Origin of the sequence: Pararhodobacter marinus, from assembly GCF_003122215.1 — a bacterium.
GTDB classification, from domain to species: Bacteria; Pseudomonadota; Alphaproteobacteria; order Rhodobacterales; family Rhodobacteraceae; genus Pararhodobacter; species Pararhodobacter marinus.
Window position 1 is genome coordinate 1 of the sequence record NZ_QEYD01000014.1, and the last position, 111,054, is coordinate 111,054.

The following is a 111,054-nucleotide window of genomic DNA, read 5'->3' on the forward strand; positions in this document are numbered from 1 at the left end:
CGCAGGTGTCGCGTAGCCCTTAATTCTGAGATGACGAATTCAACAAAATCAAAGGTACACCGCTGCCCTTGAATGTGAGATGTTGCCTTTAAATCTGAGATTCTTGCCGTTAAAGGTGAGACAGGGTTCACAGGGCAGGTCTGGCAGTGACGATGCAAGCCGATGGCGAAGAAGTCGGAGTTGTTGGCGCGGAGGACCAGCGCCGGGCAGCAGTATTGCGGCCCTTGGTTCAGGCCTATCTGTCCGGGTCCGGTAGCTTGGAGAGCGGCATCCGTGACGCGGTCTGGGAGCTAGGTGTCAGCCGTGCGACGGTTTGGCGGTGGATTCAGAGGCTTGCCGAAGGAGGCGGCCGAACCAGTGCGATTGTTCCTCGAAAGCGTGGTCGTCCAGCGGGAACCGTCATGGTGCCCGACGAGGTTGAAGCCATGATCGAAGGTCACCTCAGGCGATACTACTTGCGGCGAGAACGCCCCAGCTTGGCGCGCGTGGTTAGAGAAATCCGGAGTGCTTGCGCTGAGCAAGGGCTTCAGCAGCCGACGCGCCGGACAGTTCAGCGCCGTCTCGATGCGATGGATGAGCGTGAAGTCATGAAAGCGCGCGAGGGGGCGAAGGCGGCACGGCAGCGTTTCGCGCCGGTGACAGGGCAAAACGCAGCGGAACGGCCGCTGGACGTTGTGCAGATTGATCACACTTCGGCGGACATCATCCTTGTCGACAATTTCGAGCGTAAACCCATCGGCCGGCCTTGGGTTACCCTCGCGATCGACATCACCTCACGCATGGTGACGGGTTGCCATGTGAGCTTCGAGGCGCCATCTCGCCTTTCGGTGGCCCTTTGTCTTACGCATGCCGTAGCCCCCAAAGCAGAACTGCTGGCTGACCTTGAATGCGCTGTCCCTTGGCCTGCCCAAGGTAAACCGCGGAGCATCCATGTCGACAATGGACGCGATTTCCGGTCCCAAGCCTTTCAATCAGCTTGTGCCGAGTGGGGGATAAACTTGGTCTATCGACCGCCAGGAAGCCCTCATTTTGGGGGGCATATCGAACGGCTGATCGGCACGATGATGGGCGCAGTGCATCTCCTGCCGGGAACCACCCAGTCGTCCGTTGCGGCCAAGGGGGGCTACGATGCAGAAGCCAATGCGGCGATGACCCTGCGAGAGTTCGATCGATGGTTTGCCCTCGAGATCTGCCGTTACAACAACAGCATTCACTCAAGCCTCACCTGCACGCCCGTTGCCAAGTGGGACGCGCTCGCAGGGGAAATGTCCGGCGACATCCCCTTCGACATGGAGGCGTTTCGGGTGAGTTTCCTGCCAAGTGAGCAGCGACAGGTTCGGCGCGACGGCATCCATCTGTTCGACTTGCGCTACTGGTCCGACGCCCTCGCAGGTTATGTCGGTCGTCGGGACGGAAAGGTGGTGGTCCGCTACGATCCCCGCGACCTCTCGGCCGTCTGGGTCGAACTGGATGGCGGCAGATGCGTCGAGGCCCGATACCGAAATCTTGAGATCCCGCCGGTGTCGCTCTGGGAGTATCGCGAGGCCATGCAAAAGGCACGCGCCATGGGAAAGGTGGGCACGAATGAATTGGTCCTCGCCGAATTGATCCGGCAGCAACGCCAGATCGAGGGTGAAAGCCGCGCTTTGACCAAGTCAGAGCGCCGATCACGTGAAAGGAATTCTTCGATGAAGGGTTTGGCCGTCGATGATCGGGCGTCGGAGGGGCTGCGACCGGTCGACACCAGTGATACATCGCGCCCCATGTTCAAGGTGGAGCGCTGGTGAATTGAGGGCAGAAACTGAAGACGACGGCCGCATCGCCCTCATTCAATCGGACATCTGGATCGGCTTTCCCCGAGCGGAGCAAGTGCTGGACCGGCTGCATGGTCTGATTGAGATGTCGCGGCAGACCCGCATGCCTGGCCTTCTGGTGCATGGGGCGTCCGGCATCGGCAAAACAATGATCGCCCGCAACCTGTCGCGACGCTATGCGCCGGAGTATGATCCGGAGTCGGGCGTCACCCACACCCCGTTACTTCTGTTGCAGGCGCCACCCGCTCCTGATGAGCGGCGGTTCTATATGCACATCCTCGCAGCCGTCGGAGCCCCGTCGTCGACGCTGAGCCTGAAGGCGCAGAGTGTTGCCTCGCTGGAAGTTCGGGTCGTGGGCCTTTTGCGCGACCTCGGGCTGCGGATGATCATGATCGACGAAGTCCACAACCTTCTTGCGGGCACGCATAGGGAACAGCGCCGGTTCCTCAATGTCTTGAGGTATCTCAGCAACGAGCTGGAGGCATCTTTGGTCTGCTACGGTGTCAGCGAAGCCGTCGATGCCATTCGCGGCGATGTCCAACTGGCCCGTCGGCTTGATGAACACCACCTGCCGAATTGGCGCGATGATGCCGAGTTTTCGGATATGATCCAGACATTGATCGCGGCCATGCCGCTGGAGAAGAAATCCAATCTGCAAGTGCGGTCGCTCAAGCAGATCCTCGCATTAACTGGCGGGGTGACGTCCCGCATCTTTGCCTTGGTCAAGGATCTGTCCATCGACGCGATCATCAGCGGTGACGAGTGCGTCACTGATGATGCCATCGCAAAATGGACACCGGTCTGGTCGCGCCATGCAAACGCTCAGCGACGGCTCGAGAAATCTGGGGCGTGACGTGTATCCCGCTGCCGATATCGGTGACGCCAGTGCCGGACGAGTTGCTTTCTGGTTGGTTATCGCGACTGGCCGCTTCCAATCATTGCGAGGTAGCAGACCTGCTCGCCCATATCGGGATCGACGCAAAATATGCTGCAGCCCTTGATTTTGATCTCGACATGCTGGCCGCGGATAGGATTTCCGTTGCGGCGCGCTTCGATCCAGCGTTCGTGTCGTCGATGACTTTCGCGGCGATGCCGGAAGCAGAGATGCGGTTGACCGCACAGGTGCCGTTCCAGGCTTGCACAAGCTGCGCTGATGGCGGCCTTGAGCTCAGGCACTGGCGTAGGGCCTGGGCGTTCGACTGCCAGATTTGTGGTGCCCGGCTTCTTCCAAAGGCCGACAGGCAAAATGGCGCAGCGGTCTCCGAAAAGCTGGTTGATCATGCCCGCCGGGGGGCACGGATGCTGGAGCGTGTCGCGGTGTCGGGCAGCGCGCGTCAACTACGCCGAGCCATGCGGGCGGTCACCTTCGCGATGGGACTCAAAGCTTTATGTGGAGACCCTTTCTTCGCGCTTCAAAGCCCCCGCCCGAACATAAGGCTCTTCTGCCTTGCCGCCATTGCCTCCGCCCAATCACGTCCACTGGTAAAGGCTGCGTTGTGCAGCATGGACATCGACGTCTACGCACGAGTTGCCCTGCTTCGCGCCTACGATAAGGAGCCCCGACTGCTTGCAACCGTCGACCAGATTGCTCAGCGGATGCGACTACGCGTCGGCGGTTCAGCCACCTCATCTCAAATTTAAGGGCAAGAAAGGCCGGAAAACGCGCCGTGTCTCGGATTTAAGGGCAAGGCGACAGGGCCGCACGCCTCCGGCCTTGTGTGCTGTGCTGACCGAATGGCCCCTTGTCTCTGCTCCGATGGCCGAGGCCCTGACTGGCGCCAGCCGAGCGGCCGTCCAGCGCAACCTTGCTTGGATGGAAGCGCGGGGCTGGATTCATTAACCCCGAGGCGTCACCAAGCACGTGTGCTCGCGCCGCCCGGGGCTACCGGCGGTTCAGTAGAATCCCTGCTGCGCGCAGGAACCTCATATGGAAGCTGAACATCGTCATGGGGCTCATATGGCCGCTGCGCTCCAGGATTTCAATCTCGCCACAGCCGGTCCGGTGGCCTGACCGGCGCAAACGCGCCGATCAGGCGGATTTCCTGAAACAATGCCTTATGGGGAACAACGCATGGCCGCCGCATCGGTTGACTTGTCCGGGACGGCTACATACCGTTGATGGATGGTGTCGCAAGCAAACCACTATCGGTTTCCTCTGCTGAACCGCCCTTGTCCCCGGGCGGTCTAGGCGTTTGCGCGCCTGCTGAACCTCCCGGGGCCTCCTCGCATTCCGAGAAATCTTGCGGCCACGCGTCGCCCGAGGAGAAATCATGGCCAGAAGCAGCACCCTCCAACCCGAAGTCCATCCGTTTGCCACCACCGCCCGGGTACGGCCGCGGAGCAGGGCGGTCCTGCCAATGGCGGACTATGATCTTCTTCTTGAATATCTCGAAATCTGTGAACGCGACAGGGGACCGAACTGGGCCTTGCTTGCCTATGTCCTGCAGAACCGGATCGTGAACACCGAACCATCCCACCGGCCAGTGGACCGAGACATAGTGGTCAGCCGGAACGAGGTCATATACTCGGTGAATGGGGCATCGGTTGAAGTTGGCCTGCTCGTGCACCAGCCGAACGTTGGACCCCGGCAACGGGGAACCATTCCGGTCTCGTCACTTTTGGGTGCGACGCTTATCGGCATGCGTATTGGGCAGCGCGCGCCGCTTCTGTGCGAAGACGGTTCTGTAAAGTCGCTTGTGGTCGTTGACACGGTCACGCCCAATCCGACGTCGGGACCAAACCTTTGCCCGGAGTTGCAGGAAAGAAGATCGTGATGGAATTTCTGGTGCTGATTTCTGCCGCCTTTGGTGCGGGGGTGCTGAACACGATTGCGGGTGGGGGCACCTTTCTCACCTTCCCGGCGCTGGTCTTCACTGGCATGCCGCCGGTCATGGCAAATGCCACGAGCACAGTGGCCGTCTTTCCGGGGTATTTGGGGGGCGCGCTGGGTTTTCGGCAAGAGCTGGGCGGTTTTGATCGCCGCCGGCTGCTGCGGCTTGCCGGTATCACCCTTGCGGGAGGGCTGGTCGGCTCGGGGTTACTGCTGGTTTCGTCAAACGAGGCCTTTGCCGTTGTGGTCCCCTTCCTGCTGCTGGGCGCGACCATGGCATTTCTGTTTGGGGACCTTGTTCGATCATGGGCCGCAGCAAGAGCACGGGATGTTACGGCAGACGGCGCATTGGGTTTGTTTGCGGTGGCGCTTTACGGCGGCTATTTCAACGGTGGTCTTGGCATCATTCTGCTGGCGCTGTTCTCGCTTTGGGGGATGGCGGACCTTGACCGCATGAACGCCCTGAAATCGGGGTTGAGCTTTCTGTTGTCGGCCATCTCGGTGGCGGTGTTCGCCGTGGCGGGTCTGGTAGCCTGGCCGCAGGCTGCTATCATGATGCTGGCTGCGACTGCTGGCGGCTATGCTGGGGCCCCCCTGGCGCGCGCCCTGCCAAAACCGGTCGTCCGTGGGGTCATCGCCACGGTGGGCTTTGGGATGAGCGCGATCTTCTTCTGGCGCCTGATAGCTGCGGGTTGACGGCGTGCGTCGCGCTTCGATCGCCCCTTGGCACCATGCCGGAATGGCGGCGCTCTCCGTGAGGGCGCCTTTCAGACAGTTTGGGCGAATGAATTCCCTGTTCAACATTTCGGCTGTCTTCCCCCTCCTGTGCGGGTTCAGTTCAAACAATGTCTGAGGGTTGCCCGATCGCCTGAGGCCTAGGGCAGCCCCGGAAAGTGATGAACCCCTGATCGCCCCGCCGCAGCGCGCGGGGTCCCTTTCTGTACAGGACCTGACATGACTTCGTGGACCATACTTGCCCGCGCCGGGACGGCGTCGGGAGACGACATTATTTTGCGCCAGTGCGGCGACGTCTTCGAAATTTGCTATAACGGCATCCAGCTGATGTCGAACCTGAACCATCAGTCCGAGGACCAGCTTGCGCTGAGGTCCATGCGCCGGATGAACTTTGAGGCGCGTCGCGTTCTGATTGGAGGCCTGGGTCTGGGCTTTACATTGCGCGCGGTGCTTGACCTTGCCCCACCCGATGCCGAAGTGACTGTCTGCGAACTGATCCCTGAGATCGTCGAATGGAACCGGGGTCCACTAGCCCATTTGGCTGACCATGTGCTGGACGATCCTCGGACAAGGGTTCTGATCGGCGATGTGCAGGCGCATCTGGCAGCGATCGACACGGCCTATGACCTGATCCTGATGGATACTGACAATGGGCCCGAGTCCCCTGTCCGGGAGGCGAACACGGGGCTCTATGAGGATTGCGGTCTCGGCGCGGTGGCAAGGTCCCTCGGTCCGAAGGGCCTGGTTGCGTTCTGGTCGGCCACCACGTCTCTACGGTTTGAGCACAGGTTGTCGGCCCAGCCGTGGTTCTGGCTGCGCGACGACATTCCGCTGATTCCGGGCCGCGTCGATGCCATGCACCACATCTACAGCTGCAGCTTCAGTGCCGCGGCGCTCGGGCAGCGCGAGGCTGCCTGAGCATCGCGACACCAGCCCGCTTATGCGGACGCTCTGTCGAACAGTCGCGGAAACCAGTCCTCGCGCAGGCGCTGGCCCGCAACCATGTCGTGGCCGGGAAACGGCGGCGACGTACGGCCGGGCCGTTCGACATAGCGGGCGTCGTCGCCCACCAGTCGCAGCGAGAACGCCCGCCGGCGCGTCGTGCTGGTGTTCCCGCGCGCGCCGTGCAGCGTCATGTAGTTGAAGGCGACGGCATCGCCGGGTTCCATCGCGAACTCGCGAATGTCCATGCCCTCGGCATCCGGGTCGGGCACGGGCATGTAGTTGTCCTCATCCGGGTAGAAGTTGGTTTCAGAGAGCCAGCGCGTGGGAAGGACGGCCTTGGGCCAAAGGTGCGACCCGGCGACACAGCGCAGCGTCGCTTCGCGGACCGGGTCAAGCGGGGACCAGAAGCTAACTGTCTGTCGACCCTCCACGAAGTAGTAGGGTCCGTCCTGGTGCCAGGGCGTTGGTTTGGAGGTCCCAGGCTCCTTGACCAGCACATGGTCATGGAAGAGCTGCACGGTGTTAGAGCCCATGAGATCAGCGGCAACTTCGGCGGCGGGCGAGGTGCGGATCACGTCCTCGAACTCTGCAATGCGGTTCCAGTTGCAATAGTCGTCGAAGAAGCGACCGCCCTCGCCGGGCTTCAGGTTCTCGGCCGCGTATTCGCCAGGCTCTGCCATGTTGCGATCGACGCCTTTTCGCAAGGTGTCGACATGGTCCTTGAACAGGCCTTTCACAAGAATCACACCGTCGCGCTGGAAGGCGTCGATGTCTGCTTGACTGATGAGTGGGTGCGGCATTGGAAGACCTTTCGAGTTGATCTCACAGAACTTCCGGGACTGCAAAGATAGTTTCAAATAATAACTTTCTAATGTAGCCTTAGTTTTATGCTACATCTTACCCTACGCCAGCTTGAATACGTCGTGACCGTCGCCCGCGCAGGAAGCCTCTCTGGGGCCGCGACGACGCTGAATGTGTCGCAGCCCTCCCTGTCCGTGGCCCTCGGACAGGTCGAGGACACGCTGGGCGAAAAGCTCTTCATCCGGTCGAAGGGTGCACCGCTTCGCATGACGATGTTCGCCAACCTCTTCGTTGCCGAGGCCGAAACGCTTCTGGCGATGGCGCGACGTCTGGAGGACCCCGCGACAATACAGCGTGCGGTGAACGGCACGGTCGTCCTGGGATGTTTCGAGGACTTGGCTGCGTATCACCTTGCGCCGATCCTACGTCTTCTGCGGAAGACTCTTCCGGGCGTAGAGATCATCTGGAAGATCGCGGATTTCGAGACACTTGCCCGCGAGATGCGTGAGGGTCGCATCAGTCTTTCGCTGACCTACGACCTGGGCCTGGATTCGGGTTTCAACCGCATTGCCCTGTCGGCAGTTGCACCCCATGCCTTCGTCGCAGCTGACCACCCGCTTGCCGATCGTCCAACACTCGCCCTGAAGGAGATCGCCACAGAACCGCTTATCCTGTTCGAGGAAATGCTGTCCAACCGCCACACGCTGCAGCTTTTTCGAAATCAGGGCCTGTCGCCCACGGTGGCGCATCGCGTCAGATCGCTGGAGATCATGCGAAGCTTGGCCGCCTACAGAGAAGGCGTCGGTATCAGCTATGGGTGTCCTCCCACCGACCGGTCCTATGATGGGGCGAAGGTACGCGCTATCCCGATCACCGACAGAAGCGCGCGCGAATCGATAATTCTTGCCCATGCGGTCGCCGCGCCCACATCATCTGTCGTAAAGGCAGCGACGGCAGCCATCGCCGCGATGTTCACGGACCGTCAAGCTTCCGGCGGCAGCGCCCTCTAGCCATCGCGCAGGATTGCGACGCTCGCGTCGTAGCCTCGCGCCCTGGGGTGTTGAAGCGGGGTAACCCCGTCACGGTCGGCGATGGTCCGGTCGGCACCGGCCTTGACCAGGGTGCGTACCCTCTTGACGTGGTCGGGCCCGCCGTCGCCCAGGACGACCGCTTCGATCAGGGCGGTCCAGCCGAGGTTGTTCACATGATCCAGCGGTGCACCGCCGGCAATGAGGCGGCGAACCACCTCATGATGGCCCAGATGCGCGCCGGCGATCAGCGCCGTGCCGTCATAGACGCTGGTGATCAGGTCGGGACCATTCCTAAGGAGCAGGGCCAGCGATACCAATTCTGGATCGTTGGCGACCGCGGCAATGGTCAGGACATCGTAGACCTCGTTGTCGAGTGTATTCATGTCGGCCCCGGCGGTGGCAAGCGCCTTCAACGCGGCATCGTTCGAGGCGAAGGCCGCCACATGTGCGGGCGCACGGCCATTTCCATCGGGTTCGTCCAGATCGGCCCCCGCTGAAAGGCGCCGTCAAGACTGCGCGATACACCTAGCGCGTTAACCGTACTGCAATCATATCGCGATCTCGCCTGCCATCACAGCACGCCCATGAACGGCGAGCATCGCTGTGAACCTCGGGCATCCGAACTGCCGGATGACCTCGAGAATGCGAGCCTCGTAAGCGGCTTGCCCGATAAGACGGCACAGGTCTGATGCGTGAAACTGCCGGTTGCCACTTGGTGCCGCCTTGATCTGATCGTGCAACTCCCGCTCACGCGGATCAGACGCTCGCTCCGGCGTAGGCGCTGCTTCCGGTCGGCTGAACGTACCGGGTGAGGTTCGCCATCGGCGCATGAACCCAAGGAGAAAACCGGCCGGAACCTTGTCGTTTCCTCGCGCCCGGTTGAAGGCTAGGAAGCGGTCCCAGATCACCTGCGTGTCGACGTTCCAGCAGGGCAGGGCCTTCTTCGCAGCTTTGATCAGCTCCGCCCAACAGGTTTGAAAGACGTTCGAGTCAGCGACAATAGTGATCTGCCCTGAGAATACAGTTTTGTTATCTTTCTCTCTAGATAGTGATGTGTCGCCTGTGCCTGACCCAACTTCCTGATCATCCCCCTCTGCGTCAAAGGCAGCGAAACGGAAAAGCCAGGGTGCGAACTTGCCGTTTGGCTTCTCTCGCCTCAGCTCCAGTTCGGACGCCTCGAGTTCCGCCAGCAGTTCGGTCAGGTACTGGCGCGAGATGTTCATCTTCGACGCGAGGCCCGCGAGCGTGAAAGCGGCCGTCCCACGCGATAGCCCGTTGAAGCCCTCCTTCCACGCGATGGCGTCGAGGATGACTGTTGCCAGCTTGTGGGCGGATACGGACAGTTCTGTCTGTGTGATCCGTCGAAGGATCAGGCCGGTTGTGGGTTCCATGGTCGGTGTCTCCTCGAGAGACGACCCCATGCCGAGAGCAAACAACATTCTTGCCAGCAAAACAACTTTGCCGGTTGCAGAGGTTTGGACAGTGCGCTAGAAGATCCTTGTTCACGGGTTCTTCTAGCACGGCGTCAGGCTTTTCGGTCTGGCGTCGTTTCCCTTTTCGGGTTCGGTGCACAGTCTCCGGTGCAAGGTGTGTCGGAGGCGGGCCTGCCCGATGGAGGCCCGGCCGGGTTCAGTAGCGGACCTCTTCGAAGTCGTAGTTGCCTTCATGATCGCGCCAATCGACGAAGACCGAGCGGTAACTCACCCAGTTGCAGTGTCCGGTGTTGGGCAGATCGGAGGCGGGCGGCACTTGGGCGACGCTGGACCGGGTCCAGTGATAGTCGCCTTGGACCCCGTAGGAGCCGAGGCGCGTAGAGTCAGAGGTGATGCAGTCGCCGTCTCGGTTCTGGCGCTGGCTGAACTGGATGTGAAACACGCGGATGCTGCGGACGAAGTCGAAGGCATCACCCGAGATGTCGATGTCAGCGCGCTCGTCTGACTGGACTCGGACAAGGGGCAGGGGATCTCTCGGGGTGCTGACCTGATGCGCCTCTTGGAAGGCGATGTCGTAAAGCCGCTCCATCGGCGACAGCGGGGCAGGGGCGTTGAACGACGCCCCCATCGGGCAACGCCAGATCTGCAAGGGAGGTTCGATCGGCCAAGGCGTGATCCGACGTATGAAGACCGCGCGTGCATGGGCACAGGGTGCGGAAGCCGGCCAGCCACCTGCCAAGCAAAGCAAGATGGCGCAGTCGACCTGATAGGCTTGCGCCGGCTCGACCGACCCGAAGAGGTTCGATACGGTGATTACCGCGGCTGCCGCCGCGGTCCGGACCCTGTGCTTCATGACGCCGACTCCCACTATAATGGTGCGGCGATACAAAACAACACGCACGATAGCAAGGAGATTTCATCGCGGGAGTTGCGGTGTGACCCCCTAAGGGCTGGTCGCAGATGTCGGTCTGACGCGTGACGTGGCTTCAGGGCACCGATTGGGCAATGGGATCCCTGAGCCAAGCATAAGTGGACATCGAACCGGCCAAATAACCGGACGTGATCTCCGTAGCCTGTAGCGCACTACTATGATAAATATTCATTTTATGGAGAATGCGTACGGTCAAGAAAGCGGCCAGCAGGAAGGTAATGTGATGGTCCGTGATGACGGCGAAACGGTAGGCTTGTTCGAGCCCCTCATGGTCTCGGAGGGCTCTCCTGTCCGCTCAGGCTTGAATGATCTTGTACTCGAGTTGGCGGAGAAATCCGCCGCATTCCGCAGCAGCTTGCCCGCTTCAATTGCAGAGCCGCTTGCTGATCTCGTGCGGGCGATGAACTGCTACTACAGCAACCTCATCGAGGGGCATGACACCCATCCCATCGACATCGAACGCGCCATGCGGAACGATTACAGCGCCGATCCAAAAAAGCGAAACCTTCAGCTTGAAGCCAAGGCGCATGTCGCCGTTCAGAAATGGATCGACGAAGATAGCATGGTGGAACCACCGACCGCGCCTGCGTCAATCATCGAACTGCATCGCCGGTTTTGTGAACTCTTGCCGCTCGAGCTTCTCTTCGTCGAGAACCCAAAGACAGGCGAGAAAATCCCGGTTGTGCCCGGAGAACTGCGCAAACGATACGTTGAAGTCGGACGGCATATCGCCGTCAGCCCTGGTGCCGTCCCCCGCTTCCTCGACCGAATGCACAAAGCCTATAGCCTTCCCGGCAGGATCGAACCGATCCTTGCCGCGGCTTGCGCCCATCACCGGCTTCTCTGGGTGCACCCCTTCCTTGATGGGAATGGGCGCGTTGCACGTCTCATGTCCTACGCCATGCTGCGCAAGACCCTGGACACGCGCGGCCTTTGGTCAGTGGCGCGCGGGCTGGCGCGGCAGGAGGCAGCCTACAAGGAACACCTCGCCGCCTGTGATGGGCCGCGCCGTGGCGACCGCGACGGCCGCGGCACGCTCAGCGAGGCTGCGCTTGCCTCCTTCGCGCAGTTCTTTCTGCGCATTTGCATCGACCAAGTGGAGTTCATGGCAGGGCTCATGCGGCCAGACCGGTTGCGGGACCGCATTTTGATCTGGGCGGAAGAGGAAATACGTGCCGGATCCCTGCCTGTGAAATCCGATATTGTTCTGAAAGCTGTTCTTTATCAGGGACAGATCGAGCGGGGCGAGGTCGAGTCCATCCTGGGTACGAGCGACCGTACGGCGCGACGTGTGACCTCAGCGCTTCTCGAGGCTGGCGCGCTATCCTCAGTATCGACACGTGCCCCCCTAAAGCTGGCGTTCCCCGCCAAATATGCAGGTCGATGGATGCCGGGGCTCTTTCCTGACCGGGAAGACTGAGGACTGAAAGCTCGCTTGAAACAGGCAGTGCATGAGCTGGTACTCCGTTCAGGGATTCAGGACCGGGCGGGGGCCACTACTCCACTGCGTCGAGAAACCGTCCGTACTCTTCGCTCACTTCCCTCGCTTCGATAGAGGCCCGCGCGCGTTCATTATCGAGGCAGCGGAAATAATCCTGCACGGCGGCGATGTAGGCCTCGAAATCTCCCCGGATCAGATCCGCGTAGGCGCGCATGTCTTCGCGTGACGCAGGCAGGAACGGCCGCTCCGGCGGGGTGCAGGCATGGACCGGGCATGCTGCCACGAGTACGGTGATCAGCAGCGCTAGAGTGATGTTGCGCGCACAGGTCATGTGCAGGGCAAAACTCCTTTGCCGCCTTTAAGGTCACTATTTTGTCAGCTATCACCGTTATCGGAGCAAGGCGAACTTCGTCAAGTCGTTTTAATTGTCTTGCTATCGTTCATGTTGTATTGTATCGCCCGCGGTGTTGCGACTCCGTGGGCCCGAGACTGCACCCAGGCAGAAGAAGGACCCAAGGGAAGGCCATGATAGAAGAAGCACCGAATGTGGTTACAGAAGACGGGCTGCGCGGCCTCCTTGCCGAAGGCTACCTCATCGAGGTGGTCTGCAAGGAAGGCGCCGAGAAGCGCCACAACAGTTGGTACGGCGCCTGGGTCATCCGGGCGGTTGCCCCGGATGGAGGGGACGACAAGATGCTCGTCACCAGCCGCAGCGTCCTCAAGCTGCGCGATTTCAAGACCATCGTCGGCCTTGTCAGCTTCCTTGCCGACATGGGCTGCACGACCGCCAGCATCCCGCTTGTTGAGGGTGCCCGCGAGCGCCACGCAGCCCCCGGGCGCTCGCCCGAGCCACGGACTGGTCCGGTTCTGGTCAAGGACAACTGACCGCGCGTTCGCGCTCGTCGTTGCATTGGGTACAGGTGTTTGTTCCGCACCCCCGGCCCTTGCCGACGGTGTCATCTTCCAGGTCAGCCCTGATGGCCGACTTATCGACACTGCCGAGAGCACGAGCAGCCTGCGCTCGTTCACCGGCGAAGACGATGCCCAGACTGGGCCCCTCCCAGATCGCCTCTTTCTTTTTGCAGCGCCGCAGTCTCGCGGAGATGATGCTCCCCTGAGCGATGTGACGGCTGCCGCAGCGGTCGCCCCGCGCGCCGTCCGCGCCACCCCCGAAATCCTCCACGCCATCGAGACCACAGCGCTGCGCCACAGTGGCCATGACGCTTTGCGTCAGGCGGGCCTGTCGGTCACTGATTGGGTGCTGTTCTACCGCGCTAACATCGAGGTCGAGAGCGCGTACAACCCACGCGCCTTAAGCCCGGTTGGAGCCATCGGTCTCGGCCAGCTCATGCCCGACACCGCGCGCGATCTCGGCGTCGATCCCCATGATATCGCCCAGAACCTCGACGGCTCTGCCCGTTACCTTCTGATGATGCTTGAGCAGTTCGGCGATCCCGCGCTGGCGCTCGCAGCCTACAATGCCGGTCCCCATGCGGTCACCCGCCATGGCGGCATTCCCACCTTTCGAGAAACCCAAGGCCATGTGGCCCGTGTGACAGCCGTGTTCCAACGGCTGAGAGGAGACCTTTCGTGACGTCCAAACCTTCTATTGTTGCACTCGGCGCGATGGCTCTGATCGTGCTGGCAGGACCGGCGCTTGCGCAAAGCATCGACCTCTCGCCCGTGCAGACGCTGCTACAAGGCATCGTCGATGCGATCACCGGCCCCTTGGGCATCGTGATCGGCACGCTCGCCCTGATCGGCGTGTTCCTCTCCTGGCTCTTTGGCATCCTCGATTTCCGTCAGGCGCTCTGGGTCGTGGTCGCGATCGCGGGCATCGCCGCGGCGCCCACCATCGTCGCCGCCATCTGGACGACCTGAGAAGCACCCATGTCCGACCAGTCCCGCGTGTTCATCGGCCTTCTCAGGCCACCCAAGCTGATGGGCCTGCCGATCATGTACGCCATGGTCTGGCTCTTCGGCTCGACGCTTCTGTTCCTGTGGGTGCAAAGCTGGGTGGTGGCCGTCTTCGCGGGGCTGGCCTGGCCGACGCTCTGGAAGGCCGCGGACTGGGATCCGAACTTTCTCGATGTCCTGGTGATCACCTTGCAGGAAACCCCGCCCACGACAAACCGCAGGATCCACGGGGGCGACAGCTATGCTCCATGATGGAGTTGCCCGTGACGTGGAAGGCGCCCTCGATCCGCTGACTACGCTGCCTGCATGGGTCAAGGGCGAGAAGCGGCTCTCGTCCATGCTGCCCTATGTCAGCCTCGTCACCGACCGGACGATCCGGACACGCGGTAACGAGTTGATGCAATGCATCCGACTCGAAGGGGTCAACAGCACCACGAGCGAGGACGCCCATCTCGACCGCATCGGCGGGCTCTTGGCGGGCATCGTCGCACAGGTCGGAACCGAGTTCTCCTTCTACCTGCACAAAGTCTCGAAAGCGGTCGATGTGACCCTGCCGCCCATCCCGGGCGATGGGTTCGCTGCCGCCGTGGACCAGCGCTGGCGCGCGCATCTGGGTCAATCTGGCCTGCGCGACAAGACGCTGACCCTGACCGTGCTGAAACGTCCCGAGACCGGCAGCCGTTTGCCCTTCGGCTTGGGCGCGTCTCGTGCCCGGCATGCGGCGGACACGACCCGACGCTTGCGCAAGCTCGACGAGGTCGTTGGGTTTCTCCTGTCGTCCTTCGATGAGCTGAAGCCCCGCCTGCTGGCCGCCAGTACTGGCGAGCTTCTGGGTTTCCTCGGCTCCCTCAACACGGGCGAGGAGCACCCGCTCTTCCCCCGGTCGCGCCTCGGTGTGATCGCCGAGGACGTGGCCAATACCCGCGTCACCTTCCGCGGCACGACCATCGCACTCTCGGACGGTGCCGTCGGCGACAAGCTCGGGGCGATCTTTGCGGTGAAGAACTACCCCGCCAAGACCGATAGCCTGATGCTCGACGAGTTGAATCTGCCCGTCGACATGGTCGTCACGCACTCTTTTGTGCCGATCAACGCCAACATCATGGCGGGCCGGATCAAGCGGCAGCTGCGGCTTATGCAGGCCGCCAATGACGGAGCCGTCAGCCTCGCGCAGGAACTGGAACTCGCCCAGGACGATCTGGAATCCAAGCGCCTGATCTTCGGTGAGCACCACATGACCGTGGCAGTCTATGCGCGCAGCCAGGCCGCCCTCGACGATATCGCAGCCGAAATCCGCAACATCTCTGCCACCTCCGGCATCAACCTGATCTCCGAAGCCTTCGGCGCACGGGCGCATTTCATGGCGCAGCATCCCGGCAACACCGGGGCGCGCAGCCGCAAGGCCGCAATCACGAACCATAACTTCGCCGATCTCGCCACCTTCCACCGCACACCGCTTGGCAAGACCGGCAAGGAAGTGCCCTGGGGCGTACCGATCACGCTTTTCCCGACGCCAGAGCGCAGCGGGTTCCGCTTCAACTTCCACGAACAGGGCGCACCGGACCACGAGCCCACAGGTGGCCACACGCTGATCCTCGGCCGCCCCGGCTCAGGCAAATCCGTGCTGGCGGCTTTCTTGATGACCATGGCTCGCCGGGCAGGCGCGCGGCTTTTCCTCTTCGACTATCGCGCCGGCATGGAAATGGCCGTCCGCGCGCTTGGTGGTAGCTATTCGACCGTGCGGGCCGGGCGGCCCACGGGCCTGAACCCGCTGCAGACGGAAATCGACGCCCGCGGTCAGGCATGGCTGGCCGACTGGCTCGCAAGTCTCCTCGAGCGCCGCGACCGACCCCTGAACCCGGTGCAGACCAACCGCCTGCAAGAGGTCGTGCGCCAGAACGCGAGTGCCGGGAATGCTGGGTTACGCAACTGGTCTGATTTCGCCTCTCTCCTCGTCTCGACCGATGACGAGGGCGATCTTTTCGAGCGGATGCAGGAATGGACCGCCGATGGCCGCTATGGCTGGATCTTCGGGGCGAATGCCGAGGATAGCTTCAGCATAGACGGCGATGTCGCAGGGTTCGACCTGACCGGCATCCTCGATTCTGAAAGCGAGCGGGAACGCATGGCGGTCCTCTCCTACCTCTTCCGCCGGGTCGAGCGCGTGATCGAAGACCGCAAGCCGACGATCATCGTCATCGACGAGGCCTGGAAGGCGCTCGACAACGCCTACTTCGCAGAGCGGCTCTCAAACTGGCTGGTGACCGCGCGCAAGCAAAACGCGGTCGTCGTGATGATGACCCAATATGCCAGCCAGCTTGAGCGCACTCGGACCGGCAAGACCATCGTCGAAGCCGTGCCGACGCAAGTTCTTCTGCCCAACATCCGCGCCTCGGCCGCCGATTACGCGATGCTCGGCCTCAGCGACAAAGAACTCGATGTGCTTCTGGGCGTCGGCTCCGCCTCGCGGCTGGCCCTCGTGCGCGACGACCGGGGAGCTGTGGTGATCGACGCCGATCTGAGCGCGCTCGGCCCCCTCGTGACCATCCTTGGCGGCATGGAGAAGGGCGAGGCTCTTGTCGGCCCCGACTACCGTGACCGCCCTGATTTCTGGAGAGTGACATGACCCGTACCATCATCCGCAGCGTCATGCTGCTTGGCCTCGGCCTGACCCTGACAGCCTGCGCGCAGCATAACCCTGCGCAGGCCAACTGCTTCAACTTCCGCGGTGCGCCCGCGCAGGCGGCAACCGCGACGACCACGATCTCGACCATGGGGGCGGAAGTCACGCGGCGCGACACGGCCTGCGATTTCGTCCTCTTGGGGGCGGGCGGCTAATCGCATGCGGAGCTGGCTCCCCCTCTCGATGGTCAGTCTTGCACTGGCAGGCCCCACCGTCGGGCCAGCGGTCGCTCAAGGCGTGCCGACCTTCGACCTGCGCCTCTTCGCAGAGCGGCAGGCGATCCTCGAGCAGACCGACCGGGATCTGGCGCTGCAGCAGGACCGGCTGACCCGTGAGGAAGAGCTGGCCGAGATAGAACGCCAGCAACTCGCCTCGCTAGAGGGGCTGATGGATGCCATGTCCCTCGGCTCCGGCGATGTCGCAGGCACCGTGGCTGGGCTCGAGGCGGGGCAGGGGGCGGTAGACGACGTCGAAAGCGCGGCCGCCAGTCTTTATGCACCCGAGGACACCAATCCAGCGGCAGCGCGGATGTTCGGCGATGCCAGGGAGGAGATCGAGGAGCTGATCATCCGCGCAGCACGCGACACCCATAGTCTGTCCGGGGTCGGCCGCGCAGGTCTTTCGCTCGTGCAATGGCGCTGTCTCTTGCAGGCGCTGATCTGGCAGGAAAGCCGTTTCCAGATCGGGGCACGCTCACCCGTGGGTGCCTTCGGACTTACCCAGATCATGCCCGATACCGCGGGCGATCTCGGGATCTACCCGGCCTATTACGACGATCCCTATCTGCAGGTCACCGGCGGTGCGCGATACCTCGCACAAATGCTGAACATGTTCGATGGCAACATTATCCATGCGCTCGCCGCCTATAACGCCGGGCCGGGCAATGTGCAGGATTATGGCGGTGTGCCACCCTTCGCGGAAACCCAGCATTATGTCGTGGTGATCCCGCAGCAGTACAACAGCTACCTCGCGGCCGTAGGCGGCATCGATGCGCTCGGCACCATCGACCCTGTGCTCCTCGCCAACGCGAGTTTCAGCCTCTCGGCCCATGGCGCCGGGGTCTATGGCGATTATTCGCTGGTTTCGGTCCGTGCCGCCGCCCTGCGGGTTCAGGACATCATCACCCGCATCGGTGAGACCGAGGATATCCACGAGGCCATCGCGCTCAACACCTATGCCCGGGCCGAACTGGCCCGGCTGGTCGCAATCCGGACCCGGATCAAGGCCGCCCGAACCGAACCACTCAGCGCCGCGCAGATCGCCTTGGCGGCAGCGCAAGCTGCCGAGCGGCAATACATGGATTTCAGTCAGGAGGATTTGCGTTGAACCTGCGCCTGCCCCGTTCCCTTTTCGCCGGTAGCATCGCTCTCGCGCTTGCCCTCAATGTCACCGGACCTGTCGCGGCACAGGGTGTGCCCACGGTGGACACTCAGAACATTGCCCAGGAAATCCGTCAGCTTCAGCAGATGCTGCAGGATTTCGGGATCCAGACCGATCTTCTGGACAATGCGTTGGCGCAGCTCGACCTCCTGCAGCAGCAGTTCGACCAGCTCGAGGAGATGTATGCCTCGCTGACCGGGCCGCGCAGCATCCTCGGTCTCGCCATGGGCGGTGACCTCGACAATCTCCTGCAGGCCAATTTCGAAGACATCCCCGGTTTGATCCGGGGCATCCAGGCGGGCGACTGGTCGAGCCTGATCGGCCCCAACGCGGGGCCCCTGCGCACGCAGATGGAACAGGCGCTTGCCAGTGCTGGCTTCAACGAGGACTCGCTGCGCGAAATCGCCACCAGCGGCAATCCCGGCGCGGAAGGTGTCGCTACGCGGGCCACGACCGGTGCCGTGATGTCGGCGGCGGCCCAGAACAGCCACGCCGAGGCAGCGCAATCCCTCGAACGTGTCGAACAGCTTGTCGCGATGATCCCCGACATGGAGGACCTGAAGGCATCGATGGACCACAACACCCGCGTCACGGCGGAACTGGCCATCGCCATGACGCGGATGTGGGAGCTTGAGGCGATCCAGACCCTCGGCGCTGGCAATGCGGGCGTGGTGGATGCTGCCACCGTCGCCGAAGAGCGCCGCTACATGGACTTCACCCTGCCGAGCCTCGCGCCATGACCAAGGCTCCAGACATGAAGGCAGGTATGAGCACGCGAGAACTCGTCGAGGAGGAACTGATCCATGGCGCTTTGCGCCGGGAACAGCTCTGGCGGATGATCGGCCTGAGTGGTGCAGGCTTTGGCGTCTTCGGCTGCCTTGCAGCCGCGGCCGTCGCCCTGATGGTCGAGACACCCCCGCCCGTCGTCGTGCCCTATGATCCCGCGACAGGTCTCGCTCTGCCGAACGCCACGGTGGAAACGGTCTCGCTTGCCGAGCGGCCCGCCATCATCGAGGCGCAGATCTACCGCTACATCCTCGACCGCGAGGCCTATAATCAGCTCGACAACGACCTGCGCGTGCGCCGCGTGCTGGCGCAATCCACCGGGGCGGCCGAAGCCAGCATGCGCGCCATGTGGACCTCCGGGCAGGAAAGCTATCCGCCGACCCGCTACGGCCCTGCGGCAGAGATGGCTGTCGAGATCGCCTCGATCACGCTCATCGGTGACAACCGCGCGCAGGTACGCCTCAGAAAGCGCCTGACAAGCCCGCAAGGGTCGCAGGACGGTTCCTTCACCGCCACACTGATGTTTGCCTTCCAACCCGAACGGACCCGCACGATCGACGACGTCTGGCAAAACCCTTTCGGCTTCACCGTCACCCAATATGCCATCCGATCGGACCGTTCCGAATGACCCCTGTTCCAGTTCTCACATCCGTTCACGCCCTGCTCGTCGTCGGTGCCCTGGCGCTCATGGCGCCCGCAGCCTTTGCCGAGACCACGCCGCGCCCCGGTCCCCATGACAACCGCGTCCGGATCGCGACTTGGACCGAGGGGCAGGTCTACCGGATCGTCACCACCCTGACCCGGGTCACCACCGTCGAATTCGGCGAGGGCGAGACGATCCGCTCGATCATCGCGGGTGACACGGTGGGTTTCCAGTTCGACGGCGTGCCGGGTGGGCGTGCCTTCGCCATCAAACCCGCCGCCTCGGGGGTGGCCACCAACATCACGGTCTACACGAACCGCCGCTCCTACTATTTCCACGTGGTCGAGGCGCGCGAGACCCCGCATTACGTCGTGCAATTCCGCTATCCCGAGAGCCGCGTACAGCCGACTCGGGCCGTCGCGGCTGATGCGCCGAATGCCAACTACGCCGTCAGCGCTAGCGAGGAGTTCACGCCGACGGCTATCTGGGATGACGGCACCTTCACGTATTTCCGCTTTGCGCGGAACGCGCCGGTCCCGGCGATCTTCCGCTATGCCAATGGCGGTGAGCGGGCGGTGAACAGCACGGCACTCGAGGACGGCGTCATCCGCGTCTCGGGCGTGAACCGGCAATGGGTGCTGCGCCTCGGCGAAGACGAGGTCTGTGTTCAGGATATGGGTGGGCCCACATCATGAGCCAGGACACCGAAGACCTCGCCGCGCGTCTCGCGGCGCTTGAATCGACGGGCGACAAGAAGCGGGCGGTCACACGTCCATCCCCGCTAACGGCGATTCTTGGCGTGGCCGGGATTGTGGCCGTGGGGGGGCTTGCCTGGGCGGCCTTGCAGCCATCGCCGGAAGCGCCCCTGCCGACCGCAGCCCCCGAAGAGTTCCAGACCACAGGATCGGGCTTCGGTGACCTCGCGCCCATGCCCGTGGTCGAGTCTGCACCGCCGCCGGTCGAGACCGGCCCCACCGAGTCGGAACTGGCGCTGATGGAAACTCTCGCCACGCTGCGCGCGGAACTCGAAGACCTGCGCGCGCGGCCTGTCGAGGCATCGAACAGTGGCGCGGAGCAGGCTATCGCCGATCTCACGGCGCAGATCGCGGCGCTGCAGGAGGCCTCGACCGAGGCGCAGCGCGCGCTCGAGCGGCAATTGACCGAACGCGACCGGGAACTCGACCAGCTGCGCATGGACCTTGAAGTTGCGCGGCTGACCCCACCCGCGCCCACTGACCTCGGCCCGAACGAGGAGGAGCTGCGGCTAGCCGAACTTGAGCGCCGCAGGATCGCTGAAGCGGAAGCTCGCGCCGAACGCATCGCCTCGCCCATGATCGCGTTTTCCGGGATGGGGGCAGGGACTGACCGAGAAAACAGCCTTGAGGCTGCGCGTCTGAATGAAGACGAAGCCTTTGTCCGCGCAGGCGCAAGGCCCGCCCCAGTGACGCGGGCCGAAGTAATAGTGAACCCGGGCAACACGGTCGTGCAAGGCACGATGATTCAGGCCGTGACCGAGACGGCCCTCGACAGCACGCTACCCGGCGCGATCCGCGCCATTGTCTCGGAAGATGTGCATTCCTTCGACGGCGCGCGGGTCCTGATCCCGCGCGGTGCACGTCTTGTGGGGCGCTATCGCTCCGATGTGGCGCTCGCGCAGTCGCGAGTCACGGTGGCCTGGGACCGCATCATCCTGCCCGACAACCAGACAGTCGAGATCAGCGCCTTTGGTGGCGACGAGCTTGGCCGCACCGGCACCACCGGCTTTGTCGACACCCGCTTTGCGCAGCGCTTCGGTTCGGCCGCGCTGATCTCGCTGATCGGGGCCTTGCCCGCAGCCGCCGCTGGACAGATCGATGATGAGGCCGCGGCCGACATCGCGAGCGACGTCGGCACGGACCTGCGCGACAGCACCCAAAGCGTCATGCAGGACTATCTGGCGATCCGCCCCGTGATCCATGTCGATCAGGGCACGCGGATCACGGTCATGGTCGACCGCGATCTGGAGATCTTCTGACATGGCCGCAAGCTATCTCGAAGCCTCGCTCGACCGGCTGGGCGCGCACGTGCAACGCGACGACACGATCGAGATCTGCATCAACCCCGACGGGAAGGTCTGGGGCGAATTCCAGGGCGATCATTTCATGCGAGGTCTCGGCAACCCGCTTACCCAGACCGAGATCAAGGACCTCGGCAACCAGATCGCCTCGGCCGCCTCGACCACGCTCAGCACCAAGAAACCCATCGTCTCGGTCTCGATCCTCTACCGGGACCGTCCGATCCGGGCACAGGTGATCCAGCCACCCGCCGTCGAGGGTGGGTTTTCGATCTCGCTGCGGTTCTTCTCCTCCCTGCCGCTGGAAGCCATCAAGCTTGGTTTCCTCTATGGCAAAGAACGCAGCCTTGAGGGCCTGCGCTTTGAGCGAAACGCTACGCTGCGCGATGTCGTGGCCTCCGGCGACATTGATGCCGCCCTGCGCTTCTGCGTCGAGAACAAGCTCAACATGATCGTCTCGGGCGGCACCTCAACCGGCAAGACGGTCGCGGCCCGCAAGATCCTCTCTCTGATCCCACCCGAGGAGCGGATCATCACCATCGAGGAGGCAGCCGAGCTGCGCCCCGAACAGCCGAATGCCGTAACGCTGATCGCCGACCGGGACACCGAGGCCCGCAGCGCGGATGTGCTTCTGGCCTCGACCCTGCGGATGAGGCCCGACCGGATCGTGCTGGGTGAGGTTAGGGGCCGCGAGGCGATGACCTTCCTCGAGGCGATCAACACCGGGCATGGCGGTTCGCTCACCACGCTCCATGCGGAGACTCCGCAACTGGCCGTCCGTCGTCTCGCCATTGCCGCGCTCAAGACCGATGTGCCGATGACCTATGCCGACATGGTCGACTACATCGAAGGCTCCATTGATGTGATCATCCAGGCCGGTCGCCATGACGGCGCCCGCGGCATTACCGAGTTCTTCCTGCCGGGGCAGGCAAGACATCCAGACCAGAACACTGCCGGAACCGAGGGCACTAAGCGCCCTTCGGTTGCCGCCGAATGACCCGAAAGAAATCCACCATGCGCAAGATCACCCTCGCCGCTGCTGTCACCCTGCTGGCCGCTCCCCTCGCGGCCCAGACCTCGCCTCAGGTCACGAACGATCTCACCGTGACCATGTCGCCCCAGCAATACCGGATCTGCAACGACCGGCCCGCTCGCCCGACCTGGATGAACGAGGTTCACCCGCGTGAGGCCTACAAGGCGCTGACGTTGATGCGGCTCTACGAGCTGCGGTCATGGGAGGCGATCCAGGAAACCGGCGATTGCGGCTGTGATGTGCGCTTCCCGTCATGGGATGCAGCCTCGGCCGAGTACGAGGAACGGTTCGCGACAAGCACCCAAGCGGAGCACACTCAGGCCCAATTGGCCCTTCGGAACGAGCAAAACCAGATTGCCCGCGACGTCCAGGATATCTGCGAAACCCAAGGCAACTGGTAATGAGCATCGTCAGCTGGATGGTTGGAACTGCTGACGGCTTCCTGGCCGATGCCGCCCAGTCCCAGTTTGGGGCGGTGGCAAGCAATACCGGCACAATCGTCCTACTGATGGTCACCATTTCGCTGATCGGCGTCTGCATCAACATGGCCTTCCAGTTCCGTAGCATGGATGGGGCCAGCTTCTTTTGGTACCTGATCAAGCTGATGCTGATAGGGCTCTTCGCCTTTAACTGGGCCAACTTCAACGCGGTCGCGACGGCGATAATCGGGGGGCTCGACTACGTCGCCGGAGCTTTGATATCCTCGGTTGGCGGCGGCGGGGCAGGGGCCACCTACTTCGCGGGCGAATTCGACCGGCTGATCACAGAGTTCAGCCAGTACCTGAATGCGATCGGCAATAACCTGAACTGGATGACCGGCGCGATCCTTGGCGGCATTGGCTTGATCCTCCTCAGCCTGCTTGGGTTCATGACGGGCATCGTCCTCATCTTCGCCAAGATGATGCTGACACTCATGCTCGGCCTCGCGCCGATCATGATCGCTCTGTCGCTCTTCGATGCGACGAAGGATTTCTTCCACAGGTGGGTCTCGACGACGATCAGCTACGCCTTCTACCCCATCGTCATCGCCGCCATGTTCTCGACCGTCGTCGGCATGGCGAATTCGCTGCTGGCGCAGCTTGGGGACCCGAACTCGGCCACCAATATCGGCTCACTGGTGCCGTTCTTCGTGATGGTGTTCCTGGCCAAGGGCTTCGTTGCGGCAACGCCCCTGATCGTGCGGGGGATCTCTGGAAACCTGATGGTAGCCGCAGCGCCCGCTGTGGTCTCTGGCTCGGCCGGGATCATGCGGGGAGTCTTCAATACTGACGGCGTCAAGGGCCGGGCGAGGATCGGAGCGCTCACGACAGGCGAAGCGATCGGCCGAGGAGCTGTCCAGGCTCCCGCCGCCGTGCGGAGCGCTGCTGTGACGGCCAGCGCGCAGGTGGTCAGGATGGCTGAGAGGGCAAAGCGGCTGGGGCGGTGATAAATGGTGGCGATTGATTTTGATAATCAACCGTTTGTTCGGAATCGTGTGCAGCACATGTTCATTCTACGGTCGCACAAAATCGTGTCGTTTCGAGCTCGGTGCCGGGCGCTTCGGCTGTGAGAAAACACAGCCTTCAGGCTCTTCGTGTCACCCCCGCAGCACGACAGCTTCGGGACCTCCATTTCGAAGGTCTGCGCGCGGCCCGGCAGGCCCCCGGGCCACCTCGTGCCGGGCGATGTTATCGCGGCCATAGACGGGCGGGCAGTCAGGACCTCGGAAGACATCAGCGATGCACTTTACGCCCACGCGCCCGGCGACAGGGTGGCCATTTCTCTGCTGCGAGATGGGTCCGAGCTCGGCACCTCTGTTGTCGTTGCGTCGCCGCAACCGGACTGACCTCGCCGCTCGCGCAATTATCAGCCTGCGCGCATTGGAATCCAGCTGAAAGTGCTTACTTCCTCTGAGGATAGAAGTCACACAGGAGTAGAACGCATGCAATGTCCCGTAGACGGTGAAACATTGGTAATTGCCGAGCGCAGCGGTGTCGAAATCGACTATTGCCCGAAGTGCCGGGGTGTCTGGCTCGATCGCGGTGAACTCGACAAGATCATCGAGAGAGCGGGGCCTCCTGCTTCTGAGCCCGCCCAGGAATATCGGCAGGACACGCGGGGGACTGACTCACATGGTGGACGCCCCTACAAGAAGAAGCGCGAATCCTTCCTTGGCGATCTGTTCGATTTCTAGGGCGTGAAGTCGTTCAATCACGAGGCTCGAGAATTGAAAAAGAACAAGAAGAACGTGGTGTTCAGCCCCGCGATTTCCGCACTCCTTGTGTTCCTTTCGGCATTTTCTGTCGCGGCTCAAGAGGCGAGCGACGCGTCGCAACTGAGAATGCTCGGACAATGCCAGGCATGCAGTTTCGAAGGGCTGGATCTCACCGAAAGCAAGTTGACAGGGGTCGATCTGAAAGAGTCGACCCTGCGGGCAATCGATTTCGCAGGCGCGAACCTCAGCATCGCGCTCTTTGATTTCGCCGTGATCGAGAACGTCTCGTTTAACGGTGCAAATCTGGGCGGCGCGAGCTTCAGAGGGGCGCGTCTGGTCAACGTGACTTTCGAAGGAGCGGATCTTAAGGCCGCTGTATTCGAAGACGCGATCCTCGAAGCCACCGATATAACGGCTGGACGTCTCTGTAACACACAGATGCCGAACGAGACCACCGACAATACCGAGTGCGATTGATCCAGCAGTGATGCTGCACGTTTGAAACTTTTAACGCACGCCCGAGAAAAGGCGCCGCGCGCTGCGAGCGTTGATCCACCAACTCATGACGCAAAGGTGATGCTGTTCAACTGGAACGCAGGGCCCCGTTTCTTTTGGACTTTGAGCGTGCACCAATCGCGGTCTGGTAAACCCGCGCAATATCAGTCGAGAACCGTTCGACGGAGTGTTGCCGGGCCTCTTCCAATGCAGCCCGCGCCATCGCATGGCGCTCGGAGCGGTTCACGAGAAGCGCATGAACGGCATCGGTCCAAACCTCGATATTCTCTTCGGTCAAAACCCCGGTCCTCCGATTCTGCACGAAGGCGTCCACGCCGCTGGCATTCACTGCAACAACGGGCAAACCCGCCGCCATGGCCTCCAAGATGACCATGCCCTGGGTCTCCGATGTGGACGCAAAGACGAAGAGATCGCTCAGACCGAGATAGTCCGGGATATGATGCTCCGAGACAGACCCGACCAGGCTCACCTCCGAGGTCAGATCCTTGTCCCGGATGGTCCGGGTCAGATGCGCCCGCTCCTCGCCATCCCCAATCACAAGAAGACGAAAGGGGGGCGCGTGGCGGTCCTTGAGTTCCCGCATCGCCGCGATTAGGAAGTCGAGATTCTTTTCCTTCGAAAGCCGCGACACGGTGACCAATATTTTCCGACCGTCCGGGTTGTGTCGGGACCGGAGCGCAGCAAGTTGGCAAGGTTCCTGTGGCAGGAATCGCTCGATCTCTACTCCTGTCGGGTGAACATGCACGGGCCGGTCCACCCCGATCAGCCGCACATAATCCCGCGTCACCGGCGTCGGAACGATGATCTCGTCACAGCTGTTCGCGAAGCGCCGCACGAGCCAGTGCGCGATCACGTTGCGAAAGAGGACACCAGGCAGGGGGATCGTATGCGCATACTGTTCCAGCCTCGTGTGGTAGGTGAAGATTGCCGGGACGTTCAGCCGACGCGCCATGCGATGCCCCAGAGACCCGAGCCAGAAGGGATGGTGAAGGTGGATCACGTCCGGCCCGAACTGTCGGACCGCCTGCCACGTCCTAGGATGCAGCGGATTGGCGACACGGATAAGGCCGCCCGCTTCAATCAGTGCCGGAACGCGCACGACGCCGGTCTCTTCGACGTGCTGGCCGTAGGCGGGTGCGACCACCAGCACCTCGTGTCCGAGCTTTTCCAACCCTTTTTTCAAGCGATCGACAGAGATCGCGACACCGCCGATGAACGGCAGATAGGTATTGGTGAACATCACCACCTTGAGCGGGCGGCCAAGGTCGACGGCGACACGGCTATCGTAATCGGGATAGTAGCGCCGTTCCCGGAACAGGCGGTTGTAGAGATACATGCCGGCGATGACGAAAGCCGAAAAGATGAGTAGGAAATTCAGCCAGCCGACATAGAAGAGCGAGTATACGAAGAACCAGAGTCCCTCGATCTGTCGCATGAGGGGGGTGGGCGCGGTATCGACCCGCATCATCTCGACACTGATGTCGCCCTCGCTGATCGACACTTCGAGGTAGTGGTAAAAGCTCGCATCGTCGTTGAGAACAAATCCGCCCGCTCCTCCGGTGACGATATGTCGGACCCCGCCAACGGTTTGATCGGAGAACGTCGCCGCCCCCGCCGAGACCACCATATCGACGCCGAGATCCGATAGCAGAGCAAGGAGTCGGTCGCGGTTCGTACTTTCCGACCAGGCACCAACATCCGGTTCGAAAAGCGTCTCCTGCTCAGGGGGGACGAGAGGATGACCCACGAAGACCAGCACCGGCTTAGGGCTATCCACCTGAAGGATGTCGCGCAGCCATCGCTCTTGCCAGTCTGTCGGCGTGCGCCCGGTGGCATCGAGAAACACGAGCCGTGCCTGCGGCAGGGCAAAGGAATAGAAGTGTGGCCCGAACCGCTGATAAAACCGAGCGCTTCCGAACTCCTCGTACTCGTTCTCCCCGAATGTCAGAAGATAAGGAATATCGAGATGCGACAAGGTCCCGAGGAGCGCCCGGTATTTGTCCTCGCCGCCCCCGCTCACGAGATTGCCGGCCGATACGACGAAATCCAAACCGGACGAGTTGACCCGAGGGATGATCTGCCGCTCAAGGACACCAATCGAATTGTTGCCTTCTCCCACCACCGCAAACCTGAGCGGACGATCCCCCGCGACCTCGGCCTCGATAGCTTCAATCTGCCCGACAAGAAGAGCGCTGGAATCCGGCGCCGATGCGTAGAGATAGACGCGGTATCCCGCGATTGTCAGTACGATTGCAAGGTTTGCATAGAAGAAGAGAGAGAGTAAGGCACGGTTCATCCTGGCTGCACTTTCCGCCGAAGGACGAGGATCGAGACGATCGTTCCGATCGCCATGCCGAGATAAATGGTCAGGAACCGCCACGCAAAGATGACAAGCAGAAGATCATCGGGGGCCATGCGGCCTGCCATGAACCCGGCGAAGGCCAGTTCTGCAAATCCAGCACCGCCCGGGGTCGGCGCGAAATACATCAGGAACGTGACCACTGACAACGTTCCGATGACCGTCAACCAATCCACGTCATAGTCGAGAAGTTCCAACAAGAGTGCCGGAAAAGCGAAAAGCGTCAGCAGAAACACGAGCGTGCAAGCTACCGCCGCAAGGGCATAAAGACGCGATCCCCGGACGAAGCGTGCAAAGCTTGCCGAGAATTCCGCCGTCTCGCGTTGCACCGCATTGGTCCAGCGGTCCCGTCTATCTGCGCCCAGGATACCAATGCGAGAAGCAAGCGCGAGAAGTCGGCCGAGTAGTATTGCGATCCAGTGGGGGCGGCACAGCACAATCAGGAAGCCAACGAGATAGAGCACGATGAATCCTGACAGCGACTGCAGGGTGATCCTTGCAAATCCGTTCGGCGAAGATCCCGGGTGCAAAAATTGAAAGAGCGGGGCGACAAGGAAGATCGCCAGCATGGCGAGAATGGTCCGGATCGTCGTCGCCGCGGCCGAACTACCAACGGCCACGCCATGCCGTTGCAGGTACCAGACCTGCGCAAAACCACCGCCAGTCGCAAGGGGCGTCACATTCGAGAAAAGGATGTTGATGAACACAAGGGGGAAAATCTCGCGAATTTTCACCCCGGCTCCGATCGTGCGCAGGACGAAGAAGAGCCTCAGCCCGTCAAACACAAAGTAGACCGCCAGAAAACCGAGGATCAGGGCCACAGCTTGCGGCTGGATCAGCCGTGCGTCAAAACGTGGAAGTTCACCTCCGAACATCGATGAGACCAAGACAAAGCCAGTCGCTGTCAGGCCGATGAACAAGGCGGCCGAAACAAGCCAGGCTGATGGCTTGCCCCAGAGGGTCGCCTGGCCATTCTGGCGCTGTTGTTTCTCTTCCTGCACTGGATGCCCCTCGTATCGTCTTTCGGCAGATATCCCCGCTGGAACCACAAAACAACAACAACCCCCTGTAATTCTCTGATCTAACGGCTTATTTGCCAACAGAAACGGGGTGCGCGCGGCACCTCGACACTCATCGGACCGAGGGGGACTTAGCCCGTGATCACAGCATATGTGCATGAGGACGGCAGGCTTGTCCGCCACGAGGGGCTGCCGAAACCCGACGCGACCGCTGTCTGGATAGATCTTCTCAGCCCAATAGGCGACGAGGAGGCTCAGATCGAAGGACTGCTCGGTATCGACGTGCCGACCAAGGAAGAAATGGAGGAGATCGAGATTTCCTCCCGTCTCTACACCGAAGATGGCGCGCTCTTCATGACGGCGATTCTGCCTTCACATGCCGATGGCGATGACCCAGAGATGTTGCCCGTCTCCTTCGTGCTTTCGAACAAGACGCTCGTCACGGTCAGGTATCACGACCCCCGCGCCTTCACGACTTTTCCGACGCGGGCGGCCAAGGTTTCCATGGGCTGCGAGACCGGCGAAGGCGTTCTCGTCGCGCTCCTCGAGGCCGTGGTCGACCGTCTCGCCGACATCCTTGAACGCGACGGCCGGGAAATCGATGCGATCTCCCGCCAGGTGTTCCGCCGCTCGAACGGCACGCCCACGAAAGCGCAGGATTTTCAGGCAACCCTCGAGTCCATCGGCCGCAAGGGCGACCTGACCTCCAATATCCGAGACAGTCTTGTCACCCTTGAACGCGTCGCAGGGTTCCTCGGTCAGCAATCCTTGCAGATGAAAAGCCCGCGGGAACTGCGCGAACGGATCAAGACGCTGTCACGCGACATCCGTTCGCTTGCGGATCATGCAAGCTACCTCAGCCAGAAAATCACTTTCCTGCTCGATGCGACTCTCGGCATGATCAACATTGAGCAGAACGCGATCATCAAGATCTTCTCGGTGGCCGCGGTCGTCTTCCTGCCGCCGACCCTGATCGCCTCGATCTACGGCATGAACTTCGAGCACATGCCCGAATTGGAATGGCTGCTCGGTTATCCTTTCGCCATCGGGCTGATGATCTTGTCGGCAATCCTGCCTTACGTCTATTTCAAGCGCCGCGGCTGGCTGTGATCTGCGCATCCCGCAAGGCCGTATGATGCCATGAACGAAGAAGGTATCCCGCTGCTGCAACTCGTGGTGCTCGCCATCGTGCAGGGCATCACCGAGTTCCTGCCAATCAGTTCCTCGGCCCATCTCATCCTCGTGCCGGTCTTCACCGGTTGGGTCGATCAGGGGTTCGCGCTGGACGTGGCCATGCACATCGGAACGCTTCTGGCGGTCGTGCTGTATTTCCGGCGCGACGTGGCCATGCTGTTATCGGGAGCCATCGACGTTGCCCGCCGCCGCACCACGCCCGCCGCCCGACTTGCGCTTCAGATCGCGGTGGCAACGCTGCCCGTGGTGATTGCCGGATTCCTGCTCAAGGACCGGATCGAAAACGACTGGCGCAGCCCCGTATTGATCATGGTCACGACCGCCTTGTTCGGCGTGCTGCTCTGGATTGCCGATCGTCGCGCTGACCGTTCGGAGGGCACCGTCGCCGGGCTGAGTTGGCGAGACGCTGCTCTGATCGGGGCCGCGCAGGCGTTGGCCCTAGTGCCAGGCGTCAGCCGATCAGGCATAACGATGACGACGGCACTGCTTCTGGGGCAGCGTCGGCCCGAGGCAGCGCGCTTCTCGCTGCTGCTGTCGATCCCGACCACGGCGGCGGCAGGGTTTCTTGGGGCGATGGACCTTATAGGCACGCAGGACGCTGCCTTGCGGACGGACGCGCTGATTGCCGGTGGGCTTGCCTTTGTGAGTGCGCTTGCGGCGATCGCAGGACTGATGGCATGGCTCCGCAGGGCAAGCTTCACGCCCTTTGTCATCTATCGGCTGTTGCTGGCGGGAATATTGGCAGCCATGCTGGCACTCGGCTGGCTGCCGCCTGCCTGAGCGCCCCTCTGCCTTGGTCTGAGATGTCTGGCGCAGCCGTTGTCGGAGTCAGTTGATCATCGCCTCGGCGCCGACGCCAAGCGATATGAGGATAGTCGCCGTCAGCAAGACCGACGCACCGCCGAAGACAAGGCCGAAGGTCGCGACCAACCCGTCGCGTTCGACGAGGCCGACACCGACGATGAAGAGCGAGATTGCCGGAAACCAGCCGCTGAGAGGCACCGGCAGGAAGAGCGCGAAGGCAATGACAAACAGCAGAAGCCCAAGTATCCGCTCGTGCCGGGGCGCGAAGATCGCGGTGTGGCGTGGTGTCAGAACGCGCTCGAGCCGTCGCGTCAACGGTCTAAGACGAAGAACCGTCCATCACAACTTGACCGGGTCAAGGCGCAGGCGCGAAAGGGGACCGGGAAGCCTGACATGCCGATAGCCCAACATCATCTGGCCCGCGGTCACCAGAAGCGGCAGGGCTGTGATCAGCGATGACCCGGGCGGCATCGGAAGCAGTGTCAAAAGCGAGAACACCACGATCGCCCAGCCAAAGGATGCCTCGCCAAGTGCGGACAGCAGGTTCCCGAGGGTCAGCGTGCCAGCCCGGTGTTGACTGCGAGAGGAGCGCAGAATCGGCATCGACAGCGATGGTCGTCGTCGTATCTCGTCGCCGCGCTGCATCGGATTCCCTTCATATGGATGTCACGGATATCAGGTCGCGGGTGGGCATTTGCAATCTCAGGGCAGGCCTGGCGAAGAACAAACACCCATAATTTCGACGCAAATCCCTGCCAGCAGTTCCTTTTCTTGAGCAAAGACCCTAATTCAAGCGAAAGTCGCGCCCACGCCGGGTCGCTGGCTACGATTGCAAAACGTCAGGATCCTCGATGCTTCACGACCTCCTTCTTGTGGCCGCCGGCCTTGTTCTCCTTTTCTTCGGCGGCGAGGGACTCGTGCGTGGGTCTGTTGCGATAGCGGAGCGCCTCGGCATCTCGAAGCTTCTTATCGGGCTGCTCATCGTCGGGTTCGGCACCTCGACGCCGGAACTCCTTGTTTCCGTCAATGCGGCACTGGACGGTACGCCCGAAATCGCACTTGGAAACGTCGTTGGGTCCAACATCGCCAACGTTCTGCTGATCGTCGGCGTGGCGGCCGTGATTACGCCGATCCTCGGTTGGGACCGCACGGCGGTGCGCGAGGCGCTGGTGGCAACGCTTGTCTCGCTGGCGGCTTTCGCGCTGGTGCAGGGCGAAGTCATCACCCGGATGGAGGGCATTGCGATGCTTGTTGTCCTCGCAGGCTACCTGTTCTCCAGCTATTGGCTGGAAAAGCGGGATCGCGAGGCGAAGACGTTTCAGCATGAGGCGGAGGAATTCGAGGAAATTCCACTTTCGCGACCTTGGCTTGCGCCGGTTCTGGCCATCGGCGGCATCGTCGCCCTGGTGTTCGGAGCGGACATGCTGGTCGAGGGGGCGGTGAACATCGCGCGTGATTTTGGTGTGCCCGATGCAGTGATCGGTCTTTCGCTCGTTGCCATTGGCACTTCGCTGCCGGAGCTTGCCACCGCTATCGTCGCCGCGATCCGGCGCCATTCCGACGTGGTGCTGGGCAACGTGATCGGTTCGAACATTTTCAACATCCTCGCGATCCTCGGCGTTACGGTCGTGATCCAACCCATCGAAGTAACGGCGCGGTTCCGTGACATCGATACGCCGGTGATGTTGGGGGCCGCCCTGCTGCTTCTGGCGTTGCTCTTTGCCACGAAGTCGATCGGTCGGCTCTGGGGTGCGCTGATGCTGGCCGCCTATGCCGCCTATATCGTGTTCCTGTTCTCGAACGGCACGGGAGCGTGACGCACCCGTGAGCCGTCCGTTGCAAGATGTCGCGACAGGTTCGACACATGCGGGAGTGCCCTTTCGGATCACATCGCCCATTGGCCCCGTTCTTTTCCTCGACGATGTCGCAGGCAGCCAACTGCTGCTGTCCGCACTGTTCATCACTGCGGGGGACGATGAGCCGCCGCCGATCGCAACTGCGGCGGGCGAGACGCGCGCCACACGGCTGGCCGGCTATGACCATGCCCGCGTCTGGCGCGCGCGGTTCACGCTCCCAGCCGACCGCGCGTCCGACTATCGCTGGAACGGCACGACCTACGCGGTCGCCGGTGACCTGACCGGCGATATGCGTCTGGCCTATGTGTCCTGCAACGGCGAGGAAGTGGGAGACATGGACCGCGAAGGTTCCGAGCGGAACGCCATGTGGGAAAGGCTGAGGAGCGAACACCAACGCCGTCCCTTCGCGCTGATGCTGCACGGCGGCGACCAGATCTATGCCGACGAGGTGACCGATGGGCACAATCTCAGCCATGACTGGCCGGAGCATATCCCGCGCGACCCCTCCAGCGCGGCGCTGGACGACTTCCGCCATCACCTGCGCGAGCGCTTCCTCGAACGCTATGCCGCTCTCTACGCCGCGCCGCAGTTCGCCTGGCTTTGCGCGCGTGTGCCGTCACTCATGCAATGGGACGATCACGATATCTGCGACGGATGGGGCTCGCTCAGGCGGTCCCGCACCTATTCGCCGGTGGGGCAGACCCTGTTTGCGGTCGCACGCGAGAGCTTTCTGGTGTTTCAGCAGGCGACAACCGATGGCGACCTGCCGATGCGCTTCGCCGACCCAGAAGGACAGCATCTGGGCTGGGCCGTCCATGGCCCCGACCTGCGCATCCTCGCGCCCGACCTCCGCTCCGAACGCACACGTCGCCAGATCATGGGCCCGGGCGGCTGGGCGATGATGGAGGCGGAGGCGCAGCACGAGGTCGAGGGCCACACCCTGCTGATGTCGAGCGTGCCACTCCTCGGCCCCCGGTTATCACTCTTGGAAGCTCTCATGGTGGTGATCCCGCGGATGCAGAAATACGAGGACGATCTGCGCGACCAATGGCAGAGCCGTGCTCATCGCGAGGAATGGCGCCGGATGCTGCGGCTGGTTCGCGACCTTGCAAGACGGGACGGACACGACATCACGGCGGTCTCGGGCGAAATTCACCTGGCGACACGCGCCGTCATGGACCTCGGCGGCGGGTTGCACCTGAACCAGCTTGTTGCCTCCGGAATCGCCCATCGCGCGCCCCCAAAGGGCTGGGCACGATTTCTGGGAGCCTTGTCATGGTTGGCCGAAGACCCATTGCCCGAGCACCCGATCCGCGTGGAGCGCCTTCCCGGGCAACCCGGCAGATACATCGCCGAGCGGAACTATCTGGTTCTCGAACGGACTGCCGGGAACTGGACCGCGCTGTGGGATCTGGAAGCGAGCGGTATGACGGAGGTAATGAGCCTGTAGCGATTTCGCCGATCTCCGGCAAGAATCCCAGTTTGGTTTGCAACCCTGTCGCGTCTCTCGCGCATGCCATCCTAAGCGGCTTCACAACCCAAATATATCAAAACCTTAATGGATGGAGGGCGTTCGGCCCCAGTCCCGCTCCCCCCACAGTCGGCCGCCGGATCGAACTCAGGAAGCTGATGTAGGCTTGCCATAGAGGATCGGATCGACTTCGTAGCACCCGGGGCTGGTAGGACGTATCGATGTGCAATCTGTGTGCAAGTCCCAGTGGGCCCGGACGACACTGTCCGCGAAGCGGCCATCATCGCTCATCCATGAACTTCGATGATCGACCGCGTCGTCTGAACAGCTGCCGCCAACTCTGACCTGTTCGCCCCTCTGATCCCGAGTCCCGCCAGATCGAACGACAACTGACCTAACCCACCGCCACCCGCTGCTGCACGAGCGGCTCTACCTCGCGCCCGACCTGATGGCGCTGGCTGCGGATCCTGCGTCTCCGTTGCAGGTGGCTCAACGGTCATCGACGAGGACGCAGTCCCAGACCCCTGCGCCCCCGCGGTCGTCCTTACCTCCTGCAGTTCCTGCTTCAGCTTCTCCACCGTCTCCCGCGTCTCGGTCATCTGCCGGTCCCGCCGCAGCCCGTCCTCATCGGGGTACGGGAAACTCCCCGCCTGACCGGCATGCAGCACCTTTAGTGCCGGGTCCTCGAAGTATTTGATCCGCCGCGCCCGGATCGGCATCTGCGCGTCGATCACGAGGATCACCTCGTCGAGGTCCATCCGTCGGGCCTGATCCTCGGTCAGAAGCGGCGTATCCTCGGTCCGCTCGGAGACGCTGCGCCCCTCGAAGGGGTTGCGCCCGACCGCGCGGGACCGGGTGATCACACGCTTGGTGGTCTTGCCCACGGCCTGGCTTAGCTCTTCGATGGTCTTCTGCTCAGACGGGGTAAGGTAGAGCTTCACGCCAGCACCGCCCTGAAGCGACCGGCGGGTGTTCTCGCCATAGATCTCGTCCAGCGCCGGAATGGTCTGGGTGACGATGGCGAGGTTGCCGCCAAAGGATCGCAGCGTCTTGATGCTTTCGGCGACGATCGGCATTTTCCCAAGGCGGTCGAACTCATCGAGCATGATCATCACGGGCCAGGGCTCGTCGTCCCCCGGTTCTTGCGCCTGCAGTGAGGCGATCAGGTCGGAGAAGAACAGCCTGATCAGCGGGGCCAAGGGCCGGATCATCTCAGACTCGACCACGAGATAGATCGCGTGGGGGCGACGCCGGATGTCCCGGAAGGAGAAGTCCGAGGTCGCGGTGGCCGCGTCGATCGCACGGTTGTCCCAGGTGTCGAGACCCGAAGTCATCAGGAGCGACAGGTAGGAGGTCAGGGTGTCATTGTTGGTCGAGGCCATGCGCTCGAAGATCAGCTTGGCCGACTTGTTCTTCACCTCTTGCGCGCGCTTGAGGTATTCCTTTTGCTTGTCGCCGCCCGAGGCGGTGATCCGGTAGATCTCGCCGATGGTTGGCACGCCACGCTCGAAGGCCAGAAGGCCGGCCGCCACGAATAGGTCGATGCCCCCGGCCAGAAGACCGCTCAGCTTTTCGTTATCTGTCTGCAGGAAGAGCTTGGCGGTGAGCTTCAACTCCATCTGCTGCCGGTCGGGATTGGTCATGGCCGCGATGCGCGCCAGCGGGTTGTAGCGGTGCGTCGGCCGGTCCCAGTCGGTCGGCGCGAAGCGGAATACCTTGTCGCCCATGCTGGCGCGGAAGCGCGAGGTCTCGCGAAAGTTCTCGCCCTTTACGTCGAGCACCACGGCCGAGCCTTTATAGGTCAGAAGGTTCGGGATCACGAAGCCCACCCCCTTGCCCCGACCCGTCGGTGCCACGATCAGCGCATGCGGGAAGTTCTTCGACACAAGAAACGGGCGTTTCGATTTCGGGCGACCAAGCTTGCCCAACAGGAACCCACCGCCCGGTTTGGCAAAAAAGCCGTTGCGCTTCATCTCTGCCTTGGTCTGCCAATGTGTCGTGCCGAACCGGGTCAGCGCCTCGCCCAGAAGCGTGACGCTGAGCAGCAGTGCTGCGACGCCAAAGCCGCCCAGGATCAGGTTCACCCAAAGGAAGTCCTTCGGGGCGGTGGCCCCAAGCGCGCGGTATTCCCGCGCGAGCAATGTGAAATCGATGCGCTCGGTCGACAGCCCATAACGCAGGATCAGATAGCCTGTGGCCACGACGTAGCCGATGGCGAGGCCGACCAGCGTCAGGCTGAGGATCCCGCCCGCGATCTTGCCCTTATCCATGGGTGATCCCCTTCTCGCCATGGGTCGCCGCGTGACGCGCGCGCTGCGCCTCGATCTGTTCCTCGGCCAGGGCATCCAGAACCCGCTCCATGGCAGGGCCGTGGGCGGTCACCTCGCTGCTTTCCAGATAGACCTTGGCGAGTTCCAGCTGCCGCAGCGGATGTTCGGTGAACTTGTCCAGCACATCTGCATGGCCGGCGCGCAGGGCGGTGACCGCGTTTGGCGTGAGGTTTCGGTCGACCTGCTCGATCAGGCGCTGCCCAGCTGTTTCGGAGAGAGCTGTGCCATCCTCGGCCTCGGCCCGCTGGAGGAACGTCATCACATCAGGGGCGGTCTCAGCCATGAAGCGCCGCTCGGCATAGTCTTGCCGCGCTTGATCCTCGATGTCGAAACTCCGCTCGCTGATATAGGCGCGCGACGCACCCATGGCGCGGAGGCGGTTGATTTCCTCCTGCACCGCCGTCCCGAATTCTTCATCGGGCATTTCCGCGCGGTAGCGCGCGAGGGTGCGGTCATCTTCGGTGATCGGACCGAGATGTTGCGTCGGATCGCGCAGAGCCAAGTCCATATCGCCCGCGTGGAGCCTGCGATCCTTCTCCTCGACGGCGAACTCCTGCGGCTTGCGGCTGTCGGTGATCTTGTCCCATGCCATGGAGGCCAATTCGGCATGATCGGGCGAACGCTGTGCATAGGCGTTGAAGGCGGCGCGGGCTTCTTCCACTTCGACGGCACCGGCCCTGCGCACGGACGGGTCATCCGAGAACGGATGAGTGAAATCCGTCCGTCGGAAATGGGCAACCAGCTGCTGGAAGTCCTGCCGCTCGGACGGGGCGAACACGTCCGGTCCCGCGTCGTCGAGATCGCGGCCCAGTGACGTCAGACGCTCGGCGAGCGAGACCTCGGCATCCTCCGCCTCATCGACATCGTCGACCGCCCGCAAGATGCGCGCATCGGTCAAGGTGTCGCCCAGGCGGACGTGAACGGCTTCCAGCCGGTCCAGCGCTTCCTCGCGATCCTCGCCCTTCTCCAGATCGAGGTCGCCCGCAGTGGCGATGGCGCGCAGATCCTGTGCCAGCCACTGGCGCTCGAGGGCTGCATTGGCGGCACCCTCGCGCATGCGGGCGGCGACGGCCTCCGGATCGATGCCCGTGCCCTGCAGCGCCTCCGTAAGCCGTGCCTTCACATCCCCCTCGTCGAGGCGTTCGAGTTGGTCTTCGCGCATATTGGCGCGCGCATAGATACCGTCTGGGGAGGGCGCATCAAGCAGCGCGGCCGAGCGGTCCCCCAGCGGATTGAGATGTGCGACCGAGGCCAGCACATCGGTAAGCTTGCGCTCGATTTCTGGCCGCTCGGTTGCGGGCGCCCGGTCGATCGCCGCTTCGATCTGACGGATGTTTTGAGAGAACTCGGTGATCAGCGTGTCAAACGCTGTTTCGTCTTGGGACATATAGATGGCTCCGTCAGATTGGATCTGACCGCCAGTGGCAAGGATGGTGCTGGCCCGCTCGAGAGCCTCGGCCACGTCATCGAAGTTCGACCGGGACGCCTCGGCAGCCAGACCCCGATAGGTCAGCGCGTTGCGCGCCACCGTCTGCAGAGCTGCGGCGAGATCAGCGCCTGTGCGCTGGCGCTCGACCGGCGGCCGAGCTTCGTCACGGGCCTTGTAGACCTCGTCGATCTCGGCGCGATAGGTCGTGACCCCCCGGTCAAGACGCCGTGTCGCTTCGAGCCGGATCCCGTGGACCTGCGCCGCCTCGACCATCGCCGCCCGAAAGGCGTCGTAGTTGAAGTGGTGATCCTTCCCGAGAAAGAACATTTCGCCATCCTTGCTGCGGCGGTTCAGAACGATATGCGCATGTGGATGCGCGCGATCTTGGTGTATTGCAGCAATATAGTCGAATTGCGACCCCTCACCTTGAAAGAACTTCTCGCAGATGGTCTCGGTGATCGCGCGCACCTCCTCACCGCTGGTGCCGACGGGAAAGGCCATCAAGAGATGCGAGGTGTGGCCGAGCTTGGGGCTGTGCCGCTCACCCCATTGGTTCTCAAATCGGCGTACGACCCGGTCGATCTCGGCCTCGGTCAGGGTTTTCTTACCGTCATGGATGCCACGACTGTCGAGGATGTGGCTCGACTTGGTGGTGAGATACGTCATCTGGGCCTTGAGCTGCGCACCGGTGTGGCACCCGCCTTTGGAAATCGGCTTGAAGATGGCCGGCGAGTAGCCGCGCGCCGCCCGAACCATCTGCGCCTTCTTGGCCAACCCCTGCCAACTGCCCGAGACCCGGCTCCAGTCGCGATCGAAGAGGGCGGGCCCGATACCGCGCGCCTCACTCCGCGCCATGCTCGGCCACCTGCTCCGCTTCCTGCTGCGCCAGACCAGCGAGGGCCTTGGTCACTTCGAGGTCCAGTTCGCGGCGGCGCGCACGGAACATCTCCTGGATCTGGTCGGCCATGTCGAAGACGAGCACCGCGAGATCGCGGATCTCGGCATGGCTGGCGGGCGTATAGGGCAGCCGCTCGCCCTTGAGCTTCGCCTCATTCAGGCGGCGCGCGACCTGGTTCACGTTGTTGCCGACCCGGTTCAGCGCCGCGCTCATCCCTCTCAGCTCATCCGTCATACCCTCATCCGGGCGCAGGAGATCGTCTGCGGCCAGCATCAGGGAGCGCATGGCATCCGAGCGATGCGCAATCCCGCGCCGCGCGAGAGCAGCATCGAAGCCGCGAAGGTCGCGGTCGGTGACGCGCATGGTCAGCACGCAGGTACGGCTGTCGTTGGCGGAGACGGCGGAACGTCCTCGGCTGAGGACGTTGTAGACGGTCTTGGGCGAGACCTTCAGCACAGCGCTGATCGCACTGACCGAGACGCCTTTCGCCCGTTCCCGGACGATCTGACGGCGCTCCTGATCGGTCAGTCTGCGACTGCTGCCCATGTGAAGTATACGTTCCTATTTCTTGCCACCTTCGTACAAGCCCGCCTTCTCCCAGCACAAGCGGAGAAGGCATTAAGGGCTTGTACTCAATGTAGAAAATTGGCCCACAGGGCCGATTTGACGTCCTTTGTCAAATGCAGCGCGCAACGCGCTCAATGCAACGCGCCCCGCGTTCCCTGCACCGTGCATCACGTCTTATGCACGGTGTCTTTTGCGCTCTGCAGCGCGTCTTCGGGCAAGTGGGACGTGTCGATTGCAGCCCGCATCGCGCGCCCCTCACAATGCACGGCGTCGCGTGCACCTCGCGTCGCGTTCCGCGCTTCACGTGCTTTGGTGGATGCCGAATGCAGCACGTCTTTTGGCAAAAGCATCGCGCAACCTGGATCGCGGCGTCTGTCCCCTGCGCCCCGCTGTCTGCTCGCCGCAAAACGCGCAACGGCGAATGCATCATGCCCACCGCATCGTGCATCCCGCCTTCCGCTTGACGCCGATGCACCAAGAGGTTAGCGACATTATTGCATCTTTGTAGCGATTCACTATTCTTGCAGGAGGTCCACCCCCCATGCCCAACGACAATCTCGTGGTCATCGCCGCGATGGCCCGGAAAGGGGGGAGCGGCAAAACCACGCTCTCGCGCGCCCTGATCAGCGCTGCCGTGGCTGCCGGGCGTCGGGTTCTGCTGATCGACACTGATAGCACCGGAGTGCTTGGCGCCTGGCACGAACGAGCTGAAGCGGCGGGTCTGGGGTCGCCTCTGCTGCGGTCAATCTCGGTCGAGAGTGTCGGGGCCGTCGATCGCAAGATCGAGCAGGTCTATGATGCGGACTCGGCGGATTTCGTCTTTATCGACACGGCAGGCGTCGGCGCGGAATGGTCGGACGGGATCGCGGTTCTCGCCGATCACATTGTGACGCCGGTCATGCTCTCGACCTCGGATCTCGATGTTGGCGCGCAGACCGCCGACTGGTTCGAAAGGTTGCGCGCGCGCGTCGATGACCCGGCGAGCTTGCCGCGCCACCATGTCGTTCTGAACATGGTCGACCCGAAGGCCACGCGCGCGGATGCCGCTTTGATCGAAGCGGCGATCGCCCGGTTTCCCGTGGTCGAAACGGTGATGATGCGCCGCAACGTCTACAAGGAGATGGACGAGAAAGGCCTGCTTCACGCCATCGCGCTGCAAAAGCAGGCCGATCCAAACCCCCTCATGCGCCCACATGTCCGTCATGTCGTCGAGGCCCTTGAGGAGGCCACCGACATCCTCAACAACATCTTGGCTGCGTGAGGACAGGGCGTTGAGAAAAAAGATCCCAACCATCACCCGGCCCGACCCAGCCTATGCCGCGTCCCTTCGGCCGGAGGAGGAGAAAGACCCGGGAAGGGAAGAGGCGGATCGGGAAGAGACCGTCCTGATGCCGATGAGCATGACGGCAGACGTGGCGGATGAAGATCAAGCGCCGGTGCCAAGCAGGCCTTCCGTGCCTTCGCCGCAACCAAGCCCGGAGACAACAACAGAGATCATAACGGCGCCGACGGCGTCGCAGCCCAGGGTCCGACGCATTCCGGCCACCCGCAAGATCGATATCCGGGTGAACGCGCTGGAACGGCAAGAAGAAGCCCTCATCGACTGCGGCGTCGATCCCGCCCATGTCATCCGGGCCGCCCTGCGCCGTGCCGTGAAGACCTGGCAGCTGGGGCCAGAGTTCGTCCCACCATCCGAAGAGCAGAGAACGCGGATCACCGAATGGCGCGCGCGCACTTCACTGGCCGTCGATGCCAATGCGCTGACTTCCATCCTGCACGCCCATGACCCCCTCGATGTGCTCAGCAAGTGGGCCTTGATCCGCGGCCAGATCGAGCCGCGCGTCTGGACGGAGATCGACATACTTCTGGACGAGATTGCCGTTCGCGCTGCAGCGCAGAATACAGAAAATGATACGTCAACAACCTGACTATAAAGACAACTTGTCCTTTTGTCGGTGGGTTTTTGCCGAAGCTACCGCCCACACCTTGCAGTTGCAGAAACCTGTCGTTAACACCGCCGACAAGAAATTTTTGACCTCCCTTTAACCAGTTATGAGGTCCAGAAAGCAGGAGCGCGTCATGACCCCAAAACCCCGCCTCACCGGCGAACCGATCATGCGCATCCTCTGCAAGAAGACCGACATTCTGGTGGGCTTCCTCTACCAATGGAACAATGGCGATCTGCAGCCCGCGTGGCTGGACGATGCTTTGGCCGAGGTTCGCTACGAACCAATAAACGACGCCGCCTGACCTCTGTCTGATCGGATACAGTACGGCTGATCCGGGCCGTTACATGGAGATGTGTCCAACCTTTGGACTCGTTGGTGGTGCATAGAACCCACTTCCATAAATCATCTATTTGCCACATAGTGAGTTATAGAAAGGGGTTCTATAGCTCATGCGCTGGAACTGGACACAACCCGACTGGCCGAACTTTCGCTATGACCGCGCTGCGATCGAGCCACTCGAACGGCGATTTCTGCTGTCCTCAGGCGAAATCCTTGGTGCGGTCCGCCATGTGACAGGCGAGGAGCGCGACCGGCTGCGCATTGAGCTTCTGAGTGAGGAGGCGATGCGGACGAGCGCCATCGAGGGCGAGGTTCTGGACCGGTCCAGCGTCCAGTCCTCGTTGCGGCGGCAGTTCGGACTGACCACGGAGGGCGCACCATCAAAACCCCGCGAGCGGGGCATCGCCGAAATGATGGTCGATGTCTATTCGAACCACGCGGCCCCTCTGACCCACGACACGCTCTCTCACTGGCACGGCATGCTTCTGTCCCATGACCGCGGCCTCGAGACGATCGGTGCCTACCGCCGGCATGACGACGCGATGCAGATCATCTCCGGCCGCATTGACCGACCGACGGTGCATTTCGAAGCGCCGCCATCGGCGCAAGTCCAAGGCGAAATGGACGTGTTCGTCGACTGGTTCAACCGCACGGCGCCAGAGGGGTCCACGCCATTGCCCGCGCTAACGCGCGCGGCACTTGGGCATCTGTGGTTCGAAAGCGTCCATCCATTCGAGGACGGCAATGGCCGCTTGGGCCGCGCTCTGGCTGAAAAATCCCTCGCGCAGAATATCGGCCAGCCGAGCCTGATCGCGCTGGCTTACACGATCGAACGCGACCGCAAGGGTTATTTCGACCAGCTCGAAGCCCACCAGAAAACGCTGGATGTGACCGCGTGGCTTCTGTGGTTCGGCGAGACGGTGTTGAACGCGCAGCAGGTCACACTGACGCGGGTTGCCTTCTTCATCGCCAAGGCAAAGTTCTACGACCAGTTCTGCGATCGGCTGAACGACCGGCAGGCCAAGGTGATCGAGCGCATGTTCCGAGAGGGGCCCGAGGGGTTCAAGGGCGGGCTCAGCGCCGAGAATTACATCGCCATCACCGGCACATCGCGCGCGACCACGACCCGGGATCTTCAGGACCTGGTCGAGATGGGCGCGCTGAACCGGACCGGGGAGCGGCGGCATACGCGGTATTGGCTGAGCTTGGGTGAGGAGAGAAAGGAGTGAACCCTGGGCAAAAAGGGATTCGTTTATGATACCATATCATTTAAAAACATAAATTTGCATTGCAGGGCACCCAGATCGACAAACGGGAAATAATCGGTTTACCGACAGCAGAGAACTTGAGGCAGCTACTGCGATTTCTTTACCCTACATGCTTAACCAACGCCATCAGCTCAGAGTAGCTGGTAACCACATCGTACTTGACGCTGTTGTCATTTATCCGTCGACCGATTTCGTCAAAGAACTTTCGCGCACATTTGATCTTGGTCTGTTCCAGTTCACGCATCTTCATCGAGGGGAGGTCAGACTTTGTCTCTGCGACGAAGTAGAGATGTTTGATACCGCCTTCTTTGAACGCGATCGCCCAATCAGGGTTGTAGTCCCCAACGGGTGTCGGGATCAGGAAGCCGCGTGGCAGTTTGGAGTAAACGACAACCTCTGCGCTTGTATCGAGATCCCTGACAAAGTCGCGCTCTACCTTTGAATCCACGATAGCATAATCATAGACGTGGTTCTTCAGCTTCTCGGTCGCCTTCTTGAAGTCGTTGCCCGTTTCGCCCGCCGTGAACAGCTCGGAATCATAGCGCTCTTCAACCGCATCGTAGGTCAGCTTTTCGATGATCGCGGTTGCTTTTTGCTCTTGGATCAAGTGCGAGGCATCAGCGATGAATTGTTCAGGGTTCTTGGCGAACTCACCAAATTTTGCCGGTTGGATCCCCGCCAGGATTTCGCCCACGGTCTTGCGGGTCAGATCGGTATTCTGTGCGATGGAACCAATGACGTCGTATGACACGCGAGAATGCGCGCTCTTGCCACTCTCGGACCGAATTTTCCCCTGCACGAAGGCACTACCAGCCCTAAGGCTCTCATCAGTGACATCATCGGACAAGGCACCCTCTGTCACCAGATATTGCAGCGGGGCAACCTGAAGGTCGCGTTCCAACCGGTTAATACAGCTTTTAACCAATGCGACGCTGTCGAACTCGACCTGATAGACGGCCTTTCGGTTTATCCTGCGCCATAGCTCTTGAAATTCCTTCCGCTGGAAATTTTCATTCAGCCGATTTCGCTTGGGGGTGCGCCCATCGCTGAACATGTCGTCGATGGCCCGGCCATTGAACACCGTGTCGATCAGCGCGAAGACGGCATCGCGGTGCGCTTCCAGTTCTTCGGGAAGCTCTGCGAGCTCCTCTGCCTTGCGGGCCTCATGATAGGCAGCGGTGATGTGGCCATCTTCATCGACATAGTCGCTCTTGATCAGGAAGCGCTCCAACTTTTTGGCAAGCGATTTGTCCAAGACCAACTCCAGATCGCCGGTTTTCAACGTCTTGCCGTCAAAATACTCGGCATCCGCCTGCTTGGGTCGGGCCGACAGGTTCTCGACGATCTCCTTCTGCAGGGCCGTCACGAACCCCTTGTAGCTTTCCGATGCGACCACGGTCAGCACGTTGATGTCATGCACGGTCACCGGATGATCCATCCGCTCGCCATTGCGATTGACCGCGATCCGCAGACCGCGCCCGACCTCCTGACGGCGTGAGATGGTGTTCTGGCTCTCATTGTGCTTGAGCATGCACATCACAAAGACATTGGGGTTGTCCCAACCTTCACGCAGGGCCGAGTGGGAAAAGATGAAACGTGTGGGTTCCTCGAAGGACAGCAAACGCTCCTTGTCCTTCAGGATCAGATCGTAATCACTCGGTTCGGTCGATTGGCCTGCCAACTCACCACGGGCGGCGGCCTTGGGGTCCGTCATCCGCCCCTTCTTGTCGATCGAGAAATACCCACGATGGGTCTTGGCCACCTCGATACCGGCCAGATAGTCGCGATACTCCACATTCTCCAGCGGCAATTCAGCAAGAAGCTCCTCAACCGCCTGCTCGTATTCCTCCTCGAACACCCTGGCATATTCGCCCTGCTCGTCAGCCTGGTCGTAGTCACGATACTTCACCACCTCGTCGATGAAGAACAGCGACAGCACCTTGATCCCGCGCGCGAACAGCACCTGCTCGCGTTCCAGGTGGGCCGAGATCGTCTCGCGGATCTGAATGCGCCGGATATCACGTTCTGTCACATCGCCCGACGCCTCACCTGCGTGCAGAACATCACCATTGGTGAAATGCACCGTGTCATCGCGGGCATCGATATTGCTGACAACGAAATCCTTGTAGACCTCCAGCCCCTTGGACAGATCGAACAGGTTGCGCCCCTGTTCCAGCTTGCGGGCGACACGTTTGATCCCGCTCTGCATCTTGACCTCGATATCCACCCAGGCGACCGGCGCGGCGCTTGAGGTCTCGATCCGGTGCAGGAACAGATAGGGGTTTGTCCCGCTCAGGCCTTTGGTTTCCACACCGCGCACCTTGATCTTCTTGACCAGCTTCCTGTTGAAGGCATCCACCGCATCCAGACGATGCACCTTGTTGTGAACGGTTCTGTGCGTCGCCGAATAGCGCAGGATGAACAGCGGGTTGAACAGCGGTAAGCTTTTTTGCGTCGCTGGCCCTTCCATTTTCTGCGGCTCGTCCAGGATCAGGATGGGGCGGTTCTTGGCGATCACGTCGATGGGCTTGCGCGACTGGAAATCGTCCAGCTCGTCATAGATCCGCCGGTTATCCGCCCCTGACGCGTTAAACGCCTGAACGTTGATCACCATCACGTTGATGCCCGCGTCCGACGAAAAGCTCTCCAGCTCGTGCAGCCGCTTTGAATTATAGACGAACGCCCGGACCTTCTTGCCGTATTCCTGCTGGAAATGCTCAGCCGTCATCTGGATCGACTTGGCCACCCCTTCGCGGATCGCAACACTAGGCACCATGATGATGAACTTGGACCAGCCATAGCGCTTGTGCATCTCGAACATGGTCTTGATGTAGACATAGGTCTTGCCCGTGCCTGTCTCCATCTCGACGTCGAGGTTGATCTGCGCGCCGGGCTTGTAGCTGGCGGGCTTGGTCTTGCCCTTGTCATCGGTGTGATGCGTCAGGCTGTCCGACGGGGGCAGCATTGCACCGCGCTGCACCTTGCGGATGTTCTCCAACAAGACATCCTCGGGCAGCTTGACGGGTGCGTTGCCAAAACCCTCCACCTCCATCTTGGCCTGCCGGTCTGCGCCGGGGTCGATGGTGTATTTCAGAACATCCTGCCGGGGCTGGCCCTCAAAGCAATCGACTACCGCATCGACGGCATCGGTCTGATAGGGTTGCGACTTGAACTTGATCTTCATGACTGTCGCTTTCTTAAATCCAGCGCTTCTTTCGTAATTTCTTTCGTAGGATGTTCTTGTTTCATTCGCACAGCTTCCATTGTGGGGCAGGTTTGGAGCCAGCGTTAAAAATCACGTCTTTGCGCCGTAAGCCACTGAGAAGGTTTCCGATTTTGTTTCTCTTCTGCGTGTCATCCAAGGCGTCGCTTAACTTGTCCCAGAGCAGGTCATCAACGTCCTTTCGTGAAGCGCTGCCGAACTTTCGTAGAAACTCAACCACCATGTCCGCGTAATGCTGATCGTCAAAAGCACGGGTCTTGATGTATTCGGCCTTCTTGGACGATGCAGCCGCGACAGCAGCCGAGACGCGGAACCGAGGTTTACGTCCCTCAACCAGCCCCTTGCGCTTCAGCGCCTGGATCGCCGCATCCGGCACCTCCAACCCTTTCTGCACTCTGTCCAGCGCAAGCACGTCGGTTAGCTTCAAGCCGCCGTTTTCCATCAGAACGCGTGTATAGGCCGGATCAACAACCCCGCCATAGACCGTCATAACCACGGCATCGCCCGCCACCTCGTAATCGGGCATCGGCAGATAGCGCCGACGCTGCGTTTCATACATCCGCTGGATGCCATAGCCCATCTGGTCGATCATGTTCAGCTCGACCATGGCCTGGACCAGATAGGGGTTGCGATAGCCCCTCGGCGTCTTGTCGCCGCGCACATAATCCTCGGGTGCGCCCTCAAAGAACCGGCCTGCGTTCTCCAACACCAAGCGATCCGGCCGCTCGGTCACGATGATCCGCTGGTTCTGGCGGTAATCCTGATGGGCGATGCAGTTGTGCAGCGCCTCCAGCACCACCTTCCGGTCGTATTTCGACACCTCATGCGGCAGCAGCTCGTCATCGGGCAGCAGGCGCAGCTGGATGTTGCGGATGCGTTGATAGAGCTGCGAGGTTGCCAGCAGGAACGGTGGGCCGAAATGTTCATAGGCCGTTTCCGGTCCGACCAGCTTCCAGGTCATCTGCGCGGGATGGGGAGACAGCAGGTAGGCGCTTTCCGCACGCCCCAAGAGCAACAGCGCCGTGCGGGTCACCTGTCCGCGTTGGGTCACCTTCGCGCGGTCCAGCAGGGTCGCCACCGGCCAGCCGCGCACCTCATCCGCGTCAATCCGGTTTTGATGCTTCAGGGCAAAGTCGCTGCGCGCGCGCTCCACCGCCGTCGGGTCGAGATCATCCAGCGTGGCGCCGTCCACCACCTGCGCGCTCCAGTCGGTGTTCAGCGTCTGCGCGCGGATCTCCTCCAGCTTGCCAATGTTCAGCGGGGCGAGGCTCTCGCCTGAGCGGGCATAGTAATGCCCTTTCCAAGAAATCGGCATCCCGCGCGGGGCGGGCGGCACTTCGAGCATGACCACGCGCGCGCCCTCCACATCCACCTCGTGGATCTGGCGCAGGGTGATCGTGGGGTCGGCGCCTTGGGCGATCTGCTGCTTCAGACTGTCCAGGCGTTCACGCTCGGGCCGGTAACTGGTGCCCACCACCGCGCGTGTCTGGTTGCTGACGCCGAACACCAGCCAGCCCGCCTCGGCGTCGCGCAGGTTCGCCTCGTTCGCGAGGGCCGAGAAATAGCGCCCGATCTTGTCGGTGTCGTAATCGTTCGACGCCTCCTTGAACTCGACCACCTCGTTTTCCCAGGTGGCGATCAGGTCGGTCAGTTTGAGGCGCAGCTCGGCGGGGGTCATCAGATGGCTTTGACGTCTGTATCGGGCGACAGGGATTTGAAGATCTGCTTCACGTTGATCTTGGTCGCGTCGTCCTTGAAGCCCGTGTCCTTGAACACCATGCGCAGGGGGTGGCGGGTGGCGAGGGTTTTGACGAGGGTTTCATCCACGCCGTTGTCAAAGCAGGCGATCAGGGCGGTGCCGGCGACGGTAAAGATGGTCTTGCCGTCAAGGCTCTCGCGGGTGATGGGCAGGGTCAGGTCAACGCCCCAGTCGAGCAGCACCTGAAACAGCAGGTCTTCGGGGGTGCGATCCGGTTTGATGTTGTCCACGCGGGTCAGCAGGTCGGCCTGTGTTGTGGCGTCGGGGGTGTAATAGACATCGGCCATGTTCGAGCTGTCGATTTTCAGCACGCGAAAGCCCACATCGCGGTTCCAGTCGGGGTGACACTCCCCTTCGAGGATTTTCGCCCCGGCGCGGCGGATGCGTTCTTTCGTAACTTCACAGATGTCACTGAAACCAAGCTTTCCCGCAGATGAATCCGCCTTGATGTTTTCTGGCAGTTGAACGGAAATAAACTTCCGGTTCACACCGTCCAAAGCACTGAGGCGCATCAAAGCATGTGATGTCGTGCCAGAACCTGCAAAATAATCTAGAACTAAATCATCATCTTCATCGGCCACCTGTTCAATAAGTCTCTCAATGAGCGCAACTGGTTTTGGAAACGGAAATACATCAGCATCGAAAAGGTCACGGACATCCTTTGTGCCATCCGCCGTGAAAACATCATCTATAACTGATCTGAATGAAATGAGCTCCGATACCATGTCGCACCGAAATTTTTTCTCTCGCGGGCGCCCGTCATCCTTGGATGGAAAAATTATGCAGCCTTCTTCTATCAACTTCCTCATTTTGTCTCTGGAATATCGCCACCCTGAAGCTGGGCTGGCTGGGAAAACTCTACCAGTGTCTGGTTCGATCAGATCGTAGTGAAGATTTGGTCGTTGTGCCTCCGTCGCCAACCCAAGAATACTTCTACTCATCCAAGGGCCGCGCGGGTCGTTATCTGGGTTTTTGAACTTAGATTCGTCGCGCTTCACTCCACGAAGAGATGTTTCACCAGATTTGGCATAAGCTATAATATATTCATGATCCGTAGATACATTTGACTTTGAACGCGTGTCTGTGAATTGTCTCGCCTTCCACACAAACTGCGCGATGAAGCTTGACGCGCCAAAAATCTCATCAGAAATTGTTCGCAGATTATGGATTTCTATGTCATCGCAACTTATTAGGGCAATCCCACCTTCAACCAACAGATTCTTGGATACCCTTAGCCGAGAATACATCATCGACAACCAGTCCGAATGAAACCGTCCATTCGATTGCGTATTAGCCACCAGCCGATTGCCTGCCTCATCCACCTGATTTGACTTGGCCAGAAACTCTGCCGTGCTTTCGGCAAAGTCATCCTCATAGACAAAATCATTCCCCGTATTATAGGGCGGGTCGATATAGATCATCTTGACCCTGCCCAGATAGGTCTCTTGCAGCAGCTTGAGCGCCTCAAGATTGTCGCCCTCGATGAACAGGTTGCGGGTGATGTCAAAATCCACCGACTCCGCCCGCACGGGCCGCAGGGTTTTCGCAATCGGGGCATTGGCCGTGATCAGCGCCTGCCGCTTGCCCGGCCAGTCCAGATGATAGCGCTCTTGCGGGCCGTCCACGATGCTGCCCGACAATTCCTGCCGCAGCAGGTCGAAATCCACAGCGCGGCGCAGCGTGCCATCCGGCCCCCTGCTTTCCGTCACGCAGCCCGGAAACAGCGCCGCGATCCGCTCTACGTTCTGCGCGGTCAGGTCGGGGCTGTGCATCTTCAGCTTTTCAATCTCGTCACTCATGGTTTCCCCCCGCCCGTTTGATCCGGGTCTGTCATACGGTCAAAGGCCGCCTGTGCCTCGGCCAATTGGCCGTGCAGCGTCACTTTGAGATTAAACTGGCTTTCGCGTTTCAGCTTGGATTGAAGCTGCGCAATCTCCCGCTCTTTTGCCCTGATTGCCGCCAGTCGCGCAAGGCGGGTCTCCACATCCTCCCCCGGCACGGGTGCGATCGGCATCAGCACGGACAGCATCCTGTCATACAGCGCGCCCATGTTGACCGCCACAGGCAAAGGCACGCGGGGGGCGTCACGCGCGGTCCACTCCCCGCGCAAGGGATCGGACAGCACCCATTTGCCGCGCTCCGCCTCGGACGGGCGTTTGTAGGCGGCGGCGGGTTGGATGCGGTCCCCCGCCACCAGCTCGAACATCAGCGGAAAGGGAATGGCGCGGTCAATGGCGCGCAGGATGTCGTCGTGCAGCGCATCGCCCTTGAGCGTGACGCGGAACACCTGAATTTCCGGCACGGCGGGCGTGGCTGGCAGGTTCAGCGTTTCGGGGGCAAGCTTGTGCGCCCAAGTGATCTGATCCACCTCGCGCACAAAACGGTCGCGCAGCGCCGTGCTGGCGGCGGCCCCGTCATAGATGCGGGTCTTGGGGATCACGCGTTTGAGCGCGGTCTGGGGCGGGTATTGATACAGCGTCATGGGTCGCGCACCACGATGAAGGCGATGAGTTCGAAATCCTCCAGCCCCGCGATGGTCTGGGTCAGTGCGGTGGTATGGCCGCCCGAGAACAGGCTGTCGATGTCGCGTTCTTCCTTGACCTCGATCATCGAGCGGATGGCGTCGTTGAGCAGGCCCGAATATGTCCCCATCTTGCGCCCGTCCTGCGTTTCCGCATTGAAGGCGGTGCAAAGGTCGCGAAATGGAATGGTGTTTCCCTTGCAGCCCGACCGGATCAGGTCGAGCAGGCGTTTGACTTGTGTCTGGTCGGCGATGATCTGCCCGTCCTGACCGATGTAGATCAGGTAATAGGGATGCAGGCGGTTCTGCTGGTTGACGTTCACGCTGTCATGGATGTTGCGCAGCGTGAAGATCACGCCGGGGTGCAGGCCGCGCTTGGGGTCGGACGGGATGACCGTGTGCAGCCCATGCGGCATGCGCGGCAGGTCGTCATGGGTCTTGAGGTAGTTGAGCAGGTCCATCCGGAAGTCGTTGAGGCCGAGGTCGGTGATGGAAATGCCGGTCTTCACGTCCTCCAGTTCGATCACCTCGTTCTGGAGGCGCTGAAGCTGGTCCTTGCGGTAGACTACGTCCGAGCTTTTGGAGGTGAGCACGTTATCCTCACCGGTGCCCGCCATGTCGACGATGTGCATCCGGTTCTCAACGCGTTCCTTGAGATTGATGTATTCGTCCAGGCTGATGTCGGGCCAATAGTTGGACAGCTGAATCTGGGTGTTGGGCGAGCCGATCCTGTCGATCCGGCCAAAGCGCTGGACGATGCGGACAGGGTTCCAGTGGATGTCATAGTTGATCAGGTAGTCGCAATCCTGAAGGTTCTGTCCCTCGGATATGCAGTCGGTGCCGATCAGGATGTCCAGCTCAGCCGGATCATCGGGCATGATCTTGTCCTTCTCCTTGGCGCGGGGGGCAAAGAGCGTCAGGACGGACTGGAAGTCATAGTATTTCTTGAGCGTGGTGCGCGGGTTGCCAGAGCCGGTGACAATGCCGCTGTGAATGTTCTGTGCGTCGGCAAAATACGGTGCGAGCTGGTCAAACAGGTAGTTCGCGGTATCGGCATAGGCGGTGAAGACGACCACCTTGCGGTTGCCGACATTCAGCGGGTTGGCCATCTTGCCCGCGATCTCTGCGATCAGATGCTGCAGCTTCGCGTCATCCTCGGGCGTGACCTTCTCCATCTCGGCAATCAGGCCGTCGATGATGATCTTGTCGACCGACAGCTCCTGCTTCCAGGCGGTGATGTCCATATCGGCTAGGTCGATCTTGATTTTCTTGCCGACCGAGAAATCCGCGAAGTCGTCGTCCTCATCCGCAACGGCCTCCAGGTCGATATCCAGATCCCCGACAGTCGCTGCTCCTCCCGCGGCCTCGAACTGCGCAATCGCATCAAGCGTCCGGCCGATATTGCCAGACAGCGCTCCAAGGGTCTTGCGGAATGCATGGACCGAGCTTTCCAACCGCTTGAGCAGGTTGGTTGTCATCAGGGCTTGCAGACTCTTCTCGCGATCAGCCTGTTTAAGCGTGCCTTTGCCGCCCTCGGTCTTGGTGTCATAGAGGTCTTCGTATTTCTTCAGGCGACTGGGCTGGATGTAGTTGACCGGTGCATAGACGGCCATTTTCAGATCACTCAGCTGTGCGAAGATCTCGTTGAACCCGATGACATCGTCACGGTGCGTAATCGGCAGATGATGTGACAACGGCTTCAGTCGCGTTGGAAATTTGCCGATGTCCGCTGTGTCGTAGAAGGTTTCGATATGCTTGCGGGAGCGCGCGATCGTCACCGCATCGAGCAGCTCGAAGAAATCAAAATCCAGTGCCCTCAGGATGGAGGCTGGCGTCCTTTGATCCGGGGGTAAGTTTGACCAGACGTTAAACGCAGTCTGCGCACGACGAAATATCTCTTCCACGCTGGTTTTGGTTTTCAGGTTCTTGCTCAGGGCATCTGAATGCCCTTCATAGGCAAGCGCCAGCTGATTTCTGAGATCTGTGAAACGATTGTTAACCGGCGTCGCCGACAACATCAGGACTTTGGTCTTGACCCCGGCCTTGATCACCTGGTTCATCAGACGTTGGTAACGGGTCTCGCGGTCCTTGTAGACATCGTTGTTCCGGAAGTTGTGGGATTCATCGATGACGACCAGATCGTAATTGCCCCAGTTCACACGATCGAGCCGCATCCCGAATGACTCGCCAGACGTTCGTGAAAGGTCCGTATGGCATAACACGTCGTACCGAAACCGGTCCTTGGCGAAAATGTTGGTGGTCAGGTTTGCATTATAATTGCGCCAGTTGTCTGCCAGCTTTTTCGGACACAGGACCAGAACGTCCTTGTTGCGCAGTTCGTAATACTTCACCACCGCCAGAGCCGTGAAGGTTTTGCCCAGCCCCACACTGTCGGCTAGAATGCACCCGTTATAAGTTTCCAGCTTGTTGATAACGCCTACGGCGGCATCTCGCTGGAAATTGAAGAGCTTCTGCCAAACAAGACTTTCAAGATAACCCGTTCGATCCTTAGGCAGAACGTCCTCATCGATCTCGCTCAGGAAGTCGCTGAACAGGTTGAACAGAATCATGAAGTAGACCCGCTCGGCAGGGTTCTCCTGGTACACGGACTCGATGTGCTCAAGGACCTCGGCCGTGACATCTCGCAGCTTTTCCTCATCATTCCAGATCTGGTCAAAGAGGTTCAGGTAGGTCTGCGCAAACTGGGGCTCATCCATGACCTGTGTGTAACTTGAGATCGCATCCCCCCGCTGATACCCTAGGTCAACAGCGGTAAACCCTGACAGCGGCATATAGGCCGCACCGGTCTCGGACCGCTGCACATGTCCGAACTGCTGCATCGGTGCTGATGTGACGTTCGATTTGAATCGCGCCCTCTTGCGGATCCAGTTCGCACATTCCCGCGCGACCGCCCGTTGAGTCATTTTGTTCCGAAGCTGAATTTCAAACTCGCTGCCTGACAGCGTTTCTGCCGCTCGCCCCCTGGGAATGAAAAACTCACGTCTCTCCTTCTTGATGCGGTCGATCGCGCCGTTTGGGGTAAACGTCGGTGTGGTAAAGATGAACTCAAACTCTTTTAGTTCACTTAATTCCGTTTTCAGGGCATCGAATGCGTAAATTGAGAAGCACGCAGCGGCGACCCGAAATTTCGACGCGCCGGACAGCTCGCTTTTCAGATCATCTCCCAGCAGCGTGGTTGTGTTGTCGATAATCCGCAAAAGTTCCCCCAGAGGTCACATGTCCAGCAATAATGTCACACTAACTCTCACGGGTGGATGTGCAACGCCCTGAAAATAAATGCGCAAAGCTGTTCGTGCTGTCAAAGACATGAAATCGCGTCAACGGGCGAAGCCAAGCGTCAGTCTTCATGTGCATTTCCCTCACTTGGGCCAGCGCAAATTACAGCTGCAGCGAACTTCAGTTTAGTCTTGCTTTGCCGCTAGATAGCCGCATCATCAATCTTGTCAGGATCGAGTGCCATCTCTCCTTCTTCTGGATTTTGTCTGGTTTGTGCGCAATGTCGTTGAGCGCGCACTTCATGCATACCCCCGCCGCTTCTTCACCGCGGCAAGCTTCATCAGCGCGGTGACGGCGCGCCCTTCATCCGGATGCTGCTCGATCATCATCTGCCCGCGCGCGCCGATGCGGCCCCATTCACGTACGAGGCTCGCCCCGCCGAAGAGATCGGGCTGAATGCTCATGCGGTAAAATCGCCGCATGTTGCAGGCTGGATCGATCCGCCGCATCCGTAGCTCGGTGGGGAAGATCTCCAGTTGGCTGACGCTATCAAACATGTCGCAATCCGGTCGCGGGGTTTATGCCATGATATCAGGTGGAAGCGCGTGCTTCCACCGTGATGTCCCCCGTGAGGGCAAAGGGGCTCACGCCCCCTTCTCGAACTTCATGACCGGGATGCCGAGCTTTTTGGCCTTGTCGGCGAGGTTCTCCTGGATGCCGGTGCCCGGGAAGACGAGAACACCCACGGGGAGCACATCCAGCATCGCGTCGTTGCGCTTGAAAGGCGCGGCCTTGGCGTGCTTGCTCCAGTCCGGCTTGAAGGCCACCTGCGTCACGCCGCGGGCCTCGGCCCATTTGGCGGCGATGAGTTCTGCGCCCTTCGGGCTTCCACCATGCAGAAGGACCATGTCGGGATGTTTGGTCCGGACCTGATCGAGCTTGCCCCAGATCAGGCGGTGATCGTTGAAGTCGGTTCCACCGGTGAGGGCGACTTTGGGGCCTGCGGGGAGCATCACCTCGGTTTCCGCGCGGCGCTTGGCGGCGAGGAAGTCGCGGCTGTCAATGAGCGCCGCAGTCATGTGCTGGCGGTTCACCATCGAGCCGGTGCGGGGGCGCCAGGTCGATCCCGTGTGATGGACAAACTCGGTGGCGGCGTGATCGCGCATCATGTCCATGCAGTTGCGCCGTTCGATCAGCGTCAGGCCTTCGGCCGTCAGGCGCTCGAGTTCGGTGGATTTCACCTCGGAGCCGTCCTGCTCGCGCTGGAGGCGGCGCTGCGCCTGTTCGTTCTCATCGAGCGACCGCTCAATCCTCGCCGTGGCGCGGTGGAAGAGGTTGACCTGGCCCCAGAGCACCTCTTCGAGGTCGGGTTCCATGCGGGTGTCTTCCAGGCTCGCGACGAGGGCATCGAAGATGTCGGCGACGGCAACTGCAAGGCGCTGCCCATCGGGCATCGGGCGCGGATCGGGCTCGTCAAAGGGGCGGTAGCCGTAAAGCTGCAGCTCGTCGAGCGCATGGGCGGTCTGGGATGCGGTGTGGGCGGGTTCATACGCGTCGTCGTGGGTGTGGATCGTCATCGGTTCTTGCCTCCGGGCCTATCTCGTCCGCGCGTCATCCCGCGCGGCCTTCATGGGCTGCGAAAGCCGTCACGGGGGACGCCCCTTCACCCCCTTTCGGGGCCGGAACGCATGTGGAGGAGGACGGGGGGCGGCTAATTTGCTTCGCGATGCAAAGGCGGCTCTGCCGCCGGCGGAAATCAGTCGCTCCCCGTCCTTGAAGGGGCGTCCCCTTTGACGGCCGCCTGCCCATCTCTTGAAGGCCGCTCGGGTGTCGGGTGGATGAGATTTACCCGGGAAGAGGCAAAAGGTGATGATCCACACCCATGACAGGACGGCAGGACCTCTACCCCCTCAGCCCCTGACCACCCTCTGCGCGATGCGGCTCAGCCCAACAGGCGTTGGCGATCCTCAAGCCCGATCTGCCCTGCCAGATGCTGGCGCAGCGCCTCTTTGCCGGTCGCCCGGAGATCATCGTTGAAATCCCCGAGCCGTGGTTCCAGCACCCGTACGGCAATCCCGGCATCAAGGGCTCTGGCGCGCAACCTCTCTGCCGCGCGTTGCCCGGCCGGATCGCGGTCGATCGCGATGTAGAGGCGCTGCAATCCCTCTGGCAGCAGGACGGCCCCGAGGTGACCCGACGAGAGCGCCGCCCAGACGGGAAGGCCGGGGGACGCCTCGAACAGGGACAGCATGGTCTCGATGCCCTCGCCGATCACGAGGATGTCGTCATGCGGGGTCAGCCTGACAGCATTGCCGAGGAGGTGACCCATGGCACGCCGCTGCGTTTTGACCGCCGCCTTGCCCTTGCCGTCGTGCGCCAGCCAAGTCCGATGCACACCCTGCAGGGCCCCTGCCCCATCGGTGACCGCAGCGATCAATGCTGGTCGGGGAATGCTCTTGGTCTGGCCTTCATCCCGATGCCAGCATTTCGGGTGGAAGCGAAGGGCGCTCATCGTGCCGCCTTGGGTGATGCCCCGGGCTCGGAGGTAGGTGTCGGCAAGCGTGCCTGCGACCGGCAGCGAGGCTGCGAAGAGCCGCGCAGCCGCCGCTGGCGTGCCACCGGGGGCTTTGGCCTTCTTCGGCACTGGTGCATCCGGGAGAACCGGCTGCGGACGGCCCAGATGCGCCCGGGCCTCGGCCAGAAGATCGGGAAAGCGGGAGATCCCGGTCCTCTCGCGGATGATGTCGAGAAGATCGCCATGCTCGCCCGTGGCACCATCGGTGAACTTGCCGGCCGCGCCCGGCCCCGACGCAGGCCCGGTCAGCCGCACGAAGAGCGACCGGCCGGGATTGTTCTGCAGATCGCCAACGATCCAGTAGGATCCTTCCCGCCGCCCGGCGGGAAGGTAATGGCGACACACGCTCTCGGCACTCTCCGCCAATGCGCGGATCAGATCTTCGGTCTCGGAATACATGGCTCAGCACCCTCCGCGTGCATGTAGTCTCGTCACAGGACAACGTGCAAGCAAGCGATCCAGCACTTTGACGCCGCTCGCATCCGTCGGGCAGAACAGGCGTAGCTTCCAGCTGATGATCTCCGAGAAGAAACCGTCAGCCTTGAGCCGGTCTTTGGCGGCACCCGAAAATCCCGACAGTTCTATCCGGTTCACACCCATGACGCGGGACCGGTGCAACTCCATCCCCTCGGCCAGCCGCACGACGGTCTTGCCCTCCAGAACGAGAGCATGGACCTGCGCCGCCGTGAGCTTCGGAGCATCGGCGGCAAGTGTGGTCGCGACCCACGACGGTGAAACGCGGCGACCGATGATGCGCTGACCGTCATCGGTCTGCAGCCGGTAGACGCGGGTTTCATCCTGGGGGAGCTGCTTCCAGATCGGCAGCAAGAGGCCCGCCACGATATGCAGGGTGGTTTCCGAGAACTCCGGCACTTCAGCCAGTTCTGCCCTCCAGGCTTCAGTGAAGGCCGCGCGGTCGGCTTCGAGCCAATGGGTGTCGTCCATGATCTTGGCCGGAACCGTGCTCGCCTCCAGCGGGCGGATCAGCCGCAGGCGGGGTTCGATGGTGCCATCGTCCAGCATCAGGCTGGTCGCGGGCACCTGCACGGCAGCCCGGCCCGAGCGGCTGTTGACCAGTAGCCGCGCCTTTGGGTCATCGAGCCAGTCGAGCGCATCCGCCAGTGACAGCGGTGTATTGCGCTGCTTTTGCGCGATGCTCAGCAGCTGGGTTTCCGCGCCAGAGCCGGGATGGGTGTAAATCACCCGCGCATCTGTGACGCGGAAGCTCTCGGCGCGCAGCGTCTCAAGCCCGAGGTCGTAGACCCCGGCGGCGATAGCGCCCTCGATCCGTTGGTCGAGGAGTTCCTCAAAGGCCGCGAAGAGTACAGCCTGCATGTCGTTTGTGAGCGCCAGCAGGCGATTGAGGAAGGTGGTGATCGGCGGCAGGTCATCCTTCAGACCGTTGTCATCAGTCAGGCTGAGGCCGGTCGCATCCTCAAACGCCCCGAGCGAGCAGCCCGCAACATCACCGCGATAGAGGCGGCGGTAAAGCTGGCGCAGAGCGTCGCGGGCATAGGGGGACTCGAGATTGTCCTCGGGCCGGAACATCCCCTGCCCGCCGGTTTGACGCTGGCCGCGCGTGATCGCCCCGAGCGTGTCGAGGCGACGCGCGATGGTGCTGAGGAATCGTTTCTCTGCTTTCACATCGGTAGCAACGGGCCGGAACAGCGGTGGTTGCGCCTGGTTGGTGCGGTTGGTGCGGCCCAGTCCCTGAATGGCCGCATCGGCCTTCCAGCCGGGTTCGAGGAGGTAGTGAACCCGTAGCCGCTGGTTCTTGGCCCCAAGATCAGCGTGATAGCTGCGCCCCGTGCCGCCGGCATCAGAGAAGATCAGGATGCGCTTCTGGTCATCCATGAAGGCGGCGGTTTCCGCGAGGTTGGCCGAGCCAGCCCGGCTTTCGACGACTAGGCGCGCGGCAGCGCCATCGCCCTTCCTCACGATCCTGCGCGAGCGGCCCGTGACCTCGGCCACGAGATCGGTGCCGAAGCGCTGCACGATCTGGTCGAGCGCGCCCGGGACGGGCGGCAGTGACGCCAGCTTCTCGATCAGCGCATCGCGCCTGCGTGCTGCCTCGCGGCATTCGACCGGCTGACCATCGCGGACGACCGGTCGGGAAGACAGATTGCCCTCACTGTCGGTGAACGGCTCGTAGAGCTGCACCGGGAAGGAATGGGCGAGGTAGTCCAGCACATATTCCCTGGGAGTGATGTCGACGCGGATGTCGTTCCATTCCTCGGTCGGAATCTCCGAGAGACGGCGTTCCATCAGCGCCTCGCCGGTCGAGACGATCTGGATGACGGCCGCATGGCCTGCCGCGAGATCAGCCTCGATGCTGGAAATGAGGGTGGGGGTTTTCATGCTGGTCAACAGATGGCCGAAGAACCGTTGCTTGGCGGACTCGAAAGCCGAGCGGGCGGCGGACTTGGCCTGGCGGTTCAGCGTGCCACTGTCGCCCGTGATGTTGGCGGCCTCCATGGCCGCCGCAAGGTTGTTGTGGATGATGGCGAAGGCCCCAGCATAGGCATCATAGATGCCGTGCTGTTCAGGCGTCAGCGCATGAACCAGCATCTCGTATTCGACGCCGTCATAGGAGAGCGACCGGGCAGTATAGAGGCCAAGGGACCGCAGATCGCGGGCCAGGACCTCCATCGCGGCAACGCCGCCCGCCTCAATCGCTTGCACGAATTCCGCGCGCGTCGCGAACGGGAAATCCTCGCCGCCCCAGAGACTGAGACGCTGCGCATAGGCGAGGTTATGGACCGAGGTTGCGCCGGTGGCCGAAACATAGACCACGCGGGCATTGGGCAGCTTGTGCTGCAGGCGCAGGCCAGCCCTGCCCTGCTGCGAGGCCGTGACATCGCCGCGCTCGCCCTTGCTTCCTGCGGCATTCGCCATGGCATGGCTTTCGTCGAACAGGATCACCCCGTCGAAGTCGGCCCCCAGCCAGTCAACGATCTGATCGACGCGGGACTTTTTTGCGCCCCGCTCCTCGGAGCGCAGCGTGGCATAGGTGGTGAACAAAATGCCCTCGGTCAGCGGAATGTCGCGACCTTGCGCAAAGCGCGACAGCGGCGTCACCAGCAAGCGTTCCTGCCCGAGTGCGGACCAGTCGCGCTGCGCATCCTCCAGCAGCTTGTCGCTTTTGGAGATCCAGAGCGCCTTGCGCCGACCCTGCGCCCAATTGTCGAGCACAATCCCAGCCGACTGGCGGCCCTTGCCCGCCCCGGTGCCGTCGCCAAGGAAGAAGCCGCGGCGGAAACGGACGGCGTCAGCGGCATCGTCGGGCGCGGCCGAGACCATGTCGCCGGTCTCATCGACGGTCCAAGACCCCGCGAGATAAGCGCCATGCGCCTCGCCCGCGTAGATCACAGTCTCAAGCTGCGCGTCGGACAGAAGGCCATCGCGCAGAATGGTCGCTGGCAGCGTCGGGCGGTAGCTGGGTTTCGGGGGCGCGACCGAAGCCATGGCCGCAGATTGCACAAGCTTGGTCGGGTGCGGTTCCGCTCCGGGAATGTCGATCGCCTGCAGACGGAAGGTCTCATAAATAGCATCCGACAGGCGCGCGCTGGCCCCGTCCTCGGTTGCATCGCGCAGGGTATAGGCAAGGTCTGCGGCCTCGATCTGCGGAGCGGTGTTGGTGGCGGGTATTGCTGGCGTGGTGCGCGATGTTCTGATCGCCTTGCGCGTGGTGCGGGCAGGATTTCCCGGGAAGGGGGAAGTGGGGCCCTGCCCGGCTGGTGCGACCTGCGCCAGTTCGAGGCGCGGGGGGACATGGGTAGTGATCAGCGACAGCAGGCTGGCGACATCAGGAGATATCGGGCGCGCCAGATCGGCTGTGATGCCGCCCGCATCGCCACCGCGGCATTTGTCGAAGACCGAAATCCGCGTCTCGAAGCTGGTGCCGTGCTTGGCGAAGGCGGCACCGGACACCGCACCCGTAAAGACCAGATGCGCGGTCTCGGTCAGGCGCCCGAAGGTCTCAGCCCAGGCGGGCGCATCGGGCGCGAAGCCCGCACCGGTGATGGCGACCAACCGCCCGCCGGGGGCCAGACGCGCAAGCGCCGAGCGCAGATGCCGCGCTGTCGCCTCGGTGCTGCGGGCATCGACATTGGCCACCGCCGAGAACGGCGGGTTCATCAGGATCACGCTCGGGCGCAACCCTGCGTCCAGATGATCGTCGATCTGGGCTGCGTCAAAGCCCGTGACAGGCCGGCCCGGAAAAAGGCGACGGAGGAGATCAGCGCGGGTGTCGGCAAGCTCGTTCAGCGCGAGGCTGCCGCCCGCGATTTCTACGAGGACCGCCAGAAGGCCCGTCCCAGCCGATGGCTCCAGCACCAAATCGCGCGCGGTGATCTGTGCTGCAGCCTTTGCGGCCAGCCCCATGGGCAGCGGCGTCGAGAACTGCTGGAACCGCTCCATCTCTTCAGACCGCCGCGTATGGGTCGGCAAAAGGCCGGACACCTTGGCAAGGATCGGCAGCAAGGCGGCGGGCGAACCGGCACGTGCCAGTAGCGCACGGCCGAACTTCCGCAGGAACAGGACCAGCGCTGCCTCGCCTGCTTCATAGGCCAGCTTCCAGTCCCAGGCGCCGGTCGCGTCAGAGCCGCCAAAGGCGCGCTCCATCTCAAGGCGCAGGCGCAGCGCGTCGATCTGGAAACCTTGCACCAGATCAGTCTGCAGCGCTTTGGCCACGCTCAAGATCGCAGCGGCCGTATCGAGGGACGGGATGGGGACAACAGACGCAAGGGCGCGCTCGGTCGCAAAATGGGCGAGATGGGTCATCGGGAAACTCCGGAATGAGGAACAGGGTCAGGCCCGGACACCCTCTTTCGGGCACCCTCAGGCCTGACCTTCCCCGGCCCTCCTCTTCCTCTCAAACCCCATGATTTCCGCAGGCGGCTTGCTTTTGTTCCTGTTATGTTCTATTTTGAACCCAAGCTATGAAGGGAGATCCCCGATGGAAAGCACCACTTACGCCCTGCCCGCGACGCCCAAGCAGATCGCCTATGCGCGCGCGCTGGCCCTGCGCAACCAGACGCTTCTGCCCTGGGAGGTTCAGCAAGATCGGCGCTCCTTGAGCGCCTGGATCGACGCACAAGCCAAGCTGAACCCGGGCGCGCAGGACAGCCGCCCAACGTCAAAGCAGGTCGCCTTCGCCGAGCGTCTCGCCCGGATCAAACGCCGCGCCGTGCCGGATGAGTGTTTCCGCGACAAGGGGCTGATGTCGAAGTGGATCGACGGGAACAAGTGAGGACGGCACCGGCTAGCTCCGGCCTTCCGGAGCTTCTGCCATACCGTGGCTTGGCAAACCTAGCGTAGTTGCCAACCTATAGATTGGCAGATTTGCCCTTGGAACATCAGCCTCGGTCAAGCTCCTGTCCGAAGAACCAAGGTCTGGTCGCGGCGGCAGACCGGGACGTACACCGCTGAGACCTTCGGCAACCGCTGCAAGTCGTTGCCGTCTTTCGACCCAGCGTCTTCAGATCTCCCTTCACGTGGGGCTAGTCCATCAATTCTTTGGAAATGGTGATATTGGAGCGTCCATAACGCTGGAAAAGCAACCTCATCGAAGAAAACTATAGTGGTCTATTGGGGCAGAGACGTCGCCTTCCTCAGCGCGTCTATAGGAAGCCCAGAAGACCGGCGGACTCAGTCCAAAGCCTCAAAGAACAACTGATGGTCACACGGCTTCAAATGCGTGACGTCCGGCCTGTTGCCGTTTGCCGGTTTCATGTCTTCGCCCCCCCAAAAAAAGCGCATGCGCCATGACTCGTCAGGCGACAGCCGCGATCGAGTAGTGCGGCGTCCCATCCCAAACAAGATCCCAGGACGCACCAGGTCGGACATTCTGGATGGCGTGGGGCTCGAAGCAGACGAGGCAATTCCCGCCCGGCGCGGGAGCCCGGACCGAGGGGTAAATCAGGCCCTTGGATCCGCCCCGACGCAAGTGCTGGGCCAGGCTTTGGCCCTCGGGATACCCGACAGCCGGATCCGGATGCAGCGCTGGATGACCTGCCTCATCGGTCATGTCGTCGAAGACGCCGATGAAGTCGGCCAGCAATTCCACATAGCGGGCGCCGTCATGGAAGCTGCCGGTAAAGCCGAGTTCGCGCGTGCGGTGCCAGGCCACTTCGCTGACGGACACCATCACATCCCATGCGCAATACCACGCGCCGCGCTCCTCGGTGTTGAAGCGGTTTCCGCCGGCGCAAGTGTAGGTGAAGGCCGCGTTGACATGACTGTCGCCATAGATGCGCAAATCGCGGCTGCGGCGCTGCCAGGCCAGCTCGCGCGGGTCCAGATGGGGATTGCGGCCACGTTCCGCCAGAAGACGGCCGCTGGTCATGCCCTCGATCTCCGCCAGAATCTCCATCTCGTCATCGGTATCGACGAGACCCCGCAAGGACGGTGGTTTGTGGTAAGTGGCGGGCAGCAGACGAACGAGACCGCGATCAGAAATCTCGGTCTGCTTCATGCCCCACCACGCAGCGCATCGAGATAGGTCCGAACCGCGAGAATTTGCGGCAAGCCCCCGTCGATGGCGGTGTCAACCGGACGGCTGCCCCCGAACAGCGGGCCGGTGTTCGGTCGGGTGAACCAGCTTCGCGCGAGCGGCTCGGAGAAATAGAGTTCGAGCGATTTGTAGATGCCGATCACCGCACTGAGCCGCAGCAGTTGATCCTTGGTCAATTCGCCCGCAAAATCCGGCTTCTTGGCCCGCTTCCACGTGCTCACCGTCATGTCGGCAAGGCTAGCCGCTTCGCTCAGGTTGAGGCCCCAGGCATCGGCCACGCGCGCATAGGCCTTCAACGCGACGGCGTTGATCTGTGCGGGTTCCCTGATTTTCTCAGCAACGTACATGGCGTCCTCCATTGGCTTGAATATAGATCATATGGCCTCATTGTAAAGCTCAAATGAACCGACTGTGCTCTCACCCGAACCGCCGCCCTCCTTCCGTGAAGGTGTACTCGTTCACGATGATCCCCTCTTCGATGGCCTCGTCCGAGGTGAGGTGGTCGTATTCAGCCTGAAGCTGGCGGTAGAGCCAGCGGGCCAGATCACGCAGCGCCTCGGTCACGATCTCCTCGGCGTCGTCGGTCGGCGGCTGCCAGGTCGGGCTGTCCCGCGTGACGTCCACGGACATGGTGTATTCGTGGTAGTAGCGGCCGCGGTGGCTGACCTCGGCAGCGAGCTGGTAGAAATTCCGCCGCTGGATGGCCTGCAGCCGATCGACGATGCCATGCAGCGTCGCGTCGGTCGGGGCGTAGTCCCGGATGCACGCGGCGGCGCCCTTGGCGTGGGACCAGTAGCCCTCGAAGCACGCCCCGTCGCCCTGGTTCCAGAACCCGGAGAACCAGATGCAGGGCTTGGCCCGCGTGCCGCCGCCCATCAGCCGGACGGGAGTGGTCTTCAAGCGGATGCCGAGGATCTCGCAGATCCTCTCGAAATCCTCGTAGACCGCGTCCCACCAATCATCATGGGGCCCAAGCTCACGATACCAGCTGCGCGCCTTTTCCTTGGCGACGTCGGAGAGTTCAGGGAACTGGTAGACTGTTGTGCAGATGACCTCAGGCATCGACGTCCTCCCCGTTTAGCGCGGCGGCCAGCCATTCCTGGCTGCTCGTCCAGCCGACGGATTTCCGCGCGCCGAGGTCGATGACATGCGCGCCGCCGCCGAAGGCGTCGAGGCGCGGGCGGGAACAGGTCAGACCGTACTGAAACCCCCAGAGGCCGGTGAGGCCGAGGTCTTCGGCCAGGCGCAGCACGAAGCGGATAACCGCCTCGACATCGCCGTGCTCGTCGTCATGGATCCAGAGGGTGCTGCCTTCGGGCGCGTCCTGATGCACGAGGTCGAAGCCCGTGACCTCCGGCTCGTCGGCGTCCTGATCCGCGGCACGCAGGTCATGAAACAGCGCGAGTGCGCGGGCGGCTTTTTCGGGGCTGCCGACGTCGATCAGGCATGAGAAATGGGTGAAGTAATCCGCCATGGGGACCTCCTGAGATTGAGAAACCCGGGCCTTGGGGCCGGGCGCTGGATTGGGATGAAGGGTTGGTTGGAAGCGATCAGCCGGTCAGATTGTCACCCGATGCCTGCCGTGCGGCATGCGCGCAGAGCATCTGCCGGTAGAAGCGCTTGCGCGCCGTCCGGAAGCTGCGCACGGCGCGCGTGTCGGGGTGCAGCGCCCGAACCGCCGCGCGCAGAACTGTCTGGGGCGATGCCGTCGGCGGCAGACCGAGGCGCAAGTATGCGGGGTCGGTCATGTCAACTAACCTCGACCACGGGCGAGGCGAGATGCGGATCGACCTGCGCCTCGATCCGCTCGGACCGGCCCATCCAGGGTTCGGGCCTGATGGCCTTCACCCAATCGGCAAAGCTCGGGATGAAGCCGAGATCCTCTTTCACATGTTGTTCGCCAACCCATCGGGTCGGGATGATGCGCCCGGTCGAGAGCGTGAGGGTCTGGCCGAAGATCGTCTCGGCCATGAATATGCCCTCGGCATGGTGCCGCAGGGCCCGGTGCCGAAAATCGGCGGTGATCTCCTTGCTTTGGTCGAACCATGTGTGCACCGCGATGAAATCATCGACCGTGCCGCCCCATTTCTTCACCGAGGACAGGGCGTGGTGGTAGGGATGTGCCATCGTCGCCCCCTCAGAAATCGTGCGTGTAGAGTTCGGAAGAGGTGAAGCGCCCGTTGAACTCGAGATGGATGCAGCGGGCCGCAGCGTCGAAGCAGAACTCGCCGTAAGCGCCGTCGTTGTTCTCCCAACCGCCATGGGTGTCAGACAGGAAGTCGTAGGCGAGCTGCTCGACAACATCCTCCAGTGGCAGGCTGCGCATTTCGACCTCGGGGTCGTCCCAGGTCAGAGCTGCATAGGGGATTTCGGTCGCGGGAAAATCGACAGCCGTCTCGCCCGCCCAGGCGCCGATGCCTTCGATCTGGCCGCTGTCACCGGCACCGTCGAAGGTCACGGTGACATGGGTGATGCCGGCGGCCATGAGGCCATCGAACAGGCGGTCCTTGTTGCCGGGGCGCATGGCGAGGATCCGGGCGGTGCGTTCGGCATGCGCGGCAAGGATCGCCCCAAAATCGACGGTGGAAGGCCGCAGCGGGGCGGCCAGAGTGGGTTCAGTCTGGGTCATGGATGACTCCGTTCGGTGAGGACAGGTCAGACCCCCCGGGTGGCGCACTCCTCTGCCCCCCGAAGGCTCAAACCCTTCCCATCCCTCCTCTGTCTCTCGGGCATCACGCCGCGATCTGCAGCGCGCGAGCGGCAAAGGCGCGCCAGAGCGGATCGACCAGACGCGCATCCAGCAGATCAGCACGGTGACGCAGCCGCTGCGCCAATTCAGGCTCGTGCCAGTCAGTGGCGCGGCCAGCCTGAGCGCGAAGTTGAACCGCCTCGGTCACGACGGCCCGCGCCTCAAGAGCATTGGCGACAGGGTGGCACCAAGCCACAGCGCCATGACTGGCGGCCCCGGCAAGAACCAGGCGCTGGTCGCAATCAAGGATGGCCAGAAGCTGCGGCGCTGCATCGGAGCCGTTGTCCTCGGCAAGCTCAAACGCCCCCTGCATGGCATCGGCCAGCGTCGCAAAACGCTCAACGACCACGGGGGCAGCGGTGCCCAACATCAGGGCTGCAGGCGTCCGGTGCATCCGCGTCAGCGCGAAAGGCAGGCTGGGATCAGGAGCGACAATTGGGCCATTTGGGATGGGGCCCATCGGACGCGGGCCCGGTTGGATCGGCAGGGGAAGGTCAAACATGGCAATGTCTCCAACGGCGCGGGAAGCCACTCTCCCCGCCTCATCCGTCAAAGACCAAACCGCCACCCTCTTCCTCGAAGGGGCGACGGTGATGGATCTGGCCACAGCATCAGAGTTTGCCGAGACCCCGCAGGCTCAGCTCCGTCCCGGCACCCACGATGATGTGGTCATGCAGCGTCAGGCCGAGATACTTGCAGCCCTTCTGGATCTCCTTGGTCATGCTGAGATCAGCCTCGGACGGCGTCGGATCACCCGACGGGTGGTTGTGGATCAGGATCAGGGCGCTGGCGTTCAGCATCAGCGCCCGCTTGATCACCTCGCGCGGATAGACAGGCACATGATCGACTGTGCCGGTCGACAAAAGCTCATCGGCGATGATGCGGTTCTTGCGGTCGAGATAGAGGACATGGAATCGCTCGATGGGACCTCGGACGGTCAGAGCGCAATAGTCCATCAGCGCCTGCCAGCTGCCGATGACCGGGTTCTGGCTGAGGTAGCGGCCGAGGATATCGCGGGCCTCGAGAATGACGGTTTCTTCCTGGGGGGTCATGAGGGTCTCGCTGAAATCCGCACACCGAAGCCCCCTGCCCTTTCGGGGCATGGCCAGCGGCGTGCATGTTGAGAAAAAGGCTACAGCGACCGCCCCGGTGTCGGGCGATCGCTGCGTGGGGGCTCTGTCAGCCGACCCGGTCGAGGAGCTTCTTGGCGCGCCCTTCCATGTCGAGGCGGGCATCCTGCTGGGTCTTCTCGCGCGCAAGCCGCGTGATGCCCTGCACGAAGTCGAAGATACTCTCGGGCGGGCGGCCTTCTTCCATCAGCACTTTCTCGATGATCTTGCCGGACTCGGCCTTCGAGAAGCCCCGCTTGCGCAGGAAATCCGCGCGATCATCATCGCTGCGCGCCACGATCTGCTGCCGCGCGGCCTTGATGCCGTTCACAAACCCCTGCGGCGAGGAATTGGCGAAACGCGTCAGCGCCGGGGCCGCCTCATGGGCAAAGCGGGAGGCGGCGTATTTCGAATGCCGGATCCGGATCTCCTGAAAATCCTCGACGCCCCAGAGGTTGCGGTTCTGGCACACTGCCCTCAGGTAGAAGCTCGCCATGCCGAGGGTCTTGGCGCCCACCTCCGAATTCCAGCAGTAAAAGCCCCGAAAGTAGAGGTCGGGAGAGCCGTCCGCCAACTTGCCCGCCTCGATCGGGTTGCGATCGTCGACAAGGAACAGGAAGACGTCGCGGTCCGAGGCATAGAGCGTGGTCGTGTCGCGGCTGATCTCGACATCGGGGTTGTAGACCCCGGTCGACCAGTCGAGCACGCCCGGCACCTTCCAGCGCGTGTCGCCCGTGCCATTGCCCGCGATGCGCTGCACGGCCTCGACCAGTTCGTGGTCATGGATGCGGCCATAGTCGGGGCCGGTGACCGCGCGCAGTTCCGTGCGGCCATCTTCGGTCTCAAAAGTCTTCACCTGCTCGGCGCGGTGGTTGGTCAGCCCGTATTGCAGGTTGATGCCCGCCAGCGGCGCGGGCAGCTGCCGCAGGTAGGAGGCCGGTGCGCCGACGATGCTGGCAAGCTGGCCGAAGGCCCAGTGCGTGGGCGCGACCGGTTCATGCGCTTTCGGCAGCATCAAGTGCAACCGTTCGGGATTATCACGCGCGGCCTCGACGCGGATGTCGGCGGTCTGCACGACCCGGCTGCGGCTGCGCTCGGACCGGCCCTTCACGTTGGCCCAGAGATCGTCGAGCGACAGATATCGCTCGTCATCGGGCCGGTTGAACCATTCGGACGACACCCGCCCATTCCGCTCACCCCGGCTCACGTCCACCTTCCAGCCACCTGCTCGCGCCGGTGCGACCGGATCCAGAACTTCTACAACACCCATCGGATATCTCCCGTGACAGGCGCCGGAAGCCACTCTCCCAACCCTCAACCTGTCACCGGGAAACCGGCACTCCTCTTACTCTCGTAGGCGGGCCATGGCGGAGAGCGGACCTTCGACTGATTGGGTTCTTTTTGCATGGGCAACTCGAGAGCGAGCGTCTGCCGTCTGGCGAAGCTACAGTTGATGTTACAGGTTCATGTGATTGACATTTCGCAGAATTTCTTGAAACGTGGTGATATGGGGTTTGCGACCGCCCCACGAGGCGCCAGCCGAAGATCGCGTTCCCGCATATCCTGACCTTAGGAGGAACGCAGATGCCTGCGCCTAACGCTATTTCATCCGAAAAACTTGCCCGCATCATCGGGACCCCACGCGCGCCGCTCTTGCTGGATGTGCGGTCCGAAGAAGACTTCGCCACCGATCCGCGCCTGTTACCCGGATCCATAAGGACTGACGACCGGGATCTTGCTACACTTGCCGTGCAGCTTGGCGGGCAGACGTCCATCGCCGTCTGTCAGGCGGGCCATCGGCGCAGCCAGGGCACAGCCGCGATCCTGCGCGCCGAAGGCTGCGCCTCGGAGTATCTCGATGGCGGGTTCGAGGCCTGGCGCTTGGCCGGGCTGCCGCTGATCGATCCTTTGAGGCTGCCCGCGCGCGACGCGCAGGGCCGCACAACTTGGGTGACGCGGTCACGGCCCAAGATCGACCGCATCGCCTGTCCCTGGCTGATCCGGCGGTTTCTCGATCCCCGCGCGGTCATCCTGTTTGTGGCACCCGCCGAGGTGGTGGGCGTCGCCGAACGCTATAACGCCGCGCCCTTCGACATCGAAGACGTGTTCTGGAGCCATCGGGGCGAGCTTTGCACCTTTGACGTCCTGCTTGCCGAGTTCGGCCTGAACATCCCTGCCCTCGACCGGCTCGCGACAATCGTGCGCGGAGCCGATACCGCCCGGCTCGATCTCGCGCCCGAAGCTGCGGGGCTGCTGGCCGCCTCGCTCGGTCTGTCGCGCATGTTCTCCGACGATCTGGAGCAGCTGGAGGCCGGGATGCTGCTCTACGACGCCTTCTACCGATGGGCGCGGGACGCAACTGACGAGACCCACAACTGGCCCACCAACAAGCCGAAGGCAGACTGATGCAGGACCGTGTTTATCCCACCCTGGCCGAGACCACCCGCATCTGGGCCCGCATCGGCCTTCTGAGCTTCGGTGGCCCCGCCGGACAGATCGCGCTGATGCACCGCATACTTGTCGAGGAACAGCGCTGGCTGGGCGAGAAGCGGTTCCTGCATGCGCTGAATTACTGCATGCTGCTGCCGGGTCCGGAGGCCATGCAGCTTGCCGTCTATATCGGCTGGCTGATGCACCGCACGCTGGGCGGCATCATCGCGGGCGTCCTCTTTGTGCTGCCCGGCGTCATCGCCATCATGGGCTTGAGCTGGATCTATGCGCTCTATGGCAATGTCGGACCTGTCGAGGCGCTGTTCTTCGGGCTCAAGGCCGCGGTGCTGGCCATCGTGGTGCAGGCGGTCATCCGCATCGGCTCGCGCGCACTCAAGAACGGCGCAATGGTCGCCATCGCCGCCGCGTCTTTCGTGGCGATCTTCGGTTTCGCGGTGCCGTTTCCGCTGATCATCCTGCTCGCTGGCCTCATCGGCTTCTTCGGCGCGCGGGCGGGCCTGCCAGCATTCCATGGGGGCGGCGGACACGGCAAGGTCGGCAAGGTCCAGGTCGATGACGCCGATACGCTGCTGGGCGAGGCGTCTCCCGAACACACACGGGTCAATCGGGCTTGGGCATTTCGCATCTCGACGGTGTTCCTCATGCTCTGGCTGGCCCCGGTTGCCCTTCTGTTCGTCCTGCTCGGCCCTGCCAATGTCTTTTCTCAGATCGCAGGCTTCTTCAGCGTCATGGCCGTCGTCACCTTCGGCGGCGCCTATGCGGTGCTGGCCTATGTCGCGCAGGAAGCGGTGCAGAATTTCGGCTGGCTCGCCCCAGGTGAAATGCTGGACGGTCTCGGCATGGCGGAAACCACGCCCGGCCCCCTGATCATGGTCACGCAGTTCGTGGGCTTCATGGGCGCGTTCCGCGAGGCGACCGGGCTGTCGCCCCTCGCGGCCGGCACACTGGGCGGGCTTCTGACGACTTGGGTGACATTCACGCCCTGCTTCCTCTGGATTTTCCTCGGGGCCCCCTTCATCGAGCGCCTGCGCGACAACGCGCTCCTGACAGCCGCGCTGACCGCCATCACCGCAGCCGTGGTCGGCGTCATCCTGAACCTCGCTGTCTGGTTTGGGCTTCATGTGGTTTTCGACGAGGTAAGGACGATCGCATCCTTCGGGCCCGATCTCGATGTGCCTGTCTGGTCCTCGATCAATCTGGCGGCTGCGGCGCTGGTGCTTGGCGCCGTTCTGGCGGTGTTCCAGTTCAAGCTTGGCCCAGTGACGGTTCTAACTGGCTGTGCGCTGGCAGGGATGGCGCTCGCTGCCCTTGGCTGGACATGATGTCGTCGACATGCCGGATAGAGGCACCCGACTCCAGGAAGAGTGCAAAGCAGTTTGCCCAGCCGCCAAAGGCCGAGATCGCCCCGAACCCGGCGGGTTGTCCCGCCGGGCCCGAGGGGGAGACCCCGTTCTCAGAACGGGATCTCGTCGTCGCGGTCGACCAGCTCGGGGTTCTCGTTCTCGGCCGACTTCGGGCGGCTCAGGAAGTCGACCTTCTCGGCGATGATCTCGCAGCCGTAGCGGTCGTTGCCCATGCTGTCGATCCACTTGCTGTAGTGGATGCGGCCATGGACGAGGACCTTCATGCCCTTTTCGCAATGCTCCGCGACCGTCTTGCCGAGGCCGTTGAAGCAGGTGATGCGGTGCCATTCGGTGTCCATGACCCGGTAGCCGTTCTCGTCGCGCAGGACGCGACCTTCCGAGAGGCGGGGGCGTGAGGTGGCAAGGCTGAAGTTGGTGATGTTGGTGCCGCCCTGGGTGGTGCGGGTTTCGGCTTTTTGACCGATGTTGCCGGCGAGGATGACGATGTTTTGCATGGTAAGCTCCTATGTGTCCTGTCTTCGGGACCGTCCCTTCGACAAGACCCGGAAAAAGCCCGTCGGGTGATGCGTGCACGGTGGACAGCATGGACACCGGAAACCCCCAAAGGACCGGGGTGGAGCGGGCAGGACGCCATAGGCGGCCAACACGGCCCGGGCTGACGCGGGGTTGCGCGTAGGAGGCCGAACGGGATTAGGGGATTGTCAGTCGAAGGGATGGCCCAGAAGTCAGAGAGGCGCGGGGAGCCCATGCCAGACCCTGTCATCCTGCCAATCGGGACTACCTGAATCCAAGCCCAACACCCCACTAGCGGCCAAGATTATGGTTCAACCAACCCTCGTCACCTGCCTCCCTGCCTACGGGAGTTGCGGGCCCATGCCCCGGCGGGCTATCGATACCGGAACATTCAGGACACGAGGCATAGCATGGCTGATTACGATCTCGAGGCGTTGTCGCTTCCCGAGCTGAAGAAAATGCAGAAGGACATCGCCAAGGCGATCTCCACCTTTGAGGCTCGACAGAAGGCGGAAGCCCGCACCAAGGTCGAAGCTGTGGCCAGAGAAATGGGCTACTCTCTGGCCGAACTTGTCGGCACTGAGATGAAAACCACGCGGGTGCCTGGAGCGGCGAAGTACCGGCACCCTAAGAACCCGGCGCTCACTTGGTCCGGTCGAGGGCGCAAACCGCAGTGGTTCGTGGAGGCGTTAGACGCGGGCAACACAGCGAGCGACCTAGCCATAAGTTGAGGGTGTGGGCGACGCGATCGACCCTGAACCGCCTTTCTAAACAGCATCGGGAAATGACATGGCTAGACAGAGCGGACAATTAACTGCCGAATCGGGTGATCTTCACACTTTCATGGATCCGGCTTTGCAGTGCTACTTCACCACTCGCAGCGCCGGTTTGTGCGGCTCATTAACGGCCCGTTGATCTGGCGACAGTCGGAAAATAAGGGCCTCGATTTCCCCCAAAGGAATCCCAAGGTCTTTGGCGATGTCGTCCTTAGTCATGCCCTTTGACCAAAGAGCGGCCAAGACCTTTGCGAGCACGGTCGAAACCTCACGCTCGATTCCGTCTGGCTCGCCGCTTCGAAAGCCTCGCTTCCCAAGCTCGATCAGCAAAGAACGGTAGTTCCATTCGCTGATATAGCCCAGAGAATTGAGGCGGTATGCCAAGGCCATGGCCGATACCTTCCAACGCTTCTTGGCCGAAATGATCTGCCCAACTGTGAAAAGGTGCGCATAGTCCATCATGTCGTTTTCGGGCATGAGGAATGCCGATGCAAATCTGTCGGCCTGAGTCTCTGCCTCTTTGTCGGCTTTCGACCCTGCGTGGTGATGCAAGACAAGGTGTCCAAGCTCATGTGCCGTATCAAAGATGGACCGTTCCGCCGTCTTCTCTTGGTTCAAGAAAACATAGGGATGTTCCCCGCGCCAAAACGAGAAAGCGTCAACATGCTTGGTCGCTTCCGACAGGGAAAGGACGCGAATACCCTTTGACTCGATCAGCTTGAGAACGTTTCCTATAGGCCTGTCGCCTATGCCCCAATGCTGGCGCAGAAGGCGGGCGGCGACATGCGGGCGGCTGCGCTCTTTGCTCAGGTCGATAAGGTCGGCGGCGGGCAGGTTGAAGCGGGAGTCGATCCACTCGTAAAGCTCGATTCCCAACGATCCCGCTGCTTCTGCAGCTCGGCGCTCTTTGGCCTTCATACGCGACAGACTGCGGAAGCTAACGGCGTCGGTATCAATACGCTCTGGCGCTTCCCGGTAAAAGAAATCAATTGGATAGGAAAGCGCGAACGCGAGGCGCTTCGCTGTCGCTTCATCGGGCGGATGCCCGTTTTCATACTTTGAGAGAGTGACCGCAGACACGCCTACGCGCTCTGCGAGTCCCTTCGCTGTCAGCATCCGCCGTTCGCGGGCTGTTTTGAGACGATCTGCGTTGAACATTAGTGTTTGAAGGAAACGGTGATGTCGAAGTCTTCAATGGGGCCGGTATCGGTTTGCGGGTCTGCCTCCCAGTCGCTGTCAGGCGAATAGATGTATATCCGTTCCATCCAGTGAACAAACTTACCCTTTTCGATCACGGGACAAGACAGTTCCACACTGCCATCAAGGCCAACCATGACATAGTAGGTACGGATACCGTCCTTCAATACGGCGGTGAGGGGGCCGGGTTTCATACCTGCGTTGACGAACAAATCAGGTCCAGAAAGGCTTTCCGCGCCGCTACCCTTTTCGGAGCGTGGCAGGGGCGGCATATTGACACAGCATTTATCAACGTTCTGGAAGCCAATGCGGACAGTGCGATCACGTTTTACAACCGCTTCAATGCCGCAAGTTCTGTCCGGCACGTAGTCAGGACCGACAAGCTGCTGGCGGAGTTCGCCAACGCCGTGAATGTAAGACAACATTCCAGCCGCGTTGAGCGGCATGGAGGGGCTGGCGTCGTCCGCATAGGCGCGGGCGGTTTGTCCGATAGCCATGATCTGCTGGCGAGTGACGCCAAAGTCCTCAAGGCGGGTTTCAACGTCCACCAGCGTGGAGACTATCACGGTGTTGAATGACGGCAATGCTCAGCCCCTTTAAGATTTTCTACATCATACGATGTTGTGTTTCTTAAAGGCAAGTAAAATTTTCCCGATGCTTCGATGGTTGTAGTGTCAGCCCGCTGCTTTGCGCTGCCATTCGTGCGCTTCGCGGTGAAGGTCGGCTCCCAGCGGCCTGTGCGCACCACGATCTGCGCCAGGGTGGCACACCGGCGTTCCTCAGATCGGGATTGTCGATTACTTGGTCGGCGATAGGCCCGGAGGCGCACCTGCGCCGTGCCCGGGCCCTCGGGAAGTGAGGCCAAAGCCTCACCCGAAGGGATCGTACTCCGAGACGATCACGACCTCGTCCCCGTCGATTTCATCGGCGGGGACGGCGCCGAAGGTTCCATCCCCTGCCTGGAAGACGACGATCGAGACCATGAGCGTGGCGGCGAGGGAGGCGGCGAAGGCGTGTGCATCTTTGCGGGACATCTGTTTGGCTCCTGTCTTGGAGGCGGGGGACCATCCCCCGCGCGACAGGACCCCGCAGGCCCGAATATTGGCTGACATCACCGGGTGCGTTCGGACTTGCTCCGAATCCGCCCGGCGGCACGGGCTTGCCCGTAGTCCGACCCCTCGTGGGTTGATCTCGAAGACGGGATTCGGGGCAAGGAAGGGAATGGCGAGCGGGGGATAGTGCCCTGACGACTGGAGCCGGTTGTCCCGCTGATGCTTTTGCCTCCAGCCTCCCGGCCGAGATTTTGGTTGAAGACGTCCTTCCTTGGGGATGGTTCCTTTGGCGCCCCGCGACATCGCGGGACGAGGGTGTGGTCGGTGAGAGGCCCGCGCTTGGGCGGGCCTCTCGGTTTCGGTTGGGCTCAGGCGGCCAGGTCCTCGCCCCCTGCCCTTTCGCCCTCTTCATCAGTGACGATTTCAAGCCGCGCGTTGCGGTATCCTTCTTTGGCGATCCAAAGCTCGGCCGCAGTGACGGACTCCGCCAGATGCAGCAGCTCCGTGTTGCCGCCGAAGTCCAGAAGCACGCGCACCTGCCCGGGCTTCGGCTCCTCGGCCACCTCGAAGACGAGGGCGCTGTCAGCGGAATGGCTGCGCATGATGGTCACGAGGATTACCCCGTCCGAAGCGAAGTTGCCTTCATGCAGCGTGAACGACGCGGGAGCAGTCCAGGTCGCGTAAGGCCGGGGTGGTTCCTTTTTCACAAGGCGGCCGACACCGTTCGAACGCTCCCAGGCCGCCAGCTTCTTGGTGAAGCGTGCCGGTGGCTTGGGGCTGCCGTCAGTGTAGCGAATGAGCGCCCCGAGGGGTGCGGTGTCGATGATGGTTGTTGCAGACATGATTCCTCATTCTGAATGCGAGCAATCGCACTCATCTTATTGATATTGTTACACTATAGGGTGATTGGCGGCGGAATCTCCGCCCCCCGCTAGATCACGTTACTCCGCGGCCAGCATCGACGCGCTTTCAGCAGGCAGGTCATCCGTCAGGAATGCAGGAAGGTCAGCTTCACTGACGCTCTCAGCCACTTCGGCATCGACATCCGCCCCCTGCGCTTCGGCATGGTCCTCATCGTCCAGCGCCACGAGATCGTTCCGGCGCAGGACCTCGGGCAACCAGCCGCTGCCCTTCAGCAGGCGCTCGGCCTCACTGGCCATCTCGCCCTTCTTCAGGTGATCGAGGAGTTGGGCAGTCCCCTCCCCTTTCGCCTCCCGCACGGCCTCGAGGATGCGGGCCTTGGGCACGCGGTTGAGATAGGTGTCGACCGTCGGCTCCCATCCCGCCTCGACCATATCGAGACCTGTCGCGCGCGCCACAAGATCGGAATGCGCCATCCGCCGGGTCAGACCGCCAGCGGAGATGCCCGCACCGTATGGGTTCACCTTTTCATGCAGCGCGTTGACGCCGAAGCTGAGGCAATGCGCCAGCAAAGCCAACCGACTGCCCTGATCGAGGACCGTCAGATAGTCCCAGAGCGCTGCATCATCGCCAAGCGGCAGATCGGCTTCCCATTCCTCGTGACGCTCGTCGACCAGCTTGGCCACCACGCTGTCCTTCAGATCGGGCGCCTGCGCCGACATGTAGACGTGACGCACCGAGGCTTCGAGACAGCTGCCCGAAGCAGAGGAGGTGCGGAAGGTGTCCGTCACAAGCTTCAGCAGCAGCAACGTCAACGCTACGTCGGGCGAGCGCCCGATCGCTTCACGCAGCGCCAGCGTCCGGTGGGCCGTCAACTCCATGACCAACCGGTCGGGCAGCGGCTTCAGCGCTCCGTCATCCTCATCCTCCGGCAGATCGCCGCCAATCGGCTGGCCTCCCGACATGATTACGGTTCCGCCATGAGCGGCACTGTCATAGCCATCGGTGAGATCACGATCATCCCCCTGCCCCGCCACCGCAGGATCAGTACCATCCTGGACCGCGGTCTCCTCAACGGGCTCATCCGCTGGACGCACATAGCCGCGATAGACTGCCAGCGCGCCGTAGCGGTCGAGCGTGACGAACGCCCCTGCCTGCCCGATTTCCAAGGGATCGAAGATCAATGGCCGGGTCTCGATCTTTTCCATCTCCGCTTCCAAAACGCCAAGCCGCGTGTCGACCTCATCGGGGATTTCATCCTGACCCGCGTATTCCTCTTCCAGCGCCCGATACTCGGCGAGCAGCTTGGCATGGGCCGCACCTTCGTCATCCGTCCTTGGTGCCGGATCGCCGGACAGGGACCGCAGACCGTGGCTGTAGCCATAGGGCAGGTCAAGCGCGACCTCGATCCACTTCCAGCCCTCAACCGCAACCGTCTCAGCCTCGGCCTGGAGTTTTTCCGTCACCAGCCGATCGAGCAGGGCAGGGTCCTCGAGCCAGCCACCGTCATCGCCCTGAAAGAGGTCATGCAGCATCGTGCCGCCCGCCGCTTCGTAGGCCTCAACACCCACAAAGATCGCGCGCCGGTCGGACGCCCGGACCGAGGTCTCGGTCAGCATGCGCCGAATCTGGAATGGCTCCTTGTTCCAGGATGAATGGATCACATCCCAGACCTGAACCTGACGCGCGTGATCGGGGTTCACGGTGAAGGCCATGAGCTGCTCCAGCGTCATGCCATCCTCGGCATAGACCTCAAGCAGGGCAGGGGCGACGGAGGCAAGTTTGAGGCGCTGCTTCACGATCTGCGGCGTCACGAAGAAGGCGGCAGCAATCTCTGCATCGCTCTGACCCTTGTCCCGCAGCGCCACAAACGCGCGGAACTGGTCGAGCGGGTGCAGGGCGACGCGCTGCATGTTTTCTGCAAGGGAATCGTCCTCGGCGAGGATGTCGGACGCTGCATCCCGCACGATGCAGGGAATGGGTGTTGTCTTTGCCAAACGCTTCTGCTTCACCAGCAGGGACAACGCTTGGAACCGCCGCCCACCGGCCGGGATCTCGAACTTGCCGGTCTCGGTCCCATCGTCAGCCAAGACTGGGCGCACGCTCAGGCTCTGCAACAGACCGCGGCGGGCGATGTCTTCGGCGAGTTCCTCGACGGACACGCCAGCCTTGATGCGCCGCACATTCGACTGGCTCAGCACCAGCTTGTCGAAAGGGATATCCCGCGAAGGGGACAGGATGATTTTCTGGACAGCTTTGGTCATCAGATCTTCTCCACGACGGGCGCCGGAAGCCACTCTCCCGATCTCATTTCCCGTCACCCTCAAACCAACACTCCTTTCCCTCTCGATGATCGTATGGTTGCCAAGAGGCGACTTAACAGCTGTTAAGTCAGGCCAACTGAGCACCGCGGCGTTGAAACTTAACAGCTGTTAGGCCGCACTTCGCCGACCGATCAAAGCCATGACCATCGGACCGCAAGAGAATTCGCCCGCCGCGGCCTTAGACGTCAACGCCCGCAAGTATCCACCCGGTGATCTTATGTCGGAGAAACGTTCCAACATGGCCACGACGACGATCGAGGCTTGCTCTGGTCCCATGCAGCGTTGCGCTTCTTCCCAAGCGGAAACACTGATCCCCATGGCCGGCCGTACATGACAAGCCGCATCGAAAAGTTGGTGCCAGTGTCGAATGTCGCCCTGATAGAAAGTCTTGAGCGAAGGACAGCCGGCGATCACCAGGTGGAGTGGAATTTTCGGCACCCGCCTCGTGTCAGGCTCTTCAAGGTCAGTCACGGGCTCACCCGTATCATCATCAGGCGCGCCGCCCGCCGCCCCGCCTTTTTCTAAGGCAGGTTCAAGATCTATAGATTCTTTATTTGAATTATGATGGTGACGATCAAAATGGGCATCGTTGGTGTTCATTTCTTCTGTTTCAGGGCCGTCAATGACATTACGCGCCTGGTCGAGTAGGGTCTCCAGTTCAGTCCGAAATGCCGACAGATCCTCAAGCAAAAGCTTGCGGCGAAGAGCGCGGGCTGTGAGGGCGGCTGTGTCGCGGAGCTGGTCCCATAGGCCAAGCCCGGGCTGGATCTCCTCGCCGAATTCCGCCAGAGCGGCCAAGTCGCGGCGCATAAGGCTCACCACCTCCCTCAGTCGCCGCACACGGTCCTCGGCCTCACGCACAGCCTCTGCGGCCCGTGCAATCTCCTCTGCCCGGCAATAGAGCGGTGAGAGGTCGAAGCCGAAGGCCACGCGATCTTCGCCACGCTTGCGCACATACCGCTTCCCATTGGGGCTATCGCGCCGCATGAGCAAGCCTGCCTCTACCAACCGGGCGAGGTGACGGCGCATCGTCGAGCAAGGCATGCCGTTCAGCCGCTCGCAGATCGCCTTGTTGGATGGGAAGACGACCATTTCGGTGTTGCCGCCAAGCGCATCGTCCGGAAAAAAGCTGAGAAGTCCCTGAAGAACGGTCAGATCGCGCTCGGAAACCCGAAAGGCGGCCTGTGCCTTGGACAGCTCGCGGAGGAGCTCCCACTTGTTGACGGGCTTGCCGGGAACAGACGCCTCAGGACGCTCGACCACGCGCAGATGGGCGTGCGAGATCGGCCGCATAAACGGCGAAATCGGTGTGTAATCCATGATGTCATTCACGAAGGCAAAATTTCCCTGGCCCGCGAATCGCTTTGCGCTTGCGGGAAAGGGGCCAGATCGCTACATTCAGAGGTGCGAAAACTGAAGTTTTGTAGCGGGCTGGTCCCGTGCGAAACCTAAGAAAGGTCTCGTGAAGCTTGCTTCTCGGGGCCTTTTTCTTTTCTGCCTGTCTCGTGCCTCCTTTTTGATTGTTGCTCTTCCTCAGTCTTCCGAACGCTTCCAGCGCTCGTGAAGCTCGGCGATCAGCTGCGGGGCGTTGCCCTCAAGCCAGCTGACAAAATCGCTCTCCTCGGCCTTCAACTCGAGCTTGAGTTGCTTTCCACGACGTCCGGTCGTGACAGTGGCGGCACCGACCCCCGGAATCACCGTGCCGGGCCGCCCGCGAGGGCGAGACGAGGATGTGGTCTGTTCGGGCTTCCCTGCAGCGGAGAGGACGGCCAAAAATGCATGATCGGATTTCTCGTCAATACCGCCTTGGTAGGATGTCTTGGCCTCACCCGCCAAAGCTGCAAGCAGTTCGCGATCGGCATCCGTAGCCCCCAGCAACTTCTTGAGCTCTTCCCACCTGGGCCGACCAATGCCCGGAGCGGCACCGATGGCGAGGACCAGGTCCTCCCCAACGGTGCGGACCACGCTTAACAGCTGCGACACTCCTGCCTCGGTCAGATTGAGAACCTCGGCGACACCCTTGTTAGTGCGTTCGGATGCGCTCAGATGGTCACCGTCGAGCAAGGCTGCGGCAACAAGCGCTCGTTCGATGAAGCTTAGATCCCGCCGCTCCTGGTTCTCTAACAGCTGATCACGAAGTGCCTGATCGCCCTCCATCTCTGTGACAATGGCGCGGACCTTGATCCCAAGTTCTCTGCAAGCTTCCAGTCGACGACGGCCATAGATCAGGCTGTAGCGATCACCCTCAAGCGGCCGGACGAGGATTGGTACTCGCTGTCCGTTCTTGGAAATTGACGCCTTGAGGCCCTCAGTCTCGATTTGCAGCCGGTCATCGAGCCGACCTGTGGTTTCGATTTGGTCAGGCTCGATTTCGAAAACGCCGCCGCGCAGCCTGCGCCCCTCAAGAGCGTCGGGCGCGTTGCGCAGGGTCTGCAGTGGCAGTCCCAGTTTAGGCTTTCTTGCCATTGCGTCCCCACGTGTTCTGGATGATCGCCGCGATCTCGTCGTTGACGGCGTTCATGGATTCGATTGCACGATCGAAAGTCTGACGCGTGAAGTCCTTCTTGTCGGCCTCGTAGAGCGTCTGCTTCGTCAGCCCTGCATCAGAGATCGCAGTCGACTCAACCATGTGGTTGGTCAAGACTGACCTGCCGAACAGACCCCGAATGAAAGCAATGACCTCGGTCTGCGGGGCATCACCCACCTTGTAGCGGGTCGGCAGAAAGCGCAGCCAGTCGAAGCGAAGGTTTGCGCCAGCATCCCGGATGACGCCAAGCAGATCAGCGGTCATTCGCAGAAACTGCGACATGGACATCAGATCGAGCATTTGCGGGTGAACGGTAACAAGCACCCCTGAAGATGCTGAAAGGGCGGACATGGTTAAAAAGCCAAGCTGCGGCGGACAGTCGATGACGACGATGTCGTAGTCCGCTTCGACACTGTCGAGCGCGTCACGCACACGGGCAAAGAATGCGCGGGCGCCGCCACGCTGAATGGCTGCCGGCGTCTCATGTTCGAATTCCATGAGCTCGAGGTTCCCGGGAATCAGGTCAAGACCACGGATGTAGGTCTTGCGGATCACGTCTGAGATCGGGACCGGTTCATCGTAGCGAACCGCATCATACAGCGTGCCACCCTCCATCAGGTCCAGCTCAGGCTGGATGCCATGCAGCGCGGAAAGGGATGCCTGGGGGTCCAGATCGATCGCAAGGACACGATATCCCTTGAGAGCCAAGCGCTGTGCAAGGTGAGCGGATGTTGTCGTTTTCCCGGACCCGCCTTTGAAGTTTACAACAGAAACAATCTGAAGCTCGTCACCGGCACGACGCCCCGGAACGTAGGTTCCAGGCTTCTTCGCGTTTGCCTCAAGGGCGTGGCGAATCTCCCAGATATCATCGAGGGTATACCGCCGGTGGCTGCCCGCAGTGGTTTCGACGTCAGCGATCTTTCCTTCTCGATGAAGCTTGCGAAGGTAGGTATGATCGACGCCAAGCAACTCGGCCGCCTCGCCGCTGGTCAGGCTGCGCATGACTTTTTTGGCGTCGGGAGGGAAGTGGGCAGCACGTTGCGCATGAAGATTGGACGCAAGAAGCTCTGCGTAGTGCCCGATGGCAATGTCCAGGTCCTGCTCAGCTTCGCTCATCTCTGCCTCGATTCGTGGGCGCGTTTTTTATGTGATCGCGCGTTATTTATCGAGACTATTGCCCGAGCTATCAGATTCGTGCAAGCTCTTTCTAGATTTGGTGTCAGTCGCTGCGTCATGCACAAGAGTAGCTAGGGTTTGCGGCAGGCTTGTCTTCGGAACCCTTCGGATATACATTACAAGACGTATATCCGCATGGGAGGTCAAGATGCAGGTCGCAAAATGGGGTAACTCGCTGGCCGTCCGTTTGCCCGCAGAGCTCGTCCGAGAGCTTGGTCTCAAGGAGGGTGATCAGATCGACCTGGTCAAGGACGACGGACGGGTCAGAGTCCGTCGCCTTGCTCGTGCGGATGAGGTGCTGACCGGCCTGCGCCGCTTCCGGGGCAAGTTGTCCGCAGCAGAACGTCTGAGCCGCGACGACGCGCATGAGCGCTGAGTTTGCGGACATGAATGTCGTTCTTTACCTGCTCGACGACGGTCCGAAGGCCGATCGCGCCGAGGTCATCCTGGGGCAGGGGCCCCGGATCAGCGTTCAGGTTCTAAACGAGTCACTGGTGAACTGCCGCCGCAAAGCTGGCCTCAGTTGGGAGGAAGCAGCGGCCTTTCTCGAAGGCGTGCGCGCCTTGTGTCCCGTCGAGGATCTCACCGTGCAGACCCATGATGTCGGCCGCGCTTTGGCGGAACGCTACGGCTTCTCGATCTACGACGCGATGATCGTGGCCAGCGCTTTGGTTGCGGGGTGTACCACGCTGTGGAGCGAGGACATGCAAGATGGCCTGCTGGTGGAAGGCCAGCTTCGCATCGTCAACCCGTTTGCATGAGCGGACGGCTTCTGAGTCTGGTGCTGGCCTTAGCCTTGTAATCCTTCCATGTCGTGCATGATTTGCGGGGTTTCTGTGCTACTCAAGCAGCCCCAGCCTCTCGGCCCGCTCCAGTAGCATCTTGACCGAAGAAGGCTGCCAGCTTGTCCGCCCGCGGGGTGTGCGCTCGCGCATCGCCTCCAGCCGGGTGCAGATGGCCTGAAGGGTGATGTCGGGATCCGCGCCCCTGATGGCGGCGACGATGGCGGGCAGGCGGTCGTCGGTTTCGCGGCGCCCGGCGCGGGCCAGCACCTCGGTGGGCAGGAAGCCGTCGCGAACGTAGGCCTTCACAGCGCGTAGCAGGCGGCTTTGGGTCCAGCGACGCGCCTCGGGCAAGAGGCCGTTGATGATGCGCACCACGTCTTCCCAGGCCAAGTCGGGGCGCAACCGACGGACATGGGGCACCCAGTCTTGTGCCTGGTCTTGCCCCCGTTTCGTCGGACACTCAGGCGGTTGCGGTTTGAGCTGAGATGAACTCGCGAGGCGAGCGCATCTTCAGCCCTGAGTGCGGGTGGTTGTCGTTGTAGTCCTCGAACCACCCGGCGATCAATCCGAGGACTGTGGCGGCGTCCGGGAGCGGCGTGACATGAACGTAGTCGCGCTTCAGCGTCTTCACGAAAGCCTCCGAGATGCCATTGCTCTGCGGGCTCTTTACCGGCGTGAAGCAAGGCTTCAGGCCGAGCTGATGGGCAAAGATGCGTGTCTCCCTGGCAATGTAAGGCGAGCCATTGTCACTCAGCATTTCGACCGGATGAGGCGCCCTATAGGTTCCGAACCGACGCTCGACCGCCTCCAGCATTATGTCTCGGATGTCCGAGCCGCTGATGCCAGCGTTCACCACGGCCCGCCAGGAGATGATCTCCCGGTCGTGAGCGTCGATGATGAACGCGCCCCGGATGATCTCGCCGTTCCAGCAGGTGAACTCGAACCCATCCGAGCACCAGCGGATGTTCGAGCGCATCGTCACCACCTTGCCCTCATGTGTCAGATCCGGTCGCTCCGTATATTTACGGGCCAATAGAAGGTTCTGCGTCTGCATGATGCGGTAGACGCGCTTATGGTTGATGGGCGCGGCGCCCTCCGCCCGGAGCTGGCGGTTCAGGAGTGCCGTGATGCGGCGGTAGCCGTAGGTCGGGCGCGCCGCCACCAGCGCGGTGATCAGCGGCAGGATCGCCGCGTCTTGCGCTTTGTGGTAGCGCCGACGCGGCTTCGCGCTCCCGGTCATCCGGGCATGCAGGTTGGATCGGGAGACGCCCAAGGTCTCGGCCACGACCTTCACCGGAAACCGTCCTTCGGCTGCGACTGCGCAAGCCACGTCCGTTTTTTTGAGCGTGTCTTGTCCAGAGCCTCCTTGAGGATCTCGACCTCGAGCGTCTTGCGCCCGAGCTGCCGCTCCAGTTCACGGATGCGATCCTCCATCTGGCGAACGGCTCGATTGCTGGTGACGTCGTCATCCTCTGACACGGCTACGGCTCCCCCATCCAGCATCAGACGACGCCAACGACACAGCAGGTTCGGAGCGACGCCATTCCGGCGAGCGACGACCGAGATGCTGGCGCCGTCCTCCAAGGTCTCTTCAACGATCCGCAGCTTCTCGGCAGCAGGCCAGCGGCGCCGACGGCCGCCATCGGTGATGATCTCATAGTCAGACATAAGCACGTGCTTAGGCATATGCCTAAGCCTCCATGGCTATGCCCAAGTGTCCGGGCGAAACAGGGGCCAGTTCAGTGCCGTCTCGTTCAGGCGCTCCATGTAGCCGTCCTGTCTTGCCAGCCGCACCTTGCGAAGAGCGGCAGGGTCTTTGGCCCGCAGCCCAGGGTTCCCGCCCACACGGCCCTTCGTGCGCGCGCTGGCGAGGCCGGCCTTCGTGCGTTCCCGGATCAGGGCGCGCTCGAACTCGGCTGCAGCGCCCAGGACCTGCAGCGTGAACTTGCCTTGCGGAGATCCGGTGTCGATCGGGTCCTGGATCGAGCGAAAGAACGCGCCCTTGGCCTCCAGCCGCTCGATCACCTCCAGCAGATGCGACAGGGATCGCGCAAGGCGGTCGATCCGCACGACGACCAGCGTGTCGCCCTTGCTGATCCGTTCAAGCACCCGCGCCAGCACGGGCCGCGCGCGGTTCCCGCCCGAGGCCTGCTCCTCGTGGATCTCGACGCAGCCTGCGGATTTCAGGGCCTGCGACTGGGGCAGGGGGGTCTGATCCTCGGTAGAGACGCGGGCATAACCGATCAGGTGCATCAAAACAGTCTTTTTGCAGTTTCGTATATTATTACTAAACGACCGATTTGTCTCCTTGGCACCTTGGTCAGACGTCCGGGCGCCCGATCAGCGTCTCGACGTCAAGTCCAGCCTCAGCAATCTGCTGGTTGATGTCCATCCGCCCGTCAAAGATGAACAAGATCCACGCCGAGCCGTCACGAACAACATAGAAGATGTTGTGCCGCTTGCGGAATATCAGGCGCCGGATGCCCCGAGGCGCGTGCCAGACGTGACCGATCTCGGGGTTGTCGCCGATCATGTCCCGCATGAAGCGGTCGATATCGCGCTGGAAGCCGTCCGCAAGCGTCTCTGAATAATGTCGGTCATGGTTCCAGATTGCCCGGAGGCATTCTTCTGCGGTTGCGGTGAGAAGGACCTTCATTGCTCAGCGGAACGGCCCCGGAAACGCGCAAGACGTTGTTCGAGAGCGGCATCGGTCAGTTCTGCCGCACGTCCTGCGGCTGCGTCCGCCAATCCTTCCGTGATGCCCCGCTCGATCCGCAACGCCGTGAGTTCCTCCCAATCAGCCACCGACACCGTTACGGCGACGGGCCGGTCCTTCTTGGTGAGCAGGACAGGCTCGCGCTGAGCGGCATCGAGAAAGCGACCGAATTCCTTGCTGGCGGTGGTCGCGGAGATGGTTTTCATTGACTTGCTTCCTTCAGCTCTTGATCCGGATTATACGGATAATCCGGGAAAACAAAAGTCCCTTGTTGTTCTGCAATCCCGGTCCTGGCGAGGTTGTTGCGGTTTCAGGCCGCGGCGGCGCCGGGAGCGGCGGATCATCTCGGCGAAGCACTGCTGAGCTGTTCTATCACATACGGTTGTCGACCCCGGCGTTGCTGGCGAGGCCCGAGCGCAGCAAGAAGCCGGGAAAGAGGGTCGGCCGGTCGAGCTCAAGCCAGCACTCGCCGCTTTCCGGGGCAGGGGAGGGGGCTTTGCCGCTGTCGTTCTTGTTCCATTGGTGGACTCTAACGCATTGATACCATTGGGTTCATGATTTCGTTTCATCCCCGGATTATAGTTTCATTATCGGACATAAGACACCTGTTTTTCGGGGTTGGCCATGGTGGATCGATTAGACATCAACGCTGTCGACGATGCCGCATGGGACCAGGCGGTCGCGCGGGAAGCTGTGATCCGCCGCCTTGCCTGCAAGGTGTCGCCGAATCGTTCAGAATTCCTCCAGGCCTGCCGCGATCTTGGCCTCAAGCGTTCCCGCCTCTACGAATTGATCTCAGCATACAAGGCGCGCCCGCTCGCCAGTTCCTTGCTGGCGGCACAGGCTGGGACACCGAGGGGCAGCCGCCGACTGCCTGACGAGATCGAAGCGGTGATTTCGAAGGCGATCGAGGATTTCTACAAGTCCCTCCAGAAGCCGAGCATCAACGCCCTGCAGAAGGAGGTGCGCAGGCGCTGTAGTCAGAGGGGTCTACGTGCTCCGTGCTGGACCACATTGCGGGATCGTGTGGCGGCGATAGATCCGAGGGAACTCACGGCGGCGCGTGAGGGCGCTAAGGCCTCTCGCCAGCGCCACCACCCGGTGCCGGGCCGCTATCAGGTCGCGCGGGCCTATGAGGTGGTCCAGATCGATCACACGCTGGTGGATGTCATGGTCGTGGATCGGATTCATCGGAAACCATTGCAACGGCCCTGGCTGACGCTCGCCATCGATGTTGCCAGCCGCATGGTGGCGGGATTTTATCTGACGCTGGAGCCACCCTCGGCCTTGTCGGTGGCACTGGCCATTCAGCACTTGGTGCAGCCCAAGCTTGACTGGCTGGAGAGCTTGGGTATCGACGCGGACTGGCCAGCCGAGGGATTGCCGGCGAGCATTCACGTCGACAATGCCAAGGAATTCCGCTCAAAGGCGATGAAGCGGGGTGCCGAGGAGTACGGGATCTCGCTACAGTACCGGCCGATTGGGGCGCCGCATTACGGCGGTCACATCGAGCGGCTGATCGGCACGATGATGGGGGCGGTCCATCTGCTGCCGGGATCGACCTTCAGGAGCATCGAGGACCGCGGCGACTACAATTCCCTGGCCCAATCGGTGATGACGCTCGACGAGCTGGAGCACTGGTTGGCGCTGGAGATCACCCGTTATCATGCTGAACGGCACCGCTCGCTCGGGATTCCGCCTGTTGCGGCCTGGGGCGAAGCCTATGGGCGACGCGAGGCACCTTTGCGCCGCCCTTTCGATCCGGAAGGGTTCCGGATCGACTTCTTGCCGAGCGCGAAACGCATGGTGCGCCGCGATGGCATCCACCTCTTCGGCCTTCGGTATTGGGACGATGTCCTCAGCCTCTGGGCGGGGCGGCGGGATCGGCAATTGCGCGTGTCCTACGATCCTCGTGACCTCTCCACGATCTTTGTCCGGAGCCCTGAGGGTCAGCGCTATCCTGTTCGGTTTGCGGACCTGCGCCATCCCTCGATCACGCTTGCGGAGCATCGTCGGGCGCAGGCGATACTTCGCGACCGCGGGCGCGCGCTTGAGGACGAAGACCTCCTATTCGCGGTGATCGAGGAACAGCGCTCACTGGTTGATGCGGCCAGCAGCAGGACACGGGAGGCCAGGCGGTTTTCTGAACGACGGGACCGGGCGCTTGATGGGGTAGGGGCTTACGAGGCTGAAGATGCCGACCCGGGCCCACAGGAAGACCAAGCCGTGTTCAAGAACCACCCGGGCTTCGAAGTTGAGGAATGGTCGTGACGGAAGACAGCGCATTTGCACATCTCGATCCGGCCTACCGCCGGTTCGCGGCGCTGCCGGATGATGCGCGCATTGACTGGATCCGGGCCGACCGGTGGATCGGTTTCGATCAGTCCAAGGTTGTTCTGGCACGTCTGGAAAACCTACTGGCGTATCCGCCGCGTGACCGGATGCCCTGCCTGCTGATCTATGGCGATACCGGGATGGGCAAGACCAAGATCGTCCGCAAGTTTGAGCGCGACCACCCGCCGAAGTTCAACCAGATCACCGGCGTTGACTACCGCCCGGTGGTTGTCGCGCAGGTGCCCTCCGAGCCCATCGAACGCGATCTTTACCGCGAACTTCTGGTCAGCATGGCTGCGCCGGCGATGGCAGGGGGAACACTCGCGCGGGAGAAGGATATCTGCCGGGCACTGCTGCGGACGGTGGGGGCGAAGATGATCGTTCTCGACGAGGTGAACGGGATGCTGGCCGGCACCTTCCGGCAACAACGAATTTTTCTCAATGCGCTCCGGTTTCTGGCCAATGACCTTCGCGTTCCACTCGTTTGTGCCGGCACGGACCTGGCCCGGCAGGCCCTGCTGACAGATGCACAACTGGCCGAGCGCTTCGAGGCGTTCCACCTCAAGCCCTGGCAGAACGATGCCGCCTTCGCCGGGCTCCTGAAAAGCTTCGAGCGCATCCTGCCCTTGCGCGAGGCATCCGATCTGATCAGTGCAGAGGCACGAGAGCGGATTCACAAACTGACTTCCGGCGTGACGGCGCGCATATTCCGCCTGATCGAGACGGCTGCGGAAGAGGCGGTCCGGGCGGGCAAGGAGCGCCTCGACGCACATAGTTTTGGCGACAATCTGGTGTTGCCGTTGGTCTCGATGACCCAGACCGCTCGGCGGCGGGGGAAACCCGCGCAACAACAGGTTGGGGCGTGACGGTGTCGGCCCGACTGCCCATCGCCCCGCGTCCGTTCCGGGACGAACTGCTTTCTTCCTGGATGGCGCGAGTAGCCGCGCGCTACGGGGCGGAGCCGCTTGATCTGATGGTGTATCTGGTGGGGCAGGGGGGTAGGGACGCTGGCTCGCGGCAGAGGGACGATGTGGCGCCGGATATGGAGATGCTCAGGCTTTGGGCGAAGGCTTGCAGGATCGATCCGGAACGGCTTCGTGGCAGAGCGCTGGCTATCCGATATCTCGATCGGCCGCGGGACTGGTTTCTGGCCGAGACGGCGCCGGTCTGTCCCCTCTGTTTCGATGCGGATGTTGTTGCTGGGCGCGATACCTATTTGCGGGGACACTGGCGATTGGCGGAGCAGGTGGTTTGCCTGGAGCACCGGACCATGCTCCTGGATCGCTGCCCCGCTTGTCGCGACCGGCTGCAGATTTCGTTTCGTATTCTGAACGACCTGGTGCGGCCCTTCTGTCGCAAGTGCGATACCATTCTGACTGGCGGGACAGGAGAGACGGAGGGCGCTGTGAAGGTGGATCTTGCTGCGGGAGTTCTCCCGCTCCAACGCCAGATCAGCAGAATCGTCAGCGGTAGCCCTGGTCGTTTCGTTCGTCTCAACCATGGAATCCGCATTCTATGGGCACCGCTTGATCACGACGGAGCGGCCCAACCGGTCCTCGCGCTCTGGTACGATGAACCTGGTTGGAACTGCCCTTACGAGGCCCGCGCCGCCGTCAGCCGATCAACGCCACTTCAGCACCTCTCGGTGCGCTGGCGGGCTCTGACGCTGGTGATCTTGCGTGATCTCTTCGGAGCGGATCTTGTGCCCGGCTCTGTTCTGTCGGAGGCCGCCCTCACCCTGTTCCGACGTGCGGCTCCATTGCCGTGGCTCACGGATGGACGAGATCTGCGGACCTCCTCCGGGGAAAGCGTTCGATTGATGCTGGAGTCACACGAGTCCACAGATTGAGCAAGAGGCCTGTCCACCGGTTGAATGGAAATTTGCTCGACGACAGCGGCGATTTCGGCCGAATCCACCCATGAAACAAAAACGACACGGCATGATGTCGAGCGTATTCCAGGTATGTCCGATAATGCAAGATTATTGGACATCATGGCAAAAGATAGAGCGAGGCGTTTTCTGTGCTATTTTCTGGAGCAAAGCGCCGCGATGGTTTAGGCTTCAGTCATGACATTTGCCCGACCGGAACACTTCATCGACACAGACACTCTACCCCGGATGCCCCCATGGGTCACCTCGGCACGTCCTGAAGCCTTTGAAGATGTGGCGTTTTTATCGGGCGCGGCGCTGAACCACCTGCATCTTGTGTTGGGACGCGAAGAGGTCCCCAAAGCCTTGTTGCGGGATCGGCTGGCGCTGCGAGCGGCCGAGGCATGTGTCGGGTTTTCTGGTCGTCCGGAAAGAGCCCCAGAGCTGCGCGACGCGATTCATCTTCTGCGCCCTGGCGATCTACCTGGTCCCGCGGGGGAAACTTACCTTGCCTGGCGTCGCGCGGTGGAACGGTCGGTGTCGGTCAAGGCTTTGAGCCGAGTTTTACCGACCTTCGAGTCGTGCCAGATCGCCACGTGGCTGGATGCGGGACATGGGGCACCGGTGACCCGTGCCGTGGTGGTGCTAGATGCTGTCCTGACGGAGGCACCCCGTGCCGAAGTCCCGGCGTTGATCCTCGCGGACGCCGCCCTCGCCGAGGCGCTTGGTTGGGATCATGTCGTGCCGCTGCTGGCCGCGGGTTTGAAACGTGCCGACCTGCGCAAGCTGGGCCACGATTTGCGCCTAGCCTGTCATCGCGCTGTGACCGCATCCGCGGTTGAGGCCACGCGTCTGGCTGTCGACCTCGCGCGTCGGGCTGCGCTTTTGAAAGGGGTTGCACCAAAGCTTCGGGCCAAGGGGGCGGCCGACGCCGTCGAGATCTTCCTGGCACAGGACGCGGTGGCACCCGGTGCCTTGCCTTTGCCGGATCGCGCAGCGCGGCGGCTCTGCGACCGGCTGGTTGACCTTGGGGCGGTGCGCGAACTGACTGGCCGTGACACCTTCCGGCTCTACGGGGTCTGAGCGATGGCCAAGGATGGACCCGACACCGAGCTTGACCGCGAGTTGACCGACCTGCCGAAGGAGCTGCGCTGGCGCGAATGGATGCGGCGGATCGAGGCTGTGCTGTTTGCGTCCGCCTCGCCTGTACCGCGCGCGGATCTGGCGCGCATAGTGGGGCAGGGGGCCTCGGTTGATCTGCTGGTCGAGGATCTGGCCGCCGATCTGGACGGGCGGGCGTTCGAGATTGCCATGGTCGCAGGGGGGTGGATGTTCCGGACGCGGACCGCTTACGCGCCTGCGATCCGCGCCGCAGCGGATGTCGGGGACCAGTTGCTGGACCTGAACGACTTCGACGTGGCGATTTTGGCGGCCATCGCCTACCACCAGCCGATCACCCGCGACGGGCTGAAGGATATCTTTGGCAAAGAGATCAGCCGGGACCTGATCGGGCGGCTGCATGCACACGGTCTTATTGGAACTGGCCCACGCGCGCCGCGTCGTGGTGCGCCCTATACCTTTGTGACCACAGACGCGTTCCTTGCGGCCTTCGGGATGGAGAGCTTGCGCGACCTGCCAGACGCTGAACAGCTGAATGACGCCGGGCTGGCCGCGCGCCCCTGAAACCCGCCTCTGACCCTCAAAACGCTTGCCGCTTCTGATGGAGCCGCGCGGCCGCTTGAATGAGATCTGCCAAATACGGGCCAGCGGTGGTGGGGCAAGGCCCAGCTTTAGGCCGAGGCAGGACGGCATCGCTGAATGATGTGACCAGTCCGCGCCAGGCTGGCGCAGCCTGAGCGGCGCGTCTCCAATAAGCGATCGCGGGATTTCTTCGCGTTCCGAAAGGCGTCGACCGCCCTTCCGTCAATTGCCGGAACAGATGATAGCGATCCCGATGGGGGAGGCGCGCGATGGACATTGGCCGTCGCCCAAATTGAAAGCAGGCCGATCCAAGCAGGTCCGGCAGTGACCGCCCGTCTGACATCCGATACCCCACGGCATGAAGACGAAGCAGATCGTCGATCAGGCGCTCAAGACGCCGAACCCTATTGGTGGCAGGACGGGTGCGTTTGCAGAGCGCCGTACCGCATAAGGCGCAGATTTGATGCGGTACAAGACGCTTCTGGCTGAACGGAGCCAATCCTTGTCCGCAGGATGGGCACCTGTCCCGAAGTCGGCAGCCGTGGCGAAAGCAAGAAACGCGTGTCGCCAGGCTCCAGTTCCGGCGAAAATAGGGCGTTTCGTCTTCCGCCAGACAGGCCGGGCAGAATTGCAGCCAGGTCGCCAGCGTCTTTGGTGCGCAACTCTGCTGAGGCGATGCCCGCAGGGGCAAACGCAACCGGGCCAAGGGGTCAGGAGCAATGGTCAGAGCCGCGATGTCTTCCAGAGGTATGTGGGTATGCTCTTCCAAAAGCTGCAGGATGCGATCGGGCAATGCCCGATCAAGCTGCGCCGACCAGTTCTCACCCGGCGCTCCGAGAAGCGCAGCAAAATAGTGCGGAGGTATGCCGTTTGCGTAAGCGAGGCGGTGCAGCCAACTCGACAGAAGTTCACCTGGTGCGGGCATAATGCTCATGGGCCAACGGTTTCCCGCCGCACTTTCATATCGCTCTGCAGGTGTGACGGAGATCCCGGTCGGCCCAAACCTCATGTCATCTCGTGACGCAAAGCCGAATTGCGGCGCCTCGAAAGAGGTAAATAGCCAAGGTCCGACAGGGTTGCGCCGGTGATCCGGTCCTCACCGCGCGAGATTGCCGCAACTGCGGCCCGGGTGACGATCTCGACAACCTCGCCGATCAGCCCCTCTGACAGATCGTGGAGGATCTTCGCCAAGGGTTCGCGCGACAGATCGGAGGCTTCGGCGAGCGGCAGACTGGCTTCCAGGCTGTCGAGAAGCGTCGCGAACTCCTCGTCATACGCCCATCGTGGAATGGGGATCGTATCGAAACGTGAGCCCATTTCGTCCGTATCATGCACCGCATCGTAGATCGCGATTTCGCCGACAAGGACGGGTGAGATGTCATGCACTCGTGCGATCCGCCGCAAGAACGAGAAGATGGCCTTCACATCCTGGCGCCGCCCGCGCAACGCGCTGTGGAACTCGTCGAATATCAAAAGGCGCGGCTTCAGGCGCTCGAGAAGATGATCCACCTGATCGCCGGCGCGGGACAGGCTGCGCCAGCCCGCAGCTTGTGGCGCGCGCAATCCGGACAGGATGCTGGCATAGAAATGCGACAGCCCTGCACCTTCCCGGGTCTGGATCACCCACACCTTTTGCTGGTCGGCAACACGCAGATGTTCGACGGCAAAGCGTTCGGCGATCATGGTCTTGCCGTTATGGTAGGGACCGGCAAGCAGCAAACCGCGTGGGCGCAGGGATGGCGGTCGCTCAAGCAGCAGTTGCATTGCGTCATGCGCCGCGCCGGCCGCCGGATGGCTGATCCAGCGCGGTGCGCGAACATGAGCGATCCGCACCTCGTCATCGGCCTGCAAGAGCGGGACCGCGGCGGGGATGAGGTGGTCCGGCACCTTACCAATCCTCGACCGGGAAGACCCGCCGCGGACGATCCGGGTCGAGCTTTGCCTGGGCTGGGGCGGAAGTTGCGGCGAGATCGGCATAAGGCTTCTTTGCCTCGGTGGCATGCCGGGCGCGGGTCATTTCCTTCAACCGGCTTTTCGGGGTTTTGGCAGCGGCAACAGTTGCGGCGATTTCGCGTCGGATCGCTGATGCCTCCTGCACAGGGCGCCGCTGGATTTCGCGCCGCCGCTGTCGATCCGCCTGGTGCTGCCAGAGCGTGATCGGCTCGGCCAGTCCGTCCCGTCGCCTGACCGGCCGCCAAGCCTGGGTATCCGGATCCTTGACGTAGATATGGCTGATGTCGCGAGGATCATAGCACAGATCGAGCGGGGCCAGCCGGTCACGACGCGCAACCAGCGGGCCAAGCCAGGGCTCGAAATAGTCGATGGCGAAGAGACTGAAGCCCTGAGGTGAAATCTTCCGCGTCTTGCGTGGCAGGAAATTCAGCAGCACATCGACAGGTGCATCGATCGGCCGGTCTTTCGGCTGGAACCGATCTTCCCACTCTTTCGCCGGAACGGTCAGCTTGCGCGCATTCTGGCTCAGGTTGTGGTCGATGATCGCGAGCGCGATGCAGCGTTCGAGATCCGCGAAGCTGAGCCGTGCCCGCGCTTCCGAGGCATAGTCGCCCCGATCCGCGATGGAACGCCCCGTCTTGCCCGGCAAGGCGCGTAGCGCGGTGTTCACTTTCCCCAGCAGGCGTTCGACGACTCCGCCCCGATGCACGGTGCCCTTGTTCCGCATGCGAATGGAAATACCATAGTCCGCGCAGCCTCTGCTGAAGGTGCTGCTTTGGAATTCCTTGGCGGAATCGACGACGATCTGCTTTGGGCGACCGTGCATCGGCCAAGCATGATCGATACTGCGTTCTGCCAGCCAGTCAATCTTGCAGCACATCGCGTGCGCCAGACAAAGTGCCACAGACAGTCGCGACGGCCGCTCGAGGGTCAGGCAGAAGCCGATGATCGCGCTCGTGGCCACATCTGCAGCGATGGTCAGATAGGGGCGCCCAACGAAAACACCGTAGTCATCAATAACCTCGACAAACTGGATGTCTGCCGGCGTGTGATCGATCTGGACAACGTCGAGCACGTGGTTAGCCCGGATGTAGCCCGGTCGCGGCTTTAGCCGGTGCAGGTGTTTACCATCTGACAGGCGGCGGCGGGCAATTTCTTCCGGGGCAAACAGAGTGGGGATCCGCCGGGCGACAGTGACATAGGCGGGCGGCCTGTGCCCTTCCTCTGCGCAACGGGCGCGGATCTCTTCAACGATTGGTGCAAGGTCCGGCTGCTCGGGGCGCAACCACATCTCCCGCAGGGTCATCGCAATGATGCTCTCGACCGCGGGACTGATCCTAGGTTTCCTTGTTCCACTCGTTTGCGGCAGCAGGGACGATACCCTGCGCTCTTCCCGATACCGCGCCAGATAGTTGTAGACTTGGCGTGTCGAGAGCCGCAGCTCGGATGCCGCGCGCACCACGGCCTCACGCACGGGCGCCACTCCGTCAAGAATCCGGTCCAGCTCACGCGCGGTACGCGTTGCCTTGGTCCACGCTTCATCCGAAACATGCCCTCCGCCGGACATCATCGATATGACGCTTTCGAGACTGGCTGCGCCGTGCGCCAACAGAGCCGCCACTCTTTGAAATACGGAACCAAAATTGAAGCCTTAAGCTGAAAAATGATGTGTGCTTACCCCGTATCATCCAGAAATCACGTAATAATCATGTGCTGAAATGGTGAAGAAAATGCGACACTGGTTTCTGCCGGGACCATTCGAAGAAGAACCAGATGATTTGCCTCCCGGGCCGCGTGCAGAACCGCCGGACACTGCCGTCATCGAAGACTGGGCAAAGGCAGAAGGCGTTCACGCTGCGCGGCTAGCAAAGGTGGCTGGACGCCTGGGAGCTCTGGATGACCGGCTGCTGCGCGGCCCGGAAGGCTGGCGGCATCGCCTCGCTCTTGTCGAGGCAGCGGCCCTCAGCTGGGTCGCAGGAGATCGGGTGAGTACTGATCGTCTGGCGCTCTGGGTATCCATGCGGCTGTCAGGTGCGCAGGATGACCCAAATGCCTTGGCACGCGTTGGATGGGCTGTTCGGCGCTTGACAGGCGGTCCCGGACCGATGGCTGACCTGGCCGCTTTTCTGGATCGCCGCGACCCCGAGAACATTGAAGACAGCGCTGAGCGTTTCGAGGATCGCGCGGGTGGGTGGCTGGACGTCATGGCAGCCGCAAAGGGTCTCCACCCGATCACGCGGGCGTGCATGGGGTATCACCTGTGGAGCTTGGCGGGCCTCGGACGCCACGGCGACCAGATCGAAGCTGCCGTCACCGCGTCTAGGATCGCGACCAGCGATGGAAGCGGTGCCATCTTCGCGCCGCTCGCTATGGCCGGGGCCGGGGGGCTGCGCGTTTCGGGCTTGCCACCCGAGCGTTTGGCCCGCTGGTTGGATGGGATGAACAGCGCAATTCTAACGGCGATGCGAACACTTGATGATATTGAAGTGTGGATCGGGCGGGCAGAAAACGTCATGGCGCAATTATCTGGCCGCACGCCGGTTGCCTTGCGAAAGGTTTTCACGGAATGGCCCTTGGTCTCCGCCCCGATGGCTGAGGCCATGACCGGAGCCAGCCGCGCCGCCATTCAGCGCAATCTCGCATGGATGGAGTCAAGCGGTTTGATCCGCGAGGTGACGGGGAACGGGAGGTATCGCATGTGGAAAGCTGACCTAATATAGGTCATTTGTCGAGGCTGACACCGGCTTGACCTGGCACGCTTTAGTGCCGCCCCAGATGATCGTTTAAGCCACTTTCCGTTCGAATGCGACAAGGCTTTTCCAGCCCAAAGCGTTCGTTAGCCATTCGTCTCACGTTTTTGTGACAATTGATCGCTTGAAGCTCCAGTGGGTGAAGGTTGTAACGGGGCGAAATAACGGAATGAGAGCCGGAGCCAGAGATGGCATCGTAGCATTTGCGAGTGGCGCAAGTTCCCTGTGCCGTGACGTTCCCGATCTCATGGTCGCGATATCGAAGCCGCTGTGCCTAAATTTCCAAACAATCTGCGACTTAACGAATTGTCGCTGCGCAACTTCGGACCAGGTATTGTGCGAGCAGTTTTCTCCTCCCTAGCAAACTGGAAACTGCAAGGATCGCATGTCTACTTACGAAAATTTGCCCTTGAACCTCTAGCCACTAGAAGTCCTATCTGTTCAAGGAGAACACATACCGTTCTTGCCATCAATCGCCGTTGAGAACCGAAAGGGTACGAAATGCTGACAAGACGACACTTCATTCAGACAACAACGGCGCTTTTTTCGGTGACCGGTCCCGGTATGGCTTTTGCCGACACTTGGCCCACCGAGGCTCAGAAGGCTGAATGGGACGCACAGGTGACGCCTCAGGGTTATGTTGCCGAGACTTCCAACCCATGGGGATTGCACCCGCGGTTCCTACCGCAACGTGTGGTCGCGAAGGCCGGTCTCGTGCCGGGAGATATCCATGTCGATGCGGTCGCGCGATATCTCTACCACATTGAACAGGGTGGAACCGCGATGCGCTACGGCGTGGCGATCGCGCGGGGCAACCTCTACGAGCCAGGTGTTTATAACATCAAGCGCAAGGTCAGGTGGCCGCACTGGACGCCAACACAAAACATGATCGAACGCGATCCCGTGAACGCACAATGGGCCGATGGTATGGAACCAGGGCCGGAAAACGCTCTCGGATCACGGGCACTCTATCTCTATGTCGGGGATCGCGACACCTATCTCCGGATCCACGGCACGCCCTACCCGAGAAGCATCGGCGGTCGCGCGAGTTCAGGATGCGTGCGGATGGTCATGGCCCACATCAACGATCTCTATCCGAATGTAGAACTCGGCTCTACAGCTCACCTGTATTCGGCAGAGGACAGCGTCACAGCCCGCAGCTGAGGGAGCACTCGGTCGGCCAACGTGCCTGCGGTCCGTCGATCGATCTCAGGTTGGGCGCGCGGCGCAGATCGGGTTGCCGTTCGCTGTTCGCAGGGGGAGCAAGGTCACCTCCACCGGGCCGCTGTGCTCGTACCAATAGCAGCCGTCTTCCGGCCTGAGGCGGGCGGTCGATATATTCTGATCGGGCGCCGCCATTGCCACCACGCTCTCAGGCACATTCCCGATCGCATTCGCCGGGTCGCTACTGCCACTTGGAGCAATGGCGCATCCAGCGAGGAGCGACAGCGCCGTCGCAACCATCATTTTTTGCTTCAGCATCGAACCCCGCATCGAGCTTCCTTTCGTTTCTGGTTTTCCTTCGATCGGTTCTCATGCCTCAAGGGGTGAACGAGCCGGTCATCAAACCGTGTAGCAAGAATGCAAACTGAAATACCAACGAATTTTGCTCTTGAAGCTCTAGCTACTGTAGGGGCTATGTCATGGTAAAGCACCCGAATCCAGAGGTCCATTCATGCCGCCCGACACCCATCGTCACGACCACGATCACGCCGAAGATGCCCAGACAAGCGGCGGCAGCTGCTGCGGGAGCGCCGGAACGTGCGGCGACATCGTTCCGGCGACCCCCGCGCCAGCGGGCGGGCGCAGTTTTCAGGTGTCCGGCCTCGATTGCGCCGAGGAGGTAGCAATCCTGAACAAGGTGGTCGGCCCGAAGATCGGCGGGGCCGAGCATCTCGCGTTCGACGTGATCAATGGGCGGATGACTATTCTCGACAGCGCCAAGAGTTTATCGGACGGCGAAATTGCAGAACTGGTCGCAAGCACCGGCATGACCGCCAAGCCTTGGGATGCCGAGAACGCGTCGGTCGACCAGGCGGCCCATCTTGCAAGACAGCGGCTGTTTACGGCGCTCAGTGGAGGCTTCTGGGCCGCGGGATTTCTGTGGCACATCATCGAGACTGGCATGGGCGGGGCGCTCGGCCTCTTCGCGGGTCACGGCGAAGCGCCGATGCCACTGGTCGAGGCAGGGCTGTTCGCGGTTGCGATCCTGTTCGGTGTCTGGCTCGTGGCACCCAAGGCATGGTCGTCCGCTCGGCGGCTGTCGCCCGACATGAACCTGCTCATGGTGGTCGCCGTGGCCGGTGCCATCGGGCTTGGCGAATTTTTCGAGGCGGCGACAGTCGCGTTCTTCTTTTCGCTCTCGCTCTACCTCGAAAGCTGGAGCGTCGGGCGTGCGAGGAATGCGGTTTCAGCTCTGCTCGACCTCGCGCCGCCGACGGCAAGAGTTCTTCATGATGACGGCTCGGAAGCGGACGTTCCGGCTTCTGCGGTTGCTATCAACGCACGTTTCATCGTGCGCGGCGGAGACCGCATCCCATTGGATGGTGAGGTTGTCGATGGGGCAGGGGCCGTCGATCAGGCGCCGATCACCGGAGAGAGTGCGCTGGTCCCAAAGGAACGGGGCGACGAAGTCTATGCCGGTACGATCAACGGCGAAGGCACACTGACGGTGCGCGCCACGAAGGCCGCCTCGGACACCGTGTTGGCCAAGATTATCCGCATGGTCGGCGACGCCCATGCCCGCCGCGCGCCGGTGGAGCAGTGGGTGGCGAAATTCGCCCGCATCTATACGCCTATCGTCATGGCTCTCGCCATTGCAATTGCCCTGCTGCCGCCGCTCATTTTCGGGGGGGCCTGGGATTATTGGTTCTACAATGCACTCGTGCTGCTGGTGATCGCTTGCCCATGCGCTCTGGTCATCTCGACACCGGTCTCCATCGTCGCTGCACTCACCGCCTCAGCGCGGGCCGGGGTGCTGATCAAGGGCGGTGCATATGTTGAGGCACCGGGCAAGACCACTGCACTGGCCATGGACAAGACCGGCACGATCACCATGGGCGAGCCCGAGGTGGCGGCGGTGCATCCGCTGGGCAAAGCATCGGCGCAAGATCTGATGACCCTCGCCGCTGGGCTGGAGGCACGTTCCTCGCATCCCTTGGCGCGCGCCATTCTTGCGCGGGCAGAAGCCGACGGCATCAAGGTATCCGCCGCGGAAGATACCCGAACCGTTCCGGGCAGGGGACTTGAAGGACGCACAGACGGCCGGTCGATCTGGCTGGGGTCGGACCGGTTTGCCGAGGAGAAGGGTTTCGGCGACGCCATTCCGAAGGATTTGCGCGACCGCATCGAAGGGGCTGGCAGCACCCTTGTTGCCGTGGGCGACGACACCGGTGTCACCGGCATCTTGGAATTGCGCGACCGTATCCGCCCGGATGCCAAAGGCATCGTGGCGCAGCTTCACGCGCAGGGTGTGAAGACCATCGTCATGCTGACCGGTGATAACGAGCGGACAGCGCGCGCTGTTGCAGCCGAGGTCGGCATCGACGAGGTCCGTGCCGAGCTTCTGCCCGAAGACAAGGTGACTGCCATCGAAGAACTGGTCGAAACGCATGAGATGGTGGCCATGATCGGCGACGGGGTCAACGACGCCCCGGCCATGGCGCGCGCGCATTACGCCATCGCAATGGGTGCCGTTGGTTCGGACGCGGCAATCGAGACGGCGGATATAGCCCTGATGACCGACGATCTCGGCAAGGTGCCTTGGCTGATCGGTCATTCGCGCCGGACAATGTCGATCATTCATCAGAACATCGGTATTTCCTTGGCGACCAAGGGCGTTTTCGTTGTCGCTACCGCGTTCGGACTGGCATCGATGTGGGGCGCGATTGCAGCCGACGTAGGAGTGTCATTGCTGGTGGTGGCCAATGCCCTGCGCCTGCTGAACAGCCAAGAGGCCAAGGCGCCGCCGTCCGGCGGTGAGCAGGTTGGCCCACAGATGGCAAAGGCCGCGCTTGCCCACGGACATTGATCACGCAGCATTTGCAAGGTAACGTAATGTCCATAACAGACCTCACGAAAGAGGCATCGAGCAGTGAAAACCATCCGATTTCCCCGCCGCGCCGTCCTGTTGGGCGGGCTGGCAGCGTTTCTGTCCGGGTGTGCCAGCAAGTTCCGCAGCTATGACGGACCCGAAGTCACCCGTGTTCGGCTTTACAAGGGACAGCGCTTGCTTGTTCTCGACGGAGCCGATCGCGTCTTGCAAACCTATCCGGTCGGGCTGGGTTTCGCTCCTGAGGGTCACAAACAATTCGAGGGGGATGGCCGGACTCCGGAAGGAGTTTACACAATCGACAGGCGAAACCCCAACAGCACCTACCATCTTTCGATTGGCATCTCTTATCCGAACGAGGCCGACATCGCCTTTGCCGAAGCGCTGGGCCTTTCCCCCGGCGGCGACATCTTCATCCATGGTGGCCCACGCCCCGGCATCGACCCGACAAATGTCCGCGACTGGACAGCTGGCTGCATCGCGGTCACGGATCGGGAGATCGAGGACATCTATGCAATGGTGAAGGACGGGACACCTATCCACATCTTTGCATGACGGTCTTTCTCATGCGGCGGTAGTGAGCCGTCGCATTGGCGCCATTGCCCAGCTCCACGAAGCCAAGATGAGCGCCAACAGCATCCAGTCTCCGAAGCTCGCGTAGAGTGTCGGCGGTCGCGCGGAGGGCAGGCTAGCGTCGATGATGCCCGTTTCGCCGGTATCGAGCCGCGCAACGATCTCTCCGCTCGCGTCGATGACCGCAGAGATGCCCGTATTCGCGGCTCGGATGACTGGAAGGCCTTCCTCTACGGCGCGCATACGTGCGGAAGCCAGATGCTGCTCGGGTCCGATGCTGGTGCCAAACCAGGCATCGTTTGTCGCGTTGAAAATCCACTCCGGCCGGAACAGGTCATCGACCACATGCCCTGGGAAGATGATCTCATAGCAGATCGCCACGGCGACCAGCGGCACACCCGGAAGCGCAAGCGTTCTCGGGCCCAGTCCGGGCGTAAAATCGCCCAGACCCGCCGTGAGCCGCTCGATGGGCAACCAGCCGCGGAATGGCACGTATTCGCCGAAGGGCACGAGATGGTGTTTCGCGTATCCGGTCAGGATCTCGCCGGTCTCGTCAAATGCCTGGACCGTGTTGAAATATCGGGTGCCATCCTCGCTCGGTACACGGTCCGGCACACCGGTAAGCAGCACTCTGCCGTCTGGTAGCGCTGCGGCAATGCGGGCCCGTGCCTCCGTATCCTCATCGAGGAAACCCGGAAAGGCGGTTTCCGGCCAGAGAAGAACGTCGAAATCGCCGGGCTGGGTTGAAAGCTCAAGATAACGCGCGAAGGTTGCCTCGCGGTTCTCGGGCGCCCATTTCTCCTCTTGGGGAACGTTGCCCTGGACGATGCGCAGCTCCACACCGGGTGGTTGTTCTGTATCCGACTGGAGGCGAAGTGTGCCGACGGCCCACATCGTCGCGATGCCGGCCAGCGCCATGAGCGAGATGGTCAGTCGTTGCCGCCCGGACGCCATGACAGCCGCGACGGGAAGTGCCGCGACGAACACGGTGAGAAAGCTTAGCCCATAGCTTCCGACCCAGGCGGCGGGCTGGCGCAAAGCGGCGTAATCGACCAGAGCGTAGCTGGCGAGGATCCACGGAAAACCTGTCAGAACGTGACCACGCAACCACTCGGCCACGGTCCAGAAGGTCGCGAACAGGAGGCAGGCCAGGAGATTGCCCAGGGCTCCGCGCCGCGCGATTTCGGCGAAGAGCGCTGCGGCAATGGCCGGGAAAATTGCGAGACCTGCGGACAATCCCGCGACGGCCGGGATCGCCATCGCCCCGAACCGCTCGCCCTCGACGTAGAAACTCTCTGCAATCCACGAAATCCCGAAACCGAACTGGCCAAGACCAAACGCCCAGCCGACGAGGAAAGCGCGCCCGAAGGAGAGATCGCGAAGACCGACAAACAACGCGGAATAGGCAACGGGAACAAGCAGGAGAAGCGAGAAAGGCGGGAAAGTCAGAACGGTCAGCGCCCCGGCGACGAAACCAAGCGTCATCCGCGAAAGCAAACGGTGGAGCAGTGCTATGCGGTTCAGAATTTCCGGCTTCACGATTTGATCGGACGCCGCACGCTGATCCATGGCGCAGCGAGCAAGAGCCCCACGCCACTGACGACAAATACATCCGCCATGTTGAAGGCAGGCCAATGTGTTGTGCCAATATAGAAATCGAGAAAGTCTGTTACGGCCCGATACCGCACACGATCGATGACATTGCCCAGGGCTCCGCCAATGATCGCACCGTAGGCAAGCGTTTCCACCGCATTGTCGGCGCGAAACAGCATAACCCCCAGCCAAACACAGATGGCAAGAGCGAAAGCGATGAGGCTCCACCACGGCGCGCCGCCCAACATCCCGAAAGTCACGCCGTCATTACGATAAAAGACGAGGTTGAATCCCGGAAACACGGGAATTCCGGCGCTTAAAGTGACGGCATTCGCAACGACAATGGCTTTGGTGATCTGATCGATCGCGAACGCAGCAAGTGCTGCGAAGACGCCGATCATCGGAGATACCTTGTTTAGTGACATTGCCTCATCCCAACCAGACATCAAGGAACAGCATCAGAACGAGCCCGACTGCGAGACCGAGCGTCGCCCTGTTCTGATGGCCGCTGCGATGGGTTTCAGGGATGATTTCGTGGCTAATGACGTAGAGCATTGCGCCCGCGGCAAAGGCCAGACCCCATGGAAGCAGCGGTTCCGACAGTGTGATGATGCCGGCCCCGAGCAAACCGCCAATCGGCTCGACCATGCCCGTCAGCGCCGCGATGCCCCAGGCGCGCAGCTTCGGATATCCCTCGCCCAGCAGAGATACAGCGACGGCCAATCCTTCGGGCGCATTCTGAAGCCCGATGCCGATGGCGAGCGGCAGACCGCCCTCCATACCTCCGGATCCGAAGCCGACCCCCACGGCAAGGCCTTCGGGGAAGTTGTGGATCGTGATCGCAATGATGAACAACCAGACCCGCCGCAAAGACGCCGCTTCGGGCCCTTCGCGTCCCGTCTTGAAGTGCTCATGCGGCAGCTTTTCGTTCATCAGGGCGACAGCCCCCATGCCCAGAAGAATCGAAACGCATACGATGGCCGCAGGCATCGCGCCGTTTTCGAACATCGGCTCCGCCGCATCCAATGCCGGGATGATCAGCGAAAAGAAAGAAGCGGCGAGCATCACACCGGCAGCGAAGCCGAGCGACAGATCGCGTGTGGCCCGAGACGGGATGCGCCCGAACAGCACGGGAACTGCTCCGACTGCTGTGAGCGATCCGGCGGCGAGACTTCCGAGAAAGCCGAGCATTATCGGAGAAAGATTTTCCATGGGCGGGCCAGATTATCCTTCGGCGTAGCTCGAAAAGACTTCCGTCGACCCGTCCTTGCGGATGAGGAAGACATCATAGGCCTCGCGGTCGTCTTCTGGCCCCATGCCGGGCGAGCCATAGGGCATCCCCGGAACGGCGAGGCCGACGGCGTCCGGGCGCTCCTCGAGAAGGCGGCGGATGTCAGCGGCCGGGACATGGCCTTCGATCACGTAGCCATCAATGAGCGCGGTGTGGCAGGAGACCATGCGCTGCGGCACGCCGTTGTCGAGCTTGAAGCGAACCAGCAACCCGCCGAACATGTCCTGGCCGGTCGGCGCAAAGCCATTCTCTTCGAGATGGTTCATCCACGAGAGGCAGCAGCCGCAACCGTTGGTCTTGCGGACGTCGATCGCCGTTGCCTCTGCGAGGGCCTGTGCCGCCGGGAACAGGGCGAGCGTGATGGCAAGAGCTTGGGTCATGCGTTTCATGGGTCAGAGCCTTTCGGTTGTCGTTTCGGCAATCTCGCTGCCGAGGTTTTCATTCAGAAGCGCGCGCGCCTCGGCCAGACGCGAGAGCGCGGCGGTATCATCCGCTTCGCTCTCGGCTGCTTCGGCGAGCCGGTCGTCAGCGAGGGGGTCAGTCGGGCGCCCATCCACGAGGACTTCGTAGTGCAGGTTCGGACCTGTCGCCGTGCCAGTCGCGCCGACGCGGCCGATCACGTCTCCCGCCGCAACGCGTTGGCCTTGTGCCAAATCTTCCGGCACGGCGCTCAGATGCGCGTAGCGCGTCATGGTGTCGGAGCCGTGCAAGATTTCGACCACGCGACCATATCCGCCGCGCCAGCCGATGAAATTGACCCGCCCCGGTGCCGTCGCTTGAACCGGTGTCCCACGTGCCGCTGCAAAATCGACGCCGGTGTGCATCCGGACGTTGCCAAAGACCGGATGCGTGCGGCGCCCGAACACCGAGCTGAGGCGCGCACCCTCGACCGGCTGTGCGAAGACGCGCAGCACCTCGCCATCGACGTAGATCGTCGCCTGACCGCTGCCGTCGTCAGGCCATACGATCTCGTAGAGCGAACCGCCGATGTCCAGTGCGGCGAAGGCGAGTTCGGGCTGTCCGATCCTGTCCTCGCCGACCCGCGCCTCACGCCAGAGAAGCCTTAGTGTTTCGCCGCCGGCCATCTCGCGGCGGAAATCCACGGTCCCACCCAGCATCTGCGCAAGGTCCACGGAAAAACGGGCGGGTATGCCGGCTTCGTCGAGTGCCGCGAAGATCGAGCTGTCGATCACGGCTTCGCCGGCAAGGGTTACGATCTCCGGATCCGGAGCCACGACCTGTGTGGACAACTGCTCGCCGAAAACCACCTCGATCCGAACCCCGTCCTCGACGGCGAGTGAGACGGTGCGGGGGCTGCCGTCCATGGTCGAAGCAACAGTGACCGAGTGCCCCGGCCGCAGCCGTCGCAGATCGTATTCCGCGCCAAGCGCGAGGGCAACTTCGGCTCTGTCAGGTGCCGCAAGACCAGCCTCAGACAGCAAGAAATCGAGCGTCTCGCCAGGTGCAATGTTGCGCGACCATGTCGACAGGGGTGGCTCGATCGCCTGCACGGGCCTGTCGGCAAACGCGACCTGCAGAAGGGGCAGGGGGCCGAGGTCGGGTGCATCTTCTGCCCATACCGTCACGGGCAGCGTCACGGGGATGTCAACGTTCTGGGGGGCTTCAGGACCTTGGGGCATCCAATTACCTGCCGAGGCAAGTTTCGGCGGCACGGGTTCTTTCGAGAAAACACCGGAGATGACGATAGCTGCCCCGGAAACCGTCCCCGCAATTGCGACACAAGCCGCCAAAGTTCTGAGCCTCATGTCGCCCCCTCCATTTCTTCTTCCAGCGCGCGGCGAATTTTCGGCACCGCGAATTCTCTGGGTTCGTGATAGTCGATCATGGTGACGAACCGCCCAGAGGCTGCGAACAGGAAGACGCTCGCGCTGTGGTTCATCGTGTAATCGCCGCTCTCCGTCGGCAACCTTTCGTAGGTGGCGTGGAAGCCGTCCGCGACGCGCGCGATCTGCTCTTCCGGTCCCGTCCAGCCACGTATCCCAGGATGGAAGTAGCCGACATATTCGGCCATCGTTTCGACAGTGTCGCGCTCGGGATCGACCGTGATGAAAACCACGTTCATCTCGTCGGCCTCGTCTCCCAGATCGTCGAGCCATCCCGAAATGTCCGAGAGCGTGGTCGGGCAGACATCGGGACAGTAGGTGAAGCCGAAGAACGCCATCGTCGGGCGACCGATCAGGGTTTCTGGCCCGACCGCGTTGCCCTCATGATCCGTCAGACGGAAATCCATTTCGGTCAGGGCCACAGGCCGCTGCCCGACAGGTTCGGGTCCACCGGGTCCATCGACCTGCCACCAACCGACGAAGAGCATCAGGGCGACCGCCCCGACACCAGCCGCGCCGTACCCCAGGATCGCCCGTCGCCGCATCAGTCCTCTGGCCCCCGCGCGGCGATGCCGAGGATCGGCACCTCGACCGTCACTTCGCCTCCGTCGTCGAAAAGCAGGGTCAGCGGAAAGGTGTCCCCTTCCGTCATCGGTTCTTGCAGCCGCATCAGCATTGCGTGCAGGCCCCCCGGTTCGAGCGCGACGCTCTCGCCCGGGGCGATCGCGATCTCCCCCGCCGGGTTCATGGAACTCACACCTTCGGCATTTGTCTTCGTCTCGTGAATTTCGGGCATCATCGCGAGCGGCGTTGTAAGGCCGATCAGCGTCACTGGCTCGTCGCCAGTGTTGCGGATCGTCATGTAAGCGGCCCCGGGACGGTTCATCCCGATGGAGGCGCGGGACCACGCGTTCTCGACGACAACATCCTCGGGTCCGGCCAGCGCGGGCGCTGAGAACCCTCCAAGGGTCAAAAGCGCCGCCAGTGTGCTGGTCAAAATATACTTTTTCATCGTTCTGATCCTGCCCTTTGTATTCAGCTTTGCGCGGCAGCGACTTCGGCGGCCACCAGACGACGCAATTCTGCCTCCCCGAATGGATCGAGCGGCTTGCCGTTCACGAAGAATGTGGGCGTCTGGCGAATTCCCACGGTCTCGACGTCGGCACGATCCTGGTTCAGGATCGCCACGACATCGGGCGCCATCATTTGCGTGCGCGCGGCCTCGGCATCGAGTCCGGCCGTGGCGGCGATCTGAAGGATCAGGCCGGGCGCCGGGGCACCGTGCGACGCCCATCTCGGCTGTTCCCGCAGAACGGCCTCAAGCACCGGCACGTAAACGTCCTGCATGCGTGCCGCCTCGAGCACGCGGATCGCTTCCTCGGATGCCGCGCCGTGGAAGGGCGTGTAGCGGATCACGACGCGGACAGCATCCCCATGCTCGGCCATGATGTCCTTCACGACGGGATGAAAGGCGCGACAGGCCTCGCAGGCCGGATCGAAGAATTCGACGATCGTGACGGGCGCTTCCGCAGGCCCGAGGATGGGCGAGTAGGGGCGGATCATCGCGTCCGCGAGTTCCGGCGCAACAGGCTCCGCTTCGGCCACCGGGCCGGGGCGGGTTGCAAACCAGGTGGTTCCGCCGAAACCGGCGACGCCGAAGGCGAGAACGGACAGGATCAGGGCGCGTCGGTTCATTTTCGTGTGTCCTTCAATGAAAGGGCCGACAGCGCCCCGATCAGCGCGAAGGCGGCGAGGGCCATCAGCGGGATCGGGATGCCGAAGACCAGTTGGTTGTCATCGGTGCAAGAGGGGCCGGTGGCCGTGCAGGGCTGGATGCGTTCGGGAACAAGACCGACGTACAGCCCCATGTGCCAGAGGGCGATTGCGCCGCCGCCAAGCGCCAATGCGATGCCGTAGCGCCCCACACGGCCGTCCCGCCACCAAAGGCCCAGCCCTAGGATAATGGCCAAGGGAAACATGAAGGCGCGCTGGAACCAGCACAGCACACAGGGCGTCTGCCCCAGCACCTCGCCGATGAAAAGCACGGCAAGCGAGGCGACGAGCGCGATGATCCATGCCAGCCCGAGGGCTGTTTCTCCGGATATGCGGTTCATGTCGATCAGATCCTCTCTTCCAGATCGGCGAGAATCTCTTCGGCCGGGGTGCCGTAGGGCCAGGAGTCGGCAAAGCCCGCGTCGGGATCGAAGAGGAACAGATGCGACGTGTGGCCCATCGTGTAACCATCCGGCGCCGCAGCCTCTTCGACGCGTTCAAAGAAGATCGGAAACGTCTCGGATGTGGCGGCGATTTGTTCCGGCGTGCCCGTCAGCCCGATGATGCTCGCATCGAACAGCGGGACGTATTCGGCGAGTGCGGCGGGCGTGTCCCGTTCGGGGTCGATTGTTATGAAAATCGGCTGGACCTTGGCGGCATCGTCGCCCAGACCGTCCATCACCGCCGCGACCTCTGACAGGGTCGTCGGGCAGACGTCGGGACAGTTGGTGAAGCCGAAAAACACCAGCATCCAGCGCCCCGCAAAGTCCTCCTCGGTTCGAACCATACCCTGGTGGTCCGTCAGTTCGAATTTAGCGAAAAAAGGCGGTTCGGCGTCGGTTCGGGCGCGGTCGGCACGATAGTCGGACCAGAGCAAAAGCCATACGAAGGCAAGCGCTGCCACGCCTGCCAAAACCCAAAGAAACTTCTGTGCCGATGTAAGGGACAATCCTGTTCGCCTGTTATTGATTCTTATTGCATGTGCGGATACATCCTCTAGCCGCTAGAGGTTCAAGCACGAAATCATGGTATAGCTTGAACTCACGCGTCTGTGAATCCGACACTTGTTTATTCCGACGGCAAAACCTACACAAACTGTATCTTTTTCATGGAGGCGAAAATGCTCACGATCGGTACTCTGTCAAAGAAGACTGGCACAAAAGTGCAGACCATCCGGTACTACGAACAGATCGGACTCATGCCCGAACCTGGCAGGACCGAAGGCGGACAGAGGCGCTACGACAATGCACAGCTCGACCGACTGTCCTTCATCCGCCATTCGCGGCAACTCGGTTTCTCGCTCGATGCGATCCGCGAGCTGCTCGACCTCAGCGACCATCCCAACCGCCCCTGCGACGAGGCAGATGCCATCGCGCGTCGCCAGCTCAAACAGGTGGAGCAGCGCATGGCCCGCCTGAAGGCGCTGCGCACGGAACTGAAACGCATGGTTCACGAATGCAGCGGCGGGCGGACGGGAGACTGCAAGGTGCTTGAGGTGTTGCGGGACCATTCGGAATGCCTGACCGAGCACGAGGAAATCGGGGCCTGAAGGAATTCAGCCAACATTCCGGCTGGAACGCAGATCAGCCGCAGAAGTTAATGTGTCGTACAACACAGGCTGGAACCACAAAATGGCTGCTAGACAAAATTCAATGGAGAGACGGACGCTTTGGATCGTTCTGGCGCTCAATATCGGTTTGGCCGTGGCCTTTTTCGCAACAGGCGCCTTCGGCGACTCAAGTGCCCTGATCGCCAACGGGCTCGATAACCTCTCCGACAGCTTCGTCTACGCGATCAGCCTTTTCGCTTTGTCCCGATCCGACAAATGGAAACGCGGGGCGGCGAACGTTTCCGGCGGGCTGCTGATCCTGTTCGCCGCTGGTATCCTCTACGATGCATGGCGCCGCTACATCGGCGGGTCAGATCCGCTCGGGACGATCATGATCGCCATGGCCCTGTTTGCGGCGGCGATCAACGCAGTCTGCGTCTGGCTGCTCGCTAAGCTCAAAGATCCGGACGTCAACATCCGCGCGGCCAACACCTTCAGTTACAACGATTTCGCCGCGAACCTCGGAATCGTCTTGGCTGGCGGCCTCGTCGCCTGGCTGGGAACCAACTGGCCGGACCTCGTCGTCGGCGTGATTGTCGCCGGGATCGCGGCCTGGGGAGGTATCGACATTCTGCGCGACGCACACGGCGAACACCACAAAGCAGTTCATACGGGCAAATAGTTGCGGGAGATTCTTTCTGAAAGAAAGGGTTGAAGCTATAGTGACTATAGTAATTAGGCTTGTTCCAAGACGATTCGAGGAGCGACTCCGTTGCAGATGACCGACCCCCTACTTGCACCCACCAAATTACTGGATTTTGATGCCGCGCCTCTTGCGCATCTAATTGAGACCCGCGGCTGGCGCGGCTTATCCGAATACGATCGGATCGGAGCTGCCTATGATTTCGTTCGGAATGAAATCGCGTTCGGATACAATCGAGCTGACGACATCCCCGCCTCCGAGGTGCTTTCCGACGGCTACGGGCAGTGCAATACCAAAGGGACGCTCTTGATGGCGTTGCTGCGTGGTGTTGGCATTCGTTGCCGGTTGCATGGGTTTACGATCCACAAAGGCTTGCAGCGCGGTGTTGTCCCAGAGTTGGTGTATCCGCTTGCTCCGCAAGAAATTCTCCACTCATGGGTTGAGATCGAATATCAAGGTGCTTGGTTCAACCTCGAAGGCTTCATCCTGGATGACGCTTTCCTGACAGTCCTGCAAACGTCTTTCTCGGACACGGACAGTCTCTGCGGTTATGGCGCGGGCACGGATTGCCTTGGCGCGCCTCCCGTCACCTGGAACGGAGAAGATACCTACATTCAGAAATCCGGCATCGTGCAAGATTTCGGCGTGTTTGATACGCCGGACGCCTTCTATTTGTCCCATGAGCAATCCTTTGGATGGCTGCGTGGTGCCCTTTACCGTCATATCATCCGCCACTGGATGAATGCGCGCGTACGTGGTTTTCGCAGCGGTCGCCTGAAGACTGACCGACGCGCGACACACGCGCACGCGGAGCCTGCCAATGCCACATGACCACGGGCACGCGCCTATCGATCCGAATTCTGGGGACCGGCGGGTTGCCATCGCCATCTGGGCAAACGGGCTACTTACCGTTGCGCAAGTCGTCGGGGGCATATTCTCGGGCAGTCTGGCACTGATCGCCGATGCGCTGCACAACTTTTCCGATATGGCCTCGCTTGTCATTGCCTTCGCCGCACGCAAGATCGCGCGCCGCCCGGCCGATGAACGCATGACCTTCGGCTATGGCCGGGTCGAAATCGTGGCGGCCCTGATCAACTACACCACCCTCATCGTGATCGGCTTCTATCTGATCTACGAAGGTGGCATGCGCATGATTGATCCACCCGAAGTCATGGGGTGGACCGTCGTCATTCTCGGTGGAATTGCGCTTGTGGTCGACACGCTGACCGCAATGCTGACCTATTCGATGCAGAAGGGCAGCGTGAACATCCGCGCGCTTTTCCTGCATAACCTGTCGGACGCGCTTGCTTCGGTCGCGGTTATCGTCGGTGGGTCGCTGATCATCCTTTACGACATGCGTTGGGTCGATCCTGCCATCACCATCGGCATCGCGATCTACATCCTGTATCTGTCTTTCACTGAAATAGGCGGCCCAATCCGAACCCTGATGCTCGGGAGCCCGCCGGACATCGACAACGAGGCCGTCGTCGAAGCGATGCGGAAAGTCGAAGGCGTCGCCGACGTCCACTACGTCCATCTCTGGCAAATGCAAGAGCACGAGGCTGCGCTCGACTGCCATGTCGTCGTGGCAGCCGAGGGCTGGTCGAAGATCGAAGAGATCAAGAGCGCGATCAAGAAGCGGCTGAAGGAAGAGTTCGGCATCAGCCATTCCAGTCTCGAATTTGAGCATGAGGATCGCGCTCATCAGAACGCCGATCTCTACGGTCACGGCAACGCAAGTGAAAAGGAGAAGACCAATGTTCAAGGAAACGCTGACCGAGCATGATGATGTCATCGGGCTCGTCTGCGCGATTACGCGGACCGGCATGGGCTCGATCCGAGCAACTGGGTCATTCTGACCAAACGATCCGATCAGGCAAATGACGCGACGCGCCTTCTGGCGCGGGAATATGGGCTGGAGTTCACGATGACCGCCGACAGCGACATGATGATGCACGGAGCGGTCACCCATGTCGTGGACATCGGCGGGCGGTTCGCTGCAAAATTCCATGGCATGGACTTCAAGAACGTGAACCTGATCCTCTATGTCAGCGAGTTGATCAACAACGCCCAGCATCGACGCCGGGAGCCCAACTGGTGGGACCGGCTGACAGGTGTGTTTCAATGAGTGTCGTCGCGACTGGCGTCAGGCTGTCCTCGACAGACGGAGTTTCCCTGACAGCTCTGCGTCGGTATTTTGCGGTGATCATCCCGGCCAACTTGATCTGGGAGTTCGCGCATATGCCGCTCTACACGATCTGGAACGAGGGCACTTGGGGTGAGATTGTCTTCGCAGCCGTCCATTGCACGGGTGGCGATATCCTGATCGCCATGAGCGCGCTGATGCTTGCCCTCATGCTGTCGGGCCGGGGCTGGCCCCTGGTCGCCTCGACGCGGCGGTCTGTGACCGTCCTGACGGTGGTGTTCGGGCTCGGATACACGCTGTTCAGCGAATGGCTCAACATCGTGATCCGCGCGGCCTGGGCCTATTCGGACCTGATGCCGATCATTCCGATCCTCGATGCGGGCCTGTCACCTGTGTTGCAATGGATCGTGATACCGCTGGTCGCGTTCTGGTGGGTCTGGCGGCCTTTCAACAACGATCGTGATGTATGATGGATATTTCCGGCATCGGCATCTTCGCGGCCTTCCTGGCGGGTGCCATTTCGTTCCTGTCGCCCTGTGTCCTGCCACTGGTGCCTGGCTACGTCTCGTACATCGCAGGGCAACCAGATTTGCGCACGACGCGGTCGGTCGGCTTGCGGGCGCGCGCCGGGGCGCTCGGGTTGAGTGCCTGCTTTGTCCTGGGCTTTTCGACGGTCTTCGTCGCCCTCGGGGCCCGGGCCAGCGCGCTCGGATCCCTGCTGCTGACATGGCGCACCGAGCTAAACTATCTCGGCGGCTGTCGCGTAGCCCTTAATTGTGAGATGGGAAATCCAACGAAATCAACGGCTGATCTTTGCCCTTAAATATGAGATTTTGCCTTTAATT

The 111,054-nt window shown here is 61.7% G+C and carries 109 protein-coding genes and 4 pseudogenes; 55 read left to right on the top strand and 58 right to left on the bottom strand.

The window, feature by feature from the left end:
- Positions 1 to 401 precede the first annotated feature (401 nt).
- The 6 genes from C4N9_RS19130 (at position 402) to C4N9_RS19155 (ending at position 6,297) form a co-directional block, all read left to right on the top strand.
- On the top strand, positions 402 to 1,787 hold the full coding sequence (locus C4N9_RS19130; protein ID WP_245902629.1) for a Mu transposase C-terminal domain-containing protein: 1,386 nt from the start codon (positions 402 to 404) through the stop codon (positions 1,785 to 1,787).
- Position 1,788: 1 nt separating this feature from the next.
- Complete coding sequence (locus C4N9_RS19135; protein WP_007803215.1) at positions 1,789 to 2,667, top strand: TniB family NTP-binding protein; 879 nt, start codon at positions 1,789 to 1,791, stop codon at positions 2,665 to 2,667.
- Positions 2,604 to 3,455, top strand: a complete 852-nt coding sequence (locus C4N9_RS19140) for a TniQ family protein (protein WP_224953344.1) — start codon at positions 2,604 to 2,606, stop codon at positions 3,453 to 3,455. Before C4N9_RS19135 ends, C4N9_RS19140 begins: the two co-directional genes overlap by 64 nt.
- A 629-nt stretch (positions 3,456 to 4,084) precedes the next feature.
- Positions 4,085 to 4,588 (top strand): hypothetical protein, encoded by a 504-nt coding sequence (locus C4N9_RS21720; protein ID WP_146195185.1) that lies wholly within the window; start codon positions 4,085 to 4,087, stop codon positions 4,586 to 4,588.
- A complete protein-coding gene (locus tag C4N9_RS19150; protein WP_210404075.1) occupies positions 4,588 to 5,340 on the top strand; it encodes a sulfite exporter TauE/SafE family protein in 753 nt (250 codons plus the stop codon). The genes C4N9_RS21720 and C4N9_RS19150 overlap by 1 nt, the downstream gene beginning before the upstream one ends.
- Positions 5,341 to 5,598: 258 nt before the next feature.
- Positions 5,599 to 6,297 (top strand): spermidine synthase, encoded by a 699-nt coding sequence (locus C4N9_RS19155; RefSeq protein ID WP_109534974.1) that lies wholly within the window; start codon positions 5,599 to 5,601, stop codon positions 6,295 to 6,297.
- Positions 6,298 to 6,317: 20 nt separating this feature from the next.
- Here C4N9_RS19155 and C4N9_RS19160 read toward each other — a convergent pair whose 3' ends face one another.
- On the bottom strand, positions 6,318 to 7,124 hold the full coding sequence (locus C4N9_RS19160; RefSeq protein ID WP_109534975.1) for a phytanoyl-CoA dioxygenase family protein: 807 nt from the start codon (positions 7,122 to 7,124) through the stop codon (positions 6,318 to 6,320).
- 87 nt (positions 7,125 to 7,211) lie between these two features.
- Between C4N9_RS19160 and C4N9_RS19165 the strand changes: the two genes are divergently transcribed.
- Entirely contained in the window at positions 7,212 to 8,135 is a 924-nt protein-coding gene (locus C4N9_RS19165) for a LysR substrate-binding domain-containing protein (protein WP_109534976.1), read from the top strand.
- Here the strand turns inward: C4N9_RS19165 and C4N9_RS19170 are convergent.
- The 3 genes from C4N9_RS19170 to C4N9_RS19180 form a co-directional block, all read right to left on the bottom strand.
- On the bottom strand, positions 8,132 to 8,539 hold the full coding sequence (locus tag C4N9_RS19170) for an ankyrin repeat domain-containing protein (RefSeq protein ID WP_245902631.1): 408 nt from the start codon (positions 8,537 to 8,539) through the stop codon (positions 8,132 to 8,134). The two genes, C4N9_RS19165 and C4N9_RS19170, sit on opposite strands and share 4 nt — an antisense overlap.
- A gap of 165 nt (positions 8,540 to 8,704) precedes the next feature.
- Positions 8,705 to 9,547, bottom strand: coding sequence for a hypothetical protein (locus C4N9_RS19175; RefSeq protein WP_109535043.1), 843 nt, complete (start codon positions 9,545 to 9,547; stop codon positions 8,705 to 8,707).
- A gap of 238 nt (positions 9,548 to 9,785) precedes the next feature.
- On the bottom strand, positions 9,786 to 10,442 hold the full coding sequence (locus tag C4N9_RS19180; protein ID WP_109535044.1) for a hypothetical protein: 657 nt from the start codon (positions 10,440 to 10,442) through the stop codon (positions 9,786 to 9,788).
- A 235-nt stretch (positions 10,443 to 10,677) separates the two neighbouring features.
- Here C4N9_RS19180 and C4N9_RS19185 point away from each other — a divergent pair, with 235 nt between their 5' ends.
- Complete coding sequence (locus C4N9_RS19185) at positions 10,678 to 11,940, top strand: Fic family protein (RefSeq protein ID WP_245902632.1); 1,263 nt, start codon at positions 10,678 to 10,680, stop codon at positions 11,938 to 11,940.
- A gap of 76 nt (positions 11,941 to 12,016) precedes the next feature.
- Here the strand turns inward: C4N9_RS19185 and C4N9_RS19190 are convergent, their stop codons facing one another.
- On the bottom strand, positions 12,017 to 12,292 hold the full coding sequence (locus C4N9_RS19190) for a hypothetical protein (RefSeq protein WP_245902633.1): 276 nt from the start codon (positions 12,290 to 12,292) through the stop codon (positions 12,017 to 12,019).
- Positions 12,293 to 12,486: 194 nt separating this feature from the next.
- On the opposite strand from C4N9_RS19190, the gene C4N9_RS19195 reads away from it, so the two are divergent.
- The 17 genes from C4N9_RS19195 to C4N9_RS19275 all read left to right on the top strand — a co-directional run bounded on the left by C4N9_RS19195 (position 12,487) and on the right by C4N9_RS19275 (position 25,127).
- Positions 12,487 to 12,846 carry a hypothetical protein gene (locus C4N9_RS19195; RefSeq protein ID WP_088716109.1) on the top strand — a complete coding sequence of 120 codons (360 nt, stop codon included), beginning with the start codon at positions 12,487 to 12,489 and terminating at the stop codon, positions 12,844 to 12,846.
- 130 nt (positions 12,847 to 12,976) lie between these two features.
- Entirely contained in the window at positions 12,977 to 13,555 is a 579-nt protein-coding gene (locus C4N9_RS19200; RefSeq protein ID WP_425440807.1) for a lytic transglycosylase domain-containing protein, read from the top strand.
- Positions 13,552 to 13,842: a TrbC/VirB2 family protein gene (locus tag C4N9_RS19205; RefSeq protein ID WP_100196091.1), complete on the top strand. Its 291-nt coding sequence runs from the start codon at positions 13,552 to 13,554 to the stop codon at positions 13,840 to 13,842. Before C4N9_RS19200 ends, C4N9_RS19205 begins: the two co-directional genes overlap by 4 nt.
- Positions 13,843 to 13,851: 9 nt before the next feature.
- The gene (locus tag C4N9_RS19210) at positions 13,852 to 14,130 is read left to right on the top strand and encodes a VirB3 family type IV secretion system protein (RefSeq protein ID WP_109534978.1); all 279 of its coding nucleotides are present in this window, start codon (positions 13,852 to 13,854) and stop codon (positions 14,128 to 14,130) included.
- Entirely contained in the window at positions 14,120 to 16,504 is a 2,385-nt protein-coding gene (locus C4N9_RS19215) for a VirB4 family type IV secretion/conjugal transfer ATPase (protein WP_109534979.1), read from the top strand. Before C4N9_RS19210 ends, C4N9_RS19215 begins: the two co-directional genes overlap by 11 nt.
- Positions 16,501 to 16,716, top strand: a complete 216-nt coding sequence (locus C4N9_RS19220; RefSeq protein ID WP_109534980.1) for a hypothetical protein — start codon at positions 16,501 to 16,503, stop codon at positions 16,714 to 16,716. Before C4N9_RS19215 ends, C4N9_RS19220 begins: the two co-directional genes overlap by 4 nt.
- A 4-nt stretch (positions 16,717 to 16,720) precedes the next feature.
- Positions 16,721 to 17,887: a lytic transglycosylase domain-containing protein gene (locus tag C4N9_RS19225; RefSeq protein ID WP_109534981.1), complete on the top strand. Its 1,167-nt coding sequence runs from the start codon at positions 16,721 to 16,723 to the stop codon at positions 17,885 to 17,887.
- Positions 17,884 to 18,681, top strand: coding sequence for a type IV secretion system protein (locus C4N9_RS19230; protein ID WP_109534982.1), 798 nt, complete (start codon positions 17,884 to 17,886; stop codon positions 18,679 to 18,681). The genes C4N9_RS19225 and C4N9_RS19230 overlap by 4 nt, the downstream gene beginning before the upstream one ends.
- Before the next feature lie 26 nt (positions 18,682 to 18,707).
- A complete protein-coding gene (locus tag C4N9_RS19235; protein WP_109534983.1) occupies positions 18,708 to 19,355 on the top strand; it encodes a VirB8 family type IV secretion system protein in 648 nt (215 codons plus the stop codon).
- A 59-nt stretch (positions 19,356 to 19,414) separates the two neighbouring features.
- Positions 19,415 to 20,065, top strand: coding sequence for a TrbG/VirB9 family P-type conjugative transfer protein (locus C4N9_RS19240; RefSeq protein ID WP_109534984.1), 651 nt, complete (start codon positions 19,415 to 19,417; stop codon positions 20,063 to 20,065).
- Complete coding sequence (locus C4N9_RS19245; RefSeq protein WP_109534985.1) at positions 20,062 to 21,384, top strand: TrbI/VirB10 family protein; 1,323 nt, start codon at positions 20,062 to 20,064, stop codon at positions 21,382 to 21,384. The genes C4N9_RS19240 and C4N9_RS19245 overlap by 4 nt, the downstream gene beginning before the upstream one ends.
- Before the next feature lies 1 nt (position 21,385).
- Positions 21,386 to 22,420, top strand: a complete 1,035-nt coding sequence (locus C4N9_RS19250; protein WP_109534986.1) for an ATPase, T2SS/T4P/T4SS family — start codon at positions 21,386 to 21,388, stop codon at positions 22,418 to 22,420.
- A gap of 17 nt (positions 22,421 to 22,437) precedes the next feature.
- On the top strand, positions 22,438 to 22,857 hold the full coding sequence (locus C4N9_RS19255) for a hypothetical protein (protein WP_109534987.1): 420 nt from the start codon (positions 22,438 to 22,440) through the stop codon (positions 22,855 to 22,857).
- Complete coding sequence (locus C4N9_RS19260) at positions 22,857 to 23,882, top strand: TrbL/VirB6 family protein (RefSeq protein ID WP_109534988.1); 1,026 nt, start codon at positions 22,857 to 22,859, stop codon at positions 23,880 to 23,882. The genes C4N9_RS19255 and C4N9_RS19260 overlap by 1 nt, the downstream gene beginning before the upstream one ends.
- Before the next feature lie 147 nt (positions 23,883 to 24,029).
- Positions 24,030 to 24,281, top strand: a complete 252-nt coding sequence (locus C4N9_RS22515) for a PDZ domain-containing protein (protein WP_109534989.1) — start codon at positions 24,030 to 24,032, stop codon at positions 24,279 to 24,281.
- A gap of 96 nt (positions 24,282 to 24,377) precedes the next feature.
- Positions 24,378 to 24,629 (top strand): TFIIB-type zinc ribbon-containing protein, encoded by a 252-nt coding sequence (locus tag C4N9_RS19270; RefSeq protein ID WP_076981242.1) that lies wholly within the window; start codon positions 24,378 to 24,380, stop codon positions 24,627 to 24,629.
- Between the two features lie 33 nt (positions 24,630 to 24,662).
- The gene (locus C4N9_RS19275) at positions 24,663 to 25,127 is read left to right on the top strand and encodes a pentapeptide repeat-containing protein (protein WP_245902634.1); all 465 of its coding nucleotides are present in this window, start codon (positions 24,663 to 24,665) and stop codon (positions 25,125 to 25,127) included.
- 106 nt (positions 25,128 to 25,233) lie between these two features.
- On the opposite strand, the gene C4N9_RS19280 is transcribed toward C4N9_RS19275, so the two are convergent.
- A complete protein-coding gene (locus C4N9_RS19280) occupies positions 25,234 to 27,462 on the bottom strand; it encodes a glycosyltransferase (protein WP_109534990.1) in 2,229 nt (742 codons plus the stop codon).
- Positions 27,459 to 28,526: a lysylphosphatidylglycerol synthase transmembrane domain-containing protein gene (locus tag C4N9_RS19285; RefSeq protein WP_168192293.1), complete on the bottom strand. Its 1,068-nt coding sequence runs from the start codon at positions 28,524 to 28,526 to the stop codon at positions 27,459 to 27,461. Before C4N9_RS19285 ends, C4N9_RS19280 begins: the two co-directional genes overlap by 4 nt.
- Positions 28,527 to 28,682: 156 nt before the next feature.
- On the opposite strand from C4N9_RS19285, the gene corA reads away from it, so the two are divergent.
- Both corA and C4N9_RS19295 read left to right on the top strand, forming a co-directional pair.
- Positions 28,683 to 29,654 carry a magnesium/cobalt transporter CorA gene (gene corA, locus C4N9_RS19290; RefSeq protein WP_109534992.1) on the top strand — a complete coding sequence of 324 codons (972 nt, stop codon included), beginning with the start codon at positions 28,683 to 28,685 and terminating at the stop codon, positions 29,652 to 29,654.
- A gap of 30 nt (positions 29,655 to 29,684) precedes the next feature.
- A complete protein-coding gene (locus C4N9_RS19295; protein WP_245902635.1) occupies positions 29,685 to 30,518 on the top strand; it encodes an undecaprenyl-diphosphate phosphatase in 834 nt (277 codons plus the stop codon).
- 48 nt (positions 30,519 to 30,566) lie between these two features.
- Here the strand turns inward: C4N9_RS19295 and C4N9_RS19300 are convergent.
- Positions 30,567 to 31,187, bottom strand: a pseudogene (locus C4N9_RS19300) (exopolysaccharide biosynthesis protein).
- A gap of 206 nt (positions 31,188 to 31,393) precedes the next feature.
- Here C4N9_RS19300 and C4N9_RS19305 point away from each other — a divergent pair.
- Both C4N9_RS19305 and C4N9_RS19310 read left to right on the top strand, forming a co-directional pair.
- Positions 31,394 to 32,359: a calcium/sodium antiporter gene (locus C4N9_RS19305; RefSeq protein ID WP_109534993.1), complete on the top strand. Its 966-nt coding sequence runs from the start codon at positions 31,394 to 31,396 to the stop codon at positions 32,357 to 32,359.
- A 7-nt stretch (positions 32,360 to 32,366) separates the two neighbouring features.
- The gene (locus tag C4N9_RS19310; protein WP_425440806.1) at positions 32,367 to 33,848 is read left to right on the top strand and encodes an alkaline phosphatase D family protein; all 1,482 of its coding nucleotides are present in this window, start codon (positions 32,367 to 32,369) and stop codon (positions 33,846 to 33,848) included.
- A gap of 308 nt (positions 33,849 to 34,156) precedes the next feature.
- Here the strand turns inward: C4N9_RS19310 and C4N9_RS19315 are convergent, their stop codons facing one another.
- The 3 genes from C4N9_RS19315 to C4N9_RS19325 are packed head-to-tail and all read right to left on the bottom strand — an operon-like array spanning position 34,157 to position 39,072.
- Positions 34,157 to 36,139 (bottom strand): type IV secretory system conjugative DNA transfer family protein, encoded by a 1,983-nt coding sequence (locus tag C4N9_RS19315; protein WP_109534995.1) that lies wholly within the window; start codon positions 36,137 to 36,139, stop codon positions 34,157 to 34,159.
- Positions 36,132 to 38,483, bottom strand: coding sequence for a relaxase/mobilization nuclease domain-containing protein (locus C4N9_RS19320; protein WP_109534996.1), 2,352 nt, complete (start codon positions 38,481 to 38,483; stop codon positions 36,132 to 36,134). The genes C4N9_RS19315 and C4N9_RS19320 overlap by 8 nt, the downstream gene beginning before the upstream one ends.
- Complete coding sequence (locus tag C4N9_RS19325; RefSeq protein ID WP_109534997.1) at positions 38,470 to 39,072, bottom strand: helix-turn-helix domain-containing protein; 603 nt, start codon at positions 39,070 to 39,072, stop codon at positions 38,470 to 38,472. The genes C4N9_RS19320 and C4N9_RS19325 overlap by 14 nt, the downstream gene beginning before the upstream one ends.
- 562 nt (positions 39,073 to 39,634) lie before the next feature.
- Between C4N9_RS19325 and C4N9_RS19330 the strand changes: the two genes are divergently transcribed.
- The 4 genes from C4N9_RS19330 (at position 39,635) to C4N9_RS19340 (ending at position 42,610) form a co-directional block, all read left to right on the top strand.
- Positions 39,635 to 40,354 (top strand): ParA family protein, encoded by a 720-nt coding sequence (locus C4N9_RS19330; protein ID WP_109534998.1) that lies wholly within the window; start codon positions 39,635 to 39,637, stop codon positions 40,352 to 40,354.
- A gap of 10 nt (positions 40,355 to 40,364) precedes the next feature.
- Positions 40,365 to 41,021, top strand: coding sequence for a hypothetical protein (locus C4N9_RS19335; RefSeq protein ID WP_109534999.1), 657 nt, complete (start codon positions 40,365 to 40,367; stop codon positions 41,019 to 41,021).
- A 151-nt stretch (positions 41,022 to 41,172) separates the two neighbouring features.
- On the top strand, positions 41,173 to 41,343 hold the full coding sequence (locus tag C4N9_RS21990; RefSeq protein ID WP_168192290.1) for a hypothetical protein: 171 nt from the start codon (positions 41,173 to 41,175) through the stop codon (positions 41,341 to 41,343).
- Positions 41,344 to 41,491: 148 nt separating this feature from the next.
- On the top strand, positions 41,492 to 42,610 hold the full coding sequence (locus tag C4N9_RS19340) for a Fic family protein (protein ID WP_109535000.1): 1,119 nt from the start codon (positions 41,492 to 41,494) through the stop codon (positions 42,608 to 42,610).
- A 139-nt stretch (positions 42,611 to 42,749) separates the two neighbouring features.
- On the opposite strand, the gene C4N9_RS19345 is transcribed toward C4N9_RS19340, so the two are convergent.
- The 9 genes from C4N9_RS19345 to C4N9_RS19385 form a co-directional block, all read right to left on the bottom strand.
- On the bottom strand, positions 42,750 to 45,833 hold the full coding sequence (locus C4N9_RS19345) for a type III restriction-modification system endonuclease (protein WP_109535001.1): 3,084 nt from the start codon (positions 45,831 to 45,833) through the stop codon (positions 42,750 to 42,752).
- Positions 45,834 to 45,894: 61 nt separating this feature from the next.
- On the bottom strand, positions 45,895 to 47,550 hold the full coding sequence (locus tag C4N9_RS19350; RefSeq protein ID WP_109535002.1) for an RNA-binding domain-containing protein: 1,656 nt from the start codon (positions 47,548 to 47,550) through the stop codon (positions 45,895 to 45,897).
- The gene (locus C4N9_RS19355; RefSeq protein ID WP_210404078.1) at positions 47,550 to 49,430 is read right to left on the bottom strand and encodes a site-specific DNA-methyltransferase; all 1,881 of its coding nucleotides are present in this window, start codon (positions 49,428 to 49,430) and stop codon (positions 47,550 to 47,552) included. Before C4N9_RS19355 ends, C4N9_RS19350 begins: the two co-directional genes overlap by 1 nt.
- On the bottom strand, positions 49,427 to 50,113 hold the full coding sequence (locus tag C4N9_RS19360) for a DUF4391 domain-containing protein (RefSeq protein WP_109535003.1): 687 nt from the start codon (positions 50,111 to 50,113) through the stop codon (positions 49,427 to 49,429). Before C4N9_RS19360 ends, C4N9_RS19355 begins: the two co-directional genes overlap by 4 nt.
- A complete protein-coding gene (locus tag C4N9_RS19365; protein WP_109535004.1) occupies positions 50,110 to 53,370 on the bottom strand; it encodes a helicase-related protein in 3,261 nt (1,086 codons plus the stop codon). Before C4N9_RS19365 ends, C4N9_RS19360 begins: the two co-directional genes overlap by 4 nt.
- A gap of 318 nt (positions 53,371 to 53,688) precedes the next feature.
- Positions 53,689 to 53,946, bottom strand: coding sequence for a WGR domain-containing protein (locus C4N9_RS19370; protein ID WP_109535005.1), 258 nt, complete (start codon positions 53,944 to 53,946; stop codon positions 53,689 to 53,691).
- Positions 53,947 to 54,033: 87 nt separating this feature from the next.
- Positions 54,034 to 54,966 (bottom strand): DUF2493 domain-containing protein, encoded by a 933-nt coding sequence (locus C4N9_RS19375; RefSeq protein WP_109535006.1) that lies wholly within the window; start codon positions 54,964 to 54,966, stop codon positions 54,034 to 54,036.
- 365 nt (positions 54,967 to 55,331) lie between these two features.
- Positions 55,332 to 56,363: a DUF7146 domain-containing protein gene (locus C4N9_RS19380; RefSeq protein ID WP_109535007.1), complete on the bottom strand. Its 1,032-nt coding sequence runs from the start codon at positions 56,361 to 56,363 to the stop codon at positions 55,332 to 55,334.
- 3 nt (positions 56,364 to 56,366) lie between these two features.
- Positions 56,367 to 60,746, bottom strand: a complete 4,380-nt coding sequence (locus tag C4N9_RS19385; RefSeq protein ID WP_109535008.1) for a strawberry notch family protein — start codon at positions 60,744 to 60,746, stop codon at positions 56,367 to 56,369.
- Between the two features lie 175 nt (positions 60,747 to 60,921).
- Here C4N9_RS19385 and C4N9_RS19390 point away from each other — a divergent pair, with 175 nt between their 5' ends.
- On the top strand, positions 60,922 to 61,215 hold the full coding sequence (locus tag C4N9_RS19390; protein ID WP_045685415.1) for a hypothetical protein: 294 nt from the start codon (positions 60,922 to 60,924) through the stop codon (positions 61,213 to 61,215).
- A 522-nt stretch (positions 61,216 to 61,737) separates the two neighbouring features.
- Here C4N9_RS19390 and C4N9_RS19395 read toward each other — a convergent pair.
- The 10 genes from C4N9_RS19395 to C4N9_RS19440 form a co-directional block, all read right to left on the bottom strand.
- The gene (locus C4N9_RS19395; RefSeq protein WP_109535009.1) at positions 61,738 to 62,439 is read right to left on the bottom strand and encodes an RES family NAD+ phosphorylase; all 702 of its coding nucleotides are present in this window, start codon (positions 62,437 to 62,439) and stop codon (positions 61,738 to 61,740) included.
- Positions 62,436 to 62,837 carry an MbcA/ParS/Xre antitoxin family protein gene (locus C4N9_RS19400; protein ID WP_109535010.1) on the bottom strand — a complete coding sequence of 134 codons (402 nt, stop codon included), beginning with the start codon at positions 62,835 to 62,837 and terminating at the stop codon, positions 62,436 to 62,438. The genes C4N9_RS19395 and C4N9_RS19400 overlap by 4 nt, the downstream gene beginning before the upstream one ends.
- Positions 62,838 to 62,895: 58 nt before the next feature.
- Complete coding sequence (locus C4N9_RS19405) at positions 62,896 to 63,540, bottom strand: antitoxin of toxin-antitoxin stability system (RefSeq protein ID WP_109535011.1); 645 nt, start codon at positions 63,538 to 63,540, stop codon at positions 62,896 to 62,898.
- On the bottom strand, positions 63,533 to 63,952 hold the full coding sequence (locus C4N9_RS19410) for a hypothetical protein (RefSeq protein ID WP_109535012.1): 420 nt from the start codon (positions 63,950 to 63,952) through the stop codon (positions 63,533 to 63,535). The genes C4N9_RS19405 and C4N9_RS19410 overlap by 8 nt, the downstream gene beginning before the upstream one ends.
- 76 nt (positions 63,953 to 64,028) lie before the next feature.
- On the bottom strand, positions 64,029 to 64,226 hold the full coding sequence (locus C4N9_RS19415) for a hypothetical protein (RefSeq protein ID WP_109535013.1): 198 nt from the start codon (positions 64,224 to 64,226) through the stop codon (positions 64,029 to 64,031).
- A 1-nt stretch (position 64,227) separates the two neighbouring features.
- Complete coding sequence (locus C4N9_RS19420) at positions 64,228 to 64,605, bottom strand: DUF6915 family protein (RefSeq protein WP_109535014.1); 378 nt, start codon at positions 64,603 to 64,605, stop codon at positions 64,228 to 64,230.
- Positions 64,606 to 64,615: 10 nt separating this feature from the next.
- A complete protein-coding gene (locus tag C4N9_RS19425) occupies positions 64,616 to 65,107 on the bottom strand; it encodes a DUF6878 family protein (protein WP_109535015.1) in 492 nt (163 codons plus the stop codon).
- A gap of 103 nt (positions 65,108 to 65,210) precedes the next feature.
- Positions 65,211 to 65,729: a DNA repair protein RadC gene (locus C4N9_RS19430; protein ID WP_109535051.1), complete on the bottom strand. Its 519-nt coding sequence runs from the start codon at positions 65,727 to 65,729 to the stop codon at positions 65,211 to 65,213.
- 109 nt (positions 65,730 to 65,838) lie between these two features.
- Positions 65,839 to 66,279 (bottom strand): JAB domain-containing protein, encoded by a 441-nt coding sequence (locus tag C4N9_RS19435; protein ID WP_009827207.1) that lies wholly within the window; start codon positions 66,277 to 66,279, stop codon positions 65,839 to 65,841.
- A gap of 127 nt (positions 66,280 to 66,406) precedes the next feature.
- A complete protein-coding gene (locus C4N9_RS19440; RefSeq protein WP_109535016.1) occupies positions 66,407 to 67,606 on the bottom strand; it encodes a DUF932 domain-containing protein in 1,200 nt (399 codons plus the stop codon).
- Positions 67,607 to 67,920: 314 nt separating this feature from the next.
- Here C4N9_RS19440 and C4N9_RS19445 point away from each other — a divergent pair, with 314 nt between their 5' ends.
- Complete coding sequence (locus tag C4N9_RS19445; RefSeq protein WP_109535017.1) at positions 67,921 to 68,742, top strand: chromate resistance protein ChrB domain-containing protein; 822 nt, start codon at positions 67,921 to 67,923, stop codon at positions 68,740 to 68,742.
- Positions 68,742 to 70,109 carry a chromate efflux transporter gene (chrA, locus tag C4N9_RS19450; protein ID WP_109535018.1) on the top strand — a complete coding sequence of 456 codons (1,368 nt, stop codon included), beginning with the start codon at positions 68,742 to 68,744 and terminating at the stop codon, positions 70,107 to 70,109. The genes C4N9_RS19445 and chrA overlap by 1 nt, the downstream gene beginning before the upstream one ends.
- Before the next feature lie 131 nt (positions 70,110 to 70,240).
- Here the strand turns inward: chrA and C4N9_RS19455 are convergent, their stop codons facing one another.
- A complete protein-coding gene (locus C4N9_RS19455) occupies positions 70,241 to 70,645 on the bottom strand; it encodes a single-stranded DNA-binding protein (protein ID WP_109535019.1) in 405 nt (134 codons plus the stop codon).
- 429 nt (positions 70,646 to 71,074) lie between these two features.
- Here C4N9_RS19455 and C4N9_RS19460 point away from each other — a divergent pair, with 429 nt between their 5' ends.
- Positions 71,075 to 71,395 (top strand): H-NS histone family protein, encoded by a 321-nt coding sequence (locus C4N9_RS19460; RefSeq protein ID WP_109535020.1) that lies wholly within the window; start codon positions 71,075 to 71,077, stop codon positions 71,393 to 71,395.
- A gap of 132 nt (positions 71,396 to 71,527) precedes the next feature.
- On the opposite strand, the gene C4N9_RS19465 is transcribed toward C4N9_RS19460, so the two are convergent.
- The 8 genes from C4N9_RS19465 to repA form a co-directional block, all read right to left on the bottom strand.
- Positions 71,528 to 72,598 (bottom strand): helix-turn-helix domain-containing protein, encoded by a 1,071-nt coding sequence (locus C4N9_RS19465; RefSeq protein WP_109535021.1) that lies wholly within the window; start codon positions 72,596 to 72,598, stop codon positions 71,528 to 71,530.
- Complete coding sequence (locus C4N9_RS19470) at positions 72,598 to 73,221, bottom strand: hypothetical protein (RefSeq protein WP_067296441.1); 624 nt, start codon at positions 73,219 to 73,221, stop codon at positions 72,598 to 72,600. The genes C4N9_RS19465 and C4N9_RS19470 overlap by 1 nt, the downstream gene beginning before the upstream one ends.
- Positions 73,222 to 73,506: 285 nt before the next feature.
- Positions 73,507 to 73,671 (bottom strand): hypothetical protein, encoded by a 165-nt coding sequence (locus C4N9_RS21995; RefSeq protein ID WP_007803240.1) that lies wholly within the window; start codon positions 73,669 to 73,671, stop codon positions 73,507 to 73,509.
- Positions 73,672 to 74,057: 386 nt separating this feature from the next.
- Complete coding sequence (locus C4N9_RS19475) at positions 74,058 to 74,531, bottom strand: hypothetical protein (protein ID WP_109535022.1); 474 nt, start codon at positions 74,529 to 74,531, stop codon at positions 74,058 to 74,060.
- A 99-nt stretch (positions 74,532 to 74,630) separates the two neighbouring features.
- A complete protein-coding gene (locus tag C4N9_RS19480; RefSeq protein ID WP_109535023.1) occupies positions 74,631 to 76,814 on the bottom strand; it encodes a ParB/RepB/Spo0J family partition protein in 2,184 nt (727 codons plus the stop codon).
- A 168-nt stretch (positions 76,815 to 76,982) separates the two neighbouring features.
- Positions 76,983 to 78,194, bottom strand: coding sequence for a plasmid replication protein RepC (gene repC, locus C4N9_RS19485; protein ID WP_109535024.1), 1,212 nt, complete (start codon positions 78,192 to 78,194; stop codon positions 76,983 to 76,985).
- A 213-nt stretch (positions 78,195 to 78,407) separates the two neighbouring features.
- Positions 78,408 to 79,340: a plasmid partitioning protein RepB gene (repB, locus tag C4N9_RS19490; RefSeq protein ID WP_043872231.1), complete on the bottom strand. Its 933-nt coding sequence runs from the start codon at positions 79,338 to 79,340 to the stop codon at positions 78,408 to 78,410.
- Positions 79,324 to 80,517 (bottom strand): plasmid partitioning protein RepA, encoded by a 1,194-nt coding sequence (gene repA, locus C4N9_RS19495; protein ID WP_109535025.1) that lies wholly within the window; start codon positions 80,515 to 80,517, stop codon positions 79,324 to 79,326. Before repA ends, repB begins: the two co-directional genes overlap by 17 nt.
- Before the next feature lie 208 nt (positions 80,518 to 80,725).
- On the opposite strand from repA, the gene C4N9_RS19500 reads away from it, so the two are divergent.
- Together C4N9_RS19500 and C4N9_RS19505 are read left to right on the top strand one after the other, a co-directional pair.
- Positions 80,726 to 80,953, top strand: coding sequence for an AbrB/MazE/SpoVT family DNA-binding domain-containing protein (locus tag C4N9_RS19500; RefSeq protein ID WP_009503866.1), 228 nt, complete (start codon positions 80,726 to 80,728; stop codon positions 80,951 to 80,953).
- Positions 80,943 to 81,338: a PIN domain-containing protein gene (locus C4N9_RS19505; RefSeq protein WP_109535026.1), complete on the top strand. Its 396-nt coding sequence runs from the start codon at positions 80,943 to 80,945 to the stop codon at positions 81,336 to 81,338. Before C4N9_RS19500 ends, C4N9_RS19505 begins: the two co-directional genes overlap by 11 nt.
- A gap of 78 nt (positions 81,339 to 81,416) precedes the next feature.
- Here C4N9_RS19505 and C4N9_RS19510 read toward each other — a convergent pair.
- From C4N9_RS19510 to C4N9_RS19530, 5 genes and pseudogenes are all read right to left on the bottom strand, one after another.
- Positions 81,417 to 81,800, bottom strand: a pseudogene (locus C4N9_RS19510) (recombinase family protein); the annotation flags it as partial.
- Positions 81,801 to 81,822: 22 nt separating this feature from the next.
- Positions 81,823 to 83,048, bottom strand: a protein-coding gene (locus C4N9_RS19515) for an IS3 family transposase (RefSeq protein WP_109535027.1) whose coding sequence is annotated in 2 segments (ribosomal slippage) — positions 81,823 to 82,706 and positions 82,706 to 83,048 — 1,227 coding nt in all. Because the reading frame shifts where the segments join, the coding sequence is not laid out codon by codon here.
- Between the two features lie 48 nt (positions 83,049 to 83,096).
- A pseudogene (locus tag C4N9_RS22000) lies at positions 83,097 to 83,615 on the bottom strand (recombinase family protein); the annotation flags it as partial.
- 67 nt (positions 83,616 to 83,682) lie between these two features.
- Positions 83,683 to 84,018: a type II toxin-antitoxin system RelE/ParE family toxin gene (locus C4N9_RS19525; RefSeq protein WP_109535028.1), complete on the bottom strand. Its 336-nt coding sequence runs from the start codon at positions 84,016 to 84,018 to the stop codon at positions 83,683 to 83,685.
- On the bottom strand, positions 84,015 to 84,284 hold the full coding sequence (locus C4N9_RS19530) for a type II toxin-antitoxin system Phd/YefM family antitoxin (protein WP_109535029.1): 270 nt from the start codon (positions 84,282 to 84,284) through the stop codon (positions 84,015 to 84,017). The genes C4N9_RS19525 and C4N9_RS19530 overlap by 4 nt, the downstream gene beginning before the upstream one ends.
- 418 nt (positions 84,285 to 84,702) lie before the next feature.
- On the opposite strand from C4N9_RS19530, the gene C4N9_RS19535 reads away from it, so the two are divergent.
- The 5 genes from C4N9_RS19535 (at position 84,703) to scpB (ending at position 89,965) form a co-directional block, all read left to right on the top strand.
- Positions 84,703 to 86,349 (top strand): Mu transposase C-terminal domain-containing protein, encoded by a 1,647-nt coding sequence (locus C4N9_RS19535; RefSeq protein WP_109535030.1) that lies wholly within the window; start codon positions 84,703 to 84,705, stop codon positions 86,347 to 86,349.
- Positions 86,340 to 87,278 carry a TniB family NTP-binding protein gene (locus C4N9_RS19540; protein ID WP_109535031.1) on the top strand — a complete coding sequence of 313 codons (939 nt, stop codon included), beginning with the start codon at positions 86,340 to 86,342 and terminating at the stop codon, positions 87,276 to 87,278. Before C4N9_RS19535 ends, C4N9_RS19540 begins: the two co-directional genes overlap by 10 nt.
- The gene (locus tag C4N9_RS19545; RefSeq protein WP_245902636.1) at positions 87,275 to 88,261 is read left to right on the top strand and encodes a TniQ family protein; all 987 of its coding nucleotides are present in this window, start codon (positions 87,275 to 87,277) and stop codon (positions 88,259 to 88,261) included. The genes C4N9_RS19540 and C4N9_RS19545 overlap by 4 nt, the downstream gene beginning before the upstream one ends.
- A gap of 219 nt (positions 88,262 to 88,480) precedes the next feature.
- Positions 88,481 to 89,365: a DUF1403 family protein gene (locus C4N9_RS19550; RefSeq protein ID WP_109535032.1), complete on the top strand. Its 885-nt coding sequence runs from the start codon at positions 88,481 to 88,483 to the stop codon at positions 89,363 to 89,365.
- Between the two features lie 3 nt (positions 89,366 to 89,368).
- Positions 89,369 to 89,965: an SMC-Scp complex subunit ScpB gene (scpB, locus tag C4N9_RS19555; RefSeq protein WP_109535033.1), complete on the top strand. Its 597-nt coding sequence runs from the start codon at positions 89,369 to 89,371 to the stop codon at positions 89,963 to 89,965.
- A 16-nt stretch (positions 89,966 to 89,981) separates the two neighbouring features.
- Here scpB and C4N9_RS22520 read toward each other — a convergent pair whose 3' ends face one another.
- From C4N9_RS22520 to C4N9_RS19570, 3 genes are read right to left on the bottom strand one after another with little or no spacing between them, the layout of a single operon-like run.
- Positions 89,982 to 90,992: a TniQ family protein gene (locus C4N9_RS22520; RefSeq protein ID WP_109535034.1), complete on the bottom strand. Its 1,011-nt coding sequence runs from the start codon at positions 90,990 to 90,992 to the stop codon at positions 89,982 to 89,984.
- Positions 90,989 to 91,870: a TniB family NTP-binding protein gene (locus tag C4N9_RS19565; RefSeq protein ID WP_245902637.1), complete on the bottom strand. Its 882-nt coding sequence runs from the start codon at positions 91,868 to 91,870 to the stop codon at positions 90,989 to 90,991. The genes C4N9_RS22520 and C4N9_RS19565 overlap by 4 nt, the downstream gene beginning before the upstream one ends.
- 1 nt (position 91,871) lies before the next feature.
- Positions 91,872 to 93,545, bottom strand: coding sequence for a Mu transposase C-terminal domain-containing protein (locus C4N9_RS19570; RefSeq protein WP_245902638.1), 1,674 nt, complete (start codon positions 93,543 to 93,545; stop codon positions 91,872 to 91,874).
- Between the two features lie 109 nt (positions 93,546 to 93,654).
- Between C4N9_RS19570 and C4N9_RS19575 the strand changes: the two genes are divergently transcribed.
- Positions 93,655 to 94,656, top strand: a complete 1,002-nt coding sequence (locus C4N9_RS19575; protein ID WP_245902639.1) for a hypothetical protein — start codon at positions 93,655 to 93,657, stop codon at positions 94,654 to 94,656.
- Between the two features lie 531 nt (positions 94,657 to 95,187).
- Positions 95,188 to 95,850, top strand: coding sequence for a L,D-transpeptidase (locus tag C4N9_RS19580; protein WP_109535035.1), 663 nt, complete (start codon positions 95,188 to 95,190; stop codon positions 95,848 to 95,850).
- A 45-nt stretch (positions 95,851 to 95,895) separates the two neighbouring features.
- Here C4N9_RS19580 and C4N9_RS19585 read toward each other — a convergent pair whose 3' ends face one another.
- Positions 95,896 to 96,180, bottom strand: a complete 285-nt coding sequence (locus tag C4N9_RS19585) for a hypothetical protein (protein WP_093454916.1) — start codon at positions 96,178 to 96,180, stop codon at positions 95,896 to 95,898.
- A 181-nt stretch (positions 96,181 to 96,361) separates the two neighbouring features.
- Here C4N9_RS19585 and C4N9_RS19590 point away from each other — a divergent pair, with 181 nt between their 5' ends.
- Positions 96,362 to 98,716, top strand: coding sequence for a heavy metal translocating P-type ATPase (locus C4N9_RS19590; protein ID WP_109535036.1), 2,355 nt, complete (start codon positions 96,362 to 96,364; stop codon positions 98,714 to 98,716).
- A 63-nt stretch (positions 98,717 to 98,779) separates the two neighbouring features.
- Positions 98,780 to 99,292 (top strand): L,D-transpeptidase family protein, encoded by a 513-nt coding sequence (locus C4N9_RS19595; RefSeq protein ID WP_109535037.1) that lies wholly within the window; start codon positions 98,780 to 98,782, stop codon positions 99,290 to 99,292.
- Positions 99,293 to 99,301: 9 nt separating this feature from the next.
- Here C4N9_RS19595 and lnt read toward each other — a convergent pair whose 3' ends face one another.
- The 10 genes from lnt to C4N9_RS19645 are packed head-to-tail and all read right to left on the bottom strand — an operon-like array spanning position 99,302 to position 106,760.
- Positions 99,302 to 100,879, bottom strand: coding sequence for an apolipoprotein N-acyltransferase (gene lnt, locus C4N9_RS19600; protein ID WP_109535038.1), 1,578 nt, complete (start codon positions 100,877 to 100,879; stop codon positions 99,302 to 99,304).
- On the bottom strand, positions 100,846 to 101,304 hold the full coding sequence (gene lspA, locus C4N9_RS19605) for a signal peptidase II (RefSeq protein ID WP_109535039.1): 459 nt from the start codon (positions 101,302 to 101,304) through the stop codon (positions 100,846 to 100,848). The genes lnt and lspA overlap by 34 nt, the downstream gene beginning before the upstream one ends.
- Before the next feature lie 28 nt (positions 101,305 to 101,332).
- Positions 101,333 to 102,115, bottom strand: coding sequence for a ZIP family metal transporter (locus C4N9_RS19610; protein ID WP_038008344.1), 783 nt, complete (start codon positions 102,113 to 102,115; stop codon positions 101,333 to 101,335).
- 12 nt (positions 102,116 to 102,127) lie between these two features.
- Positions 102,128 to 102,583 carry a DUF411 domain-containing protein gene (locus C4N9_RS19615; protein WP_038008346.1) on the bottom strand — a complete coding sequence of 152 codons (456 nt, stop codon included), beginning with the start codon at positions 102,581 to 102,583 and terminating at the stop codon, positions 102,128 to 102,130.
- 3 nt (positions 102,584 to 102,586) lie between these two features.
- Positions 102,587 to 103,960, bottom strand: coding sequence for a M23 family metallopeptidase (locus tag C4N9_RS19620; protein ID WP_109535040.1), 1,374 nt, complete (start codon positions 103,958 to 103,960; stop codon positions 102,587 to 102,589).
- Positions 103,957 to 104,583: an SCO family protein gene (locus tag C4N9_RS19625; RefSeq protein ID WP_109535041.1), complete on the bottom strand. Its 627-nt coding sequence runs from the start codon at positions 104,581 to 104,583 to the stop codon at positions 103,957 to 103,959. Before C4N9_RS19625 ends, C4N9_RS19620 begins: the two co-directional genes overlap by 4 nt.
- Positions 104,583 to 105,050: a copper chaperone PCu(A)C gene (locus C4N9_RS19630; protein ID WP_109535042.1), complete on the bottom strand. Its 468-nt coding sequence runs from the start codon at positions 105,048 to 105,050 to the stop codon at positions 104,583 to 104,585. The genes C4N9_RS19625 and C4N9_RS19630 overlap by 1 nt, the downstream gene beginning before the upstream one ends.
- A gap of 23 nt (positions 105,051 to 105,073) precedes the next feature.
- A complete protein-coding gene (locus C4N9_RS19635) occupies positions 105,074 to 105,733 on the bottom strand; it encodes a DsbA family protein (protein WP_028095365.1) in 660 nt (219 codons plus the stop codon).
- Positions 105,730 to 106,152, bottom strand: a complete 423-nt coding sequence (locus C4N9_RS19640) for a disulfide bond formation protein B (protein WP_028095364.1) — start codon at positions 106,150 to 106,152, stop codon at positions 105,730 to 105,732. Before C4N9_RS19640 ends, C4N9_RS19635 begins: the two co-directional genes overlap by 4 nt.
- A 5-nt stretch (positions 106,153 to 106,157) precedes the next feature.
- Positions 106,158 to 106,760, bottom strand: coding sequence for an SCO family protein (locus C4N9_RS19645; protein WP_224557520.1), 603 nt, complete (start codon positions 106,758 to 106,760; stop codon positions 106,158 to 106,160).
- Between the two features lie 171 nt (positions 106,761 to 106,931).
- Here C4N9_RS19645 and C4N9_RS19650 point away from each other — a divergent pair, with 171 nt between their 5' ends.
- From C4N9_RS19650 to C4N9_RS19680, 7 genes and pseudogenes are all read left to right on the top strand, one after another.
- On the top strand, positions 106,932 to 107,360 hold the full coding sequence (locus tag C4N9_RS19650) for a MerR family transcriptional regulator (RefSeq protein ID WP_013959865.1): 429 nt from the start codon (positions 106,932 to 106,934) through the stop codon (positions 107,358 to 107,360).
- A gap of 103 nt (positions 107,361 to 107,463) precedes the next feature.
- Positions 107,464 to 108,042 (top strand): cation efflux transmembrane domain-containing protein, encoded by a 579-nt coding sequence (locus tag C4N9_RS19655; RefSeq protein ID WP_028095362.1) that lies wholly within the window; start codon positions 107,464 to 107,466, stop codon positions 108,040 to 108,042.
- Positions 108,043 to 108,138: 96 nt separating this feature from the next.
- On the top strand, positions 108,139 to 108,894 hold the full coding sequence (locus C4N9_RS19660) for a transglutaminase-like domain-containing protein (protein ID WP_028095361.1): 756 nt from the start codon (positions 108,139 to 108,141) through the stop codon (positions 108,892 to 108,894).
- Complete coding sequence (locus C4N9_RS19665; RefSeq protein ID WP_028095360.1) at positions 108,884 to 109,849, top strand: cation diffusion facilitator family transporter; 966 nt, start codon at positions 108,884 to 108,886, stop codon at positions 109,847 to 109,849. Before C4N9_RS19660 ends, C4N9_RS19665 begins: the two co-directional genes overlap by 11 nt.
- Before the next feature lie 141 nt (positions 109,850 to 109,990).
- Positions 109,991 to 110,191, top strand: coding sequence for a hypothetical protein (locus C4N9_RS22335; RefSeq protein ID WP_028095359.1), 201 nt, complete (start codon positions 109,991 to 109,993; stop codon positions 110,189 to 110,191).
- Entirely contained in the window at positions 110,188 to 110,679 is a 492-nt protein-coding gene (locus tag C4N9_RS19675; protein WP_009503822.1) for a hypothetical protein, read from the top strand. Before C4N9_RS22335 ends, C4N9_RS19675 begins: the two co-directional genes overlap by 4 nt.
- Positions 110,676 to 110,981, top strand: a pseudogene (locus tag C4N9_RS19680) (cytochrome c biogenesis CcdA family protein); the annotation flags it as partial. The gene C4N9_RS19675 and the pseudogene C4N9_RS19680, both read left to right, overlap by 4 nt.
- Between the last annotated feature and the right edge of the window lie 73 nt (positions 110,982 to 111,054).

What these genes read in the sequence shown, in the direction of transcription:
- C4N9_RS19425 (WP_109535015.1), bottom strand. Translation starts at nt 65,107, where the DNA reads ATGACCCAGACTGAACCCACTCTGGCCGCCCCGCTGCGGCCTTCCACC.
- C4N9_RS19435 (WP_009827207.1), bottom strand. Translation starts at nt 66,279, where the DNA reads ATGACCCCCCAGGAAGAAACCGTCATTCTCGAGGCCCGCGATATCCTC.
- C4N9_RS19620 (WP_109535040.1), bottom strand. Translation starts at nt 103,960, where the DNA reads ATGAGGCTCAGAACTTTGGCGGCTTGTGTCGCAATTGCGGGGACGGTT.
- C4N9_RS19150 (WP_210404075.1), top strand. Translation starts at nt 4,588, where the DNA reads ATGGAATTTCTGGTGCTGATTTCTGCCGCCTTTGGTGCGGGGGTGCTG.
- C4N9_RS19655 (WP_028095362.1), top strand. Translation starts at nt 107,464, where the DNA reads ATGGAGAGACGGACGCTTTGGATCGTTCTGGCGCTCAATATCGGTTTG.
- C4N9_RS19370 (WP_109535005.1), bottom strand. Translation starts at nt 53,946, where the DNA reads ATGTTTGATAGCGTCAGCCAACTGGAGATCTTCCCCACCGAGCTACGG.
- scpB (WP_109535033.1), top strand. Translation starts at nt 89,369, where the DNA reads ATGGCCAAGGATGGACCCGACACCGAGCTTGACCGCGAGTTGACCGAC.
- C4N9_RS19385 (WP_109535008.1), bottom strand. Translation starts at nt 60,746, where the DNA reads ATGACCCATCTCGCCCATTTTGCGACCGAGCGCGCCCTTGCGTCTGTT.
- C4N9_RS19190 (WP_245902633.1), bottom strand. Translation starts at nt 12,292, where the DNA reads ATGACCTGTGCGCGCAACATCACTCTAGCGCTGCTGATCACCGTACTC.
- C4N9_RS21990 (WP_168192290.1), top strand. Translation starts at nt 41,173, where the DNA reads ATGACCCCAAAACCCCGCCTCACCGGCGAACCGATCATGCGCATCCTC.
- C4N9_RS19240 (WP_109534984.1), top strand. Translation starts at nt 19,415, where the DNA reads ATGGCGCCCGCAGCCTTTGCCGAGACCACGCCGCGCCCCGGTCCCCAT.
- C4N9_RS19445 (WP_109535017.1), top strand. Translation starts at nt 67,921, where the DNA reads ATGCCTGCGCCTAACGCTATTTCATCCGAAAAACTTGCCCGCATCATC.
- C4N9_RS19400 (WP_109535010.1), bottom strand. Translation starts at nt 62,837, where the DNA reads ATGGAGGACGCCATGTACGTTGCTGAGAAAATCAGGGAACCCGCACAG.
- repC (WP_109535024.1), bottom strand. Translation starts at nt 78,194, where the DNA reads ATGGATTACACACCGATTTCGCCGTTTATGCGGCCGATCTCGCACGCC.
- C4N9_RS19320 (WP_109534996.1), bottom strand. Translation starts at nt 38,483, where the DNA reads ATGGCGCGGAGTGAGGCGCGCGGTATCGGGCCCGCCCTCTTCGATCGC.
- C4N9_RS19345 (WP_109535001.1), bottom strand. Translation starts at nt 45,833, where the DNA reads ATGAAGATCAAGTTCAAGTCGCAACCCTATCAGACCGATGCCGTCGAT.
- repA (WP_109535025.1), bottom strand. Translation starts at nt 80,517, where the DNA reads ATGAGCGAAGCTGAGCAGGACCTGGACATTGCCATCGGGCACTACGCA.
- C4N9_RS19590 (WP_109535036.1), top strand. Translation starts at nt 96,362, where the DNA reads ATGCCGCCCGACACCCATCGTCACGACCACGATCACGCCGAAGATGCC.
- C4N9_RS19440 (WP_109535016.1), bottom strand. Translation starts at nt 67,606, where the DNA reads ATGGGTGTTGTAGAAGTTCTGGATCCGGTCGCACCGGCGCGAGCAGGT.
- C4N9_RS19615 (WP_038008346.1), bottom strand. Translation starts at nt 102,583, where the DNA reads ATGAAACGCATGACCCAAGCTCTTGCCATCACGCTCGCCCTGTTCCCG.
- C4N9_RS19460 (WP_109535020.1), top strand. Translation starts at nt 71,075, where the DNA reads ATGGCTGATTACGATCTCGAGGCGTTGTCGCTTCCCGAGCTGAAGAAA.
- C4N9_RS19540 (WP_109535031.1), top strand. Translation starts at nt 86,340, where the DNA reads ATGGTCGTGACGGAAGACAGCGCATTTGCACATCTCGATCCGGCCTAC.
- C4N9_RS19140 (WP_224953344.1), top strand. Translation starts at nt 2,604, where the DNA reads ATGGACACCGGTCTGGTCGCGCCATGCAAACGCTCAGCGACGGCTCGA.
- C4N9_RS19420 (WP_109535014.1), bottom strand. Translation starts at nt 64,605, where the DNA reads ATGGCACATCCCTACCACCACGCCCTGTCCTCGGTGAAGAAATGGGGC.
- C4N9_RS19675 (WP_009503822.1), top strand. Translation starts at nt 110,188, where the DNA reads ATGAGTGTCGTCGCGACTGGCGTCAGGCTGTCCTCGACAGACGGAGTT.
- C4N9_RS19505 (WP_109535026.1), top strand. Translation starts at nt 80,943, where the DNA reads ATGAGCGCTGAGTTTGCGGACATGAATGTCGTTCTTTACCTGCTCGAC.
- C4N9_RS19195 (WP_088716109.1), top strand. Translation starts at nt 12,487, where the DNA reads ATGATAGAAGAAGCACCGAATGTGGTTACAGAAGACGGGCTGCGCGGC.
- C4N9_RS19130 (WP_245902629.1), top strand. Translation starts at nt 402, where the DNA reads ATGGTGCCCGACGAGGTTGAAGCCATGATCGAAGGTCACCTCAGGCGA.
- C4N9_RS19325 (WP_109534997.1), bottom strand. Translation starts at nt 39,072, where the DNA reads ATGGGCAGCAGTCGCAGACTGACCGATCAGGAGCGCCGTCAGATCGTC.
- C4N9_RS19175 (WP_109535043.1), bottom strand. Translation starts at nt 9,547, where the DNA reads ATGGAACCCACAACCGGCCTGATCCTTCGACGGATCACACAGACAGAA.
- C4N9_RS19635 (WP_028095365.1), bottom strand. Translation starts at nt 105,733, where the DNA reads ATGAACCGACGCGCCCTGATCCTGTCCGTTCTCGCCTTCGGCGTCGCC.
- chrA (WP_109535018.1), top strand. Translation starts at nt 68,742, where the DNA reads ATGCAGGACCGTGTTTATCCCACCCTGGCCGAGACCACCCGCATCTGG.
- C4N9_RS19660 (WP_028095361.1), top strand. Translation starts at nt 108,139, where the DNA reads ATGACCGACCCCCTACTTGCACCCACCAAATTACTGGATTTTGATGCC.
- C4N9_RS19465 (WP_109535021.1), bottom strand. Translation starts at nt 72,598, where the DNA reads ATGTTCAACGCAGATCGTCTCAAAACAGCCCGCGAACGGCGGATGCTG.
- C4N9_RS22335 (WP_028095359.1), top strand. Translation starts at nt 109,991, where the DNA reads ATGACCGCCGACAGCGACATGATGATGCACGGAGCGGTCACCCATGTC.
- C4N9_RS22520 (WP_109535034.1), bottom strand. Translation starts at nt 90,992, where the DNA reads ATGAGGTTTGGGCCGACCGGGATCTCCGTCACACCTGCAGAGCGATAT.
- C4N9_RS19210 (WP_109534978.1), top strand. Translation starts at nt 13,852, where the DNA reads ATGTCCGACCAGTCCCGCGTGTTCATCGGCCTTCTCAGGCCACCCAAG.
- C4N9_RS19160 (WP_109534975.1), bottom strand. Translation starts at nt 7,124, where the DNA reads ATGCCGCACCCACTCATCAGTCAAGCAGACATCGACGCCTTCCAGCGC.
- C4N9_RS19525 (WP_109535028.1), bottom strand. Translation starts at nt 84,018, where the DNA reads ATGAAGGTCCTTCTCACCGCAACCGCAGAAGAATGCCTCCGGGCAATC.
- C4N9_RS19650 (WP_013959865.1), top strand. Translation starts at nt 106,932, where the DNA reads ATGCTCACGATCGGTACTCTGTCAAAGAAGACTGGCACAAAAGTGCAG.
- C4N9_RS21995 (WP_007803240.1), bottom strand. Translation starts at nt 73,671, where the DNA reads ATGTCCCGCAAAGATGCACACGCCTTCGCCGCCTCCCTCGCCGCCACG.
- C4N9_RS19220 (WP_109534980.1), top strand. Translation starts at nt 16,501, where the DNA reads ATGACCCGTACCATCATCCGCAGCGTCATGCTGCTTGGCCTCGGCCTG.
- C4N9_RS19180 (WP_109535044.1), bottom strand. Translation starts at nt 10,442, where the DNA reads ATGAAGCACAGGGTCCGGACCGCGGCGGCAGCCGCGGTAATCACCGTA.
- C4N9_RS19405 (WP_109535011.1), bottom strand. Translation starts at nt 63,540, where the DNA reads ATGCCTGAGGTCATCTGCACAACAGTCTACCAGTTCCCTGAACTCTCC.
- repB (WP_043872231.1), bottom strand. Translation starts at nt 79,340, where the DNA reads ATGGCAAGAAAGCCTAAACTGGGACTGCCACTGCAGACCCTGCGCAAC.
- C4N9_RS19315 (WP_109534995.1), bottom strand. Translation starts at nt 36,139, where the DNA reads ATGGATAAGGGCAAGATCGCGGGCGGGATCCTCAGCCTGACGCTGGTC.
- C4N9_RS19165 (WP_109534976.1), top strand. Translation starts at nt 7,212, where the DNA reads ATGCTACATCTTACCCTACGCCAGCTTGAATACGTCGTGACCGTCGCC.
- lspA (WP_109535039.1), bottom strand. Translation starts at nt 101,304, where the DNA reads ATGATCGGCGTCTTCGCAGCACTTGCTGCGTTCGCGATCGATCAGATC.
- C4N9_RS19340 (WP_109535000.1), top strand. Translation starts at nt 41,492, where the DNA reads ATGCGCTGGAACTGGACACAACCCGACTGGCCGAACTTTCGCTATGAC.
- C4N9_RS19395 (WP_109535009.1), bottom strand. Translation starts at nt 62,439, where the DNA reads ATGAAGCAGACCGAGATTTCTGATCGCGGTCTCGTTCGTCTGCTGCCC.
- C4N9_RS19330 (WP_109534998.1), top strand. Translation starts at nt 39,635, where the DNA reads ATGCCCAACGACAATCTCGTGGTCATCGCCGCGATGGCCCGGAAAGGG.
- C4N9_RS19375 (WP_109535006.1), bottom strand. Translation starts at nt 54,966, where the DNA reads ATGACGATCCACACCCACGACGACGCGTATGAACCCGCCCACACCGCA.
- C4N9_RS19245 (WP_109534985.1), top strand. Translation starts at nt 20,062, where the DNA reads ATGAGCCAGGACACCGAAGACCTCGCCGCGCGTCTCGCGGCGCTTGAA.
- C4N9_RS19580 (WP_109535035.1), top strand. Translation starts at nt 95,188, where the DNA reads ATGCTGACAAGACGACACTTCATTCAGACAACAACGGCGCTTTTTTCG.
- C4N9_RS19295 (WP_245902635.1), top strand. Translation starts at nt 29,685, where the DNA reads ATGAACGAAGAAGGTATCCCGCTGCTGCAACTCGTGGTGCTCGCCATC.
- C4N9_RS19250 (WP_109534986.1), top strand. Translation starts at nt 21,386, where the DNA reads ATGGCCGCAAGCTATCTCGAAGCCTCGCTCGACCGGCTGGGCGCGCAC.
- C4N9_RS19480 (WP_109535023.1), bottom strand. Translation starts at nt 76,814, where the DNA reads ATGACCAAAGCTGTCCAGAAAATCATCCTGTCCCCTTCGCGGGATATC.
- C4N9_RS19625 (WP_109535041.1), bottom strand. Translation starts at nt 104,583, where the DNA reads ATGCGGCGACGGGCGATCCTGGGGTACGGCGCGGCTGGTGTCGGGGCG.
- C4N9_RS19225 (WP_109534981.1), top strand. Translation starts at nt 16,721, where the DNA reads ATGCGGAGCTGGCTCCCCCTCTCGATGGTCAGTCTTGCACTGGCAGGC.
- lnt (WP_109535038.1), bottom strand. Translation starts at nt 100,879, where the DNA reads ATGGATCAGCGTGCGGCGTCCGATCAAATCGTGAAGCCGGAAATTCTG.
- C4N9_RS19305 (WP_109534993.1), top strand. Translation starts at nt 31,394, where the DNA reads ATGCTTCACGACCTCCTTCTTGTGGCCGCCGGCCTTGTTCTCCTTTTC.
- C4N9_RS19280 (WP_109534990.1), bottom strand. Translation starts at nt 27,462, where the DNA reads ATGAACCGTGCCTTACTCTCTCTCTTCTTCTATGCAAACCTTGCAATC.
- C4N9_RS21720 (WP_146195185.1), top strand. Translation starts at nt 4,085, where the DNA reads ATGGCCAGAAGCAGCACCCTCCAACCCGAAGTCCATCCGTTTGCCACC.
- C4N9_RS19255 (WP_109534987.1), top strand. Translation starts at nt 22,438, where the DNA reads ATGCGCAAGATCACCCTCGCCGCTGCTGTCACCCTGCTGGCCGCTCCC.
- C4N9_RS19500 (WP_009503866.1), top strand. Translation starts at nt 80,726, where the DNA reads ATGCAGGTCGCAAAATGGGGTAACTCGCTGGCCGTCCGTTTGCCCGCA.
- C4N9_RS19575 (WP_245902639.1), top strand. Translation starts at nt 93,655, where the DNA reads ATGGTGAAGAAAATGCGACACTGGTTTCTGCCGGGACCATTCGAAGAA.
- C4N9_RS19475 (WP_109535022.1), bottom strand. Translation starts at nt 74,531, where the DNA reads ATGTCTGCAACAACCATCATCGACACCGCACCCCTCGGGGCGCTCATT.
- C4N9_RS19415 (WP_109535013.1), bottom strand. Translation starts at nt 64,226, where the DNA reads ATGACCGACCCCGCATACTTGCGCCTCGGTCTGCCGCCGACGGCATCG.
- C4N9_RS19535 (WP_109535030.1), top strand. Translation starts at nt 84,703, where the DNA reads ATGGTGGATCGATTAGACATCAACGCTGTCGACGATGCCGCATGGGAC.
- C4N9_RS19430 (WP_109535051.1), bottom strand. Translation starts at nt 65,729, where the DNA reads ATGTTTGACCTTCCCCTGCCGATCCAACCGGGCCCGCGTCCGATGGGC.
- C4N9_RS19350 (WP_109535002.1), bottom strand. Translation starts at nt 47,550, where the DNA reads ATGACCCCCGCCGAGCTGCGCCTCAAACTGACCGACCTGATCGCCACC.
- C4N9_RS19585 (WP_093454916.1), bottom strand. Translation starts at nt 96,180, where the DNA reads ATGCGGGGTTCGATGCTGAAGCAAAAAATGATGGTTGCGACGGCGCTG.
- C4N9_RS19360 (WP_109535003.1), bottom strand. Translation starts at nt 50,113, where the DNA reads ATGACGCTGTATCAATACCCGCCCCAGACCGCGCTCAAACGCGTGATC.
- C4N9_RS19270 (WP_076981242.1), top strand. Translation starts at nt 24,378, where the DNA reads ATGCAATGTCCCGTAGACGGTGAAACATTGGTAATTGCCGAGCGCAGC.
- C4N9_RS19530 (WP_109535029.1), bottom strand. Translation starts at nt 84,284, where the DNA reads ATGAAAACCATCTCCGCGACCACCGCCAGCAAGGAATTCGGTCGCTTT.
- C4N9_RS19390 (WP_045685415.1), top strand. Translation starts at nt 60,922, where the DNA reads ATGGAAAGCACCACTTACGCCCTGCCCGCGACGCCCAAGCAGATCGCC.
- C4N9_RS19610 (WP_038008344.1), bottom strand. Translation starts at nt 102,115, where the DNA reads ATGGAAAATCTTTCTCCGATAATGCTCGGCTTTCTCGGAAGTCTCGCC.
- C4N9_RS19355 (WP_210404078.1), bottom strand. Translation starts at nt 49,430, where the DNA reads ATGAGTGACGAGATTGAAAAGCTGAAGATGCACAGCCCCGACCTGACC.
- C4N9_RS19630 (WP_109535042.1), bottom strand. Translation starts at nt 105,050, where the DNA reads ATGAAAAAGTATATTTTGACCAGCACACTGGCGGCGCTTTTGACCCTT.
- C4N9_RS19455 (WP_109535019.1), bottom strand. Translation starts at nt 70,645, where the DNA reads ATGCAAAACATCGTCATCCTCGCCGGCAACATCGGTCAAAAAGCCGAA.
- C4N9_RS19155 (WP_109534974.1), top strand. Translation starts at nt 5,599, where the DNA reads ATGACTTCGTGGACCATACTTGCCCGCGCCGGGACGGCGTCGGGAGAC.
- C4N9_RS19550 (WP_109535032.1), top strand. Translation starts at nt 88,481, where the DNA reads ATGACATTTGCCCGACCGGAACACTTCATCGACACAGACACTCTACCC.
- C4N9_RS19410 (WP_109535012.1), bottom strand. Translation starts at nt 63,952, where the DNA reads ATGGCGGATTACTTCACCCATTTCTCATGCCTGATCGACGTCGGCAGC.
- C4N9_RS19215 (WP_109534979.1), top strand. Translation starts at nt 14,120, where the DNA reads ATGCTCCATGATGGAGTTGCCCGTGACGTGGAAGGCGCCCTCGATCCG.
- C4N9_RS19260 (WP_109534988.1), top strand. Translation starts at nt 22,857, where the DNA reads ATGAGCATCGTCAGCTGGATGGTTGGAACTGCTGACGGCTTCCTGGCC.
- C4N9_RS19380 (WP_109535007.1), bottom strand. Translation starts at nt 56,363, where the DNA reads ATGTATTCCGAGACCGAAGATCTGATCCGCGCATTGGCGGAGAGTGCC.
- C4N9_RS19170 (WP_245902631.1), bottom strand. Translation starts at nt 8,539, where the DNA reads ATGAATACACTCGACAACGAGGTCTACGATGTCCTGACCATTGCCGCG.
- C4N9_RS19185 (WP_245902632.1), top strand. Translation starts at nt 10,678, where the DNA reads ATGATAAATATTCATTTTATGGAGAATGCGTACGGTCAAGAAAGCGGC.
- C4N9_RS19640 (WP_028095364.1), bottom strand. Translation starts at nt 106,152, where the DNA reads ATGAACCGCATATCCGGAGAAACAGCCCTCGGGCTGGCATGGATCATC.
- C4N9_RS19235 (WP_109534983.1), top strand. Translation starts at nt 18,708, where the DNA reads ATGAGCACGCGAGAACTCGTCGAGGAGGAACTGATCCATGGCGCTTTG.
- C4N9_RS19665 (WP_028095360.1), top strand. Translation starts at nt 108,884, where the DNA reads ATGCCACATGACCACGGGCACGCGCCTATCGATCCGAATTCTGGGGAC.